The sequence below is a fragment of the Colwellia psychrerythraea genome, from assembly GCF_000764225.1.
GTDB classification, from domain to species: Bacteria; Pseudomonadota; Gammaproteobacteria; order Enterobacterales; family Alteromonadaceae; genus Colwellia; species Colwellia psychrerythraea_D.
In genome coordinates, this window is sequence record NZ_JQED01000015.1 from 1 (window position 1) to 115,343 (window position 115,343).

At 37.1% G+C, this 115,343-nt stretch carries 101 protein-coding genes, 7 tRNA genes and 1 pseudogene (1 of these 109 running past the window's edge); 59 read left to right on the forward strand and 50 right to left on the reverse strand.

Features of this window, described 5'->3' with window-relative positions; all coding sequences use genetic code 11:
- Positions 1-140 precede the first annotated feature (140 nt).
- Positions 141-1,421, forward strand: a complete 1,281-nt coding sequence (locus tag ND2E_RS14535) for a site-specific integrase (RefSeq protein ID WP_223303565.1) — start codon at positions 141-143, stop codon at positions 1,419-1,421.
- 236 nt (positions 1,422-1,657) lie between these two features.
- Here ND2E_RS14535 and ND2E_RS23580 read toward each other — a convergent pair whose 3' ends face one another.
- From ND2E_RS23580 to ND2E_RS14505, 7 genes are all read right to left on the reverse strand, one after another.
- Complete coding sequence (locus ND2E_RS23580; RefSeq protein ID WP_081961997.1) at positions 1,658-1,816, reverse strand: YgjP-like metallopeptidase domain-containing protein; 159 nt, start codon at positions 1,814-1,816, stop codon at positions 1,658-1,660.
- A gap of 137 nt (positions 1,817-1,953) precedes the next feature.
- On the reverse strand, positions 1,954-2,172 hold the full coding sequence (locus tag ND2E_RS14530; RefSeq protein ID WP_033093164.1) for a helix-turn-helix domain-containing protein: 219 nt from the start codon (positions 2,170-2,172) through the stop codon (positions 1,954-1,956).
- Between the two features lie 625 nt (positions 2,173-2,797).
- Positions 2,798-3,136 carry an ArsR/SmtB family transcription factor gene (locus tag ND2E_RS14525; RefSeq protein ID WP_033093165.1) on the reverse strand — a complete coding sequence of 113 codons (339 nt, stop codon included), beginning with the start codon at positions 3,134-3,136 and terminating at the stop codon, positions 2,798-2,800.
- A 193-nt stretch (positions 3,137-3,329) separates the two neighbouring features.
- Positions 3,330-4,214: a DMT family transporter gene (locus ND2E_RS14520; RefSeq protein ID WP_052056350.1), complete on the reverse strand. Its 885-nt coding sequence runs from the start codon at positions 4,212-4,214 to the stop codon at positions 3,330-3,332.
- Positions 4,204-4,770, reverse strand: coding sequence for a c-type cytochrome (locus ND2E_RS14515; protein WP_052056352.1), 567 nt, complete (start codon positions 4,768-4,770; stop codon positions 4,204-4,206). The genes ND2E_RS14520 and ND2E_RS14515 overlap by 11 nt, the downstream gene beginning before the upstream one ends.
- A complete protein-coding gene (gene soxC / locus ND2E_RS14510; RefSeq protein WP_263281876.1) occupies positions 4,757-5,968 on the reverse strand; it encodes a sulfite dehydrogenase in 1,212 nt (403 codons plus the stop codon). The genes ND2E_RS14515 and soxC overlap by 14 nt, the downstream gene beginning before the upstream one ends.
- An 826-nt stretch (positions 5,969-6,794) precedes the next feature.
- The gene (locus tag ND2E_RS14505; protein ID WP_033093166.1) at positions 6,795-7,085 is read right to left on the reverse strand and encodes an ArsR/SmtB family transcription factor; all 291 of its coding nucleotides are present in this window, start codon (positions 7,083-7,085) and stop codon (positions 6,795-6,797) included.
- A 124-nt stretch (positions 7,086-7,209) separates the two neighbouring features.
- Here ND2E_RS14505 and ND2E_RS14500 point away from each other — a divergent pair, with 124 nt between their 5' ends.
- The 6 genes from ND2E_RS14500 to ND2E_RS14480 all read left to right on the forward strand — a co-directional run bounded on the left by ND2E_RS14500 (position 7,210) and on the right by ND2E_RS14480 (position 14,607).
- Entirely contained in the window at positions 7,210-8,124 is a 915-nt protein-coding gene (locus ND2E_RS14500; protein WP_223303566.1) for a permease, read from the forward strand.
- A gap of 87 nt (positions 8,125-8,211) precedes the next feature.
- Positions 8,212-8,961 carry a thioredoxin fold domain-containing protein gene (locus ND2E_RS0121375; protein ID WP_052056356.1) on the forward strand — a complete coding sequence of 250 codons (750 nt, stop codon included), beginning with the start codon at positions 8,212-8,214 and terminating at the stop codon, positions 8,959-8,961.
- Between the two features lie 503 nt (positions 8,962-9,464).
- Positions 9,465-10,712, forward strand: a complete 1,248-nt coding sequence (locus ND2E_RS14495; protein ID WP_150113727.1) for a hypothetical protein — start codon at positions 9,465-9,467, stop codon at positions 10,710-10,712.
- A gap of 364 nt (positions 10,713-11,076) precedes the next feature.
- Positions 11,077-12,228 carry a hypothetical protein gene (locus ND2E_RS14490; RefSeq protein ID WP_033093168.1) on the forward strand — a complete coding sequence of 384 codons (1,152 nt, stop codon included), beginning with the start codon at positions 11,077-11,079 and terminating at the stop codon, positions 12,226-12,228.
- 15 nt (positions 12,229-12,243) lie between these two features.
- Complete coding sequence (locus tag ND2E_RS14485; protein ID WP_033093169.1) at positions 12,244-13,308, forward strand: hypothetical protein; 1,065 nt, start codon at positions 12,244-12,246, stop codon at positions 13,306-13,308.
- Positions 13,309-14,271: 963 nt separating this feature from the next.
- On the forward strand, positions 14,272-14,607 hold the full coding sequence (locus ND2E_RS14480) for a HipA N-terminal domain-containing protein (protein WP_033093170.1): 336 nt from the start codon (positions 14,272-14,274) through the stop codon (positions 14,605-14,607).
- A gap of 793 nt (positions 14,608-15,400) precedes the next feature.
- Here ND2E_RS14480 and ND2E_RS14475 read toward each other — a convergent pair.
- The 3 genes and pseudogenes from ND2E_RS14475 to zipA all read right to left on the reverse strand — a co-directional run bounded on the left by ND2E_RS14475 (position 15,401) and on the right by zipA (position 19,932).
- Positions 15,401-17,356, reverse strand: coding sequence for a helix-hairpin-helix domain-containing protein (locus ND2E_RS14475; protein WP_033093171.1), 1,956 nt, complete (start codon positions 17,354-17,356; stop codon positions 15,401-15,403).
- A gap of 78 nt (positions 17,357-17,434) precedes the next feature.
- Positions 17,435-18,631, reverse strand: a pseudogene (gene ligA, locus ND2E_RS14470) (NAD-dependent DNA ligase LigA); the annotation flags it as partial.
- A gap of 155 nt (positions 18,632-18,786) precedes the next feature.
- Positions 18,787-19,932: a cell division protein ZipA gene (zipA, locus tag ND2E_RS14465; RefSeq protein WP_033093172.1), complete on the reverse strand. Its 1,146-nt coding sequence runs from the start codon at positions 19,930-19,932 to the stop codon at positions 18,787-18,789.
- A 176-nt stretch (positions 19,933-20,108) separates the two neighbouring features.
- On the opposite strand from zipA, the gene cysZ reads away from it, so the two are divergent.
- Both cysZ and ND2E_RS14455 read left to right on the forward strand, forming a co-directional pair.
- The gene (gene cysZ / locus ND2E_RS14460) at positions 20,109-20,864 is read left to right on the forward strand and encodes a sulfate transporter CysZ (protein ID WP_033093173.1); all 756 of its coding nucleotides are present in this window, start codon (positions 20,109-20,111) and stop codon (positions 20,862-20,864) included.
- 145 nt (positions 20,865-21,009) lie between these two features.
- Positions 21,010-21,459 carry a hypothetical protein gene (locus ND2E_RS14455; protein ID WP_223303567.1) on the forward strand — a complete coding sequence of 150 codons (450 nt, stop codon included), beginning with the start codon at positions 21,010-21,012 and terminating at the stop codon, positions 21,457-21,459.
- Between the two features lie 295 nt (positions 21,460-21,754).
- On the opposite strand, the gene ND2E_RS14450 is transcribed toward ND2E_RS14455, so the two are convergent.
- Positions 21,755-23,659 carry a M1 family metallopeptidase gene (locus ND2E_RS14450; RefSeq protein WP_033093174.1) on the reverse strand — a complete coding sequence of 635 codons (1,905 nt, stop codon included), beginning with the start codon at positions 23,657-23,659 and terminating at the stop codon, positions 21,755-21,757.
- 197 nt (positions 23,660-23,856) lie between these two features.
- Positions 23,857-24,753, reverse strand: coding sequence for a flagellar protein MotY (locus ND2E_RS14445; protein WP_223303568.1), 897 nt, complete (start codon positions 24,751-24,753; stop codon positions 23,857-23,859).
- 229 nt (positions 24,754-24,982) lie between these two features.
- Here ND2E_RS14445 and rnt point away from each other — a divergent pair, with 229 nt between their 5' ends.
- Positions 24,983-25,678 carry a ribonuclease T gene (gene rnt / locus ND2E_RS14440; RefSeq protein WP_052056358.1) on the forward strand — a complete coding sequence of 232 codons (696 nt, stop codon included), beginning with the start codon at positions 24,983-24,985 and terminating at the stop codon, positions 25,676-25,678.
- Between the two features lie 104 nt (positions 25,679-25,782).
- On the opposite strand, the gene ND2E_RS14435 is transcribed toward rnt, so the two are convergent.
- The gene (locus ND2E_RS14435) at positions 25,783-26,388 is read right to left on the reverse strand and encodes a peroxiredoxin (protein WP_033093175.1); all 606 of its coding nucleotides are present in this window, start codon (positions 26,386-26,388) and stop codon (positions 25,783-25,785) included.
- 154 nt (positions 26,389-26,542) lie between these two features.
- Positions 26,543-26,893: a Grx4 family monothiol glutaredoxin gene (locus ND2E_RS14430; RefSeq protein WP_033093176.1), complete on the reverse strand. Its 351-nt coding sequence runs from the start codon at positions 26,891-26,893 to the stop codon at positions 26,543-26,545.
- A 277-nt stretch (positions 26,894-27,170) separates the two neighbouring features.
- On the opposite strand from ND2E_RS14430, the gene ND2E_RS14425 reads away from it, so the two are divergent.
- A complete protein-coding gene (locus ND2E_RS14425; protein WP_033093177.1) occupies positions 27,171-27,752 on the forward strand; it encodes a Fe-Mn family superoxide dismutase in 582 nt (193 codons plus the stop codon).
- A 729-nt stretch (positions 27,753-28,481) separates the two neighbouring features.
- Here ND2E_RS14425 and lolE read toward each other — a convergent pair.
- From lolE to ND2E_RS14410, 3 genes are read right to left on the reverse strand one after another with little or no spacing between them, the layout of a single operon-like run.
- On the reverse strand, positions 28,482-29,750 hold the full coding sequence (gene lolE, locus ND2E_RS14420; protein ID WP_033093178.1) for a lipoprotein-releasing ABC transporter permease subunit LolE: 1,269 nt from the start codon (positions 29,748-29,750) through the stop codon (positions 28,482-28,484).
- Positions 29,743-30,504 (reverse strand): lipoprotein-releasing ABC transporter ATP-binding protein LolD, encoded by a 762-nt coding sequence (lolD, locus tag ND2E_RS14415; protein ID WP_033093179.1) that lies wholly within the window; start codon positions 30,502-30,504, stop codon positions 29,743-29,745. The genes lolE and lolD overlap by 8 nt, the downstream gene beginning before the upstream one ends.
- Positions 30,505-30,515: 11 nt before the next feature.
- Positions 30,516-31,784 (reverse strand): lipoprotein-releasing ABC transporter permease subunit, encoded by a 1,269-nt coding sequence (locus tag ND2E_RS14410; protein WP_033093180.1) that lies wholly within the window; start codon positions 31,782-31,784, stop codon positions 30,516-30,518.
- A gap of 361 nt (positions 31,785-32,145) precedes the next feature.
- On the opposite strand from ND2E_RS14410, the gene ND2E_RS14405 reads away from it, so the two are divergent.
- Both ND2E_RS14405 and ND2E_RS22655 read left to right on the forward strand, forming a co-directional pair.
- The gene (locus ND2E_RS14405; protein ID WP_033093181.1) at positions 32,146-32,748 is read left to right on the forward strand and encodes a PilZ domain-containing protein; all 603 of its coding nucleotides are present in this window, start codon (positions 32,146-32,148) and stop codon (positions 32,746-32,748) included.
- Between the two features lie 170 nt (positions 32,749-32,918).
- Complete coding sequence (locus tag ND2E_RS22655) at positions 32,919-33,092, forward strand: DUF2897 family protein (RefSeq protein ID WP_081962000.1); 174 nt, start codon at positions 32,919-32,921, stop codon at positions 33,090-33,092.
- A gap of 20 nt (positions 33,093-33,112) precedes the next feature.
- Here ND2E_RS22655 and ppiC read toward each other — a convergent pair whose 3' ends face one another.
- On the reverse strand, positions 33,113-33,391 hold the full coding sequence (gene ppiC, locus ND2E_RS14400; protein ID WP_033093182.1) for a peptidylprolyl isomerase PpiC: 279 nt from the start codon (positions 33,389-33,391) through the stop codon (positions 33,113-33,115).
- Between the two features lie 269 nt (positions 33,392-33,660).
- Here ppiC and can point away from each other — a divergent pair, with 269 nt between their 5' ends.
- Entirely contained in the window at positions 33,661-34,260 is a 600-nt protein-coding gene (gene can / locus ND2E_RS14395; RefSeq protein ID WP_033093183.1) for a carbonate dehydratase, read from the forward strand.
- A 113-nt stretch (positions 34,261-34,373) separates the two neighbouring features.
- On the opposite strand, the gene hppD is transcribed toward can, so the two are convergent.
- Positions 34,374-35,429: a 4-hydroxyphenylpyruvate dioxygenase gene (gene hppD / locus ND2E_RS14390; RefSeq protein ID WP_033093184.1), complete on the reverse strand. Its 1,056-nt coding sequence runs from the start codon at positions 35,427-35,429 to the stop codon at positions 34,374-34,376.
- 509 nt (positions 35,430-35,938) lie between these two features.
- Between hppD and ND2E_RS14385 the strand changes: the two genes are divergently transcribed.
- From ND2E_RS14385 to ND2E_RS14375, 3 genes are all read left to right on the forward strand, one after another.
- On the forward strand, positions 35,939-37,873 hold the full coding sequence (locus ND2E_RS14385; protein WP_033093185.1) for a PrkA family serine protein kinase: 1,935 nt from the start codon (positions 35,939-35,941) through the stop codon (positions 37,871-37,873).
- Between the two features lie 195 nt (positions 37,874-38,068).
- Positions 38,069-39,346: a YeaH/YhbH family protein gene (locus ND2E_RS14380; protein ID WP_033093186.1), complete on the forward strand. Its 1,278-nt coding sequence runs from the start codon at positions 38,069-38,071 to the stop codon at positions 39,344-39,346.
- A 19-nt stretch (positions 39,347-39,365) separates the two neighbouring features.
- Positions 39,366-40,904 carry a SpoVR family protein gene (locus ND2E_RS14375; protein ID WP_052056419.1) on the forward strand — a complete coding sequence of 513 codons (1,539 nt, stop codon included), beginning with the start codon at positions 39,366-39,368 and terminating at the stop codon, positions 40,902-40,904.
- Positions 40,905-40,949: 45 nt separating this feature from the next.
- Here the strand turns inward: ND2E_RS14375 and fadR are convergent, their stop codons facing one another.
- A complete protein-coding gene (gene fadR, locus ND2E_RS14370) occupies positions 40,950-41,663 on the reverse strand; it encodes a fatty acid metabolism transcriptional regulator FadR (RefSeq protein ID WP_033093187.1) in 714 nt (237 codons plus the stop codon).
- Positions 41,664-41,940: 277 nt separating this feature from the next.
- Here fadR and nhaD point away from each other — a divergent pair, with 277 nt between their 5' ends.
- Both nhaD and dsbB read left to right on the forward strand, forming a co-directional pair.
- A complete protein-coding gene (nhaD, locus tag ND2E_RS14365; protein WP_033093188.1) occupies positions 41,941-43,341 on the forward strand; it encodes a sodium:proton antiporter NhaD in 1,401 nt (466 codons plus the stop codon).
- Positions 43,342-43,477: 136 nt separating this feature from the next.
- Complete coding sequence (gene dsbB, locus ND2E_RS14360; protein ID WP_033093189.1) at positions 43,478-43,996, forward strand: disulfide bond formation protein DsbB; 519 nt, start codon at positions 43,478-43,480, stop codon at positions 43,994-43,996.
- A gap of 175 nt (positions 43,997-44,171) precedes the next feature.
- Here dsbB and ND2E_RS14355 read toward each other — a convergent pair whose 3' ends face one another.
- The 8 genes from ND2E_RS14355 to rnm all read right to left on the reverse strand — a co-directional run bounded on the left by ND2E_RS14355 (position 44,172) and on the right by rnm (position 51,188).
- On the reverse strand, positions 44,172-45,065 hold the full coding sequence (locus ND2E_RS14355; RefSeq protein ID WP_033093190.1) for a DMT family transporter: 894 nt from the start codon (positions 45,063-45,065) through the stop codon (positions 44,172-44,174).
- Positions 45,066-45,156: 91 nt separating this feature from the next.
- On the reverse strand, positions 45,157-45,678 hold the full coding sequence (locus tag ND2E_RS14350) for a YcgN family cysteine cluster protein (RefSeq protein ID WP_033093191.1): 522 nt from the start codon (positions 45,676-45,678) through the stop codon (positions 45,157-45,159).
- Between the two features lie 62 nt (positions 45,679-45,740).
- Positions 45,741-46,784 (reverse strand): lytic murein transglycosylase, encoded by a 1,044-nt coding sequence (locus tag ND2E_RS14345; protein WP_033093192.1) that lies wholly within the window; start codon positions 46,782-46,784, stop codon positions 45,741-45,743.
- Complete coding sequence (locus ND2E_RS14340; RefSeq protein WP_033093193.1) at positions 46,784-47,077, reverse strand: YcgL domain-containing protein; 294 nt, start codon at positions 47,075-47,077, stop codon at positions 46,784-46,786. The genes ND2E_RS14345 and ND2E_RS14340 overlap by 1 nt, the downstream gene beginning before the upstream one ends.
- 149 nt (positions 47,078-47,226) lie before the next feature.
- Positions 47,227-48,366 (reverse strand): ribonuclease D, encoded by a 1,140-nt coding sequence (rnd, locus tag ND2E_RS14335; protein WP_033093194.1) that lies wholly within the window; start codon positions 48,364-48,366, stop codon positions 47,227-47,229.
- Positions 48,367-48,385: 19 nt separating this feature from the next.
- The gene (gene rluB / locus ND2E_RS14330) at positions 48,386-49,453 is read right to left on the reverse strand and encodes a 23S rRNA pseudouridine(2605) synthase RluB (protein WP_033093195.1); all 1,068 of its coding nucleotides are present in this window, start codon (positions 49,451-49,453) and stop codon (positions 48,386-48,388) included.
- Between the two features lie 113 nt (positions 49,454-49,566).
- On the reverse strand, positions 49,567-50,187 hold the full coding sequence (locus ND2E_RS14325; RefSeq protein ID WP_033093196.1) for an L-threonylcarbamoyladenylate synthase: 621 nt from the start codon (positions 50,185-50,187) through the stop codon (positions 49,567-49,569).
- Between the two features lie 98 nt (positions 50,188-50,285).
- Entirely contained in the window at positions 50,286-51,188 is a 903-nt protein-coding gene (gene rnm / locus ND2E_RS14320; protein ID WP_033093197.1) for an RNase RNM, read from the reverse strand.
- A gap of 415 nt (positions 51,189-51,603) precedes the next feature.
- On the opposite strand from rnm, the gene ND2E_RS14315 reads away from it, so the two are divergent.
- The 7 genes from ND2E_RS14315 to ND2E_RS23070 all read left to right on the forward strand — a co-directional run bounded on the left by ND2E_RS14315 (position 51,604) and on the right by ND2E_RS23070 (position 59,300).
- Positions 51,604-53,247, forward strand: coding sequence for an anthranilate synthase component 1 (locus ND2E_RS14315; RefSeq protein ID WP_033093198.1), 1,644 nt, complete (start codon positions 51,604-51,606; stop codon positions 53,245-53,247).
- Positions 53,240-53,869 (forward strand): aminodeoxychorismate/anthranilate synthase component II, encoded by a 630-nt coding sequence (locus ND2E_RS14310; RefSeq protein WP_033093199.1) that lies wholly within the window; start codon positions 53,240-53,242, stop codon positions 53,867-53,869. The genes ND2E_RS14315 and ND2E_RS14310 overlap by 8 nt, the downstream gene beginning before the upstream one ends.
- A 1-nt stretch (position 53,870) precedes the next feature.
- On the forward strand, positions 53,871-55,025 hold the full coding sequence (gene trpD, locus ND2E_RS0121380; RefSeq protein ID WP_395858407.1) for an anthranilate phosphoribosyltransferase: 1,155 nt from the start codon (positions 53,871-53,873) through the stop codon (positions 55,023-55,025).
- Position 55,026: 1 nt separating this feature from the next.
- Positions 55,027-56,469, forward strand: coding sequence for a bifunctional indole-3-glycerol-phosphate synthase TrpC/phosphoribosylanthranilate isomerase TrpF (gene trpCF / locus ND2E_RS14305; RefSeq protein ID WP_033093200.1), 1,443 nt, complete (start codon positions 55,027-55,029; stop codon positions 56,467-56,469).
- Position 56,470: 1 nt separating this feature from the next.
- Complete coding sequence (gene trpB / locus ND2E_RS14300) at positions 56,471-57,724, forward strand: tryptophan synthase subunit beta (protein WP_033093201.1); 1,254 nt, start codon at positions 56,471-56,473, stop codon at positions 57,722-57,724.
- On the forward strand, positions 57,724-58,572 hold the full coding sequence (gene trpA, locus ND2E_RS14295; RefSeq protein WP_033093202.1) for a tryptophan synthase subunit alpha: 849 nt from the start codon (positions 57,724-57,726) through the stop codon (positions 58,570-58,572). Before trpB ends, trpA begins: the two co-directional genes overlap by 1 nt.
- A gap of 467 nt (positions 58,573-59,039) precedes the next feature.
- Complete coding sequence (locus ND2E_RS23070) at positions 59,040-59,300, forward strand: hypothetical protein (RefSeq protein WP_190277815.1); 261 nt, start codon at positions 59,040-59,042, stop codon at positions 59,298-59,300.
- Positions 59,301-60,647: 1,347 nt separating this feature from the next.
- Here the strand turns inward: ND2E_RS23070 and ND2E_RS14285 are convergent.
- Positions 60,648-62,030, reverse strand: a complete 1,383-nt coding sequence (locus ND2E_RS14285; protein ID WP_081962001.1) for an alpha-amylase family glycosyl hydrolase — start codon at positions 62,028-62,030, stop codon at positions 60,648-60,650.
- Positions 62,031-62,169: 139 nt separating this feature from the next.
- Here ND2E_RS14285 and ND2E_RS14280 point away from each other — a divergent pair, with 139 nt between their 5' ends.
- Positions 62,170-63,063: a LysR family transcriptional regulator gene (locus ND2E_RS14280; protein WP_190277816.1), complete on the forward strand. Its 894-nt coding sequence runs from the start codon at positions 62,170-62,172 to the stop codon at positions 63,061-63,063.
- 146 nt (positions 63,064-63,209) lie between these two features.
- Here ND2E_RS14280 and ND2E_RS14275 read toward each other — a convergent pair whose 3' ends face one another.
- Positions 63,210-64,094, reverse strand: coding sequence for a LysR family transcriptional regulator (locus tag ND2E_RS14275; protein WP_033093205.1), 885 nt, complete (start codon positions 64,092-64,094; stop codon positions 63,210-63,212).
- A gap of 95 nt (positions 64,095-64,189) precedes the next feature.
- Here ND2E_RS14275 and ND2E_RS14270 point away from each other — a divergent pair, with 95 nt between their 5' ends.
- Together ND2E_RS14270 and ND2E_RS14265 are read left to right on the forward strand one after the other, a co-directional pair.
- The gene (locus ND2E_RS14270; RefSeq protein ID WP_052056360.1) at positions 64,190-65,365 is read left to right on the forward strand and encodes an MFS transporter; all 1,176 of its coding nucleotides are present in this window, start codon (positions 64,190-64,192) and stop codon (positions 65,363-65,365) included.
- Between the two features lie 9 nt (positions 65,366-65,374).
- Positions 65,375-65,899 (forward strand): phosphoribosyltransferase, encoded by a 525-nt coding sequence (locus ND2E_RS14265; RefSeq protein ID WP_052056362.1) that lies wholly within the window; start codon positions 65,375-65,377, stop codon positions 65,897-65,899.
- Between the two features lie 97 nt (positions 65,900-65,996).
- On the opposite strand, the gene ND2E_RS14260 is transcribed toward ND2E_RS14265, so the two are convergent.
- Together ND2E_RS14260 and ND2E_RS0121385 are read right to left on the reverse strand one after the other, a co-directional pair.
- Positions 65,997-66,527 carry a GNAT family N-acetyltransferase gene (locus tag ND2E_RS14260; RefSeq protein ID WP_223303569.1) on the reverse strand — a complete coding sequence of 177 codons (531 nt, stop codon included), beginning with the start codon at positions 66,525-66,527 and terminating at the stop codon, positions 65,997-65,999.
- A 58-nt stretch (positions 66,528-66,585) separates the two neighbouring features.
- On the reverse strand, positions 66,586-67,152 hold the full coding sequence (locus tag ND2E_RS0121385; RefSeq protein ID WP_033093207.1) for a TetR/AcrR family transcriptional regulator: 567 nt from the start codon (positions 67,150-67,152) through the stop codon (positions 66,586-66,588).
- Positions 67,153-67,369: 217 nt separating this feature from the next.
- Between ND2E_RS0121385 and ND2E_RS14255 the strand changes: the two genes are divergently transcribed.
- Complete coding sequence (locus tag ND2E_RS14255; protein ID WP_455549942.1) at positions 67,370-67,672, forward strand: YjhX family toxin; 303 nt, start codon at positions 67,370-67,372, stop codon at positions 67,670-67,672.
- 504 nt (positions 67,673-68,176) lie between these two features.
- On the opposite strand, the gene ND2E_RS14250 is transcribed toward ND2E_RS14255, so the two are convergent.
- The 3 genes from ND2E_RS14250 to ND2E_RS14240 form a co-directional block, all read right to left on the reverse strand.
- Entirely contained in the window at positions 68,177-69,052 is an 876-nt protein-coding gene (locus ND2E_RS14250; protein WP_033093208.1) for a LysR family transcriptional regulator, read from the reverse strand.
- Positions 69,053-70,278: 1,226 nt separating this feature from the next.
- On the reverse strand, positions 70,279-70,950 hold the full coding sequence (locus ND2E_RS14245) for a GNAT family N-acetyltransferase (RefSeq protein ID WP_033093209.1): 672 nt from the start codon (positions 70,948-70,950) through the stop codon (positions 70,279-70,281).
- A 165-nt stretch (positions 70,951-71,115) separates the two neighbouring features.
- Positions 71,116-71,502 (reverse strand): DUF3192 domain-containing protein, encoded by a 387-nt coding sequence (locus ND2E_RS14240; RefSeq protein WP_033093210.1) that lies wholly within the window; start codon positions 71,500-71,502, stop codon positions 71,116-71,118.
- 190 nt (positions 71,503-71,692) lie between these two features.
- Between ND2E_RS14240 and ND2E_RS14235 the strand changes: the two genes are divergently transcribed.
- On the forward strand, positions 71,693-72,058 hold the full coding sequence (locus ND2E_RS14235; protein WP_033093211.1) for a hypothetical protein: 366 nt from the start codon (positions 71,693-71,695) through the stop codon (positions 72,056-72,058).
- A 14-nt stretch (positions 72,059-72,072) separates the two neighbouring features.
- Here ND2E_RS14235 and syd read toward each other — a convergent pair whose 3' ends face one another.
- On the reverse strand, positions 72,073-72,672 hold the full coding sequence (gene syd, locus ND2E_RS14230; protein ID WP_033093212.1) for a SecY-interacting protein: 600 nt from the start codon (positions 72,670-72,672) through the stop codon (positions 72,073-72,075).
- A gap of 53 nt (positions 72,673-72,725) precedes the next feature.
- Between syd and queF the strand changes: the two genes are divergently transcribed.
- Positions 72,726-73,586: an NADPH-dependent 7-cyano-7-deazaguanine reductase QueF gene (gene queF / locus ND2E_RS14225; protein ID WP_033093213.1), complete on the forward strand. Its 861-nt coding sequence runs from the start codon at positions 72,726-72,728 to the stop codon at positions 73,584-73,586.
- Between the two features lie 76 nt (positions 73,587-73,662).
- Here the strand turns inward: queF and ND2E_RS14220 are convergent, their stop codons facing one another.
- The gene (locus tag ND2E_RS14220) at positions 73,663-75,477 is read right to left on the reverse strand and encodes a M61 family metallopeptidase (RefSeq protein WP_033093214.1); all 1,815 of its coding nucleotides are present in this window, start codon (positions 75,475-75,477) and stop codon (positions 73,663-73,665) included.
- A gap of 295 nt (positions 75,478-75,772) precedes the next feature.
- On the opposite strand from ND2E_RS14220, the gene ND2E_RS14215 reads away from it, so the two are divergent.
- From ND2E_RS14215 to ND2E_RS14195, 5 genes are all read left to right on the forward strand, one after another.
- Positions 75,773-77,383, forward strand: coding sequence for a GGDEF domain-containing protein (locus tag ND2E_RS14215; RefSeq protein ID WP_033093215.1), 1,611 nt, complete (start codon positions 75,773-75,775; stop codon positions 77,381-77,383).
- 86 nt (positions 77,384-77,469) lie between these two features.
- Positions 77,470-78,816 (forward strand): nucleotide 5'-monophosphate nucleosidase PpnN, encoded by a 1,347-nt coding sequence (gene ppnN, locus ND2E_RS14210; protein ID WP_033093216.1) that lies wholly within the window; start codon positions 77,470-77,472, stop codon positions 78,814-78,816.
- A 2-nt stretch (positions 78,817-78,818) separates the two neighbouring features.
- Entirely contained in the window at positions 78,819-79,691 is an 873-nt protein-coding gene (gene xni / locus ND2E_RS14205; RefSeq protein WP_033093217.1) for a flap endonuclease Xni, read from the forward strand.
- A 19-nt stretch (positions 79,692-79,710) separates the two neighbouring features.
- Positions 79,711-80,136, forward strand: a complete 426-nt coding sequence (locus tag ND2E_RS14200) for a DUF3192 domain-containing protein (protein ID WP_033093218.1) — start codon at positions 79,711-79,713, stop codon at positions 80,134-80,136.
- A 268-nt stretch (positions 80,137-80,404) separates the two neighbouring features.
- Positions 80,405-81,412 (forward strand): isocitrate dehydrogenase, encoded by a 1,008-nt coding sequence (locus tag ND2E_RS14195; RefSeq protein ID WP_033093219.1) that lies wholly within the window; start codon positions 80,405-80,407, stop codon positions 81,410-81,412.
- Between the two features lie 103 nt (positions 81,413-81,515).
- Here the strand turns inward: ND2E_RS14195 and rlmM are convergent, their stop codons facing one another.
- From rlmM to ND2E_RS14175, 4 genes are all read right to left on the reverse strand, one after another.
- Complete coding sequence (rlmM, locus tag ND2E_RS14190) at positions 81,516-82,622, reverse strand: 23S rRNA (cytidine(2498)-2'-O)-methyltransferase RlmM (RefSeq protein WP_033093220.1); 1,107 nt, start codon at positions 82,620-82,622, stop codon at positions 81,516-81,518.
- Positions 82,623-82,701: 79 nt separating this feature from the next.
- Positions 82,702-83,130, reverse strand: a complete 429-nt coding sequence (locus ND2E_RS14185; RefSeq protein ID WP_223303571.1) for a DUF423 domain-containing protein — start codon at positions 83,128-83,130, stop codon at positions 82,702-82,704.
- Between the two features lie 13 nt (positions 83,131-83,143).
- A complete protein-coding gene (locus tag ND2E_RS14180; protein WP_052056366.1) occupies positions 83,144-83,860 on the reverse strand; it encodes an alpha/beta family hydrolase in 717 nt (238 codons plus the stop codon).
- Complete coding sequence (locus tag ND2E_RS14175) at positions 83,860-84,792, reverse strand: transcriptional regulator GcvA (protein WP_033093221.1); 933 nt, start codon at positions 84,790-84,792, stop codon at positions 83,860-83,862. Before ND2E_RS14175 ends, ND2E_RS14180 begins: the two co-directional genes overlap by 1 nt.
- Positions 84,793-85,112: 320 nt before the next feature.
- On the opposite strand from ND2E_RS14175, the gene ND2E_RS14170 reads away from it, so the two are divergent.
- Positions 85,113-85,400 (forward strand): hypothetical protein, encoded by a 288-nt coding sequence (locus ND2E_RS14170; protein WP_033093222.1) that lies wholly within the window; start codon positions 85,113-85,115, stop codon positions 85,398-85,400.
- A gap of 246 nt (positions 85,401-85,646) precedes the next feature.
- On the opposite strand, the gene kdsA is transcribed toward ND2E_RS14170, so the two are convergent.
- The 7 genes from kdsA to hemA form a co-directional block, all read right to left on the reverse strand.
- Complete coding sequence (gene kdsA, locus ND2E_RS14165; RefSeq protein ID WP_033093223.1) at positions 85,647-86,489, reverse strand: 3-deoxy-8-phosphooctulonate synthase; 843 nt, start codon at positions 86,487-86,489, stop codon at positions 85,647-85,649.
- A 184-nt stretch (positions 86,490-86,673) separates the two neighbouring features.
- Entirely contained in the window at positions 86,674-87,936 is a 1,263-nt protein-coding gene (locus tag ND2E_RS14160) for a DUF819 family protein (protein WP_033093224.1), read from the reverse strand.
- 50 nt (positions 87,937-87,986) lie between these two features.
- The gene (locus tag ND2E_RS14155) at positions 87,987-88,808 is read right to left on the reverse strand and encodes a SirB1 family protein (protein WP_033093225.1); all 822 of its coding nucleotides are present in this window, start codon (positions 88,806-88,808) and stop codon (positions 87,987-87,989) included.
- 54 nt (positions 88,809-88,862) lie between these two features.
- Positions 88,863-89,228, reverse strand: coding sequence for a SirB2 family protein (locus tag ND2E_RS14150; RefSeq protein ID WP_052056368.1), 366 nt, complete (start codon positions 89,226-89,228; stop codon positions 88,863-88,865).
- A 143-nt stretch (positions 89,229-89,371) separates the two neighbouring features.
- Positions 89,372-90,238 (reverse strand): peptide chain release factor N(5)-glutamine methyltransferase, encoded by an 867-nt coding sequence (gene prmC / locus ND2E_RS14145; protein WP_317628122.1) that lies wholly within the window; start codon positions 90,236-90,238, stop codon positions 89,372-89,374.
- A gap of 8 nt (positions 90,239-90,246) precedes the next feature.
- Positions 90,247-91,335, reverse strand: coding sequence for a peptide chain release factor 1 (gene prfA / locus ND2E_RS14140; RefSeq protein ID WP_033093227.1), 1,089 nt, complete (start codon positions 91,333-91,335; stop codon positions 90,247-90,249).
- Positions 91,336-91,619: 284 nt separating this feature from the next.
- Positions 91,620-92,888, reverse strand: a complete 1,269-nt coding sequence (gene hemA, locus ND2E_RS14135; RefSeq protein WP_033093228.1) for a glutamyl-tRNA reductase — start codon at positions 92,886-92,888, stop codon at positions 91,620-91,622.
- A 195-nt stretch (positions 92,889-93,083) separates the two neighbouring features.
- Between hemA and lolB the strand changes: the two genes are divergently transcribed.
- The 14 genes from lolB to ND2E_RS14065 all read left to right on the forward strand — a co-directional run bounded on the left by lolB (position 93,084) and on the right by ND2E_RS14065 (position 101,621).
- Positions 93,084-93,731: a lipoprotein insertase outer membrane protein LolB gene (lolB, locus tag ND2E_RS14130; protein ID WP_033093229.1), complete on the forward strand. Its 648-nt coding sequence runs from the start codon at positions 93,084-93,086 to the stop codon at positions 93,729-93,731.
- 47 nt (positions 93,732-93,778) lie between these two features.
- Positions 93,779-94,681 carry a 4-(cytidine 5'-diphospho)-2-C-methyl-D-erythritol kinase gene (gene ispE, locus ND2E_RS14125; protein WP_033093230.1) on the forward strand — a complete coding sequence of 301 codons (903 nt, stop codon included), beginning with the start codon at positions 93,779-93,781 and terminating at the stop codon, positions 94,679-94,681.
- Positions 94,682-94,837: 156 nt separating this feature from the next.
- Positions 94,838-95,782: a ribose-phosphate pyrophosphokinase gene (locus ND2E_RS14120; RefSeq protein ID WP_081962009.1), complete on the forward strand. Its 945-nt coding sequence runs from the start codon at positions 94,838-94,840 to the stop codon at positions 95,780-95,782.
- A 234-nt stretch (positions 95,783-96,016) separates the two neighbouring features.
- Complete coding sequence (locus ND2E_RS14115; protein ID WP_033093232.1) at positions 96,017-97,171, forward strand: DUF418 domain-containing protein; 1,155 nt, start codon at positions 96,017-96,019, stop codon at positions 97,169-97,171.
- Between the two features lie 236 nt (positions 97,172-97,407).
- Positions 97,408-98,043: a 50S ribosomal protein L25/general stress protein Ctc gene (locus tag ND2E_RS14110; protein ID WP_033093233.1), complete on the forward strand. Its 636-nt coding sequence runs from the start codon at positions 97,408-97,410 to the stop codon at positions 98,041-98,043.
- Positions 98,044-98,072: 29 nt separating this feature from the next.
- Positions 98,073-98,657 (forward strand): aminoacyl-tRNA hydrolase, encoded by a 585-nt coding sequence (gene pth, locus ND2E_RS14105; protein ID WP_033093234.1) that lies wholly within the window; start codon positions 98,073-98,075, stop codon positions 98,655-98,657.
- A gap of 34 nt (positions 98,658-98,691) precedes the next feature.
- On the forward strand, positions 98,692-99,783 hold the full coding sequence (ychF, locus tag ND2E_RS14100) for a redox-regulated ATPase YchF (protein WP_033093235.1): 1,092 nt from the start codon (positions 98,692-98,694) through the stop codon (positions 99,781-99,783).
- A gap of 587 nt (positions 99,784-100,370) precedes the next feature.
- Positions 100,371-100,447, forward strand: a tRNA-Met gene (locus tag ND2E_RS14095).
- 176 nt (positions 100,448-100,623) lie between these two features.
- Positions 100,624-100,708: transfer RNA gene (locus tag ND2E_RS14090), tRNA-Leu, on the forward strand.
- Between the two features lie 42 nt (positions 100,709-100,750).
- Positions 100,751-100,825 (forward strand) — tRNA-Gln (locus ND2E_RS14085).
- Between the two features lie 64 nt (positions 100,826-100,889).
- A tRNA-Gln gene (locus ND2E_RS14080) sits at positions 100,890-100,964 on the forward strand.
- Positions 100,965-101,072: 108 nt separating this feature from the next.
- Positions 101,073-101,157 (forward strand) — tRNA-Leu (locus ND2E_RS14075).
- A gap of 87 nt (positions 101,158-101,244) precedes the next feature.
- Positions 101,245-101,321: transfer RNA gene (locus ND2E_RS14070), tRNA-Met, on the forward strand.
- A gap of 223 nt (positions 101,322-101,544) precedes the next feature.
- A tRNA-Met gene (locus tag ND2E_RS14065) sits at positions 101,545-101,621 on the forward strand.
- Positions 101,622-102,018: 397 nt separating this feature from the next.
- On the opposite strand, the gene ND2E_RS14060 is transcribed toward ND2E_RS14065, so the two are convergent.
- Together ND2E_RS14060 and ND2E_RS14055 are read right to left on the reverse strand one after the other, a co-directional pair.
- Complete coding sequence (locus ND2E_RS14060) at positions 102,019-103,224, reverse strand: FAD-dependent oxidoreductase (protein ID WP_033093236.1); 1,206 nt, start codon at positions 103,222-103,224, stop codon at positions 102,019-102,021.
- A 132-nt stretch (positions 103,225-103,356) separates the two neighbouring features.
- Complete coding sequence (locus tag ND2E_RS14055; protein ID WP_052056371.1) at positions 103,357-106,572, reverse strand: EAL domain-containing protein; 3,216 nt, start codon at positions 106,570-106,572, stop codon at positions 103,357-103,359.
- Between the two features lie 185 nt (positions 106,573-106,757).
- On the opposite strand from ND2E_RS14055, the gene ND2E_RS23290 reads away from it, so the two are divergent.
- The 7 genes from ND2E_RS23290 to lnt all read left to right on the forward strand — a co-directional run.
- On the forward strand, positions 106,758-107,231 hold the full coding sequence (locus ND2E_RS23290) for a hypothetical protein (protein ID WP_033093237.1): 474 nt from the start codon (positions 106,758-106,760) through the stop codon (positions 107,229-107,231).
- Between the two features lie 46 nt (positions 107,232-107,277).
- Positions 107,278-109,995: a ligand-binding sensor domain-containing protein gene (locus ND2E_RS14045; protein ID WP_033093493.1), complete on the forward strand. Its 2,718-nt coding sequence runs from the start codon at positions 107,278-107,280 to the stop codon at positions 109,993-109,995.
- 150 nt (positions 109,996-110,145) lie between these two features.
- Entirely contained in the window at positions 110,146-111,588 is a 1,443-nt protein-coding gene (miaB, locus tag ND2E_RS14040; protein ID WP_033093238.1) for a tRNA (N6-isopentenyl adenosine(37)-C2)-methylthiotransferase MiaB, read from the forward strand.
- A 51-nt stretch (positions 111,589-111,639) separates the two neighbouring features.
- The gene (locus ND2E_RS14035; protein ID WP_052056375.1) at positions 111,640-112,734 is read left to right on the forward strand and encodes a PhoH family protein; all 1,095 of its coding nucleotides are present in this window, start codon (positions 111,640-111,642) and stop codon (positions 112,732-112,734) included.
- Complete coding sequence (gene ybeY / locus ND2E_RS14030) at positions 112,734-113,201, forward strand: rRNA maturation RNase YbeY (protein WP_033093239.1); 468 nt, start codon at positions 112,734-112,736, stop codon at positions 113,199-113,201. Before ND2E_RS14035 ends, ybeY begins: the two co-directional genes overlap by 1 nt.
- 102 nt (positions 113,202-113,303) lie before the next feature.
- On the forward strand, positions 113,304-114,182 hold the full coding sequence (locus tag ND2E_RS14025) for an HlyC/CorC family transporter (RefSeq protein ID WP_033093240.1): 879 nt from the start codon (positions 113,304-113,306) through the stop codon (positions 114,180-114,182).
- Positions 114,175-115,343 carry the 5' portion of an apolipoprotein N-acyltransferase gene (lnt, locus tag ND2E_RS14020; protein ID WP_052056376.1) on the forward strand. It continues 430 nt past the right edge of the window, so the window shows 1,169 of its 1,599 coding nt (coding positions 1-1,169); its start codon is at positions 114,175-114,177; its stop codon lies off the right edge, out of view. The genes ND2E_RS14025 and lnt overlap by 8 nt, the downstream gene beginning before the upstream one ends.

The following is a 115,343-nucleotide window of genomic DNA, read 5'->3' on the forward strand; positions in this document are numbered from 1 at the left end:
TGCGAAAAAAACTAAATTCCTTGACTGATGCCGATCACTCAAGTTAGATTTTACTGAGGTCTACTGGCAGACAAAAAAGTGATCGGCTTGAATGGTATTGAGCGATCGGCATCATAGTATTACGCAAATGTAAACTTCCTATGATAATCACTGAGGCAGGAATGTTTGATTGGAATGCAAACGCATTCCTTACCCATGTAGGAGGTGGACCAAGCGTATATAACATAAAGCCTCTTGCAACCACGGTTGTTAAAAAGGCGTACAACTTAAATTTATTCTGCTCTTTCATAGAGAAAGAAAACACCAGTATTTATAACATAAATGATAGTAAGCTATATGAATATGTCGATCATCTCAAAGACAGGGGGATATTTGACGATACGATAATAAAACATGTCAGGATCGCTCTTGAGTACATAACCTATTCATCGAATCGACAACCAGAGGCGATGTTAGCCACCTCTGATGAAGAAGACATCGGTAGTTACAAAGTCCATTATCAGAATAAGAAGGTAAAAAGGGGCGGTGTTGAAAGGCCGTACTTAACTCATCACTGTCTTAAAGGCTTAATTCATATAAGCAATGATGTAGACTATATTCGCGACTTTGAATTAGAGATGTGGATCGATGCGATAAATAACACCACTTACCACCCAGAAGTTGATGAATTCCTCATAGGCAGATGGCAAGCATTCACCACTTTACTAGATATAACTGGCTCTAGAATTACCGAGGTACACCAGATTACAAGGTCAATGATTAAACTTGCTGCAAAAAACCTACTTAGTAGCAACAAGCAACCTATAATTAGAAATATTCCTATTTTAAAGGGGAAGTTCAAAGGTAAAAAGCGTGAAGTAACAACAACTAAAGAAGACATTCAGGTTCTGCTTTGGCACATTGAAATGGTAGAAAACATGTTTCCTGAAATTAGCCATGATGCAATATTCGTTGATTTAAGAAACGGAGCCGCACTCAAAGCCACGTACTTAAAAAACTATGCCAAAAAAGTTATCAACAAGAGCAAATACTGCCCCGATCTCAGACATATTAATAACCACTCATTTCGACACAGATTTATTACCCTAAACATAGCTAAATCCATTAAGAAGCTATCTAAATCTGGCAGTTTTCATAACATTTTAACCGTTGCTGCAAATGCATGCCGCAAAATCACTATGCACGCATCCAATGACACATTATCAAGGTACATTCACCTCGCTAATGAAATTGATGAAGCTTATTCAGAACAAAGTGTTAAGGGAAACTCAATCCCAACCCAGATTAAAGTTAGAGTAAAAAACATGATAAAGGTCGCAGGATTTTTGCAGTCTGATGATATTGGAGAAAAAGAAGCATTAGACTCTTTCATAAAAACCTTATCTGAGCTTCATAGACTTTTTATTAACAATCATAATTGAATTGGCCAAATTAGCCCCGTTTCAACTAAAGTTAAAATTCGAGCAAATAAAATGATAACAATTACAGAGTCACATAGATCTAATCTAATGCTATTGGAGAGAAAGAAGCACTAAGTTCCCTGCTATCTACGCTCGATGAATTATGTAGGATAAAATCACTTTAGAGACACCGGGCAACTCACAGAATTTACAAACTCATCTCTACACCATTAAACTTCAACTACGTTTTCGCTTCTTCATAATTTGGCATTAATTATTTCTACAGTTAGCCAAAACCAAGGGGAGTAATTATTATGTTCAAGGAGTGCTAGTTCATAAACAATAACGTAACCCAAAACACTTAATGGGAGCATCGCGCACTTCCAGTGAAAATTAATCACTTTCTTTAGGCACATGAGCCCCAGAGATTAATATCACAGACTTTGAGGTACATGCTCCCTAGCTTTTTTTTTGATAATTCTCAGTATTTATTTTTCAAAAGCGATAAGTGGGGATATAAACAGGTGTAGATATTTAACTTATTAATTAAATTTTATTTGACCATTTTAGGTAAGAGGTCTTCGGGCTCACATTCTAGTGCTGCAGCTAAAAGATATAATTTATCTATAGTGATATTTACTTCGCCTCGATCAATCCTACCAATATAACTGCGATCAATTTGACTCTTTACTGCTAGTTTATCTTGAGATATTCCTTTAGCTGTTCTTACTGAACGAATTTTTTCTCCGAATCGTTTAGATAGTTCACTCACTAGAAAATTCCTAAGTAAATGAGCGACTATTTCATATTGCGGATTATAATATCACAGAGTATAATCCCACGGATTATAATCCCACACAATAAAACCTATTGTTTTACATATTTTTAGGGTGAACACATGAAATTGGATCGGCTATTGGTTCAGATCCTATCACTACCAAATTTTGACGCATACGCACTTACAAGCTTAGTCATAAAACCTCCATAAAACATACCTATCGATAGGTAATCTTAATAAAGGCATTTTAGCATGTCAATATCAAGAACCTAAACTTTCGCTTTATTAGCGAAAGCTAATATCACAGAAAAGAGATTCTCAACGCATCCAAATTTGAGATGTTTCTATTAGAGATTTAGCCACTTTAAAGTCATAGCTATAACAACTGAATAGATTATACAGCCATATTCGTTACACTTGGATACATGAGGGGGTCAAAAATAAGAGCTAATAACAATTAATGCTTTAGTTATATACTTAATTAATAAAAGTACAATTGAGATATATGCACTAAGTTCTTGATCCAATTATCTAGAACAAACGTATCTCAAAACGGTTAACAATAGATAGAATATTTAATACTTTGCAAAAGTCAATAATAATATCGTTATTCAATAGACTAGATATTACTTTCAGATGTTTCAGACTCATTGTATTCACTAACTTCATCGTCAATACAACACTCTTCTTGTAAAAATGTAATAACTTTAAGCAAACTATGATATTCAACGACACAATAAAGCGTTGTTCCCTCTCTTCTTTGTTTAATTAGTTTAGCAGACGCCAAGCTCGAAACATGATGAGAAAGTGTAGAGGCAGGTATATTAAGCTCCTCCATTATAATTCCCACGGGAACACCTCTATAGCCTGATTTAACAAGTCTTTTAAAAATAGTTAACCTTGTTGGGTGGCCAAGCTCCTTCAATGCTTTAGCAATAGTTTCTACATTATTTATCATTACAATAAACCTTAATAATTATATATTTCTACAGTACCAGAAATATATAATTATTTAAATCCTACCACTGTACCTATTAGTCTTTTTAGACATAAAAGAGACAAATTTTCATATTATGATAATAAATTCATTAATGATTTCTCATCAGTATCTAAATCATTAATCTAGTTAGCATCTAAACTAACTAAAATTATCAGCGGCTTTGACTAGTAAGGTTTTCATATTCTTTCTTTTGAATTAATAGAAAGGACCCACCTAAAATCAACAATGAAGAAATTGCAAGTTCAGTAGTTAAAGGTTCTGATACCAGCATAACTCCACCAAAAGATGCCACAATAGGTACAAAAAGCTGGACCACAGCAGCTTGAATATGAGAGTAATATTTCATCGTCTTGTACCAAATGGCATAACCTAACGCGGAAGTAATTCCACCAGACATAATTGCGTAAAAAACACCTTCATATGAAAATTTCTCATTTCCATTATTCATCAACAAAATAATTACAACCATCGGTAACGTCCAGACAAAGTTCTGATAAGTTTGAAACAAAGGTTGTGTGCCTTTTAAACCGCTTATAGTATAAATCCCCCATGCAACTCCTGAGATTGCCATCAAAGAAATTCCGAGTATAGAGGCCGAGCTAGCATTTGGATCTAGTAAATACACAAACCCTAGAAATGCTATCATTGCACCTAGCCACTCTCTATTATTTAATTTACGACCATCTACCAACCCAAAAATGATAATAGTCAACTGGACAGCACCAAAGAGAATAACTGCACCAATGCCAGTTTCGACAGACTGGTATGCATAAGAAAGCGTAATAGCATAAATAAACAAGCTAACTGCACCCGTCCATGACTTTTTCAATACTATCGACTTTTTCTTCGTAGTTATTCTCATTATAAAATACAGTACGAAGGCCCCAGCAGTTAACCTGATGGATGTATAACTCATTGGATCGATCAAGTTGTCCTTCAGTGCTAACCTGCAAAATACAGAGTTTCCAGCAAAAGCAATAAGTGTTATTAAAGTTAATGCTATTACCTTAAAGAAATTCAAACTGTCACTTGCCATTATCTTTCTGCTCTTTCAACCAAGCATTTATTACAATTTTTTTATTTGGCATTTCAACTTTCGATAACGACTCTTTGTCTAAATTCATTGTTTTATTGGTGATACCATTTAGATAAAGAATATATGCAGTCAATGCATAAACGTCATTATTAGAAAGAGACTTAGGTGCATAATGCGGCATTGCTCTTCTGATATAATCATAGATTGAAGTCGCATATGGCCACGCTCCGACGGACATAGCTTCAAGCACATCTTTTTTCTCATCAATAAAACCTTGTTTTCCTACCAAACGAGGACCAGTTCCATTCTGGCCGGCTGCACCATGACATGCTAAACATTTCATGTTATAGATTTTTTCACCTTGAATTGCATTACCTGATCCTTCAGGTAGATTAATCCCATCAGGGTAAATTGTTAGCTTCCAATTATCAATTTCGGATTGAGTAAGAAGAGTTCCCCCTTCTGTTTTGATATTGTCTGCTGCAAATGTAAAACACGAAGCAACTGAGATACATAGAAATACGAGTTGTCTAATCAATAGGCTATACATATACATTTTTAACTCCTCCATCAGGGTTCACTAACCAAGCATTTATTGCGTTATAATGGTTGAAAGTGAAGTCTTCATATCGTGATTTCCATTCATCTCTACTCGGTTGTACATTGCCAAATTCGTCAGTAGCTCGGCTCATCAAGATAGTACCCTGACCATTCCAACGCCACGGAATAGTAAAACGAGTGAATGATTTAGACATCACTGGCCCTTCTAGATGTGCGGCAACCCAAGTTTTACCACTATCAGCTGACACCTCAACTTTCTCGATGCGCCCTCTGCCTGACCACGCCAAGCCCGCAATCTCGTATAGCCCTTTATCAGGCAGTTGTTGTGTTCCTGAAGGTTTCGTAATTATCGATTTCACTTCCATGAAAAATGTAAATTGATTAAGCTTTTTATCACTAGTGAATTCAGCATATAACGATTGTTCATCTTTACTTTGTGACGGTTGGTCGGTAATTTCCATTCGATGTAACCATTTTACATTCATGTTACCTTCATAGCCTGGTACAAAAAGCCTCATAGGATATCCTTGATCAGGCCTAATGCGTTCACCATTTTGGTACAGGGCAATAATCGCATCATCGTAAAGCTTTTCAAGAGGGACATTTCTAACATGGTTACCAGCATCAGCACCTTCGCACATTGCCCATTTACCTTTAGGATTTACACCTACTTCATCTAATAAATACTTTAGAGGAATTCCAGCCCACTCGGAACAGGATACTTGGCCGTGAATAGACGTGCACGAAGCATCAACAGGATCGCTACTTACAGCGTTAGCAGCAGAGTTTCCTGAACATTCAAGAAACTGAATACGGCTTACTATAGGGTAATTTAGAAGGGTTTCAATTGACCACTTCATTGGCTTATTCACAAACCCATGAATCAAAAATTCATGTGCTGCGGGATTGATATCAGGAATACCATTATGATGAATACTAAAATGTAAGCCGCTGGGAGTAATTGTACCGTTAAGTCTATCCAAAGGAGTGTGTGCACCAGTAAAAATTCCAGACTTATAAAAGCTCTCATTTGTTCTCTTTACAGCTGTTTCATATTGAGAGGGTAAACCATAATTGGAACTAGGCGCTCCTGGTATTTTCATATGATTAGGATAGGAGGGCTTCGCTTTCGCTTCAGTAGCTGACAATATTGGCGATGCAGCCATAACAGTTACAAATGAAGCACCACTCAATAAAAAACGCCTTCTATCTAAAATCCCTCCGCCACCAATTTCTACCAAATCTTTATTCGGTGGTCTTTTGTTGAATAAATTCATTTTTTCACCTTCTCAGTTAGTTACTTTAGCTAATATAGTTTCCCTTAGCTTTTTTTGAGTGTTATTTTTCCTGTTTGGGGCATACCAGAAAATTTCAGCTTATCCCCTTGAAACTCAATGAATACATGTTTGGTATTAAACTATTCAGTCCCACTAAGCCAAATTAAATCTTCCCTTCCAAAAGGCCTATTTCTTCCAGGAGCTTACCATAGACATTCGTATATTCAGGTAAGCTTATTAGACATGCCGTAATGCATGACCGTCCCTTCATATTCCTAATGCACACCGAGAATATCTAATTTATTTGCCAGATGATCTAATCAAGTTTCGCTACTCAATTTAAACATTTCATCAGCGCTTAAAGCTTCGCTTTATATTTTTAACTTCAAAAAATAGTTCCCCTGCATTCCAGGTATTAGGAAACGAAAGCATTTTTGAATAACTCATCTCTTAGTTGGTAGTTTTATCACATATGTCACGCCTATAATTCGATAAATCCAGTAATTAAGAATAATATTTCATTGCATTCGTCATGTAAAGTTATTTCTACATAATCAGAAATACTCACCGTAAGTTTAATATAGTGACTTTTTTATAATTAATCTTTTAATCTGAAAAATAACTAAATAATGGTATGAAAATCTAGACTTCGATTGACAGGCCATGCCTTATAAAGTGAATAGACGTTATCTATATTAAAAAACTCGAAGGCTGAGTTATACTCCTAATATTCAAACTGATATTATTGTTCACCAATGCAACACTCATCTTGAAGAAAGACAATAACAGAAAGTAGTTTTTCATACTCAACAACGCAATAAAGAGCACGACCTTCACGCCTTTGCTTGATTAAGCCAGCAGAAGCTAAAGCAGATATATGATGTGATAATGTTGAGCCAGGTACATTTAACTCTTCCTGTACAATACCAACAGAAACGCCTTGTTCACCTGCTTTTACCAGACGTTTAAAAACTGCCAACCTCGTTGGGTGGCCTAACTCTTTTAAGGCTTTGGCGATAACTTCAATATCCATAGCATACTCTCTTAATGGGTTTATTTTAACTATTATTCGATATTACTAGAAATATATTGACAGAGATACTTACTTCTTTATAATTCGAACAATCTAGAAATAACAAATTAATCGAGTGCATATTATGACAATCACACAACAAATGGTATTTGATACCTTAAACATGTTTGCTTTTTTAGCCGTGGAGCTAACTATACTTTTTTTACTTATCAGTTATATTGTTGGTGTACTGCAAGAATACATTCCACCCAGTAAAATTCAGAGTATATTAAGTAGCAAGAATGGTAGAGGCTATATCGTTGCTGGATTTCTTGGGGCAATCACACCTTTTTGTTCTTGCTCAACTATTCCTTTTTTGAAAGGATTACTTAGAGCAAAAGCAGGATTTGGTACAATGATGGTATTCTTATTTGCTAGCCCATTACTTAATCCAATTATCATAGGTTTATTTGCCGTCACCTTTGGTTTAAAAGTTACCGCGTTCTATTTTACTATGGCTATGGGTGTTTCAATTGCTGCGGGTTACTTATTAGAGTTACTTGGCTTTGAAAAGTATGTCAAACCTGAGGCCTACATTACGCCAGAGAATAAAGGTTGTGCAAGTAGCTGCGGTAATAGTGGTAAACCTATTAGCAAATGGACTAGGATTTGGAATAGTACATGGTCAGATTTTAAAAAAGTACTACCTTATTTAATTGGTGGTATAGCATTAGGCTCATTGATTTATGGATTTATGCCAACAGAATTTGTCGCCAGTGTAGCTAGTGAAAGTAACCCTCTTGCTGTTCCTATTGCCGCTGTGATAGGTATCCCTCTTTATATTAGAGCCGAGGCTGTAATACCACTAAGTGCAGCATTAGCAGCAAAAGGTATGGGACTTGGTGCAGTTATGGCATTAATCATTGGTAGTGCTGGCGCAAGTTTAACAGAAGTTATATTACTTAAATCCATTTTCAGGAATAAAATGATAATTGCCTTCTTAACAGTAATATTATCAATGGCAATAGGAGCAGGCTATTTATATACATATCTTTTCTAACTTCATTTGATTGGAGTGAACCAAAAAGTTTTTGATTTTAGAATCAAGAACTTTTTATTTATATTTAGACCAGTTCAGAGAATAGAAATGCAAAAAGCCCCCCTTTTAATATTTAGTCTGCTCTTATTATTTGTAGTAATTATTTTTCAAGACCAGAGCAATTCTTCAACAGATAATCTGTTAACTTTAATAAAATCTAAGTTAAAAAAAATCAATAGGAATTGGGATATAGTTCTAATCAAAAAAAGTCCTTTAGAAGGATTTTATCGAGCAAACATTCGTGGAGGAAAAGTTATTTATTATTCAGACACTACTGGCTATTTTTTCGAAGGAGATCTTTTTAGCATCTCACCTAATGGGATAGTTAATATTACAGACATCAACGCAAAAAAGAGAAGAAAAGATCTTCTTTCAAAAGTAGATATAGAAAGTACGATTGTTTATAAGCCCAAAGGGGAGGTAAAAGCCGTGATATACGTATTTATGGATGTTGACTGTGGGGCATGCAGAGATTTACACAAACAAACAACTTCGATGAATAAACTCGGAATAGAAGTGAGATATTTAGCTTATCCTAGAGCCGGTATAGATTCAGAAACTTATCAAAAAATGACAACAGCCTGGTGCTCAAATAAACGTAAAGAAAGCATTGATGAGTTAATGATAAACAAATATTCCCCTTTTAACTTGTGTAAAAACAGCCCCGTTAGCCGTCATTATGAATTAGGTGAATTGATGGGACTGAAAGGAACGCCTGGAATTATTTTAAGGGATGGCACATTACTTCATGGGTATAGAACAGCTGAAAAATTAGCTCAAGAATTACTTATTAACTAACAGGTAGAACTGATTTTACTTCATTCAAACTTAATTCCTACCAATGTTGATTTTAGCTTATGCTAGTATTCACCTAGTCTTGTAAATATGGCTGAAAACAGTAAAAGAAATAATTGCTTGTTAACGACCGCTATGAGCCTTAAGTTCAAATGATAAATATCAACACTCCTAGTATCCATGTTTTACCTAACTCGGTTTGTGCCCCAAACCGAGTTAGAGCTAACCGTCACTAATACAAAATCTCTCATCCTTTTATTAATAAAAAATCGACCTGAAAACAGTCAACAATGATACGAAAACGGACGTTAGCATTGGCTTTGCTAACGACAAGTGTTCCGACAAAACGATCATTGACATTTTTAAAGATTCAGATGATTTAGAGTGTTATTCTCTAATTCGGTGAAGGAATTAGTTATGCCACTATACCCTTTATGCCTCACTTTCTGTCTAGCAAATTATGGGAGTCTAGACTACAGTTATTTAATACAATAAAAGGGAGTGGGATGATGAGGTTTGGATACCAATTACTATGTGCAACATCACTTATCGTAGCATCAATAAATACGGCTCAAGGATTACAATACCAAGTTGAAAAGACTATTATAGAAGGAATGTCAGTGCCCGGACATGAAACTGTCACATCTATGGGTATAGACTGCTTTAATAAAGCATCAGGGGAATTTCCAACTAATTGTTTGCATAAACCGGCCTTTATTGGCTTATTAAATGAAAGGACAAATATAGATATACCCACAATACCCAAATTAAACGCACAAGAACTTTTAGATGCCTCATCTTTTCCTGATGATCCAGGACGTGTCGCTGCAACTTTTAAAGGTGGTGCCAAAGGCTTTTTTCTGAATAAAGAAAAATGTGAATTTAGACCATTTTATCAATTCGGCTTGGGTGGGAAACGACAGTTCTTTAACAATATTACGGGTGGATTATTCTGTAATTCTCATTATGGTGTTCTGCAATTTTGGCATGCTATGGCCTCACGCCCAATGCCATCAGAAAAAGCACCTATTGTTAACGACAGTCAAGTTGAACCATATCAGAATACACTTAATAAAATTTTAGGTTGGGCAGCATTTACCTATAAAATCTCAAGAGATAATAAAGCAACAATACTAAGAGAAGAGTTTTGCCCATATTTTACCAAGTTAAAACAAGACAGCTTGATGAAAGACATGGCATTAGCGTTTGTGCCGGACGAAGAAATAGATCTGAAATCTCAACAACAATTCCACTGTGAGGATCTTGATCCTCCTTTCAGAGTGCGCTTCATATTTAAACAACAATGTAATGGTATGTTTTCAGCGGCAAATTGTGATCCTTTACCTGATAATCAACAAGGTAACAGAAAAATTCAAATTGCTGCTTTAGGCTCTCTTGTTCATATGATTCAAGACTCATATTCCCAATCTCACGTTGTAAGAAATAAATATGATCCTTTAACTCCTGCAAGAATAGACTGCGCTCCTGTAAAGGCTTACTTAACTTACAAAGGTCAAGATCCAGACAAGCATGGAGCCTCTGATGTTTTCCCTCTAAGCATAAACCCAAATTGCTCTGCAAATATAATTGACGATCCGGTAACAGCAACAGCCAAGGTTCTTTGGTATGTGAATCATGCCGATGATAAAGCGGATGAACTAATCACTTACTTAAAAGTAAATGTGTTCAAATCTGCATACACCGATAACTCTTTAGCTCCAAACGCATCAGCGGGTGATAACTTCAAACTTTAATACATAATTGGATAATAATTGTTTAAGCCAAACTATCAAATGTTCAAATAAGTATATCAAGTGAATATTTGATGCCCAACTATGGGTCAAAAGAAAGCTTAATTGGGCTGTAGGACTTCTCCAAAAAAGACGTTTTCACATAGTTACTATTTTCATAAGTTACATTTATTTCTTAGAGAAAAATTATCAGTAAAGATTCAAGCCATATTAATTATTTCTTCAAAAGTGAAGTTTCCATTTAAAACCATTTCCTTCCATGATTATTGCTTCTTCACAAATTTTTAGGCGATCTATATAAAGTTGACTATAAGCCCTCCTTAACTAAACTAGGTTAAATATCAACCAATGATTATAAGGAAATTACATGGCAAAGCCAATCGTGCTTGTTATTCATGGTATGGGGACGCACCACATAAACCCTAACCTATCATCAGAAGACATTGCAAAAAACATCCAAGAAGATAAACAGGAAGAGAATTACGTTGTTATTGATCTTAATGGAAGAAGCAACGTTAAAACAAAGACTCAAAAAGAAATAATAAATGGTATCAAAGAAACAGCCAAACATTTCAAGTTTGATGATTATCAATTTGACCAAAAGGTTGATTTAAGAGAATTTAACTATTCCAAAGATCTTGATGATATTAGGCTAAATGACGCTGAAAAGGCTCAAGCCCTAATTGACCACTTACCTGTATTGAAAGGTTTAGGTCTTGGCCCTGAAATTGTAGCCAAAATGTTGGAAAAGTTAGCCGATTCTGACCAAGATAAAATGTTTTTTACACACTGGATGGATGTTGTCTATTATGGCTTGATGTACTGGGGTGAAAAAATTCGCGTTGATTTAGCTGTGATGCTCAATAACCTGCTTATTGAACAGCGCGATACAGGTGCAGATATTCATATAATCGCTCACAGCTTAGGCACAGCGGTGCTTCACGATACACTTGCCAAACTTTATCGCAAAGACGCAGATATTATGTCACATGTACCTCAACTTGATTTAGATGGTTTCAAGTTCGATTCGATTACTATGGTTGCCAATGTTAGCCGGTTATTAAATCTCCTGAATGGTATTGCAGATCCTCATCATTCTGTTGTCAATTCAGGACCTAATGGTTGCGCACTACGATTTTATAATTTCTACAACGAATTTGACCCCTTCACATGGTTCAAACACTGGGATACAACGATACCCACAGGTAATAAACATAGAGAGACAACGATACGTAACCCCAACACACACGATTTAACCGAATATTCAGCAGCACCATATATCACTTATTGTTGGATGGCGAATATCGCTAACGAAACAATAAATGGCGATGATTACAAAACAGCGATCGTTAAGCATAAAGAAACATCGCTGGATAAACCCTATGATGATATTAAAGAAGCGTATCAAATATTAATGAACAAACCTGAGCCTGTGGATGCATTCAAAGCGATAATAGCTATCTTTGAAGCAAGCAATGATGCGTATGACTTGGCCAAATCAATGCTTGAAGATTTTTAAAAAGGAATAACAATAATGATTAGGAAGATAACACTTTATTTCACGCTAGTATTAAGTTCGAGTTTGATGGCATATGACGATGATGATATTTGGTTATCTTGTGCTATAGACAAAGACAAAATTACTCAAAACTATACAACCCACCTTAAAGATTTACAGAAATTAGCTATTGAAGCGGCCCCAGTGCTGTGTAAACACGCATTACAATTAGTAGACGAAGACGTAGAAGCTATTAAAAATACTGTATATCCTTTTGCTAAGCAGGCACGTAAAGCTATGCTTGAAACATTTCCTGATAAAGATTTTTCAGGCGCATTGAAGTTTTCAGATGCATGGCGTGATCAAGTATTCAACTTTCAAGAGGACTCTGATTATTTAAATATTGTTCACTTTATAGAGCATGATGATCCTGATGATAGCAAAGATACGCTTACGTTCCAATTACCCCCATATGAAACAAACTTTAGTCAGTTAACTCTCACTTCAAAGATGAAAAATATCTGTAAAAAGGTACCCGGAGTTACCAAGTGCGAATTGGCCGGTGATTCCTTGAATAATGCGATAAAACCTGCTTTTATACCCTATCAGAAGGTAATTCTTGAGGATAATGGAAAAAAATTAGGGAAATTACAAAATCAGTGGTCTTCCTTTATGAAAGAAAGTCGTTATCAATTTCCATGGGAAGTCTGGGCTACCACAATTTGGTATAGAGATAAACTTAACGGCACTGCACTTGTTGGTCCTCCTGAAGCACAAGTCATATTTCTTCATCCTAGTCTTGTTCTAGAGCATCTTAACGATGCGAACAAAGGCGATCGGGATGATGTAAGCCTTGGCTTTGAGTGGATTGGCGCCAATTGGTGGAAAACTGGCCTTGGCCTTTCCTTCACCTCAGTTTATAAAGATAGGGATGACATCAGCACCGTAGGTACAGGCTTTACAGTTCATATAAAGAGTAAATACAGTGTTGGTTGGGTAAAACGTTCTGATGGTAATGATAGTTTCTTTTTTAATATTGATTTAGGCGAATGGTTTTTTGACGCAAAAGAGAAATATAAAAAATATCAAAAATACTTTTAAGGATATTAAAACTAGTACGGTATTGGTAACGAAATCTTGCTGTAAATAGCATGATGTAAATTCTGCTATTTACAGCAATTACGACAAGTCAGTATCTATTTTTAAATAATAAAATAGTGAAATACGATTATTCTAATTGCCAACTCTCTGATTCAATGAGCTCCATCTTGTAGCCTTTGTTTCCTTTTCACTCATGGAGAAACACTCTAGCAACCTCATTGGAGGTAAACTCAGCAGCTTTTGATAAGCCACAAATTCGCATTTTATCGGATAAGTAACGTCCATCATCAAGATGAAAGTACCACAGCCATTGTTGGTTCATTAAATAGGTTCTATCATAGTCAGCTGAAGACTGATTATTTAAATAACTATGTTTTATTTTATTGTGAAAAACATTTCGATGTAATCGAAAATACCTTCCTTAGCTGTTTCTCGTTCTATATATGTAAGCTTTGAGCTTAAAACAGCCACAAAAGTAAGCAGAAAGTCTTACCTAATATTGCCCTAAATATGCTCATGAATTTGCAGAGACTTAATGTCAGCGATAGGCTCTGAACTGCCATTAGTAACTCAAAAGCTAACTTCCGCTTATGGCTAGCTGATGTCATAAGGAGGCATTGATACTCGTAACCAACTTGCTATAAAATCTATCTAACTTTGTGCCCCAAACCGCCATAGAAACCTCGAAACAGGTGACTAAATTACATATACCTATTTATTGCTATTCAAATTTTAAAACTTTAAATTGATAAAACGAAGTATAAGAAAAGTTATTATATATTTTGATGATTTTTGTCGTCTTTGTGATAATAGTGAATATTTGCAAAGCGATTCAGTCTTATTATTCGTCGCATATCATTATTTATGACAAAGTTATTTATTGGCTTTATAGTAATACAGCGAACTTTTTTTGGAAAAATAAACAAGATTTAAAGCTGTCGTGAAATTATTTGGAGAATAGTTATGTCGCACGTCAACCGTAAAGCTAAAATATTTGTTAATGGCGTTTTATCTGGTACTTTGGAAGAGCGAATAAATGAAAAAGTAAGTGCCTTTGTATTTCAATACGCGATTGATTACCTTAAGGATGGCTCACCTATTGGCTTCCATTTTCCATTAACAGGTACGCCTTATGAGTTTAATGAATTACCGCCTTTTTTTTCGAATCTAGCGAGTGAGGGCTGGTTAAAAGAAATTCAATGTAAACAAGGAGGAGTAGATCGAGATGATATTTTTGGTTTATTACTAGCAAATGGTAAAGAGCTTATTGGTGCCTTATCTATAGTTCCCGATTATTGAACACCACTTGGCTCAGCCGTAACTTAGTTAAACTCTATTTTTAGCTAATAAAAGCAGATAAGCTAATTTGGAGTGAACTCAAATCTGAACTGACATTTTTCAATATTGTTTAGGCCTACCCTACAGTTGATTAGGTAAACTCATGCCACTAGACGTTCAAAATTAGTCTGAAAATCTATGGGGCTAAGTGCCCCATAACGAGATAGCTTGCCTTTGGAGAATAGAAATATCTTATCTCTATAGGAGTGCCAACAGTTATATTTTCTAGCTCTAGGCTTGACTTGTATCTGTTTATTTCAGGGACAATGATATGAGCTAAGCTCAAAGGGTGGTATGAATATTAATAAACGGGTTATTAGTCTAGTTTTGGACCGACCATAAGTTACTCCTAGATCTGGTTTACTTTAATATTTTTACTCAGAATAAACATATTCCCATTATTTGTCTAATTAAGTTTTTTATTTGCCATGAAAAACCTAGAATTGCTTTGTGCCCCACAGTGAGATAGAAACTAACCTTCACGTTCCACATTGAAGACCTATTTTATAGGTCAAAATCACCTAATCTAATGATCACTTTGTGTAGGTTTGTAGATCATGACACTGATGATCTACAAACCTACACAAAGCGGCCCTTTCGTATAATCAATTTAATGACTGCTTTATAGAATATTTGTCATTTGTTAAGTGGTAAGGCTGTATGTAATTGGGTGGCACAGTCACACGTTATTTTCTACTTTACAAGATTACGCCGCTATATGGATGCTCAAACTGCCTAACTTATCACAACATAATTAGACTTTTATTAAGTCCAAATAATCTAATTCAGAAATAACTTTAACCCCTTTATCTCGGGCAGCATTTATTTTATTTTCACCGACTTTATCTCCAGTGATTAGAAAGTCTGTCTTACCGGAAACCGACTTGCCTACTTTAGCTCCAAGTAGTTTCGCCTGTTTTTCCATGTCACCCCTTGAGCCTTGAGTCATAGAACCAGTAAAGACAACAAGCTTTCCTGCCATTGAGGAGTCATTTTCTGACTGCTCAGATTGCTTTGGTGTTATAGCTAAATTAAAACCAAGACCATATACCTTGAAAAACTCTTCTTTTACATTTTCTAAGCCCTCAACAATTGCTTCTGCACTTTGCTTTGCAAAGCCATCAATCTTAACCATTTCATCTACTGAAACATCAAATAACTCGACTATAGAGTGATGCTGAAGTAGCTTTTCACAGTTTCCTCCTGCTAAACGACTAACGCCAAAAGCAGCTAAAAACCTCCAGTCTTCTATTTCAACTAATTGACTGACTCTAAGCTGATCAACTAAGTTTTTAGCTGTTTTCTCACCAAATCCATAACCTAAAAACTTATTCTCTATTCCCTTATAAACATCATGAATTCTTTTCATTCCTGACTCATGTAGCTTTTCTATCACTTTAGGACCAAAACCATCATTGTTACCTAATGTTTTAAAAAAGTGGACTAAAGTGTTTTCTGTTTGAACTGAACAATCTGTTTTATTTGGACAAATTAAATGATCTGATTCCCAAATAAGATGTGTTTCGCAACTGGGACATACATTAGGAATATAGGGTGTTTCAGAAATAGATTCTTTAATTACTTTCTCTATTTTTGGAATAACTAACCCACTTCTCACTAGTTGAACAATAGCTCCGGGGCCAATTTTCTTAGTCTTTACCATATTGTAATGATGAGCTGTTACTCTACTTATCATTGCTCCACTTAATTTCGTTGGAACTAATTCAGCTACTGGAGATATACGTCCTGTTCTAGATGTTTGAGGTATAATATTTATCACTTCAACTTCAGCTGAGTCCTCATTGACTTTAAAAGCTATTTGCCATCTATGGAACTTTCTAGTTGCTCCCATATGCTCTTTAATTGCATCGTTTGTTGTTTCCAATATTAGACCATCGATATCAAAATCAACTACATCCCACATTTTCTCAAGTATGATTTCAAAGTCCGTTAATAGCTCTTCAATATTTCCAGTCCACTTTTCTAAAACAGAAAAAGGATAAAAAATACAAGCACCATCATCGATAGCTTTTTGAACCTTTTTATCAACATTTTTCTCTGCGATGATAGCTGCTTGGATATTTCTGGAGTTTTCAAACTGCTCATTAAGTTCTTCGTTAAAATAACTTTTATTAATGACAATTTCTCCAGGCCCTAATCCTCGTCCTGCATCTTTTCCAACTTTCAATCCCCTATCAAAAACTCGTGTTATATCCTGACCTCTAGTGCCATCACCACGAGTATATAACTTGGAACCATCATCATAAGCTGCATAACCATCTAATTTAGGGGTAACCTTTAATCCAATAGCATCACGTGTTAAGCCTATTTCAGTGCCTGCCTTTACAAGTCTGTCTGTCCATTTTTTTATTTCTGAAAAAGAATATGCTTTGTCCGTAGATAACATTTTTTTAGGAAGGGGAACTGTTTTACTATCAATTAATACTTCAGGTTCAATCGTTGTAAGATATGAGTGATTAGGCACTCTAGACTCTAACTCAGTAATATATGCATCGTAAGCTTCATCATTTAAAACTGGGATACCTGATCGATATAAAGCGTTTGATAGCTTTAAGACTACAAGAAGGTTATCTAAAGACAACTCATTAACCGAACTTGAGATAAATTCTTCAAGAGATCTTGACTCAATACTGTTATCTAGTTTCTTTATAACTGATAGCTGCTCTTTATTTAATTTAACTTCTGACATGAACGACACCTATTAAGCTACTAAACAATAATTGAAGATTGAATCTCTATTTGAAACAGTATTTCTCATGGTGACACCCACGTCACCAGCTCGACGTATAACAACAGTATCATTTATTTTCAGACCCAAACGGGTTATTTCATCTTGGTTATGTAGGGTTGCGTTCGATACCGTTACACCACCAACAAATATCGGTTTCAAGCGTGCTACAGGTGTGATGGCGCCAGTGCGGCCAACTTGAAATTCTACATCTTCTACGCTGGTTAACTCTTCTTCCGCAGGGAACTTATAAGCAATTGCCCAACGCGGAGCTCGTGCTACAAAGCCCAAACGTTTTTGCAAAGGTATTTCATCAACCTTTAATACCGTGCCATCAATTTCATAACTTAACGCACTACGCTTAGCTAAAATGTCTTGATAAAAGGCATCACAAGCTTGTTCACTTTCAAGTAAACGTACCTCTGGACACATCGGTAAGCCGAGTCTTTTCAGCTGACATAATCTTTCATGATGAGAGTTAGCAAAAAAGTCATTAGTTAAGTCCAGACTTTCATCGCTATCAGTAGGCAGTGCTCCGACAAATCCGAGGCTATAGGCATAAAAAGCCAAATTACGCTTTGCAGTAATTTTAGAATCAAGTTGTCGTAAACTGCCCGCAGCGGCATTACGCGGGTTTGCAAAACCTTTCTCACCACGTTTTTTTGCCAGTGTATTTAATGCATCAAAACTTGCCTTAGGCATAAAGACTTCACCGCGTACTTCAACGATATCAGGGAAATCTTTACCTGGTGTGCCCATTAATTTAAGCGGAATTGATTTTATGGTACGAATGTTGGTAGTTATATTTTCTCCTACACTACCATCACCACGGGTAGCTGCTTGTATCAACTGCCCTTGCTCATAACGTAGACTCACCGCTAAACCATCTAATTTAGGCTCGGCACAAAAAGCTAATGTTTTATTATCATTTAATCTATCTTTTACCCGTTTCACAAACGCATGGAAATCTTCTAAAGAAAAAACATTATCAAGAGAGAGCATAGGTAGCTGATGAGTGACTTGGGTAAACGACTTTAATGCCTGACCACCCACTTTTTGGCTAGGTGAGTCAATTGTTTTCAGCTCAGGATTAGTTTTTTCTAACTCGATTAGTGCGGACATTAATCGGTCATATTCTGCATCAGGAACGCTCGGTTGATCTAATACATAGTACTCATGATTATACTGATTAAGCTGTTGTTGTAGTTGACTAATTTGCTTTTCGATATTCGACATATAAATAATTCACTAACGTTTAATAATTTACATAAGGCCACCTTTGCTAACTTTAATAAAAAGGTGACACATAACATTTGTTGATATAGGGATGAAATAGAAAAACGGGCTTTAAGCCCGTTATTACATTTAAGTATTGCAGCGACCGAAACTAATTACTCAACAAGGGCAATACGACTTTTACGATCAAATTCCCGTATCTTACTAAGATAGTGTTGCTCAGTTTGTTTAGTCATAACGTTGCGTTTGTCATCAAGAACTTGCGCATTAAACTCTTGAGCTAGCTGTTTTGCAGCATTAAGCATTTGCTCGAACACATAAAACGGGTCTCCTGCATTAGGCAAAGTCATAAATAAACTAACACCACGGGTCGCAAAAGTTTCCATGCTATCTAAATCAAATGAGCCGGGGTTCATTATATTAGCTAAACTAAAGGTGACCTTACCTTTACCTGCATTATCTTCATGTCGATGAAAAATATTCATTTCACCATACTTCAAACCAAGAGTCAGTAGGCTCGGTAAAAGTGCAGCACCAAACATTTGCTGGTTTGCTGGCATAACGACCGATAGAATAATGATTTGTGGCTCTAATGAAGTGTTAGTTTTTTCAGGTACAGCCGCTTCCTCTTCCATTTGATTATCAAAGTCAATTTCCATTTGATCGCGTTTTAATGTAGCTTTTGACGGTGCTTTGTTTACTTTCTTGATTGGCGCACGCGCCGGTTTAGCTTGCGTAACAGGCTGTTCATACAAAGGTTCAACCTGAGCTGCAGGCTTGGGCTTTATCGACTGTTGCTTAACGCTTTCAACAGATGGCTCAGGAGTCAAGGCATCACCTAATTCATCTTTGGTAAATTGGCTATGGTCTTCTTCTTTAAACCAGTCATCTTCAAGGCTACTATCTAGATTCTGAACTAAGCTATTATCAAATTTTTCTTCTTTAGCTTTCGACGCTTGTCCTGCCAGATCTCCCAACACATCATTTTTTATTATTATTTGGCTCTTAGATAGATCATCAGGTAATTGAACACCTTCAGTAATAAAATGCTCAGTAACAACCTCTCTTTCGAGGTTAGAATTATCCGTTTCAACATTAACTTTAACTTTAACTTGTCCTACACCGTCTTGGTCAAAACCTTTACGGTCAAAGTCTCTTGTAATAGGCTCGGCTTTATCTTTCGAAGTTTTTAGCTTATAAGGATTTTTTTGTTTTCTTAATGTCCATAAGCCATGAATGAATATTGCGGTAATTACAATGGCACTGAGTATAATTAAGACGTTTCTGAAGTTATCTTCCATTTTGAGCCTATTTACTTTCTTGATTACTGTTTTTCATGCGATCTATATCGCGATATATTAACAGAAAACTTTATCAGAAATTAGAAAGATTTGTAACAAGTTAATGTTGTAAAAGTATGAAAGAAGCTTTTATACTCACGCGATGAATATCAGTTACTTAGGAATATTTTACTCTCATGTCACATTCGCCTCAAAAAGCTAAATTTTCCCCCATTGATCACAGTGGTGCTAGTTACTTCTTTAAGGGATTTAGTCTAATAAAACAAAAAGGTATACGTCGATTTGTATTCATTCCCTTAGTAATCAATGCCCTGCTGTTTAGCATTGCCTTTTACTTTGTCTATCTAGAACTGAGTACATACATGGAAAGCATTATGTCTTGGTTACCAAGCTGGCTTGATTGGTTGAGTGTTATTTTATGGCCTTTAGCTGTTCTCACTATTTTAGTTATTTTTTCATTTATCTTTAGTACGGTTGCCAATTGGTTGGCAGCGCCATTTAATGGTTTATTATCAGAAAAAATGGAGGCAATTTTATCAGGTAATGAAGCCCCCAAAGGTAGCATGGTTGATATTGTTAAGGATATACCAAGAACGTTGAGTAGAGAGTGGCAAAAACTCGCTTATTACTTACCCCGTGCTATAGGCTTTTTTATTATCATGTGGCTTTTACCCGTCGTAGGACAAGTTATTTGGTTTTTATTTATTGCTTGGATGATGGCAATACAATACAAAGATTACCCATTTGATAATCACAAAATTCCTTTTGCAACCATGAAGCAGATGTTAAAACAAAATCAGGGAATTAGTTATAGCTTTGGTATTACTGTCGCTCTATTCTCTATGATTCCTATAATAAACCTTGTGGTAATGCCTGTTGCAATTTGTGGTGCTACAGCAATCTGGGTTGATCATTATAAAGATAGAACCTAATTTTTATATGGTATAGAGCTCAACCGTAGGATGAATGCCTTACAATCTGTTTTTGAGATTATTTGTAAGACGATTATCGCGTTAGCGTTAAAAATCGTATATATTTAAATTATATAAAACATAAACTTGAACGGAAGTGACTTAAATGAGAGTAAAACAAGCTGTTAAGCATTTTACATTACTAAGCATGGTAGCAGTGGCGGTAAGCGCCTGCTCTTCGACACAAGAGGTTGAAGAGAAACCAGCTGAAGTCCCCGTCGTTTTAGAGCCCATCATTGAAGAAGTAGAAGAAGAAGAAGTCGTTGTAAGTAAAGTCATCAATAATGGTGTTATCGATATTCCAATCTTGGAAAATGCTCAAGTTTTTGCTGAATTCACTGATAAATTACCTGCCGTAATCAACTATTTCACCCAATCAAGCGAAATGACAGTGATCGATTTTTATCAACAGACATTTGGCGAGCCTTACTCACAAGACCGTAAACGCGGCCGATTAACTCTTCAATACCAACAGGGCGAAGAAGTAATGCGGGTAGTTATTTCTCAGCAAAACAAAAAACGCCAAGTTGATGTAATTATTGAAAATAAAAATTAACCTTAATGAAGTCAATTTGACTTAATAGAATTTACACTATTTGGTACAAACAACTAAAAAAGGCTCAATGTTTTCACATTGAGCCTTTTTTATGAAAGAATCTCACTAAACTGGTTGTTAATCAAAGCTCATGTTTTGAAAGGGAGCTTAATTAAACTTTCTCCATTTACTGTTTAGACAACCAACTTATATTCTATTTATCTAAGATGAAATAACCATCATAAGCTCAAACGGTCACGAGTTGAGATAACTCAAACACGCTAAAATATTCACCATGATGGTTAACAGCAATAGATTAATTCAACACACCATCTACGGTACCTTGGGCTAATCCATGGTAACCTGGACGCGCTTGTTGATAGACTTCAACAGCCCATGCTTTACTTTCTGCATTTTTAGCAAGCTCTTTATAAAGTGGCACTATCAATTTACGACGCCCGATGTTTTTTAGGTATTTCGCCATCGCAGGATAAACTTCTTTGTAACCTGCACGAACTGATAACAAGTACCAAGCGTGAGCAATTTCTGCATTACTACTATTCGTTAAGTCAAAAGCTTTATCTAAGCTCACCATACGCTGGTGATCTATATCTAATGGTAAGTTATTAATAAAGTGCAACCACTCATGTAATGTCCACTGAGCAGTAGGTAATTGTTCTATTGTTATCTCATCAGTAACCAATTGCTTAATTTGCTTGTCAATAACTGTAAAAGCATTCGAAGTAGGTTGTGGTGCATAGCTTGGTAGACCTGCATTGAAAATCCACTCATTAATTTCACTATCAGTAACAATATTAGGATATTTATCAGTTAAATTTGCTTTTAAATATTTAACAAAGTTATCAGTACCTAAACTTTGAAATGCATGGCTATCAAAGTATTCTAAAACAAAGGCATCAAAACGATCACGGCCAAACTTATCTTCTAGAAACATTAAAAACAACTGACCTTTAACATAAGGTACACCTGAGAATGCATCATCTGGATCTCGGCCTTTTAAATCGATATAAAGTTGAGTATCACCAGCATCAAGCTCAGCGATTTCAGCATTTAAATCTTGTGCGCCCAAAGCTTGTTCCATTACGGCTCGATCAGTACCAAAAACAGCTTCCATAATTCGGTTTTCAACATAGCTGGTAAACCCTTCATTTAACCATAAGTCACGCCAGCTCTCGTTAGTAACAAGATTTCCAGACCAAGAATGCGCTAATTCATGAGCAATTAAGTTAACTAAACTTTTATCACCTGCAACAACCGTTGGGGTAATAAATGATAGACGTGGATTTTCCATACCACCAAAAGGGAAGCTTGGAGGTAACATCAATAAGTCATAACGACCCCAACGATATTTACCATACATTTTTTCAGCTTTATCAATCATCGCTTGTGTATCATCAAATTCTGCAACCGCAGCATCTAAAATGTAAGGTTCAGCATAGATACCCGTTTGATGGCTCATCGCTTTAAACTGAAGATCACCTACACCAATTGCAATTAAATAAGGAGGAATAGCCTGCGGCATTGAAAAGTAGTAATCACCATCACGCTCAGTTCCTGGTTCATTATTCGCGCTCATTACTGCTAATAGATCTTTATCAGTCGTTATACGTGCAGTATAAGTTACTCGAACACTCGGTGTATCTTGAATAGGTATCCATGAACGGGCGTGAATTGCTTGGTTTTGGCTGAATAAAAAAGGTTTTTCTTTACCTGCGGTTTGTTCCGCTGATAACCACTGTAAACCTGTCGCTTTTTCTGTTGAGTTATAATATACACGAACTTTTTTAGCGTTAACTGGAGTATCAATAGTTAACTTGCTACCTAATACATCATCACGCTTAGCTAAGTCGTACTTCACCTTTACCCACTGATCTTGGCTGTTCTTTGCCATAACACGGTGAATAACGAGATCGCGAGTATCGAGAATTAAGGGGGTTTTCTTATTGGTAAACCAATCCAAAGACAGCTCTGCGAAACCAGATAATGCCTTTTTATCAAAGTCTACATTAAGATCAAGATACACATGAGTCGCTTTAACTTGATCATAATTAGCATAAGTATATGCATCGGTTAATGTAGACACATTAACTTGTTTATGAGAGTCGTGTTGATGAGTGGCACCTTCATGTGCCCATGTAACTGGTGCTACAGACACAGCAAAAGAGCTGAGTAATAAGCAGAGTTTCGAAAAATGTTTCATGACATTTTATACCTTAAAATTAAAAGTCGTCCCCAAAAAGGGCTCAGACAAAAACAGGCCTGTAGATTACTGCGAATCTACAGGCCTGTTCAATATTTTACGCTATATTTTTTACACTCTCTATTGGGATAGTAGCAAGTATTATTTACAGTACTTTAACAACATCTCAATATAGGTCGATATTATCGGAAATACCATTATTGCTTTTGCATTTGAATGACTACTCTGCGGTTTTTCCCTCTTCCTAACGTAGTGTCATTGGAAGCTATATGGCGTTTCTCACCATAACCTTTTGCTTCTATACGACTCACTTCAATGCCATTTTGCACAAAATAGTCTCTAATCTTAGCAGCTCGGCGTTCTGATAGTTTTAAATTAGACCAGCGACCACCGTAACTATCAGAGTATGCATCGATCAATACCAGTTCTAATTCTGGATCTAAACTTAAGTATTGGCGGATCATCTCAATACGTCTTTGCGATGCTTTAGTGAATTTATCGCTACTCGATTGATAGTTCAGTACAGTATAAGCAATGTCATCAAAGCTATAATTGAGTAAATTACCTACGCAACCGACAAAGTCCCGATACGCTTTTTTAAAGCGAGCGGTTGATAGGCCAACAGATATTTTGTCTTGTTCACTGTACCAGTCATTATAATAAAAAGTAGGGCTCATACCCTGCTCTAGTTCACTTAACATAGTCCAAGCAACTTTTTTAGGTAGACTAGGATTAAATTGTTTGTGTAATTTCATATTTGCTAAGGTGCGAGACCCTACACCAGGTTGCCATTTTGGTGCAACACTGCGCACTTCAGCTAACGAGTAGTTATCTGGTAGCAACATCATGTCTAACTCAAACTCCATATTGAGCTTACGACTGGCTTTTGCTGAAAAACGTGCCTCACCATAACGAGGAATCTGGTGTGATAAAGTACATTGAAGACGAGAGTCATCAGACAGCTGCCAATTAGAGGTATGGATATCTGCGCTATATTGTCGAATGCCTGCTTTTACATCACTAGCAAACAAACTAGCAGTTAAACTGGTTAGAATAAGAAAATAAGTACTCATTAAGGCGACTATTTTTTTCATAATTTTGCACAATATCGATAGCAGTAACAGGACTTTTCACTTTTGCCTGTATGGGATATATAGGGTATCGCCCTAAACTCAGATAACTTTAGCATTTTATCATTAAAAAAGCGCTTTACCGGGTAAAAAAGTTCAATTAATGACTCATAAGCTATCTTCATTGTCGTTTTTAAATTAACTTTCTGCGATAATAATCAGCATTATTTAACCCTATATTACTTAGTGACTAATGTCTGAATCAAGCTCTATAGATACCCAGCAAAAAAACAATCCTAATTCTGAAACTGTAAAAAGCGATTTTTCTCAAAGGTTTCGCGGCTATTTCCCCGTTGTTATTGATGTAGAAACGGCTGGTTTTAATGCTCAGACAGATGCATTACTTGAACTTGCAGCCTCAGTTTTACATTTAGATGAAGACACCGGTGATTTCTCTATCGATGAAACAATACAATTTAACATTGAGCCCTTTGAAGGGGCTAACCTCGAGCCCAAAGCATTGGAGTTTACCGGTATAGATCCAACAAATCCATTACGTGGTGCAGTTGACGAAAGTGTCGCACTCAAAGAACTTTTTAAGTTAGTGAGAAAAAAAATGAAAGCTGCTGGTTGTCAGCGAGCTATTATTGTTGCCCATAATGCCGCTTTTGATTTAGGCTTTTTAAATGCAGCGACTGAGCGCTGTAAAATTAAACGTAGCCCTTTTCATAGTTTTGTCAGCTTCGATACCACAACGCTTGCTGGCCTTGCTTTAGGACAAACGGTTTTAGCGAAAGCTTGCATAGCCGCTAAAATAGACTTTAATAATAGCGAAGCACATAGCGCCTTATATGACACAGAAAAAACTGCCGAGTTATTTTGTCACATTATAAATAGGTGGCGAGCACTAGGTGGTTGGCCGTTAGCAGTGGATGAAGTAGAAGCCTAACAGCTGAAAAGTAAAATTCAGATATAAAAAAACCGCTTTCGCGGTTTTTTTATTATGCAACTTAGTTAATCAACTTTGCTGATTAACGTAAACAGTTAGCAATATTATAACTTATCTGCATTGTCAGTAAGGTAAGAAGCAACGCCTTCTGGAGAAGCCGTCATTCCTTTATCACCTTTGTTCCAACCAGCAGGACAAACTTCGCCATGGTCTTGGTGGAATTGTAGTGCATCAACCATACGTAACATTTCATCAACATCACGACCTAGTGGCAAGTCATTAATAACTTGATGGCGTACATTGCCTTCTTCATCGATTAAGAAAGAACCACGGAATGCAACACCAGCTTCAGGATGCTCTACGTCATAAGCTTGACAAATCTCATGTTTAGTATCAGCAACTAAAGTATATTGTACTGGACCAATACCACCGTCATTTACTGGAGTATTACGCCATGCGTTATGTGAAAATTGTGAATCAATTGACACACCAATAACTTCTACGCCACGGCTTTTGAACTCTTCCATACGGTGATCAAAAGCTAATAACTCTGATGGACAAACAAAAGTAAAATCTAAAGGGTAGAAAAATACTACCGCTTTTTTACCTTTAATTGCTTCGCTTAGTGTAAAGCTATCTACAATCTCACCACTACCTAATACTGCTGCAGCAGTGAAGTCAGGTGCTTGACGACCAACTAATACGCTCATTTTATGCTCCATTTTTTTTTATGTTAAAAAAGTTTAATTCTCTACCAACCTAGTATTGTGGCAGATTAATACTTGTCACAATAAAAATACAATTTTGACAGTATTTTTATTGTGACAACAGGTATATCAAAATCAATTAGTTATATACTATTTATTATGCGTCTGCTGAACTATCTTCTGCTGAAGCATTTTTTGCTGCGGCTTCTTTCACTAAAGTTTGCAACTCACCTTGTTGAAACATTTCCATGATAATGTCACAGCCACCTACTAACTCACCTTCAACCCATAATTGTGGGAAAGTTGGCCAGTCTGCATATTTAGGTAATTCCGCACGAATATCAGGATTTTGTAAAATATCAACATAAGCAAATTTTTCTTCACAAGAGATTAACGCTTGTGATGCTTGTGATGAAAAACCACAACTTGGTAATTTAGGAGACCCTTTCATATATAGCAAGATTGTATTTTCGCTAATTTGTTCTTTAATGCGCTCAATTGTATCCATAGTACCCTCTCTTTATTAATACTTATTCTGTTCTTTTGCATTGAGATATCTTACATATGGAGATAAAAAATAAATTATCAACTTTTTCAATACAAGATAATAGAATAAGTACTATTATCTAAATAGCTTAGCTATTGATTTTAAAATATATAGCCTTGAAAGTTGCCTTTACCATACCAATATATAAATAATACTTGAGTATTTTACTCAAGTTTATATAAAAACACACCCATTTTTGGTGAAAAAATAAAATTAGAATTACAATTAGGAGAGTATAATGTCTATCGAATTACCTGCATTACCCTACGAGCAAAACGCATTAGAGCCACACATTTCAGCAGAAACCTTGTCGTTTCATTATGGAAAACATCACAATACTTATGTTGTTAAACTGAACGGATTAATTGGCGGGACTGAATTTGAAAATAAAAGTTTAGAAGAAATAGTTAAAACATCTTCAGCTGGGATTTTTAATAATGCAGCACAAATTTGGAATCATACTTTTTACTGGAATAGCCTAAGTCCAAATGGTGGCGGTGAGCCTTCTGGTGATTTACTTACTGCGATAAATAATAGCTTTGGTTCTTTTAGTGAATTTAAAGCGAAGTTTACTGATAGCGCAATCAATAACTTTGGCTCTAGCTGGACGTGGTTAGTGAAAAATGCCGATGGCAGTTTAGCTATTGTCAATACGTCAAATGCTGCAACACCATTAACTGACGAAGGTGTTACGCCATTAATTACTGTAGATTTATGGGAACATGCTTACTACATTGATTATCGCAACTTAAGACCTGATTACCTGAATGGTTTTTGGGCGTTAGCTAACTGGGACTTCGCTCAAGCTAACTTTAGCTAGTATAAACGAAACCTATGTATACCTAACAAAGGCTGATATCCTTTGTTAGGCCTTTTATAAGTAAGATACTCCAACCCCGCTTAAATCACTCAAGTCTACTGCAATCCATAACGACAATAGTAATATTAACCTCTGTAAAGTTAACAACGTCATCAAGGTAATGAATTAAGGTAGAAACATCGGTTTATTTTGAGTTTCCGGGGATAAAAACAAACATTATTTTCATTAGAATTTTTAACATGACAAAGTTATCCATAAGTTTTTTAACAGAGATGTCGAGTTATAATGACAGAGCATACTGTATGTAAAAGCTGAGATTTGCATAAAAATTCATCCTGAAGCCCTATAAAACTCGACATATAAAAAAATATCGAATAGTTATTCACTTTAATAGCGAGGCAATCACCCGTCCACTTTCGCATTAGTTATTCTAATGCGAGAACTACATTTTTTTTAGTTTGTCGAAATAAATAAAGGCGATTAAGATGACTTTGTTTTCTGAGTTAGCGCAATGATGTTTTATCCCTTTCTCCTAAGGATACATCATTAACTATGATTACTCCGAAATGATAGCTTTCTATCTTTTCTCTCTGACATGTTTCTTGGAATGTAATTTCCTTATATCAACTTGATGTTATAGTTGGCCCGCACTTTGTTTGCGGGCTTTTTTTTGCCTTTATTTTTGTTTTTTAACTAAGCAGCATTCAACTACAATAGAATAGATTAAAATTATAGTTGGCCTAGTACTTGTGCTGGCTCAATTTTAGTCGCTCGCCATGCTGGGTATAACGTTGCTAAAAGGCTCATCATAAGTGCAGTAATAACAGTGATATAAACATCATTAGGCTGTAAAACACTTGGTAAATAGTTAATAAAGTAAACATCGCCAGACAAAAAGGTAATCCCCATCAGCTGCTCTAGCGCACTAATAATATCCGTAAGATTTAACGCTAAATAAACACCGCATAAAGCTCCTAATAAACTGCCAAGGACACCATTAACCAAACCCTGTGCAATAAAAGCAAACATAATGGTACTTGAACTTGCTCCCATGGTTTTTAAAATAGCAATATCACCTTGTTTTTCATTAACCGCCATTATTAAAGTTGAAACGATATTAAAGCTCGCTACACCTATCACTAAAACCAAGACAATAAACATCACCATACGTACAAGTTGAATATCATTAAACAAGTGTCCTTGGGTGCGAGTCCAGTTATTGATATAAACGTAGTGGTCAAAATTATACGCTACTTGTCGAGCTATTTTAGGTGCAGAAAAAACGTCAGTAATTTTTAACCGTATACTTTGTGTTTCATCCTTATCATAACCCATGACATTACTGGCTAGGGAAAGTGGAATGTAAGCTAAGGTTTCATCGACAGTACCGCCAAATTTAAAAATACCTACCACTTCCACTTGCCGAGTGATTGGCGCAGAGAACACTTGCTTTACATCATTGTTTCCTGTTGGAGGAGGTAATAAAAGTTGTATTTTATCACCAAGTGCCACTGATAATTTTGCTGCGACACCACTTCCAATAACAATGGTATTTTCATTCGGCTTTGAGTTTTTTAGTGTTTGCCACTCCCCTGCAATGATATAATCGTCAATGCTTGATACTTGTTTTTCCAGACTTACATCTACACCGCGAACTTCAACTGCTTTAAGTTTTAAGCCATGTTGTAGCATTCCTGTCATTTTAATAACAGGTGCTGCAGCAATAACTGATGATTCTGTTTGCAGTTTATCAATTCTTTTTTCCCAGCCTTTTATCGGCTCATTGACACTCACAAGTTCAACATGAGGTATGATTGACAATAGCTTTTGAGATAATTCACGTTCAAAACCATTCATAGCGCTAAGTACCACTATCAGTACAGTGACACCTAAAGCAATACCAATAGTTGAAGAAGCTGAGATAAATGCTGAAAAACCATTTCCATGTCGACTTCGAACATAACGCCAGCCCAAAAAAATACTTAACGGCTTAAACATGGCGTTCACTAACCTCTGTATTATTTTCTTCAACGCTAGTCAAAGGCTCATGCAAAGCTGCAGTATCGTATTTAACTGTTAGTGGTAATAATTGTCCTTGAACCAATTTCACTTGTCTGTCCATACGGCTAGCTAAAGCTAGATCATGAGTTACGATCACAAAGCTAGTATTTACGCTATCATTTAAGCTACGTATTAATTGATAAATTTGTTCTGCGGTATCGCTGTCTAAATTCCCTGTCGGTTCATCAGCTAAAACCAAAGAGGGTTTAGTTACTAAAGCACGAGCAATCGCCACCCGTTGACGCTCCCCACCAGATAATTGTGAAGGCCGGTAATCAATTCTATGAGACAAGCCTACTTGATCAAGCATTTCTTTAGCTGCCAATAATGCATCCTTAGGTTTTTCACCGCGGATCATTAACGGCATAGCGACATTTTCTTGCGCACTGAATTCCATCATCAAGTGATGAAATTGATAGATAAAACCAATATGTTCATTTCTAAACTTTGCTCTGTCTTTATCTGATAACTGATGAATATCTACATCATTAATAAGTACTGTTCCTGAACTTGGCGAATCTAAAGCGCCTGTGAGGTGTAAGAAAGTGCTTTTTCCACAGCCTGAGCTGCCAACAACAGCGAGTAGTTCTCCTTTTTCAACACTCAGCTCTAAGTCGTTTAACACCTTAGTTTCAATGTCACCTTGTCTATATGACTTAGATAGATGACAACACTGTAATACTTTACTCATTAATTTTGGCCTTATTCATTTCTTAGTACCTGAGCTGGCTGTGTAGTTGAGGCTTGGTATGCCGGATAAAGTGTCGCGAGAAAGCTCATTGCGAGTGCCGATAAAATAATAGTTAGCACATCAAACCACTCAAGTTTTACAGGTAAGTCCTGCATACCTAAACCAAATAAATTAGCACCGACAACTAACAGGATATTATTCAAATTGAGTGCCAGGATCACCCCTAAAAGTCCCCCCAAACTAACTCCCCATAAGCCATTCACCATACCCTGGGTGATAAAAATCTTAATAACCTCCATACGCGCTAAGCCTAGTGTTTGTAATATTCCTATTTCCGCTTGTTTTTCAACAACAACCATCACTAACGCAGAGACAATATTAAAAGCAGCAACAGCAATAATTAAACTTAACATTAACCACATCATGTTTTTTTCCATTTTCACTGCTGAAAAGAGTGCTCCTTGGCTTTCATTCCATGTACTAAAAACAGCAGAATCAAGTGATTTACTTTGCTTCAACTTATGTTGATTTTGTGCAATATTTTTCACTACCGTTTTGGCATTAAATGCATCGTCTAAATACAGCCGTAATTTATCAATACCATCACCCGAGCGCCTTAGCAATTTTGCGCCATATTGGCTAGCCACATAAACCATGGCATCATCGACTTGTGAGCCAATGTGAAAAATTCCCGCTACTGTGAATACCCGTTGTACTGGAATGCGCCCCATAGGAGTAAAAACACTTTTATTGGGTAATACCAAGCGAACTTCATCACCAAGTGAAACTTGCAATTTATTGGCTAACGACTGCCCCAAAACTAAGGAATAGCGTTGTGTCGACAGGCTTTCCAAACTGCCAGACACCATATGAGTACTGATGATATTTTCTTGTTCATATTTAGGCATAATACCTTGGACCAATACACCTTGAAGCCCTTTAGATGATTGGATCAAAGCTTCACTTTCAAGAAAAGGTGTCACTCGAAGCACATGGGGTTGAGTCAGTAAGTCTTCTCGTAAATTTTGCCAAGGTTGCTTTTGTTCTATGCTGTGACCTTTCCCGTTAAAATCACTCACAATGACGTGCGGTACAATACCTAATATTCGTTTCTTTAATTCACCTTCAAAACCATTCATTACAGAGACAACAGTGATAAGCGCAGCCACACCCAATAATATACCCACAGTGGAAAAAAAGGTGATAAAAGAAACAAAGCCCGTGTGGCTTTTACTACGGCTATAGCGTAGCCCGATGAAGATACTAATAGGTTGAAACATTGAGGTATTATTATTTTATCTGGAACTGATTTAGATTGTTCTGTAGCATAACATAGTCATTATACCCTCTCCACTTGTAGATGTAGGTTTCAGCAAATCGAGAAAGGGTCATGTCCAAGGCATTGATTGAGGATAATAGTTGTTCTATTGTCTAAATAAATAACGTTGGAGATGAACCTTTCGCGCCTTGCTCCGATCTCTTAGCGTAACTCTGAAACTACATATGCAAATCGAGCGGGTATCTAATTGTCTGAGATAAATAGCTGCTGAGATATTGTTAGTTACAATTATCTATTACGGCACTAAATAATATGCTTCGGTCAATTTATATAAGCCCCCTTTCTACATGGAAATAAACAACATGAGCCCTCTTTCTCTTGAGCAAAAGTTAGCACAATATGACGAGTTCTTTGCCATTGAACATGATTTCTCAGTTAATATAATGGCTATTGATAACACTGAAGATTGCAATTTTGACAATTTTGTTTCCAATATGCCTATGCCATTTAAACTGGCTACAGATATGAATTCTATAGATCAATCTGCATTACGATCCTTGCAAGGTTTGGGTAATAGCGCTTCTCAGCTTGTTGGTTTTCTTAACCAACAATCAAAAAAAATTGACTTGCTTATTGGCTATATTCTTAGCCAGCAAGACGAATTGCAGCATAGGTATCAAGGAGTAAAGTTTGGTGGCGGCGGTATTAAATTTATTGCACCTAAGGCATTTAACGCTGGCCAATTACTCGAACTTAAAATTTTCTTGCTCGAAAGTCATTGTGCTATCTATTGTTATGGTGAAGTTATCGAGGTTGAATCAGCCAACGAAACTTTTACGCACAAAGTTACTTTTCATTTTATTCGAGAAGAAGACAGAGAAACCTTAGTACGAAACAGCTTGCATGAGCAGTCTAAACAATTACAAAAATTAGCTAAATTGCGTAATCAGGAAAATGAACAATAAACGCTACTTAAATTTCCCATAAGAAAGTATATCGCACTCCATTTTATTGAAACCTACCATAGGCAGGGTAAATAATTTGTTGTGCTATATTATCTACAAGTTTAGCAGCTAAACTAAAACTGGTATTTAGTGAGTATTTTCACCAACTTTATAATAAGGATTAATAGCTTATGTCAATTACAGCCATAATTATTACAGCCCTTGCAATAGGTATTATTGTTGGCGGCATCTTAGTACTAAAAAAGTCCGCACATAAATTTAATTTAACTGCAGAGCAACTAGCAGATATTAAAAAGCGTAATGAAGAACTAGACAAAGAAGAGAAAGATCAACAGAAAAAATAGCAAATGCTCATACTTATTAATTAACTTCGATAGAGTGTTTTTATTAAATGGTAACCAAACTTGGTTTTTATCGGACCATGTACTTTTAATATAGGCCTTTTAAAAACAACATCATCAAATGCTTTGACCATTTGACCACGACGGAACTCACCTAAATCACCACCTTTTTTCTTTGACGGACAAAGTGAATGCTTCTTGGCAAGCACTCCAAAATTAGCGCCGTTATCAAGTTGTGCTTTCAATTCCTTCGCTTGTTTTTCCGTTTTTACTAAAATATGCAGGGCACATGCGCTCGCCATAGTTTTTTACCTTCAAGGTTATCTTTGTCGTTGTTATATTATAGCCAAGTATACTATAGCTAAGCTGCGAGAAGTTAAGAGTTTCAGGACTATTAGTGGCATAAAACCATACCAATTACTTTTAGCTAAATTCTTAATGATTCCAGCCGAAATCTGTATCTTCATCTAGTATGAGTACTAAGACACTAGCATTACAAATAATTACTTTTACTTACCTTTTCTATGACATAAAATGTCATGAATTTAACGACTCAATGTGGACTTAACTTATGACAAAAATCCAACACCTGTTCGATAATAATAAACAATGGGCAGAAAAAATTACTAAAGAAGATCCTAATTTCTTTAAGGCTCTATCTGAACAACAATCACCAAAATATTTATGGATAGGTTGTTCAGACTCCAGAGTACCTGCAAACGCGTTGCTAAATATGGATCCGGGTGAAGTTTTTGTACACCGTAACATTGCTAACCAAGTGATTCATACTGACTTAAATTGTTTATCCGTTATTCAATATGCTGTTGATGTATTGAAAGTACAACATATTATTGTTTGTGGTCATTATGGTTGTGGCGGTATAAGTGCAGCACTTGATAATAAGAGTCATGGATTAATAGATAACTGGTTACGCCACATAGAAGATGTTTACCGTTTCCATAAAGAAGAAATGGACAAACTTACTGATGAAAAAGAACGGATAAACTTACTGTGTGAGCTTAATGTTATCGAGCAAGTTGCCAATATCTGTAATACCACCACCTTAGTCAATGCATGGAAAAATAACCAAGATACAACTGTGCATGGCGTAGTGTACAACTTACACGATGGTATTTTAAAAGACTTAAACGTATCAGCTACAGGTAAATAAGTGCTGATTTCCAAAGTAATACTGATTTAACAAATTTAATTCCAAATAACAAAAAAGCCAACAAACTCATCGAGCTTGTTGGCTTTTTAATTTACGAAATTTGAACCGCTTATTTATAAAACGCCACGTTCTATCTGATTTAATTCAATTGATTTAAAAAGAGTTGAAAAATTACCTTCTCCAAACCCTTGATCATTAACACGTTGAATCATTTCTATAAAGATTGGACCAAATAAATTTTTAGTAAATATTTGAAGTAAATAAGAGTTTTCACTTTGGCTATCCACTAAAATTTGGTGCTCTCTAATACGCTCTTTATCTTCTTTTACCCAAGGTACGCGATCAAAAATTTCATCGTAGTACTCAGGAACAATATTTAGAGTATCGACAATTGAGCGGTCTAGTTTATCAAGAGAGCCAACAAGATCATCGGTAATAAACGCTAAATGTTGTACACCAGGACCGTTATATTCACTTAAGTATTCATCAATTTGATTATCTTTATTACCCTTACCTTCATTGATAGGGATACAGAACTTTCCACAAGGAGATTGAAGTGCATATGAGATTAATGCAGTTTTAACCCCTTTAATATCAAAGTATCTAACTTCAGTAAAACCAAAGACCTCTTTATAAAAGTCAGCCCATTTGTGCATAGTGCCTTGATAAACATTATTTGTTAGATGATCAACGGCTAAAAAGCCTTTATCTTCTACCAGCACAGGCTCAGCAATATCTTCGAAGTCAGTATCATAAATCAAACCTTTATTCGTGCCTGTTTCTGCAAAGTTCTCGATAAAGTAGATAAGGCTATCACCAATACCATAAATAGCAGGGTAAGGAAGTTTATTGACTTCATTTTCAGCCGATTTCGCTCCACGTTTAACTGCTTCATTAAAAGCAAAGTCAGCATCTTCTACCCGCCATCCCATTGAGCAAATAGCAGGACCATGACTTTTAGCGAATTCTTTAGAGAAACCCATTTTTTCTCTATTCAATAAAAAATGGATATCATTTTGATTAAAATACTCAACATCACGCCCTTTCATTTTCTTAGTTTTTGAAAAACCAAAACCATAAAAAGCTTTTTCCATGAAGTCTGAGTCTGGTGTTGCATACTCAGTAAATTCTATACCACATAATTTTAACGGGTTTTTGCTGTCGGTCATTGTTATCTCTCTTTCAATCAATGTCTGTCTTAAAGCTATTATCTAGAGCAAATGATTAAAGCGAAAGTCCTCTAGGAACAAGGCTTAAAAGACGGTTGTAACAGAAGTTGTACGTTTATTCGTACAAAAAAATAACTAACGGCTAACAAGGCTATACTAGGGCTAGCGGCTTAGTGTAAAGAATTATAAACAGCCTATTAATTGTCTACAGAAATTATCCGTATTTAGCCATATATAATTTAATCTCCACAGGTAAAATTTCTAATTCCCTATTGATAATGCCAATACGCACCAAAGCATCTTTGATTAAATTGAAATGACTACGTTGACTCGGTGCAGCTTTTTCATACAAGTTACAATTTAATTACTAATTTCCTTAGCAAAATCAGCCAGAACAACTAACCTTAAAATATAGCAAGTGCTTTTTACCTTACCTTTACAAGCTGTTAAGTGCTGGCTTTTACTATTTTTATCTTAGTGGATAGCATTGTATTCTTTTGGAGGTAGTTATGAGTATTTTTCAACATTATCAAACGCGCTATGAGCAAGCTCAACAAGAAGAGTTTGGTTTACAAGAATTCTTAACTATTTGTAAAGAAGATAAACTAGCTTATGCTAGTGCATCAGAACGTTTACTTACGGCCATTGGTGAAGCCGAAATGGTCGATACAGCGACCGATCCTAGGCTGAGCCGGATTTTTTCCAACAGAGTTATCAAACGTTATCCTGCTTTTGCTGATTTTTATGGTATGGAGGAAGCCATTGAGCAAATTGTCTCTTACTTAAAACATGCATCCCAAGGTCTGGAAGAACATAAACAAATTTTGTATTTATTAGGTCCTGTTGGCGGGGGGAAATCTTCTCTTGCTGAAAAACTTAAGTCTTTGATGCAACAAGAGCCCATCTATGTTTTAAGTGCTAATGGTGAACGCAGCCCAGTAAATGACCACCCTTTTTGTTTATTTGATGCCAATTCTGACGGAAAAATTCTTAAAGAAGAATATAATATCCCTGGTCGATATTTGAACAACATTATATCTCCTTGGGCTGCTAAACGTTTGCACGAATTTAAAGGTGATATTGCTAAATTTAAAGTAGTGAAAGTTTACCCGTCAATTTTAGATCAAATTGCCATTGCTAAAACTGAACCAGGTGATGACAATAACCAAGATATTTCAGCACTCGTTGGTAAGGTTGATATTAGACAACTTGAGCATTTCGCTCAAAATGATGCCGATGCTTATAGCTACTCAGGTGCTTTGTGCCGTGCAAACCAAGGTTTAATGGAGTTTGTTGAGATGTTCAAAGCGCCCATTAAAGTGCTGCACCCTTTACTGACCGCCACTCAAGAGGGTAATTACAATCCTACAGAAGGCCTCTCAGCACTGCCTTTCAACGGTATTTTGCTTGCCCATTCAAATGAATCAGAATGGCAAACCTTCAGAAATAATAAAAATAACGAAGCTTTTTTAGACCGTGTCTACATTGTCAAAGTGCCTTATTGTATGCGCGTGTCTGAAGAAATTAACATTTATAAGAAGTTACTTGAACACAGCGAATTAAAAACTGCACAGTGTGCCCCTGATACTTTGGATATACTTGCGCAATTCTCTGTGTTATCCCGTTTAAAAGATCCGGTTAATTCGAGTATATATTCGAAAATGCGTGTATATGATGGTGAAACGCTTAAAGATACCGATCCAAAAGCTAAGTCCTATCAAGAATATCGTGATTATGCAGGAATTGATGAAGGTATGTCAGGGCTATCAACTCGCTTTGCTTTTAAAATTTTATCACGAGTATTTAACTTCGATAGTGTTGAAGTAGCGGCGAACCCAGTTCACTTGTTTTACGTATTAGAGCAGCAAGTTGAACGAGAACAGCTTCCCAAAGAAATCACTGAACGCTACCTAGAGTTTATTAAAGGTTATCTAACACCTGAGTACATAGAATTTATTGGTAAAGAAATTCAAACGGCTTATCTAGAGTCTTACTCTGAATACGGACAAAATATTTTCGATCGTTATGTCACCTATGCAGATTTTTGGATTCAAGATCAAGAATATAGGGATGCTGAAACAGGTCAGTTATTTGATAGACAATCACTCAATGATGAATTAGAAAAAATTGAAAAACCTGCAGGCATTAGTAACCCTAAAGACTTCCGTAATGAGATTGTTAACTTCGTTTTACGGGCAAAAGCCAATAACAATGGCAAAAATCCAGCTTGGACGAGCTATGAAAAGCTTAGAACTGTCATTGAGAAAAAAATGTTTTCCAATACAGAGGATCTACTACCAGTGATTTCTTTCAATGCGAAAACATCTGCCGATGATCAACAAAAACATGATGATTTTGTTAAACGAATGATGACAAAAGGCTATACCAGAAAACAAGTTCGCTTATTGTCTGAGTGGTATTTGCGCGTTAGAAAGTCCTCTTAAGTCGTATCTCTTAAGTAGAAGGATATATACCTATTACCATCCAATATGTATTTTTTATGCTTGTATGACACTTTAGTTTTAGAAGTAACAATGAAATAAGGATTGTTCACAATATTCTGAGATAGGTTTTAAATGTCTTTATCCTGCATTTTGAATGGTAACGGGTATGTACAGCAAAAGAGATAAGGAGAACATATGGCCAACTTTATTGATAGACGCCTTAATAGTAAAAATAAAAGTACGGTTAACCGTCAACGCTTTTTAAGACGCTATAAAAACCAAATTAAAAAGTCTGTCTCTGAAGCCATCAATAAACGTGGCGTGACAGACATTGATTCAGGTGAAAGCATTGTCATTCCGAACAAAGATCTATCTGAGCCAACCTTTCATCAAGGTGATGGTGGCATAAAAGATAGAGTGCATCCCGGAAACGATCAATTCTCGACTGGAGATAGGATTCCTCGTCCGCCAAAAGGGCAAGGACAAGGCGCTGGACAAGGTGATGCAAGTGATAGCGGTGAGGGAGAAGATGATTTCACTTTTTCAATTTCTAAAGAGGAGTACTTAAACCTTTTATTTGAAGATTTGGAATTGCCTAATCTTGAAAAAAATCAATTGGACAAGTTAATTGAATATAAAACTGTTCGAAGCGGCTATTGTGCAGAAGGTGTTGCCTCAAATATTGATATTGTCAAATCCCTGCAAGGCTCAATTGCTCGTAGGATAGCGATGACATCCTCAAAACGAAAGCAGTTAAAAATGCTTGAGGAAGAGCTATTGGCACTGATTAATGATAAACACGACAATATTAAACAAAAACGCGAATTGATGGCCAAAATTGAAAGTATAAAAGAAAAAATAGCCAAGGTTCCTTTTATTGATACTTTCGATTTAAGGTTTCGTAACTACGCCAAGCAAGCAGTACCAACGTCAAAAGCGGTTATGTTCTGTTTAATGGATGTATCAGGTTCCATGGACCAAGCAACTAAAGAGATGGCTAAACGCTTTTATATCTTACTATATTTATTTCTCAGCCGTACTTATAAGAATATCGATGTGATTTATATTAGGCATCATACTCAAGCTAAAGAAGTAGATGAGCATGAGTTTTTCTATTCGCAAGAAACGGGCGGGACCATTGCATCTAGCGCTCTAGAGCTTATGAATGACATCATTAGTGAACGCTATAATGACAACCAATGGAATATTTATGGTGCCCAAGCATCAGATGGTGATAACTGGGCTGACGATTCTCCCCGATGTCAGGAAATTTTAGAAAATCAAATATTGCCTAAAAGTCGATATTTCAGTTATATCGAAATAACCCAACGAGCCCACCAAACGCTATGGAAGCACTATCAACAAGTAGAGGAGTCTCATACTAACTTTGCCATGCAACACATTAAAACGGTTGCTGATATTTATCCTGTGTTTAGAGAGTTTTTCAAGAAAAATACACAAAGTGCCGCTTAACTGAAAAGACGGGTGAATGATGACAAATTATCAAAATGAAACAATTACAAAAACAACAGTTACTCCGCTAGATGATACGCCGGATTGGACTTTTGATTTACTAGGGCAATATCAGCAAGAAATTGCTCGAGTTGCAGACTTTTATCGCTTAGACACCTACACCAATCAAATAGAAGTAATCACTGCTGAACAAATGATGGACGCATATGCCAGTGTCGGCATGCCCATAGGCTATAGTCATTGGACTTTTGGTAAAAAATTTATCCAAACGGAACAAACCTATAAGCGTGGCCAAATGGGTTTAGCCTATGAAATAGTCATCAATTCAAGCCCTTGTATATCCTATCTTATGGAAGAAAACACACTAACTATGCAAGCACTAGTAATGGCGCATGCTTGTTATGGTCACAATTCATTTTTCAAAGGTAATTATTTATTTAAATCATGGACGGATGCTAGTTCTATCATCGATTATTTATTATTTGCAAAAAACTATATCTCTCAATGTGAGCAAAAATACGGCATTAGTGAGGTAGAATCTACCTTAGATGCTTGTCATGCATTAATGAGCCATGGAGTTGATCGATATAAAAGACCACAAAAAATATCTTTAGATGAAGAGCTGAAGCGACAGTCTGAGCGTGCAGAGTACTTACAGTCGCAAGTCAATGCACTTTGGCGTACGGTTCCTAAAAAAGAGCAACAAGAAAATGAAAAAAAATATAAGTTTCCAAAAGAGCCTCAGGAAAACATTCTATATTTCATTGAAAAAAATGCACCTTTACTACAGCCTTGGCAGAGAGAAATTGTCAGGATTGTAAGAAAAATATCACAATACTTTTATCCTCAAAAACAAACTCAAGTAATGAATGAGGGGTGGGCTTGCTTTTGGCACTACACAATTCTTAATCACTTATATGATGAAGGGTTAGTCACTGACAAGTTTATGCTGGAGTTCTTGCACAGTCACACCAATGTCGTCGCTCAACCTGAGTACAACAGCAAATATTATTCAGGTATAAACCCATACGCTTTAGGTTTTAACATGTTCATTGATATTAGACGGATCTGCGAACATCCAACTGAAGAAGACAAAGAATATTTTCCAGAAATAGCAGGAAGCAATTGGGTCGACACTGTTCACTTTGCCATGGAAAACTTCAAGGACGAAAGCTTTATAAGCCAATACCTATCACCAAAATTAATTCGAGACTTTAAGCTCTTTCACATTCATGATGACAGTGATAACAATTATGTAGAGATCGGTGCTATTCATAACGAACAAGGATATAAAAAAGTCCGTCATAACCTCGCTAACCAGTATAATCTCAGCAACCTTGAGGTTAATATTCAAATAGTTGATGCAAATATTGATGGAGACAGAGCGTTAACACTCAGGTATACACCACACAATGGTGTTGAACTTGGTAACTCTAAAGACGAAGTATTAAAACACCTTTACTATTTGTGGCATTTTGACGTTAAGATTATTCAAGAAGATTCCGACGGTGAAGATAAAGTCATTGCCTGTTGCCCACAAAAAAAAGAAGACGATTAAAATCGTCTTCTTTTGTGATAATATTTTTACGCTTTAAATCTAGTGCTAGTCTTCAGAAAGCTCTTTTAACACTTCGTCTTTGAGTTCATTCCATAATTGACCAGAGTCAATACCATATTGACGCACAGCAAAAATCGCTTCATCAAACTTTTCGGCTTTAGCCAACTCGATCAGTTTTTTATAATAACTTATCGATATTTCTCGACCTTTCGGATGTGCAAAATATAAGTTACCAATGCGAGAATATAGACCACTTAAACCATTTAAGATTAATAAATATATTGAATTACCTGAAGCAATCACTAAATCTTTGTTTAGTTGATAATCAAATTCTGCAAATGCTTCGCCAGTGTCTTCAACATCAACATAAGCTTGTAATGATTCTATCGCTTTTTTAGGGTTGTTTTTTAATGCTGCACGAATATAGATAGCACTTATATTTGTGCGCGCTGATAATAAGTTATCAACTAAGTCAGGTATCCCATCCTGATCTAACTGCACTAAGGTTTCCAGAATATTTAAGCTAGATGTTTCCCAAAAATCATTTACTTTAGTTGGTTTACCATGCTGAATAGTTAACCAGCCATCTCTGGCCAATCGCTGTAATACTTCCCTCAGTGTAGTTCGAGTTACCCCAATGAGTTCAGAAAGTTCTCGTTCAGCCGGTAATATAGAACCAGGTGGAAAACCTCCATTCCAAATGGATTCAACAATATATTGTTCCGCAAATCCTGCTGGGCTTTTAGCTTTTATAACCATTGATGATAATTACCTAATAATATCTATGAAAAGAGGGAGAAATTGTCAACTGATTGTACCAGAAGTTCATTTATGCACAAGTACACAAAGTTACAAGTGAAAAGAAATTAAGCTCTACGCCCTTAGTTTGTTATAAATCAAATTGATAGCCAATATCAACAAAATCAACAAAAATCAACGGCATTTTTGTGTCATTAAGTAAAAAATTTGCTAGAATTCACGCCGAATAATAATCGCTAAATTAGCATCTAACTTCACAGTCCATTTAGAGAGTAACATGAAACCACTTGTATACGTTTTACTGGCGTTATCAGCAGTGCTTTTTCCAAGCATGGCTTTTGCTTCAGAGGCAGCACATCAGAGTATTGATTTAACCAATCACTGGATTGGCTATACCGCCATTGCTATTTTTGTTCTAGCTTATTCGCTGGTGATTTTAGAAGAGCAATTACATTTAAGAAAGTCAAAACCTGTCTTACTTGCTGCTGGTCTTATTTGGATTTTAATTGCTGCTTATTACGGCTCTAACGGTATGCCACACGCCGCTGAAGTAGCTATTCGCCATAACTTCCTTGAATATGCTGAATTATTCTTCTTCTTATTAGTTGCCATGACTTATATCAATGCGCTTTTAGAGCGTAATGTATTTGATGCGCTTCGTGATGTATTAATACACAGAGGCTACAGCTACAAGGCACTATTTTGGATTACAGGCATTTTAGCTTTCTTTATCTCCCCAATAGCAGATAACTTAACCACAGCATTAATCATGTGTGCTGTAGTCTTAGCGGTAGGTAAAGATGAGCCCAAGTTTATCGCAATGAGTTGTATCAACATTGTGGTAGGTGCAAACGCAGGCGGTGCATTTAGTCCGTTTGGCGATATTACAACCTTAATGGTATGGCAAAAAGGTATTGTTCAATTTACAGAGTTCTTCCACCTATTTTTACCATCTGTTGTAAACTTTGTTATTCCTGCCTTTATTATGCAGTTCTTCTTACCAGCTGGCAATCCAAGTTCAGATTCAAATGAAATAACCCCAATTAAAACAGGTGGTTTAGTGATTGTTGGTCTATTTATGCTAACCATTATTACTGCTGTTTCATTCCATAACTTCCTGCATTTACCACCGGTATTTGGTATGATGTTAGGTCTAGCCTATTTAAAATTCTTTGGTTATTACATTAAGACATCAGGCCAAGGTAAACTTAATACCTCAGACGTTCCTGCTGGTCGTACAAGAACAGACGATTTTGATATTTTTGATAAAATTGCTAAAGCCGAGTGGGATACTTTATTCTTCTTCTACGGTGTTATTTTAGCGGTTGGTGGCTTAGGTTTCTTAGGTTACTTAGGTATGGTTTCAGAATTTATGTACGGTGAATTAGGCGCAACTAATGCCAACATTTTAGTTGGAATATTATCAGCCATTGTTGACAACATCCCCGTCATGTTTGCAGTACTAACAATGAACCCTGATATGAACCATACTCAATGGTTATTAGTGACACTTACCGCTGGTGTCGGTGGTAGTTTGTTATCAGTAGGCTCTGCCGCGGGTGTTGCCTTAATGGGACAAGCAAGAGGCTACTATACCTTCTTCAGTCACCTAAAATGGACGCCAGTGATTGCACTAGGTTACGGTGCTAGTATTTATGTGCATTTATTAATAAATTAATAGATTGTATCAATTGCTTACATTAATAATGTCAGCTTAAAGCAAAGAAATACTTAATCTATAATTTCTTCATGCTACCCTTAAAAGCTTCTAGTTTGCTAGAGGCTTTTTTATTGAACATTTTTGAGGGATTTTTGTGAATTACTTAAGTAATATAACGACCAGCCAAAGACCATGGTTACTATTGGCATTCTCCGCATTGTGCTTAGAGCTGTCAGCCTTATATTTCCAATATGTGCTAGATCTAGCGCCGTGCATTATGTGTGTATATCAGCGACTTGCTATTTTGGCAATTTTTACTGCTGGTGCTATTGGTACTGTAGGACATCAAAATATATTCGCTAGAATTTTGGCTTATATTTTATGGGGAATTGGCGCTATTTGGGGATTAATCATTGCGTTAGAGCATGTTGAAATGCAAAAGAATAGCGGTTCTCTTTTCTTTAGTTGTGAATTCGTACCTAATTTCCCTTCTTGGGCACCTTTGCATCATTGGATACCATTCTTATTCGAAGCGACAGGTGATTGTGGTGAAATAAGTTGGCGCTTTTTCAATTACAGCATGCCCCAGTGGATGGTTGTTGTTTATGCGTTATTTTCAATAACATTTGCAGTAGTACTTATAAATCGTCTAATTTGTTCAAAGAAACCCTAGTTATTCTTTAACAACCATCACTAGCAAAGACTACTATTGTTCATAGTATGTCTTTGCTCTTTTTCATCGTGTCGAAATTACTCACATCACCTCCCCTATCAATTATTACTTGTATGCTGACTTTATAAAGTTTAACGAAACAAAGTGTATCAATAAAAGAAGAAACAAAACCGGACTAATGCCTTCCTTTACTGACTGACCATGTTTCGAAAATAGCCGCACTAATAACCAATAATCCTCCGACTATTGTTAAGAAGTCAGGGCGTTCCTGCAGCAAAATAACTGCTAACACACTACCGTACAATGGTTGTAAACAAGAAATTAACCCGGCAGTGGTAGCTGATAAACAGCGTAAACTTGAGGCAAATAAAGCGTGAGGTGTCGCAGTAAAGACAATTCCAACGAGCAAAAGTAATAACCAGTCACTTTCTGTTACATGCATTGGCCCAACTTCAACAAACAGACATAACATCAAGCAGGCCACCAGGGTCTGATATAACATGGTATGAGGCCCAGAGTAATGAGAAAAGTAATTTTTGTGTAAAATATTTCGTAGCGCAAAAAATACTGCAGAAATAACCCCAGTTACAATACCTACAGTAATTTGATTGCCAAAACTAATTTCTGGTATTAATAATACAATACCGATTATGACCACAAAGGCGGTGACCATATCCTTTATTTTAGGCGTGCTTTTATTAAAAAAGGGCTCAATAAAAACAGTTATCACGGGGTAAGTAAAAAAAGCTATCATACCGACAGTGACCCCTGCCATTTGCATACCAGTAAAGTAAGTGACCCAATGAATGCCAACTACTCCCCCTAACAGAATGGCAATACCGTAATCTTTCAAGCTTGCTAAGGTTAATTTCTTTTTCTGTAAAGTTAGTAAAAAAAACAGAGCGATAGCGGCGATCCCTGTGCGATAAACTGTTATGTCTAGCGCAGGTAAGCCTATAAGTTTAGAAAAAAGTGCCGTACCACCGAAAAGGAATACGGCGATATGTAAATAAAGCAAACTTTGCCGTTCAGCTTTTAAATAGGGCGTTTGAGGGATGCTTTTCATCATAAGTTTACGCTATCTTTACCAAAGTTACTTGTGCTTGAGTCTCTTTACCCCCTGAAACTCGCATAGTAAAGTAGCTTAGGGTTTGGCTGAGTTAATCAATATCATTTAATGGCCAAATGACAATGTGATCTTCAAAATCATCAATACTCACCTCATTATCTTTAACTATTTTCCCTCTTACAGACATACCTGCTTTATGCATAGCTGACTTCTTGCCTTTATGCAGTAAAGGGTGCCATGATGGCATACCACGCCCTTCTTGGAGGCGGCGGTAAGTACAGCTTGGCGGCATAAAAAATACCGCGTCAATATTCTCTTGTGTTAAACGAACACAATCAGGCACTAATGTCGTCCGTTGCTCGTATTTAGAGCATTGGCAAGACTTTTCATTAAGTAAATGACAAGCAATATTAGAATAAAAAATATGCTCGCCTTCTTTTATATGATCGGTCGGCAATAGTTCAGAGTCATCATCCGTATCTTCATCATCGATAAATTTGTTTAAGCAGCATTTTGCACAACCATCACATAATGACTCCCATTCAGGGCGGGTCATTTCAGCTAAGGTTTTAGTTTGCCAAAAAGGGTTTTCTTGATTGTTTTTATCGATCATATACTACTACTTATTTTACTCATGGGTTGGTCAATGAATTGACCAATAATTTTATTCAGTTATTACTTAATAGGTGGAAACTTAATACGATCTGATAAATGACCTACTGAACTGACAAAATAATAGGATAAGTTCCAATGCATTAAACTCTTATAGTTATCATAGGCAAGGTATACTCGACCATTTTCATCATCAGGAAAAACTAACGCAGCCTTTATATCAACATTCGGTAAATTGGTGCCATCTGAACGTCTCACCCCTAATGCCTGCCATTGAGCTAATGTTTTTTCAGTTTTAGACCAAGCTTTTAACCAATTTTTACGACTGCCAGTGTTCTTCGGGATGGCTAAAGTATTATCAAAATCTTTAGGTAGCTTCACTTGGCGACCCCAAGTAAGTTCATCATTCCAACCTTCTTTTTGTAAGTAATTTGCCATAGACGAAAAAACATCGGCTTGATTTTGCCAGATATCCTTTTTACCATCGCCATCACCGTCAACCGCGTAGCTCAAAAAAGACGTTGGCATAAATTGATTTTGTCCCATTGCCCCAGCCCAAGAGCCTTTCATATTTTTATTACTAATATGGCCTTCATCTAATATAGTTAATGCTGCCATTAATTGTTTTTTGAAGAAGGTTTCACGCCTCCCTTCATAAGCTAATGTCGCTAAAGCAGAAATGACATTATACCCGCCAGTAAACTTACCGAAATTAGTTTCAAGCCCCCATAAAGCGACGATAAAACGTGGCTGAACTTGATACTTTTCACCTATTTGGTTTAATAAAACTTGATGTTCTTTATACAAGAGTCTGGCTTTATCTACCTTCCACTTTGGTACTCGCTTAGGAAGATAAGTATCAAGGGTTTCAATATTTTCAGGCTGACTCCTATCGGCTTTTACTGCACGTTTATGAAATTTTACTTCTGCGAAACTTTCTTCAATTAACGCTTTGCTAAACCCTTTAGTTAATGCTTCAGCCTTTAGTTTTATGACGTAATGAGCAAATCCCTCTTCTGTTAGTTCTTTTTTAGCCGCCATGGCAGAATTCGTACTTCCAAGACTAATCAAGGCAGACAGAAAGATGGTTTTTAGTACAATTTTCATTAAAGCTCTCCTTGTCCCTTTTTAGCTAACATAGCCGCTTTATGTTCTTTCAATAAATCTTCTTGTGGTGGCGGTAACTGTAAATAAAATCCTTGTTCATTTAAGCTGCTTTTTACTTTTTCTAAATCAGCCATCGCTAACTTATCTTTAGTATCTAAATTAATTATCGTCACTAAGTTTGGCGTACCAAATGTTTTCATTAAGGCTTCAGGCACTGAAGAGAAATCATCACGTTTATTAACAAATAAATAAGTTTGGGCTTTTCTAGTACTTTTATAAATTGTGCATAGCATAATGGAGACCTATAGATAATTGAGAAAACAGCATTGAGCTATCAATATATCACGAGCCTTGGGAAACCCCATAGTGACTCAATGAAATATTGTTAACTAAAATGTAAAGTTAGAGGATACTTTGCCTAGCAATGAAGGTTATTAAATGGTTATTCAAAGCCTTGCTGAGCAAAGTCTAATAAGGCTTGGCCAAATAACTCATTTCGCCAATCAGTTATTAACTCAACTTTCGTCGAATTATTTCTGGCGCCATTAAGGTCAAACTGCCAAGTTAAAAATTGATTGATTTGTTTCTTTGATGCTACATTTTCGATCGCTAAGCCATTTTGCTCACTTGCGGTAATTAAAAATGCTTTTACCTTTTTAAATATTTGTTTGTAACCAGGGTATTCGTCTAAGCGATTAATTTTTTGAGGATAACTGCTGACTTCAGCTTTTTCTGCTTGAGCTAAAACCGCCAACATTGCTTTACCTTTATGACGAATGTCGAGCATTTCAACTCCCTCAAGCGAAAGCATAGCACTCACGCTCTTAGGATTACTTTGTGCTAATGCCATTAACGTATGATCTTTTGCAACAAAACCAATAGGTAAGTCACGTTTCTTGGCTTGTTGAAAACGCCAACTTGCCAGATACTTTAATGAATTTAACTGTTTAGGGTTTAGACGCCAATTCATTTTAATATTAAGATACATTTCACCTTCATTGATAGGTGTAAACTTTTTTTCTATCATGCTTTGAGTTTCTATCTGAGCATAAGTTAAAAAGCCGGCTTGAGTGATCTCAGCTAATATTTTTGGGTAAATCTTAAATAAATAATCTACATCTGCACTCGCATAGCTCAGTTGCTTTTCTGTCAACGGCCTTTTTGTCCAATCTGTACGCGATTCTGATTTATCTAATTCTATCTCCGTAAAGTGCTTTACCATGGCAGCGTAGCCGAGCGACAAACCATGTCCTAAAAATGACATCATGATCTGACTATCAATTAAGTTTACCGGTTTACAGTCGCCAGCTGTTAAGAAGACTTCCAAATCTTCGGAACATGCGTGCAGCACTTTAGTGATACTTTCATTAGTGAGCAATGCCCAAAAAGGGGATAAATCCTCAATTGCTAGCGGGTCAATAAGCGCTAATTGCTCTCCATCGCATACCTGAAGTAATCCTAACTTAGCATACAGAGTTCGTGTACGAACAAACTCTGTATCTATAGCTAACACTTTTGATTTACTGAGCTGCTCACACAAGTCATTAAGGCTATTCTGATCTTCAATCAATTGATAATGCATATTTTTATTTCAATTACGGCTACTTATGACGGCGACGAGTACTTTGCTGATGTCGTTGTTGATGTTTTTTAACTGAACGACGAATGCGACGACTTTTTGCATTATCCATCGCTTTTTCATCAACTTTAACTTTACTGACAGCTTCAGGGGCTAAATTAACTAATTGACGATAGTAATTCACTTCTTTTAACGCTAACTCTCTCCACCCCCCCATAGGTAGTTGTCGCTGCATTTCCATATCACCATAACGTACTCGGATAAGACGGCTTACCTGTACATCCTGGCTTTCCCATAAACGACGAACTTCTCGATTACGCCCTTCTGATAATACAACATGGAACCAATGATTTCGGCCTTCTCCGCCGCGGTAAGTTATTTTCTGAAAACGAGCCATACCATCTTCTAACTTAACACCCGTACGTAATGTTTGTAACATAGCTTCGTTGATTTCACCAAAGACACGTACCGCGTATTCACGTTCTACCTTTTGAGAAGGGTGCATTAATCGGTTTGCTAATTCACCATCCGTTGTGAACAATAACATACCCGAAGTATTAATATCTAAACGACCAACAGCCACCCAGCGGCCTGTTTCAAGAGGAGGGAGACGGTCAAAAACAGTAGGCCTTCCTTCAGGATCTTTGCGCGTACACATTTCACCTTCGGGTTTGTTATATACAAGTACGCGACAAATATCTTCATCTTGAGCGGTAAGTTTAACATGATGTCCATCAAGACGAATTTGCTCTGTACCTGTAACCCTATCACCTAAAAAGGCCACTTTACCGTCGATACTAACACGACCTTCACTGATCATGGTTTCCATCTCACGGCGAGATCCTTTACCCGCTCGGGCTAATACTTTTTGCACTTTTTCTGAGTCTGAATGCGATGCTTTTTGAAAATCGACTTTTTCTACTTTTTCAGCTTCCTTCTTGTGATGACCTTTTTTGCCAGCCTTTTTCTTTGCAACATCTTGCTTGCTCATGCCCTTCTTCGCACTGCCTTTTTTTTCAGTACCACGCGTGCCATATTTTTTATCTAAGGCATCGTCTTTTCTTGCTTGCTTCTTCTTGTCAACCGTCATTATTTTTTACTCTGTTACGTCAGTAGCAGCTCCCTTGAAGCTAACTTCTGGCTCATTGTTCAGACTCAATTACCTTCTAATTGTGCAATTAGATTTCTACACATTACTTCAGGTTACTGAAATGGAGAAGGGTCACCTTCTCCTACGCGTATTATTTCAATACTGTCATTAGAAAAATCAATTACGGTGGTAGGGTGTTCCCCTAAATATCCACCATTGACGATAAGATCAACTTGATGCTCTAACAAATCTCGAATATGCTCAGGATCATACTCAGCCATTTCTTGGCCAGGCATAATTAAACTAGTAGACATTATAGGCTCTGCAAGTTCAGTCAACAAGGCTTGCGCGATAGTATTATCAGGCACTCTGATGCCTATGGTTTTCTTTTTAGGGTTTAATAATCGTTTAGGGACTTCCTTACTACCACGAAAAATAAAGGTGTAAGCACCTGGAGTATTATTTTTCAATAACCGATAAGCAGTATTATCTACCCGAGTATATTCTGATATTTGTGATAAATCTTGGCAAACCAAGGTGAAGTTATGATCCTTATCTATGTTTCTGATTCGGCAGATACGTTCTAATGCTTTTTTATCACCTAAGTGACAACCTAACGCATAGCCTGAATCGGTAGGGTAAACAATCACACCACCTTGTTTAATAATGTCTGCCGCTTGTTTCATTAAGCGGCCTTGGGGATTATCAGGATGTACATAAAAAAACTGACTCATGAGACTTTCCTTTCCTTTCCTTTAAAGCTTATTGATCGTTTCTTGTCAGTTGAAACGGTTAAATTATATGTTGGATAAAATGCTTATTCTTTACGCGTTTACCATAGAGCCCAAACAGGTTTAGCACCCACAGGCATGGTTAGATTACGACCTAAATCGCTCCATTTATTCGGATAATGAAAATCTGATCCCATAGAAGCATATAAATTATATTCTTGGCAATAAGCTAACATCTTTTGCCTTTGTTCAGGGCTCATTTGTGGTAAGACGACTTCTAAAGCATCTCCTGCCGCCTCACTAAATTGCACAATCAAACGCCGTAACCACTTAGCAGAAAGATCGTATCGAATTGGATGAGCCATCACAGCACTGCCACCAGCTTGATGTATAGCTTGAATAGCTTCTTCAATACTGCACCAGTTTGGTTTAACGTAAGCACGCTGACCTTTAGAGCCCTTTTTACCAATATATTTATCAAAGGCCTGTTGCATTGTACTCACATGCCCTTGTTGATGAAGTACTTTAGCAAAATGCGCTCGAGTAATAGAGCCATCACCAGCCATTGCTTTAGCATCCGCATAAATATTTGTAAAACCACATTTTGCTAACTTTTCTCCCATAGATATAGCACGCTGCTCTCTTGCTTGTTGCTGCTGTTCAATCAATGAGGTTAGTTGTAAATTATTCTTATCAATATTTAAGCCAACGATATGAATTTCAAATCCTTGCCATGCGGTAGAAATTTCAATGCCATCAATCAACTTAAGTGGAATATTTTTATCTTGAATATGCTTTTGCGCTATATCGAGTCCAGCGACAGTATCATGATCTGTGATAGCTAAAACATCAATTTGAAAGTTAGCAGCCCTATCTATCAGGGTTTGTGGCGACAAACCACCATCGGAGCAACTAGTATGACTATGAAGGTCAATCCGTTTATGGGCAAAACCTTCAGTTTTTACTATCAGATGTGGGAAATCAGTGGTTGACAGCAACGCCATAATGAGGTCTTCTATAGGGGTAAACTTAGTCTTAAGGTAAGTTTACTGATAACGAGTAAACAATGATACTTTTTCCTGTATTATTAGTCGAAAAGTAAGTGAGCGTAAAGTAAGTAAATTAACGCATTTAAAAGGCACGTAAATAATGAACACAGCAATAACAAACTTAACATTGATTTGGTGGTGGCATAACTCGACATAATTGGGTTGTGATAATTGCGTGTATCTTAAAAAAGATTAAACAAATTTCAAAAAACCCGCTCCTATCAGCGGGTTTTTCTCGTTAAAGCGAGCGAGAGTTAGTTAACAAAGGACTTAGAATGAACAAAGCAAAAACATGGTTTATTTGGTGGCTGTTGCCCATTTATGCAGGTTGACAATTTTTCTTTAAATAAATTCTATAGAAGTATTCAAGATGACTCAAAACTTACCAAATAAAATCAAGGGTGAAGTAATCACTCTACAAGATAGTACTTACTATCAAAATGATCCGTTAAGTGTTTACCAATTATTATGTCACCAACAACAGCATAATATATTATTAGAATCTGCCGAGATTGATAAAAAGCATTTATTAAAAAGCCTTTTATTAACGGATGCAGCAGTCAAAATTGTATGTAATGGTGACACAGTCACTTTTTCGGCATTATCACTCAATGGTGAAAATGCTATCAATTACGCGGCGGCTCAACTAGAGCCACATGCTCAATTAACTATTGCTGATGATGGAAAATCATTTCAAGCCAAATTTAGCGAGGTTGCTAAAGACCTTGATGAAAAAGCCCGTTTAAGTGCAACCAATCAATTTCATAGTTTACGATTATTCAACCAACTCATTGATGATAAAAGCCACCCTTTCTCAGTATTTTTAGGGGGAGTTTTTGCTTTTGACCTTATGGCTGTCGCAGAAGAATTACCGACAGTTACTCAAGGAGACAATACTTGCCCTGATTTTGTTTATTATTTAGCAGAAACGTTAGTCATCATTGACCATGAATTACAAAGCACCGAAATTATAGGCAATATTTTTAACTGCAATGATGCTGAAAAAGTAAAACAGAGCCAATTAGTTATTGCCAATCGCGTTACTCAAATAAAAGAAACACTTGCTAAGTCTATTAATGCCAAACAGGTCTTACAATTAAGCCCTGCATTTACTGATCTTCCCGCTAAAGAAAAACTGAATGAACAATTACAAGTCGATATCAGTGATGAGAAATTTTGTGAAATTGTTGATCAATTAAAAGAAAACATTCGAGCAGGTGATATTTTTCAAGTAGTGCCATCACGTACTTTTAGTTTGCCTTGTTTTGATTCTATTGCCGCCTATAAAGCACTTAAAATTAGTAACCCTAGTCCTTATATGTTTTATTTAAAAGACAGTGACTTTTGTATTTTTGGCGCATCACCAGAATCGTCCTTAAAATATCAAGCAAGTAACCGCCAGGTAGAGATTTATCCAATAGCAGGAACACGTCCTCGCGGTTTCGATCAACAAGGCAATATTTCATTGGACTTAGATAGTCGAATTGAACTTGAGCTAAGACAAGACAAAAAAGAATCCGCCGAACATATTATGCTGGTTGACTTAGCCCGTAATGATGTTGCTCGTGTATCACAACCCGGTACCCGATATGTTGCTGATTTACTTAAAGTTGACCGTTATTCCCATGTAATGCACTTAGTTTCACGCGTATGCGGAAAGTTACAAACCGATCTTGATGCATTACACGCCTACCAAGCTTGCATGAATATGGGGACTCTGTCAGGCGCACCTAAAGTAAAAGCAACATCACTTATACGAGAGGTTGAGGGAAAAAGGCGTGGTAGTTATGGCGGTGCCGTAGGTTACTTGACAGGTATCGGTGAAATGGATACTTGTATTGTTATTCGTTCAGCCTTTGTAAAGGATAATATTGCTCAAGTACAAGCCGGTGCTGGCGTAGTCTACGATTCAGATCCCATAAGTGAAGCCAATGAAACACGGCAAAAAGCCCAAGCGGTTATAAGTGCTATTATCACTGCTAACACGTCGGCAAAGGAGCAAGCGCATGACTAAACTATTTATGCTCGATAACCTGGATTCTTTTACCTATAACTTGGTTGATGAGTTTCAATGTTTAGGTTTTGAACCCAGCGTTTATCGAAACACACTCAGTGCTGACTTTATTTTTAACAAAATGCTTGAGCATACCCAAAAAACGTCAGAGCCTGTATTACTCGTTTTATCCCCAGGCCCAGGTGAACCGAATAAAGCAGGTTGCTTGATGGCATTGATCAAAATGTGTGTTGGACGTATTCCAATGTTAGGCATTTGCTTGGGACATCAGGCATTAATTGAACATTATGGTGGTCTGGTAGACAGAGCTGAAGAAATTGTTCATGGAAAAGCATCCAGTGTTACTCATACTGGCTCTGGTGCATTTAAAAACATTCAAAACCCTTTACCTGTTGCTCGTTATCATTCATTGATAGGCAAAGAGATACCAAAAACCGTAGAGGTGATAGCCGAGTATAACGGTATGTGTATGGCCATTAGCAAAGAAGACGATGCTGTTTTAGCTTTTCAATTTCATCCTGAATCGATATTAACAACCTTTGGAGCAACCTTGTTGGCACAGAGTATTCAACACTTACTTTCCCTAGCGCCCTCACTTACCGTTAAAGTTATTGGAGAATAAAATGACAAGTCAACAAACTACTAGCTCCACAGAAATAGCGTCAACAGATGTCGCTTCAACCGATTTAAGCACATCATCAATAAACACTATTTTGCCTACCTTAGTTGATGGCCTTGATTTGACTCAGACACAAAGCCATGACTTTTTTCTACAAGTACTCCAAGGAAATATAGAGCCAGCTTTGATGGCAGGTGTATTAACAGCACTCAAAATCAAAGGTGAAACCCCAGAAGAAATCGCTGGTGCAGCAATAGCTATTCGCGCTGCGGCTACCGCATTCCCAGAGCGTAATAAAGAAGATATTGTCGCCGATTGTGTTGGCACTGGCGGTGATGGTGCTAATACCATTAATATTTCAACCACTGCTGCGGTGCTAGCTGCCGCTTGTGGCTTAAAAATGGCGAAACATGGTAACAGAAGTGTTTCTAGTATGTCAGGCTCTGCTGATTTACTCGAAGCATTTGGCGTCAATTTGTCCATGTCACCTGAAACAGCTAATCACTGTTTGGCACAAACTAACCTATGCTTTTTATATGCCCCTGCTTATCACTCTGGTTTTAAATATGCAGGACCAGTAAGGAAAGCCATGGGGATTCGTACCTTATTTAATATCTTAGGGCCGTTAGTTAATCCTGCTAAACCAAATATAATGTTACTCGGTGTATATACTCCTGAGTTATTAATGCCGATGGCTCAAGCACTTCAGTTAACAGGCGTTAAACGTGCTTTTGTTGTTCATGGCAGTGGGTTAGATGAAATTGCTTTACATGACAAAACCCTAGCCATAGAAATTAATAATGGCGAATTAATTGAACGTACCATTACACCTCAAGATTTTGGCTTAAAAAATTATACGCTTGAAGAGATTAAAGGTGGCACACCGACAGAAAACGCCAATATCATTAAAGAGATCTTATCTGGTCAAGGAAAGGATGCGCACAATGCAGCAGTCATTATTAACTGTGCTGCACTATTGTATTTACATAATAAGGCCGATTCGCTCACTCAAGCTGCAGAACTCGCCGCTGAGGTACTTGCCTCAGGTAAAGGTTTAAGTACGTTATTAAGATTGGTTGAACTTTCAAATCAAGATACATCATCTACAACAAACAACGCCAACGCGCTAATTGACACTGACAAAAAGGCTGAGAAATAAAATGACTAACCACACGAATACTTCAGCCGAAAAAAATATTTTAGAAAAGATTGTTGATGATAAACGTATTGAAATTGATGCGTTAAAAATCAGTAAACCTTTGGCAAGTTTTATTGATGAGCTCGTGCCAACAACCAAAGATATGTATGCAGCATTAACGAGAACAAAAGATAAACCCTATGCAGGCTTTATCCTTGAATGTAAAAAAGCATCTCCCTCTAAAGGCCTTATTCGCCCTGATTTCGATGTTAAAGCTATCTGTCAAACTTATGATAAATACGCTGCCGCAATCTCAGTGTTAACAGATGAGAAATACTTTCAAGGTAACTTTGATTACCTTAAAACGGTAACCCAAACAGTAAAATGCCCAGTGCTCAACAAAGACTTCTTTGTTGATAGTTATCAAGTGTACTTAGCAAGATATTATGGTGCAGATGCCATTTTGTTAATGCTCAGTGTCTTATCAGATGAAGAGTATCTTGAATTATCAGTAATTGCTGAGCAATATAATTTGGCTGTATTAACCGAAATATCAACGCCAGAAGAGCGCGATAGAGCAATAAAACTTAATGCAAAAATGATTGGTATCAATAATCGAAATCTACGTGATCTAAGTACTGATATTTCACGTACATTTGACTTTGCCCCAACGATACCAGACAACAGAATAATTATTTCTGAATCAGGGATTTATTCCAACGCTCAGGTGAGAGAGTTAGCACCTGCTGTTGATGGTTTCTTAGTGGGTAGTTCATTAATGGATCCTAAAAACAATCCTTATCAAGATATAGATTTAGCATGTCGCAAGTTAATTTATGGCAATAACAAAGTCTGCGGTTTAACAGACATAAAGTACTCTAGTGCAGCGGCAGATGCAGGTGCACGCTTTGGTGGACTCATTTTTGCAGAAAAATCTCCTCGTTATGTCACTAAAGAGCATGCACAGAACATTATCAAAGCAGAGCCTAAATTAGAGTATGTTGGCGTTTTTGTTAATGAGGAGCGAGAGAAGATTATTGAATTAGTGAAAACGTTACGCTTATGTGCTGTACAACTTCATGGTAGCGAAGATAAACACTATATTGAAGCATTAACGGCTGAGCTTGCTTTAAATAACTGTGACTTTTGTCAAGTCTGGCAAGCGAGTCCCGTGGCGCAGAGTGTACCGTTACTTAATTCAACCGTCAGTCATCATGTACTAGATGGGCAAAGCCCTGGCAGCGGTAAAACATTCAACTGGCAAGTATTAACCTTGAGTGAACAAAACTTATCAAAAAGCTTTTTAGCTGGCGGTTTAAACAATGACAATATTGGTCATGCCCTCGAGCAGCTAACCGATGTGGACTTATTTGGCCTAGACCTTAATTCAGGTGTAGAAGATAGCCCAGGTATTAAATCAAGCGAAAAACTAGCACAAGTATTTTCGCAAATTAGGAATTATTAAGATGTCAGACACGAATCAAAACAATCAAGTAAATGAAAGCCGCTTACCTGCCTACTTTGGTGAGTTTGGTGGTATGTACGTTGGAGAATTATTAGTGCCAGCGTTAGAGCAATTAGAACAAGCTTTTATCGAGTCACAAACGGATGAAGCATTTTTAACTGAATTCAATAATTTATTAACAAAATATGCAGGCCGACCTACACCATTAACCTGCTGTCGTAATATCGTCAAAAATCCGCTGGCAAAAATTTATTTAAAGCGCGAGGATCTATTACACGGCGGCGCCCATAAAACTAACCAAGTGTTAGGCCAAGCCTTACTCGCTAAGCGCATGGGGAAAACCGAAATTATTGCTGAAACGGGCGCTGGTCAACATGGTGTTGCAACCGCTATAGCCTGTTCACTACTTGGATTGAAATGTAAGGTTTACATGGGAGCCGTTGATTGCGCTCGCCAGCAGCCGAATGTTTTTCGTATGGAGTTAATGGGGGCTGAAGTTATTCCGGTAACTGCTGGTTCAGGTACATTAAAAGATGCCGTTAACGAAGCATTAAGAGATTGGTCAGCAAATTATGAAAATGCCCATTACTTATTAGGCACAGCTGCAGGGCCTCATCCGTTCCCAACTATTGTGCGTGAATTTCAAAAAATGATTGGTGAAGAGGCTAAAGCGCAATTTCTAGAGGAAGAAGGCCGTTTGCCCGATTACGTCATTGCTGCTGTTGGTGGCGGTTCTAATGCCATTGGTATGTTTCACGACTTTATCAAAGAAGATGGCGTAAAACTTATTGGTGTTGAAGCGGGTGGTAAAGGCATAGATACCAGCGAGCACGGCGCAACACTTGTAGCTGGCTCTAAAGGCATGTTACACGGTAACTATACTTACATAATGCAAGATGATTTCGGCCAAATCCAAGAGTCATACTCAGTGTCAGCTGGACTCGACTACCCTGCCGTTGGTCCGCAACATGCTTTTTTAAAAGAGACAGGACGAGCACAGTATGTCCCCATCAATGATGATGAAGCATTAGCCGCTTTTCAGACCTTAGCTAAAAGTGAAGGAATTATTCCTGCACTGGAATCATCTCATGCCCTTGCTCAAGCATTAAAGATGGCAGAGTCCGCTACTGAAGAAACTATTTACTTAGTTAACCTATCTGGTCGTGGCGATAAAGATTTAGCCCATGTCCACGCTATTCTTTCACCTGAAGCAACATTATCAACAACAAAAGTGAAACACAGAGGAGAGGCATAATGTCAAACTCAAAAATCCAACAAGCCGGTGCCCGATACCAAACCTCTTTTGCTAGCTTAAAAGAAAAAAATGAACAAGCCTTCATTCCGTTTGTTATGATTGGCGACCCAAATAAGGCGCAGTCTATTGCCGTTATCAAAAGTTTAATTGATGCTGGAGCTGATGCGTTAGAGTTAGGGATTCCATTTTCTGATCCAAGTGCTGATGGAATAACCATACAAAGTGCAGCACTTCGCGCTTTAGCTGCTGGTATCAACACAGATATCTGTATTGAAATACTATCAGAAATTAGAGAATATGCGCCTCAAATACCCATTGGTTTATTACTCTATGGCAACCTAGTATTTGCGCGTGGTATTGACTCTTTTTATAAAGATATGAGCGAAGCAGGAGTGGACTCAGTATTAATCGCTGATGTACCTATTAGAGAGAGTGAGCCTTTTAGGGAAGCTGCATTAAAATATGGTATTGCTCCTATCTTTATTGCTCCTCCTAATGCAAGTGATGAGACATTACGTGCAGTATCGTCATACTCTCGTGGTTATACTTATGTATTAAGCCGCGCTGGCGTAACTGGCGTAGATAGTGCTGAAAGCCCCAAAAATACCGTTAATGCTACAGCAAATAAGTTAATTGAAAGTTTAGTAGCATATCATGCTGCCCCTCCTGTCTTAGGATTTGGTATTTCAACACCGCACCAAGTTAAAGAAGCACTTAAAGCAGGTGCACTTGGCGCAATTAGTGGTTCAGCTGTGGTTAAAATCATTGAAAATAACTTAGATGATGAAAGTAAAATGCTGAATGATTTGACATGTTTTATTAGTGAGATGAAAGCAGCAACAAAATAATGTTCATCCAATCATAATCAACGCTATATCAGCGCAGATAAAAAAGGAGCTATTTCATAGCTCCTTTTTTATTATGCTTGTTTAAATTCTTAACATACGTACAGATAAAAAAATTATCACTAAAGTTAATCCTACAAATAATAAAGCTAAAACGTGAAAGCCCCCTCTTTTCACTTTAATTTTAACTCTCGACAACCTACTATTTGAATTACTTTCAATCTTAGGAATATTGTGAAAAATAGAAAGTAAGATATTCAATAGCAGTAACCATATAAAACCTACCAAGCTCAATATACTGAAAGTGTTAGATGAGTGTGTTGCTGAGGGTGTTTGTAGCAGCTGGGTAATCATAACCCCTAATAGTATTATCATAGCGAGATAAATCATTTTACGAAATGGTAAGAGTTTTACTGACAGCTTTTCCAATATTTCCAACATTTACTTTCCAACGTTCCAATGACTTTGTAATGAATAAAGATAATGTGACATTTAATACCAATTTGATTAAATTTCTTCCCAACTCAGAGCTGTGTTACATGTTCAATAACAAGGAAAATTTGTTTTGGTCTAGTCATTCTAAATCAAATAAATTTAACGATGTTAATGGCCATAAAACAAGCTCCCAAAGGGCTAGTTTAAAAGGCTTACAAGCTGCGTTATTGATTTTGACAAGGACGCTGCATGGATGCAGCTTATTAGAGAATGCAGGAGCATATTCTCCTGAGTAACCATTCTCTTCAATCAATACCTTGCCTCTAAGCCTTTTAATTCTTGCTGAGTAGGAAAGAACTTAATCAACTTGGTATAATACAAACGATACCAGTCGATAGTGCTTTGTACTAGTCGATTATCATGACAAAGAGAAAAGTGCTACTCTGAACATAAAAAATGCGACTCAAGGAGTCGCACTTTTATTACTAGCTTATACTGTGCGTCCTGCACACATATTAATGATCTCATCTCATCCTTGAATTACTATCCGTAGTACATCCCTTATGTATCCGTTCATATCCATGTAGGGAAACAATCCAACGAGTCCATGTTTTTCCTTTAATCAACTGTCCTTAGTTAACATTCCATCATAATAGTTTTCCATAACTATTGTCTTCCTGACCTTGGTAATCCTCACCAAGCCACATCCTTGTTCATATCATCCATAGTGGCATCCTACCACTAGACTTCATCCTTAAAGCCTCCCTGTTAAACCCTATTTTAAAAAGCAGCTAAGTGCTATTTAAAATTAAAGCGTCCTGCTTTAGGTTTTCCTTTTATCATAAACAAGCATCCTTACCATCTCTTCCTTGAAATGCATCCGTTGCACCCAATCTAGTCCTTAGATTGTGTTACCGTCCACGGTAAGTCCTTGAGTCACTAGATTCCCTCTTAATGACAATATCATCCATAATCGCATTAACAGTAATGCTGAAGCCCCCTGCTCCTTGTCTTCCTGACATGATTAATATTACACCTCAATATTACTTATTAAAGTAGGTTAACAATAAAGATCTAAATGTCACACTAAAGCCATATTCGGCATGTGGCTTTTATCATTATTAATCAACAAGATAAAAAACAGACTTTTATTCTTTAGCTGAAATTGCCAACATATCTCACACTGATGTGCGATATATCTTACAAGGAACACAGTTGTTATTGAGTCTCTTTGACTTTGTGGCATGTGGATCGTCACAAATAATGAGAAATGCGTCACACGATGAGAAAATTTAATATTTAAGTTACACCAGAGAAAATTTTGTAACTCGTCAACGCTCCAATAAGGTCAGCAAAGATACGAAAGTGGACGTTCCCTACAGATGAAAGCAAATGTTTTTTGATAAGAACTTTTACCAATAAGTTGAGCAGTCTAACAGTCGCAAAAACCACCAGCCGTGAAGTTGCATTGATAGAAGTCAAAGGTGTAATTGACATGAAAATCTTTTGATTTTAACAAGAAGCAGGCAAATAACTAATTCATCGCATATGACTTAGAAGCTCCTAAGAACAAGTTGATAGTGAACCGACAATTAGAAGGTGTCGGCTCATAGTTTGAATTAAATCATTATTTTGTTAACACGTTATTTGATTTTAACAAAAACTTTATAACCATATGCAGGTAACTTCACTTGTGAATTTGCTGATATTGTTACTTTCTCTTTGGTGAAATATTCAGTGTATTGTCCTAACTGAATGTTTTCATTAAACTTCACTTTTTGTGCATGCCCTGAAAAGTTGATCACTACAAAGACTTTATCTTCAGCTTGTTGACGAGCAAACGAAAATATAGCCTTTGGATTATTATTGGGTACGGGAATCATTTTTCCGCCCCATTTACCATTCCACAGGGCTTGATTTTCATGCTTTAGTGAAAATAGTTGTTTATATAAATCACCAATAGGGTGTTCTCTCCATTCAATTTCATCTTTATCAAAAAATGATAATACACGATCAAGTCCTGCTTCTTGGCCGCTATAAAGCAATGGCATGCCTTCTGCTGTCACAGTCAAAACAATACTGGCATTAAGGTACGGACCAAATCGATCAAACATTGTTTTCTCCCACGAGTTTTTATCGTGATTATCGACAAAGTTCATTTTTATCGCATTATCTGGCCAAGCACTTAGAGCATGTGCAAAGTGTGAATAGACACTTGATGCATCAGCATGATTTTCGTTTAACTTTACCAATGTATCGTGCAACGCCCAAGCATATGTCATATCAAAAGCATTTTTATGAAGATCTCTCGCATCCCATTCAGCCAACATAAAAACAGGCTTTATTAGGTCTAACTCTGTGCGAACATTATCCCAAAAATTAGTTGGAATAAAACCAGCGACATCAGCCCTATATCCATCAATATCTGCTTCTACAACCCAATATTTTAATGCCTCGGTCATATATTTACGCATTTCTGGATTGTTATAATCAAAGTCGATGATATCTGACCAATCCCACCAAGGAGTTGGTTGAAAATTACCATTGTGATCTTTGGTATACCATTCTGGATTGCTTACCGTTAGGGGATTGTCCCATGCACTATGATTGGCAACCCAATCTAAAATAACGTACATCCCCATGCTATGTGCCTTTTTAACTAAAGACCTTAAATCGTTTAGGCTACCAAATTCAGGGTTGACTGCTTTATAATCTTTAACCGCATAATAGCTTCCTTTTTCTCCTTTACGATTTTTCTCTCCTATCGGATGAATTGGCATTAACCAAAGAATATCGACACCTACCTCCTTTAATCGCGGAAGATGCTTTTCAAACGCTTTAAACGTGCCTTCTTTTGTATATTGACGGACGTTTACTTCATAAATAGTTGCGTTTTTTGACCAGTTTGGATGCTCAACTTCAACATACGGTTTAGGATGGTAAGCATCCGTAATAGCGTCTGCTAATGTTTGATGGCTTAGAAGTATAAGTCCTAAGAAAATAAATAGTTTGGAAAAAGTGTTCATGAAAATACCTGTTATGTAATTTGTAACTATTCTGACCTATCACAAACGAAGAAAAAACTAGGTAAGAAATAAAACTCTATTTCCATATGGAAACAGTGCTACCATTTGATTCTCCCTGTTAACTATGGATTTAGAGTGTATGCAATTGGAAAGATTAAAATTATTTGCTGAACTAGTGAAAAAAGGCAGCTTTACACGCACTGCAGAATACCTTGGCGTCTCCAAAGCCCATATATCAAAACAGATTAAAGCGCTAGAAAATGAATTAGCCGTTCAGCTAATCATACGTAATACCCGTACGATGCGGTTAACTTCAGCAGGAGAAAGTTTGTTCGAACATGCGAATAAGCTTACTAGCTTTTGGCAAAATACTAAGCAGCTATTGGAGACTTCAGAAAGTTCACTAATTGGAGAAGTACGTTTCACCGCCCCTACGGGTTTACTAAATCACGTACTTTTGCCAATAATTAATCAATTATGTGAGCAACATCCAAATATAAATATTACGGCTGAAACAGGTAATCAGACATACAACCTAATCTCTACTCCTTATGATTTTGCAGTAAGGATTACCAATACGCCACCAGAAGAAGTTATCGCTATAAAGTTAACTAGCTTTCATTATGTTTGCTGTGCAAGCCCAGAGTATTTATCTTTAAACGGCACCCCAAACACACCTCGACAGCTATTAGAGCACACCTGCATTGCACTATCTCATTGGAAGAATTGGCAATTTAAGGAGAAAAATCTCAGTTACGAAGTGAATACGACAGCAAAGTTTCAATTTTCTGACAACGAAGTTTTAAAACAAGCGGCGTTATCGTCCATGGGGATTTGTCGAATCCCAAGTTACATGGCGGCTCAAGAATTTAATAAAGGCTTGTTAATACCATTATTCCAAGAAATAGAGTCTGAACAGAAGGAGGTGTACTTGCTATTCCCTCAATCAATAAAACGGCCAGAAAGAGTCAATTTAGTGATGAATGCTATTAAGGAAAAACTAAGTAAACATTCAATCGAGTTATATCAATAGCTCTTTGTGGCAATTGTTAGCGTTCAAGAATCAAACCTGACTGGCAACAATGAGCTTAAACCAGCCTCACAAACGAGCAATAAACTTCGGTTAGTATTACACTAAATATCATCATGGCATTGCAAAGGGTTAATGTCAGCTTATGGCTAATTGATTCTCTTCAGGTATTCAAAATTCTTAATGATAAGCGTTTTAATCAGTGTCGCCCACTTTTTGGCAACATATGAAGGCTGATAGGCTAGATAGTATGGCGTTTCACTCATACTCTCTTCAAATATGTAGAGGGCTTTTTGATTACTTTGATCGACAAAGTATTCCGGCAAAATACCGATCCCAATATTTGAAATAATCGCTTGGTATATACCGAAACTATTATTGATTACTTGCATATTATTATGCTTATGGAAACGCTTATCATGCTTTAGAAAGAGTTTTTCCCAAGTGTTACTTTTTACATCACTTCTAACGATGAGACGATGCTGTTCATTAATATCGTCAAATGTGGAAAGTTTGTTAATTAATGCATATTGCTCACTGCACACTAATATATTTTTCGCTGACATTAGAGAAAAATACTCCAAGCCTTTTTCGTTTTTGTTATTTCTGATCGAAAAGTCAAATTTACTTTTCTTAAAGTCTACAACCTCGTCAGTTAAGTCTAAGTTGATAATTAATTTATCCATTTCCAGTTGCGACAGCATAGGTGCAATAAATTTCACTCCTAAATCAACTGGTGCAGTCATCTCTAATTTTGTTCTACTTTGATTGACTTGTGTATCAAAGATTACTTGATTAAAGTTTCGTTCAAGTATCAAGTACTCCTGAAATAGTTTACTACCTTTGTTAGTAAGCTCTACTTTATTACCCTGACCACGCATAAAAAGCTGAAAGCCTAGTTTCTCTTCTAAGCATTTTATTTGATAACTAATAGAGGGTTGTGATACCGCCAATTCGTTAGCCGCATTGGAAAAACTGAGACTCTTTGCAACAGCAGAAAAGTAAGGTAAATGGTTGGCCAAATGTCTAAGCATAGAATTATCCGATACAGATATAGTAATAATCAATTTTATTTATATCTTGCATTCATGACAACATATAAGCAATAGAAAACCAACTTGGATTATAGATGACCGAAATTAAAATGAATTCCTTCGCAGTATCGTTACTATTTATATTTAACGGATGTCTCTTTGGGACTTGGGCAGCTAAGGTGCCCTTCTTTAAAGAAATATTCGAATTAGATGAAAAAACACTGTCGATTCTACTGCTGGTACTTGCTTTTGGCGCTGTCACTTCTTTTCCATTGGCAGGTCGGTTGAACGATAAACTGGGTGTACAAAAGTCGTCCAAAATATCGTATTTGTTATACCCAATCCCTTTTATAGGGTTAGCGCTAAGTTCTAATTTTCTTTTGCTAACGATATCTCTGTTTTTTTTCGGTTTTTTACACGGTTCAATGGACGTTGCTATGAATAGTTGGGCGGCAAAAACAGAAACGTTAACGAAAAAAAAACTAATGTCATTCTTTCATGCCATGTTCAGTTTGGGGGCTGGTGTAGGTGCGGGAAGCACAGTCTTTTTTATTTGGGCCGATATTAGTACTGTGATGCACTTTTTAATCGTCAGTTTATTGTTTATCCCGTTATATTTAATACTTTGCAAGCCTTCTGCTTTTCCTCTTCCCCAAAACGAGTCTGCAAATGGTACTGATAATTCAAAACTACCTTTCATGCTTCTTTCTGCGGTTGGTTTAATGGCTTTTTGCAGTGCACTTGGAGAGGGGGCAATAGCTGACTGGGGTTCAGTAATAATGCGACAAGAATTTAGTGCAGATATGAGCTTCAGTGCGTGGGCCTATGCAACGTTCTCAATGCTAATGGTTCTATCAAGGCTATCTGTACATTTTTTCATTGAAGAGTATGGAGTAATAAATATTGTAAAAGGCTGTTCATTATTTAGTTTATTTGGTGCAGTGATAATAGTTTTGGTTAGTTCGCCTTACCTTGCTCTAATTGGATTTGCATTTATGGGGATAGGTTATTCGGTTATCGTTCCATTAGTATTTTCTAAAGCAGCTTCTATTAATCAACAAAAATCAGGTCGAGTCATCGCCTTTGTAGCAACCTTTGCGTATGGTGGTATGTTATGTGGACCAGTAGTTATTGGATTGATTGCACACCAAACAACCTTGAAAAGTGCTCTGCTTCTTCTAGTTGCCCTACCGATATATACATTATTAACAGCTTCTTTATTAAAGAGTAATAAGGAATTTAAACTCAAAAATGAGCTAAAAGTAGGATAAAAGCTAACGATGAATATAAAACATTTAGGAAAAGTAGTTATTGATCAGGCCCAAATTAAAAATGGTGTAACTCATGTATCACAACTGCTGAATGAAAAACTCGAATTACAAAGTGCGGTTGTTATTACCGTTGTACCGGGCGGAATAATTTTTACGGCAGATTTAGTAAGAGAGTTAACGTTTGATATAAGCATGGACACTATTTCCTGTCCTCACACTCCTGGAAACAGAAACAACAATTCTAATATTGTCTTTCACCAAAATATTGAGCTAGAGGATCAAAACGTCATTCTGATTGACGATGCGATTGAGTCTGGAGGGACAATGAAACGGATTGTACACTACCTCAAAGATTCATTTAATGTAAAGTCACTGACAATTGCCACCTTATTTGTAAAATCTGGGCGGGCAAATATTCCTGCAAATCAGTGCTATTGCTATGAGATGGAAGGCGATGATTTGTTAGTGGGCTACGGGTTACCTTGGAAAGGCCAATATAGAAACATCCCTTACATATCCAAGTTAATCAAATAGGCAGGCGTTGCATGGTGCTAAATTGAATTAGGAAATATAACGTAGAAATACAGGATTTAACGAACATTAAAATGGCACAACAGCGCCATCTTAAATTTTATACCTGTTTGCTTGGGTGGCTCCACATAATTGGTTCCGCAAAAGGACCTGTCAAAGTAGAAGTTGATTCTCCGATGCCATCTAGAGCGCCAAGGGTGAGTTCACGGGCAAACCAGCACTCAAGAGGAGCTTCGCTTTTTACAGGAAGCAGCACCTTGTGAGGGGTATTATAGCGGTTCGCATAGTGTTTTGGGTCTCCCATAACAAAGATAACATCAGCATTTAATTGCTTTTCTGCTTCTTCCATCAATCTAGTCGCATGACCTTTTCTTTGGTGCTCAGGAAGGACAGATATAGGTGCTAATACATAGCACTTGAGGTGTGGTGCTGCATCTACTGTGATAGGTGTGTAGCATGCATGTGCTACTCCTTCATACACGATAGAAAAGCTACCGTCCTCTATTAAAGCGTTTGCTAGGTCGCCATATAGCTTCCCATGTCGTTCATCATAAATGCCGCCTGCAGCGGTAAAGGCTTCGGATTGTATTTGGTATGGTGTTTTCATTGAAACACTCCTCCATTGTGTCATGCTAAATATTAGTCGTTATTCGCTTCAAAATGTCTTTATCGTTATTACGATGGTTAATCTATAAACCTAATAATAATATGTACTTACCGATGAAACGTTGCTTAATTTCTTCCAGTGGATAATCATCTTCAGCGAATAAATAATTTAATGCGATACCGTCTAATTCAGCAATTAACATGTGGCTATCAACAAAACTACTTGCTGAGGGAATATCACGTAATATTGACTGGAAAGACTCCATCATGAGCTTATACCTTTCATCAAATAGATCTTTCAAAAGTACTCGCAAAGCAGGCTGGCACAAGACTTGAAAATCAAATTGATAATATAGTTTGTGCTCAGCAGATGTCATTGACAGAAAAATTTTATCCAAATGACTAACTAGTCTGTCTTTAGCAGTCAGGTCTTCATTAACCAAATCTGCATTGTCACCAACCCCTTCAATAATTTGAGCCATCCGGAGGAATACCTCTCTGAGTAAGCCATCCTTATTTTTAAAGTGATGAAAAACGAGCCCCTTTGAAACCTTTGACTGCTCACAAATGATAGAAATGGGCGTATTCTCATAGCCCTGCGTTGCGAACAGCTTGATAGCTACATCAATGATTTGTTGTTTTTTATCCACATTATTCACTTTTCTTGCTGACTGACCGTCCGGTCAATTGTATATTATGCAAACTAAACAGAAGTTGCAAGCCAAATTTAAAATTTACTTTGGCTGCGTTTTTTCATCATGTTTAAATTTATTGGAGGATTTTTGCTAGAGAATCGGGTAATTGCACTTTCCTAGTCCGTATAGGCTAAGAAACATAGAAAACATTATTAGACCTCATCACAAAGTGATGGTTGGTACTTATTTGCAATTGCTAAAAATTGGGATTACTCCAGTGAATATATCTAAAAACGATCAACGCGTTCTACATGTCCTCGCACTAGGTGGTGAGATTCAATATTGTCGTGAAAACGGTAAAATCCAAGAAGTTCTCTGTTACACACAGGATGGGCTTGTCTTGTCTAATTGTACAATTGACGCATTTAAACGTTTAAAAAGTAAAAAACTTATCAGCTCGAAGAAAGGACAGCCTTATCGTATCACGCGATTAGGGGCTGTATCTGTTCGATCACAAATGTTCCAACGCTTTTAAGCGTCAGATTAAATGTTCAAGCTTTCATATAAAGAGTTATTGCGGAGAGTTCTATAAGTACAGCACAAACGCTCTTTATATGAATGGCAACAATGAGCTTAAATTTGTCTCACAAGCAAGCAGCAAATTTCAGTTAATATTACTCTAAATATGATCTTGTCTTAGCAAAAAATCAATATCAGCTTATGGTAAGAAAGAATCAATTGCTGTCTGCTGTTTACCTAAATTTAGAAACAAAGGCAATTACTAACGTTAGTTTAGGTAAAGCATAAGGTAAATATGAAATTAGTATGTTTAAAGTGGGCAAAAACTAAATAGCTATTCATTCTCAGTAATTCTAGTTTCATGGTTACCTTTAAGCAAAGGTAAATGCTATTTAGTTACTAAGCGCTGATATGAGTACTTGAACGGACTAAAGTTATAAAATTCTATCTCGTTTTTGCACCAAAGCGCTTAACGAGTATTAAATTTATTTCCGCTATATTAAGGGGAAGTTTACTTATTTTATAATAGATTTCGCAATAACAGCCTAAGTACTTTAAATACTTCCAAGTTGCTGTGTCGTTGGTGCTGAACTACATCAACATTCGCCTGCCACCTCATTTCTTCAAACTCAAGTGGTAACTTTACTAACTGACCACTTTCAACCGATTCATTAGCAATATGATTAGGCAATAAACACCAACCATTCCCCTGTAATGCAAGTTCAAGCAATAAAAAGTAATTATCGGCATACCAAACATTAGGACTCACCTTCAATTGAAAACTGCTTGATTGCGTATTACGAGAGCGAATAAGTAACTGGCGATGCAGTCTTAAACTATCAATATTTTTACATTGTTGGCTTGCCAATGGATGAGAGTTAGCAACATATAAATCAAAGTTTATTGAGCCAATACACTCAAAATCTAAATAAGTAGGAATGGTCAATTCGCTAAAAACAATCCCCGTTAACGCCTTTTCTTTTTTTAGCATATCGATGATATCAGGGCTTGAGGCGCTCAAGAATTCGAGAGTGATATCAGGAAATTTATCCTGTAATTTACTAATAATGCTTGCAATAAGTTTAAATGAGATCCCTTCATCTAACGCTATTGTTATTTCCCTTGGCGTATTATCAGTTAATGCTATTGCCGAGTTTTTTAGCCGTTGGTGCTGATAAATCACAGCTTGTGCATGCGGTAATAACTTCTTACCTGCCTCTGTAAGTAGTGGGTATCGTCCTGAACGATCAAACAACAGACTATTACAGTCAATTTCTAAATTAATAACATGCTGACTCACTACAGATTGAACTTTATTCAAACTACGAGCGGCAGCAGAAAACGAACCTGTTTCTACTGTTGTGATAAAGGCTTGAAGTTGTTCAACACTAAACATATCGCTTAAACCGATGTAACAAGATAAATGAATAGCATTACTTTAGATTAAAACAGTCACATCGTCACTAGAAATGAAAATAAATACAATTGAGAATTTTGTTGCATCCCTTTTAGCTATACTCTGGAATTATATTTACAATGTTGCTTAGATTCATATAGGGAGATAGCCCTGTAGAGCATAGTTTAGTGTTGAATTTGATAACCATATACTTATGAATGTAAAATTTCTTTAAGAGTAAAGTGCTATTAATTCTCATACTAAATGTCGAATTATTATTTAATCGATTGAGTGAGATCGCTTTTATTGAGGAGTTAAGGGTGAAAGAGAGTATCTCCCTCAGTGAGTTATGTCACAAGGGTTGAAAGATTAAAAATGAGTAAGGTCGAGTACTTTTTTTAAAATAGTCAGTTTTTCACCAATAAAAAATGCGACTCAATGAGTCGCATTTCTATAACTAGCTTATATGGTGCATCCAGCACACATATTTATTATCTCACTTCTTCCTTGAATAACTATCCTTAGTAAATCCTTTATGGGTCCACCCATATCCATTGAAAAAAATTAAATTTTTCAATTAATCATCCATAATTAACATCTTCCTGATATTGGCTTTTGTCAGCCACATCCTATTATTTCTATTCCATGGTGGCATCCAGCCACTAAACTTTTTCCTTAAAGTTTCCTTAATAAACCCTATTTTAAATAACACCTAAGTATTTATAAAATTAAAGCATCCTGCTTTAGGCTCTCCATTTTCTGACACAAGCATCCATACTTATATCTTCCTTGAATAGCATCCATTGCATCCAACGTTATTAACTTATCCTTAAGCTATGTACCGTCCTCGGTAAGTCCTTAAGTCACTAGATTCCATCTCAGTAACTTGCATCTTCCTTAATAGCACTGCAAACAATGCTGAAGCCCCCTGCTTCTTGTCTCCCTGACAAGACTAATAATACACTTAATTACTTTTTGTCGAAGTGGGTTAACAATATAATTCTTAATGTAAAAAATATGTAACAATAGAGACAAATTGAAAAAATGATTAAAATAAACAACTTACCGCGTTCAAGTGGGATATCTCAGCATAAATTGCCAATATATCTCACAGCGATGTGAGACATGTCTTACATAAAAAATAGCACTTTATTAGTGCTATTTTTATTGAAGGATTAAACTAAGAGAATTGAAGCTAGAACTAGCCGCGAAAAGTAGGTTGAGGTTTATTCTTTTTTATTTCGATAGTGCACCATCACGGTACCGCATACATTACCTACAGCAACTTCTTTTACTGTATGATAATCAACTTGTTTAAAAAACTCTTTAAACTTCCCGGATGTAGCGTATACAGCAACCCCTTCACTCTCTGGGTGTTCATCAAGAACCGTATTTACAGCGGCCATTAAATAGTAACCAAAACCATGTTGTTGATGCAGGGGGTGAACGGCAATAAAGGATAAAAAATGAAACGTTGTTAATGGTACTGCAGCCAATACTGTTTGTTCTTTTTGCATCATATTCTTAGTACTAAAATAACCAGCATTCAACAGCATTTTTAAACGCCAATGCCAAAAACGATCACTCGTTAATTTTTCGTCAGGGCTATTAATGCAAGCAACCCCAACCATAGCTTCTCCAAGATACAAACCAATCATAGGTTGTTTAGCTTGCCAGAAGGCATTAAGCTCTTCTCTTATAGCGCCACGAAGACGTTGTTCATAGTCTTCTTTATCGCCCTTAAAAATATCTAAAAATACAGGGTCATCATGATAAGCTTGATATAACAGAGACGCAGCTAACTTCAACTCATGAGCTCCTAAATAAGTCGCTCGAATATTAACGTCTTGATTTATATCACTATCAACACTACTCTCTACCGGAACTGTCTCACTCATTATTGCCTCTATTCTGACGGTGGATTTTATAATCTAACAACCCACCATAGCAGTATAATTTCAAATAGGTCAAATATAATCAATTTTCCACAAGCCTTCGTCCAAATAATTAGAAATAAAAAATACCCCGCAATGCGGAGTATTGAAGGCTAAAAGAACTCATATTTAATGAGTCTTATCAATTTTTGAATAATCGCCACCATTACCTGTTTCGACCAACTGACCATTAATAAACTGTAGAAAAGTACATTCATCTTTTGTCGTTAAACCGTCTTTATGTTTACGTTGGGTACGGTAATACAATACGCGTACTGTATTACCACCCTCAGAATAAGTCTCAGAAAAATCAGAAACACCTAACTTTTCTTGTATATCCATAAAAGAAGAGCCTAATTGTATTTTGGCAATTTTCTTACGATTTTCATAAGTTCGATTTTCACTATCACCAACCATTCCATGTTCAATGCCGTCATCATTTATTTTAATAACACAGCCAGATAACGTCATAGCAAGAGGTGCTGCGATCAGTAAAGCAATTATTGATTTTTTCATGTTGATATTTCCTAAAGTATTTTACGATTTATTATAATGTTCAAAGATATAAGGCAACAAACAAGCCAACTAGTTAAAGCTTTGAATTTAAATAACTTTTAAAAATAAAAAAATGAAAGCCGAGACATCATTAGCAATATTCGCTAAAATATAGTTAAATTAATTAACAATATCTAAATCAGTAAGCAAAATGACAGTTATCGATGAAATTTTAATCTGCGCTAATCAACTAGCTAACGCAGGGAAAAAGCCAACAGTTGCTTTAATAAAAGCTAAATTAACTCAACGAGCGCCATTAGCTATGGTAATTACTACGCTTAAAAACTGGCAACATCAACCTGAGTTTATTGCTCCGTTAATCACCGATGAGCAAGACGTTAATGCCGATTTATCAACTCACAACACATCTGAGCTACTGGAGTCATTACTTGAAAATGGCGTGATAAAAAAAGTGATACAACAGTCTTTAGCCATAGAGTTAGCTGAATTGAAAAAAGAACTCGCCGAAATGAAGTTGCTCATTAATAATTTAGATGAACAACTGACTAAAAAATAAAACGCTTAATCTTATTACTTTTCGTCTATTTCACTAGAGGGTGTTAATTGCAAAATAAATTCAACTAATGAGTCACTAATTTTTTTATGAGGCTTACAACCGACCCGCTCAACCCAGACTTGCCCATTATTGTTGTCTAAAGAAATAATCATATCTTCTTCGTCGGTTACTGCGAAGAAAATAGTTTCATCTTGTTTTAACCTTTGTTTCATTAAGATGTGACCGATAATGTTCTCTTGTAATCGTTCAAAGTCTCCCCTGTTCCAAGCAAAAAGAAGAGATAACTTGCCTTCATCACACTTCGCTTCAATATCTCCGCTAAAAAGAGTTGTAAAATAGACTTTTATGTCTGGGTGTAACTCGATATTCAGTGCTGACTCTACATTTGTAAAAGAGAGCGCCTTTTCTGTGTTCTCAGGCAGGTTGTCGTTGTTAATTGCACAGCCTTGCCAATAATTATGCTCCTCATCATGAGAGCCTTGCTCACAAGGGGATAACCATTCTTCATCTCGCTCTACTATTGGAAGGTGTCCAAATTGCTCAATATGGTATTGGCTGTAGTCTTTACTAAATTTTAATAGTGCCTGTGTTAAAGTTTTATTTGTAGATGTCATATAAAGAAAGATCCTTTAAAATAGCGAGATACTAGCTCACTACTGAAAAAATTATGGCCAATTATCAAAATGCAACGGAACTCAGCAAATTAACACTGGGTAAAAGTACACAATATTGCAGCGAATATACCGCAGATTTACTGCAAGGAGTACCTAGAAGTTTAAATAGGGATGACTTATCGCTAAATCAAAGCAATTTACCTTTTGTTGGTGAAGATGTCTGGTATGGGTATGAACTATCTTGGCTTAATAATAAAGGTAAACCCATCGTTGCCGTGGCCGAGTTTCGCTTTGCATGCACCAGCGAAAACATTGTTGAGTCAAAATCGTTTAAGCTCTACTTAAACAGTTTTAATCAAACTCGTTTTGCGAGTGTTAAAGAGGTTGAACAACGATTAACTAACGATTTATCAAAAATTGCAGGGGCGAAGGCTACGGTCAATTTATTTGGGGTTGATCACTGTCCTGCTTTAGCTATTGCGACAAATAAAGACACCTATTTTTGTATTGATGGTGAAGATATTACTATCGATAATTATCAATATGACGCAACGCTGCTCGCTACTGCACAAAATAAAACTGAAGATTCCCAAGTTGAAGAGCACCTAGTCAGCCATTTGTTAAAGTCTAACTGTTTAATCACCAACCAACCCGATTGGGCGAGTGTCTATATTCACTACCGTGGTAAAGCTATTAACCACTCAGCTTTGTTGAAATATTTAATTTCATTTCGTCAACACAATGAGTTTCATGAGCAATGTGTTGAAAGAATTTATTGTGATTTACAGCAATTCTGTCAACTTGATGAATTAACTATTTTTGCACGCTACACTCGCCGTGGTGGCTTAGATATTAACCCATTCCGCAGTAGTTGCACGGAATCAGCACCTGCTGCTAGAACATTACGCCAATAAGGAAAGTGTTTTGCTCTTAGCAGCAATAATCTAGCATTAAAGCGAACAAACCTAAGCGCTTTAATGCTTTCATTGGCTACTTCTCTTCAGGAAAATCTACACCAGTCCATGCTCTAAAAAATGCTTTTTGTCTAACACTCGCTTTTTCAACAGGCATAATCTTCAATTTATTTTCAGCTATTGCAGCAAGCTTAACTCTTGCTGTTTTTAACTGATCTCGTCGAAAATATGAAATCGTAATAATTTGCTTAGACTTAAAGTCTTTTAAACGATTTTCTAGTTCGTTATCAGCCAAGCGTAAGCCATCAATAGCAACGATAATATCTTCTGTGGTTATTCCTGCTTGCCACGCAGGACTATCTTTCTCAACCGATGAGACAATCACATCGTGATTTTCCACATTAACTTTGAGTCCAGTCCATACTTTAGTTTGCTTGCTTTTTTTATCTTTTACACCGTTAGCATAAGTCATTTCTAACCCTGCTTTTGCTAACAAAAGTGGAAAATCAATTGTCGTTGTACCTTGAATATTTTCTTGCCACCATTCGTGATAATCATCACCCGTTACCCCTTTTAAAATAGATAACACGTCTTCTTCGTTATAACTGTTTGGCAAACGATGCTGTTGATATAGTTGATTGTGCGCATTACGATAACTTTTCGATAATTCAGTTTTAGTCAGGATATCGAAATCCAGTAACCAAGAAGCTAAAAAACCTTCGGCATAAATATTTACACTGTGATTATTACCGTAATCCCCTCCTTCACTTATCCAAGCATCAAAACTGGCTTGCGCAACACTTTGCTTTTCTTTGCCGGGCTTATGACGATGTGCAGTAATCCGTTTAGCTAACGCACTAAAAAACTCATCTGTTGTCATTAAATTACCACGTAATAATAATTGGTATTGTAAATAGCTAGTTGAGCCTTCGACTAACCATAACAAGTTAGAGTAATTTTCTTGCTGGTAATCATAAGGCACGATACCTTGTGGGCGATACTGCTTTACATTCCATGTATGGACAAATTCGTGAGCGGCAACAGCGATAAAACTAAGATAATCTTTACGGGCTGAAAATTTAAAACGCGATCGCTGAATTATAGTTGAGTTAACATGCTCTGTTGCACCACGAGCACCACTCGTTGCATGCACCATAAATACGTACCGTTTAAATGGATAGCCCTGCCAAATATGCTTACTTTGCTTGACTAAAACTTGTAAGTCTTTAAGCATTTTTGTGCTGTCATAATTGCCCTCTCCCCATATGACCAGCTCATACAAACGATTTTCAACGCTAAACTCATGATGTTCGTTAATACCGCTTTCGATCGGAGAATCAACTAATTGATCGTAGTTACTTGCGATAAATTGGTGACTGTTTTCTCCTGTCTCAAGACCTGAGAAACTCCGCCATGATTTAGGCACTAAAAGCTGAACAATATGCTGTTCAGCTCTACTTACCTTTGAGTACAGCACAACAGCAGAACTATCAATAAATGCATGGCTATCATCAATATGACGAGTTCTTTTCGCCAATTGATTCGCATAAACCTGATAAGTTAACGTGATTTTTTTATGTAAAGTCCCTTCCACCTGCCAGGTGTTTTTATCTGTTTTGTGCCAACTCAACACATTGCCCTGCCCATCTTTAGCAACAAATTGACGAATTCCATTGGCTAAGTTAAGTGTTTCATACCGCCCGGTTCGCCATGTCGGTAAATAAAAATCAACTTTACTTGCGCTAACTTGATCAAATTTAAGTTCTACGATAGCAATATGATGTTCTGGCTGTTCTACATTAATATTAACTTGCACAGCTGCAACAGCTGGAAATAGTTGTATAAAAAATAACGCTATAGCGATTATGAGTTTAATTCTAAAGGTAAACACTTGAGTAAATTCTCTTATTCTTGGTACAGAAAATTGCCGATAAAAGGTGAGACTATTTTACCCTTGAAAAAATGCGCAATACTACCAAAATTTACTATGGAACAATGAAAGTAATTTTTTTTCACTCACATACTGATAAATAACATTTTTATGGTATAAACTGTCTTATAATAGGAATAAAGTAATCGTAATAAATTAGTTAGCTAGATAATTAACGATAAAGAAAGCATTAATTATGTTATTTTGACTATTTTACGTACTAACTATCCCTCCTCATTAAGGATTTATTGGTTTTATGAATGACAGTTCTGTTGCCCAAAAGCAACTAGTTGCACTAAAAAGGAAACTTGATACAGCAATCGAGTCCCGTAGTTCATTAGAAGATGATTTTAATCTGCAATCTAATCTGCTCATTCAATTTATCGGAAAATTGACCTTAGTTTCTAAAGGTATTGACCTAGAATTAGATAACCGTCTAGCTCAATTAAGAACACTTTTTAGCAAGTCTGCTCCAATTGGTGAAATTGAAGATAAAATTTCAGTTATTTCAAAACTGTTACAACAGCACAGCATAACCAATAGAAAAAATATCTCTCATATACAAGAACAGTTTAATCAAGCTGGTGAGAGCTTACAGAAAATAAATGGTTTGCCTGGAGATTTACGTAGAGATCTACGTGCCTTGTTGAGCGAAACAAAGGACAGTAAAGATTCTCTAATTCAATATATTCCTTTATTAAGCCAGCTTTTAAGCTTTTATGATCTTGCGCTAAAAGCCAAAAGCACCCAGTCTAATCAAGGAATATTACAAGCGCCGCCGATTGTTTCATCTGAAGGTAAAAAAGCAGTAGAAGCTGGTGCTATCGTTCTCGATGCCCTATTTCTTGAGCGAATCTCAGTATCACTCAGTGCTTTACCTTTATCTAAAGCGCACACCAGTGATTTATTGGCCATTAAGAAAAAATTAATGACTAATCAATCGAGTGAAAAACTTCTGCAAAACTTCATTGATATTTTTGATGTAATTGTTGCTGATTTTAAAGATGAACAAAAAAATGCTAAAAACTTTTTAACGAGTCTAAGTGCTACGTTAACAACAGTGCAAAGTGCTGTTAAAGAAACGATTGTCACACAGAAAAACTCTCAAAGAACAAACGATATAATTAATCAGAAGTTACAAAGTCAACTGTTAGATATGACAGGAACTGTTGAAAAAGCACTTACCTTGACTCAAGTAAAAGAAGATATAAATGAAAAACTACAAGTAATATCTAATACCTTAGAGCAAAAGTCGAAATTTGAACAAGAAAACCATCAACAATTAGCTGAGAAGCTCAATGACATGTCGGCAAAGGTTGAGCAACTTGAAAAACAAAGTGACATGTTTGAAGAGAAGCTTGCTGAACAGCAAAGAAAAAGCATGCAAGACGCGCTAACCAAGCTCGCCAACAGAGCCGCTTTCGATGACTACTTTGCTAAGACTATGATCCGTTTTCATCGCAAGCCATTTCCACTTGCCTTAGTCGTTATTGATATTGACGACTTTAAGAAAATAAATGATACCTATGGCCATACTGCAGGGGATAAAACACTGCAAGTTATTGCCAATTCTATTGTGAAAAGCGTTAAAAAAAGCGTTTTTGTTGGACGTTATGGTGGCGAAGAATTTGTTCTGATCTATTCTAAAGTAGAAGAAGAAGCATTATTTTCTGAACTCAATGCATTGAACAACTTCGTAGCTCGCCTACCTTTTAAATTTAAAAGTAATAAGGTCAGCATCACCCTTTCAATTGGCGCAACGCATATAAAACCTGACGATAATATCCATATTGCTTTTGAACGTGCAGATCAAGCAATGTATAAAGCTAAAAAACAAGGCAAGAACCAAGTCGTTTACATTAAGTAGCGAGGTAATAAACGACTTAATCAAGCCGACTTCCTCTCACCAGAACAGCTGTTTTTCATAAGTAATTAGCATAACAGGAGTGAGCTATGCATACTCAAATTAATCCGGTTGGAAACATGAACTTACTGTCACAAGCAGAAGTTGATCAACTGCAGCATTCAGTCAGCAGCACCTTATATACGCTTTATCGAAATTGTTCCCTTGCCGTGCTCAACGCTGGCTCAAATACCGATGATGCCGAAGAAATTTATCAAAAATACCTCTCATTCGAAATACATGTATTAAGACGGGAACGTGGTGTAAAAATTGATTTGAAAAACCCACCAATGCACGCTTTTGTTGACGACAAAATAATTCGAGGCATTAGAGAACACCTTTCAGCCGTATTACGCGATATTCTTTTTCTTCATAGTCGTTATAGAACAATGCCTTGCTCATCTGAAGGTATCACAGATGCAACGTTTGATATTTTGAGAAATGCTGATGCCATACTGCCAGAAACCGAACCGAACTTGGTCACTTGCTGGGGTGGCCATTCAATAAAACACAATGAGTATAAATATACTAAAGATGTTGGTTACCAACTTGGTTTGCGCGGATTTAATATATGTACAGGTTGTGGCCCTGGCGCGATGAAAGGCCCAATGAAAGGTGCAACAATTGGCCATGCAAAACAGCGTATTAAAGAAGGACGATATATTGGCTTAACTGAACCGAGCATAATTGCCGCCGAACCACCAAATCCAATAGTAAATGAATTGGTTATAATGCCCGATATTGAAAAACGTTTAGAAGCATTTGTACGCATGTCGCACGGGATAATTATATTTCCTGGCGGTGCAGGAACTGCAGAAGAGTTACTCTATATTTTGGGGATTATGCTTAACGATACAAATGCAGAACAACAGTTACCTATAATTCTTACAGGCCCTGCTAACGCTATTGAGTACTTCAATGAAATAGACCTTTTCATTGGCGCCACGCTGGGTCCCAAAGCACAGTCGTTATATCAAATAGTCGTTGATGATGCTGTTAAAGTAGCTCAGTTAATGAAACACGGTTTAGATAATGTACTGGCACATAGAAAAGAAACCGGTGACGCCTATCACTTTAATTGGTCGCTGGTGATTGCCGATGACTTTCAACACCCTTTTGAACCAACGCATGAAAATATGGCCAACTTAAATATAAGCCATGATCTTCCTACGGCTGAACTCGCGGCTAATTTACGTCGTGCCTTTTCAGGCATAGTAGCAGGAAATGTAAAATCAGGTGGTATTAAAGCAATTAGAGAGTTTGGCCCTTTTGAAATATCAGGCGATAAGAAGATCATGGCCTTAATGGATAAACTCCTTGCTTCCTTTGTAAAACAGCAGCGAATGAAGCTGCCTGGCAGTGAATATATTCCCTGCTATAAAGTGATTGAGGGTTAATATTGTCCGCTCATTTAATACTCATTGATGCGCTTAACTTAATTCGTCGTGTGTACGCGGTACAAGAGCGTCCTTTTATCCAAATAAAACAGGATCACGACAATGAGCTCTCTGCTAGTACTTTGAAACAAGTACTATTTAATACACAAAATACCTGTGTAAACGCGCTAGAAAAAATTATAGGGCAGCATCAGCCAACACACGCTTTAGCAGTATTTGATAGCCAACACCCGTGTTGGCGTTATCAATTATTTGAGGGGTATAAGAAAGGCAGGAAAAAAATGCCTGAGCACCTTGCGAATAAGCTAATGGATATACAAGATGCTTTTATGGAGCGAGGTGTAGATTCCTTAACATCCGATGAAGACGAAGCAGACGATCTTATCGCTACTTTAGCGGTAAAAATGGCACTGCACGGTCAAAAAGTTACTATTATTTCAACCGATAAAGGTTTCCTTCCCCTGCTTAATCCTAACATTCATATTTATGATTATTTTAATCGTCGTTATTTAGATGAAGATCATGTGCAAAATAAATTTGGTGTTAAAACATCTCAGCTGATAGATTTCTGGACCTTGACTGGTGATAATACCAATAAAATTGAAGGTGTTAGTGGTATTGGTCAAGTAAACGCAGCAAAATTACTTAATCAGTATGGCTCTTTAAAGGCGATACTTGAGGCCTCCGATTTGAAAGGCTCTCTAGCTAAAAAGTTAACACAAAGCATAGAACAGATGGATTTAGCGAGAAAACTATTAACGCTAAAACAAGATATCCCTTTAGGCTTTAATTTAAAAGATATCCGCTTAACAATGCCTTCATCTGAAGCTGAAATTAATGCTAATATAAACATCATTGATGACGAAAAAAGCTAATATAAAAAGATAAGATACTATGAATAAAAAAATAATTGGCCGCATTTTACTTGCCCTTTCAATTTATGGCATTTTTGTTGCCCTTGTTATTACTTTTTATGATGACAGCCCTGATCAAATGAAATGGAAAGACAGAGAAGCATATAATCGACAGTTCATTGCCAAAGTAACGTTAGATAGCTTTACTTTTGAGCAAGCATTAACTCAATTAGGCAGTCCTGATATCACCGAAGCAAGAACAATTGATGACGTTAACTACCAAGTCATGTTTTATCGAACCCAGCACGTTAAATCAGATGGTATCACCACACAAGATGAATGCACTTTTCTTTTATTTGTAAATGGGGCTCTTAAAGAAATAGGTTTAGGAAACAATTACCCTGAACAATGGGGCATTGTTAAAAACCATTCAATCAAAAGTAAAAATGTACCAACTATAGACTAAAGTCAGATTGCTACTAACAACCTAACCCTCTACTATCATTTGTTAAGTTTTTAGGCTATCGAAGTATCAGTACTTTGTCGGCTAAAGTAAAAGCTTTCAAGCTCGCATACATAGCATTTCCATGATATAAAATGCCCTATTAAAAGCTCTGGGCTGACGTTTTAATATCTCAGTAGTGCATTACGCAATTAATTAAATGTATGTTGTCGCTTAGTCCAAATTAAGAGACGACATATTACCCCCGAAGTATTATGACAAGGTGAACTTAATGACTAAACAAACCATCACGGTAATTCCTGGCGACGGTATAGGTCCAAGCATTATCGATGCGACGATTCAAATATTAGATAAAGCAGGATGTGATTTTGATTATGAATTCGCAGATGCGGGTTTAACAGCCTTAGAGAAGCATGGTGAGTTAGTACCAGAAGAAACTATCAACCTTATCGAAAAAAACAAAATCACCTTAAAGGGTCCTCTCACGACTCCTGTCGGTGAAGGTTTTACTTCGATCAACGTTACTTTACGTAAACAATTTAAGTTATACGCAAACCTCCGCCCAGTATTATCATTTAAGGGCACTAAAGCACGTTACGAAAACATTGATATTTTAACAGTGCGTGAAAATACGCAAGGTATGTATTCAGGTGCTGGTCAAGTAACTTCTGATGACGGCTGTGAAGCACAAGCAATGAGTATTGTTACGCGTGAAGGAGCTGAAAAAATATTAACCTTTGCCTACGAAACAGCAATTAAAGAAGGTCGTAAAAAAATAACAGCTGTTCATAAAGCAAATATCCTGAAATCAACTTCGGGTTTATTTTTAAAAGTTGCTCGTGAGGTAGCCCAGCGTTACCCACAAATTGAATCTACAGAAATGATTGTTGATAATTGCTGTATGCAATTGGTTATGAACCCAGAGCAATTTGATGTGATCGTAACCACTAACCTATTTGGCGATATTTTATCAGACTTATGTGCTGGCTTGGTCGGCGGACTTGGTATGGCACCAGGCGCTAATATTGGTGAAGAATGTGCAATTTTTGAAGCCGTTCATGGTAGTGCGCCTGATATTGCGGGTAAAAACTTAGCAAACCCAACCTCTGTGATATTAGCGGCGATTCAAATGCTAGAATATTTAGATATGGGTGATAAAGCAGAAAAAATTAGATCTGCTATTACTGATGTTATAGCTTCTGGTGATAGAACAACTGGAGATTTAGGTGGTACTCATGGGACTACTGACTTTACTCAAGCAGTACTTGAAAGACTCTAGATAATCGTATATTTAATAGATATATAACAAGAAAAGCCATCAAGTTTCGCAATGCACTTGATGGCTTTTTTACTTTCAGATCTTATTGATATTAATATTGCCGCTACTCTTTATTACTTAGCGGGGCTGGCGAAAGTAAACGTGCATGCACTGTGATTTCTTCACGATCATAATAAAGGTGCTTAGCGTAAAGTTCATATTTAACTTTGTGCTCACTAAAGGCATCTTTAATTGTTTGTAGATCGTCGGTAACTTGTTGATAACGACCTTTCATTGGCAGTTTTAAGTTAAACATCGCTTCTTTACAATGACCATGTAATAACCACTCACTCATTAACTTAGCTACGCGTTGTGGTTTTTCTATCATGTCACATACTAACCAATAAACATTTTGTTTCATTGGCGTGTACTTAAAACCATCCATCATCTTATGTTTTACTTGCCCTGATTCCATTAAAGACTCGGCCATAGGTCCGTTGTCTATTGCAGTAACCATCATACCACGGCGCACTAATTGATAAGTCCAACCACCTGGCGCTGAACCTAAATCAACAGCATTCATACCTGATGTTAGCCGTTCATCCCACTCATCACGAGGGATAAAGTGTAAAAAGGCTTCATCAAGCTTTAACGTTGAACGACTCGGTGATGCGCTCGGGAATTTTAAACGAGGGATCCCCATGACATGAGGAGAGCTATTACGTGCTAATGAGAAGCCTAAAATCACTTCCTGTCCGCTAAGAAATAATGCATGTAAAATGGCGCCTTCAGGATCATCTGCTGAATTATTCCCCTTCTGTGTAAGTACTTTATTCTTACGTAATGCTTGACGCAGAGGAACTGAAAGTTTTCGACAAAACTTACTTAACGATTTACCATCGTTATCATCAGCCATTTCCATACGTAGATCGCTGTATTGCCATTCATCACCTAATGCTTCAGTAATGGCTTCAACGCGATTATAATCTGGAAGGTCGATTTTTTCGGTGACTGTGATAAACCACTGTCGAGCAAAGATCAGTCGTTTAAGCGGCAATTTATTCATTAATGCTTCGCCGTGTTCACTCACGTGTAAATGAAAAAAAACTAATCCTTGGTTTTTCTTTAATTCTAAATAGCCATACATTTCATTCCAAGCAGCTTTTTCTTGGATTTCTGCGCCACACTCTTTTTCAAAGCCTGGTCGACAAAATAATACGATGGAAGTCATATGTTGTTTTTACCTTTTTTATCTAACGTTCGCTAAAATGAATGATGAACGCAAGCGTATTAACACTATCAAAGTGTCGTTAAAAATTATTTTTACCTTCTAGCGCTAACAATAACCAAGCAAGCGCAAAAGAGATGCCGCCAAAAGGTGTTAACTTACCGATAAAGGCAAGTTCAAAAAAAGACTTAATATATATTGTGCCACAAAAGCATAAAAGCCCGATAACAAAGGCGATACTCGCACCAATTAAGGCCTTTGATGGTTTAGTACTTTTCAACCAAACCAAGGTAGCAAACAGCGCAAGAGTATGAATAAATTGATATTGTAGTGCTGTTGCCAAACTAGATTGCACATTCACAGGTAATGCTTGACCACCGTGTGCTAACCAAGCGCCGAATAGTACAGAAAAACAACCACTGATACCAACACTAATCATCATACATTTAAGTAAAACTGCCATACGACTTAAATTTATCTCTGGCTGCTGATCTATATTCGTAGAATTCATCTCTTTTCTCATGTCAGGCTTTGCCAGAAATGGTTTGGCACTCAAAAAAGTATGCCATTTCTTCAACGGCTCGCTTCATATGAGACTGAAGAGTAAAGCCTGATTTAACTCGTGGTTTTAAACTGTGATCGCCATCTTCCAGAAACACACACTGACAGTGCTCAGCTAACTGATAGCTGATAATTTCGACTTTATTGCCTAAGGTATCACGGTCACCTTGTATAATTAAGATAGGCTTACTGGCATCGACTAAAGGGTCAAGACGCAAATTCTCAGGTTTCTTAGCTGGGTGAAATGGGTAACCTAAACAAAAAACACCTGATATTTGATTAAGTATACTGCTTTCTAAAAGTTCAGGATCGGCAACTAAACTTGCCGCGACGCGAGAGCCCATAGATTTACCACCGATGAACAAAGGCAATCCCCTATTAAGGTGCTGTTCGACAACATATTTAATAACAGATTCGTAGCAGAGTAATAGCTTAGGCATTCTATCTGGAGGATACTTTTTACCTGTCAGCGCCCTTTTATCCATAAAAGGAAAATTAAACCTCAAGACGTTAATCCTTGAGGCATTACATAACGTCGTTATATCCTTCATAAACTCATGTGACATATCAGCCCCTGCACCATGAGCAAAAATAACAAATGCTTTAGCATTTTCTACAGTGCTCAAGAGTATATTTATTTCACTACCGTCTTTATTAACAATTATTTTCTGCTTATTCATTAACTTATTTGTCCATCTGTAATTTGCTCTTGCTCTGCTTCAACCATGTCTAACATCCATTGCCTAAAAGCAGTAATTTTACCGATATCTTTTTGATTGTCTCGACAGACGATAAAATAGGCATTCTTACTGACTAACACATCGTTAAAGGGACAAACTAAGCGTCCAGAGTCAATATCGGGCTTAGCTAAGACACTGTAGGCCAATGCAATGCCTTGACCATGTAAAGCCGCTTGTAAAACCATGGCTGAATGACTAAAAATAGGCCCGTGGTTAACATTGCCGCCTTTAACTCCCACTTGCTTAAACCAACGTTTCCAATCTTTTCGTGATGTATCATGTAATAACGTGTGCTCAGACAAATCATCCACGGTTAAAAGAGGTGGTTTACCATTAGCAACATTCTCTTGTACTAATAAGGGAGAGCATACTGGGATGAGGTATTCGGTATGCAACTTATCCGCATAAATATTTGGCCAACGACCTCGACCATAATAAATCGCAACATCAACATCTTCAGTGAGTGAGTTTTCAGGTTGATCAACCGCTTTTATCCTTACATCAATATCCGGATGCAAGGCGTTAAAAGCGGTTAACCTTGGTACTAACCATTGGATGGCAAAACTTGCTTGGGAACTAACCGTAATTGCCCCTTTAGCACCACGCGCCAGTAATCGCTCTGTCGCTTCATGCAAAGATGTGAAGATATCTTTAATATCCAAATAATACGACTGACCTTCTTCTGTCAGTAGTAATGCACGGTTTTTTCGCATAAACAATTTAATGCCTAAATGATCTTCTAAAGATTTAATTTGATGACTTATGGCAGCCTGAGTTACAAAAAGCTCTTCTGCTGCTCGTGTAAAGCTCAGCTGTCTTGCTGATGCGTCAAATGCCCGTAAGGCGTTTAATGGAGGGAGTCTACTAGACAAAATTCACCCTTAAATATTCAATCAAAATTAAATGATACCGTTGATATCTGCATAAAAACCTATAAATAGAGCATAACAATTATTCATTAGATTTTCTAATGAATAAGATTACTTATAGTCATTTTTATTTTTTTGCTAACTTGCGTATTATTCGACCCGTAGATGAAGGACATCATCTCAATGTTTTATAAAACTCAGGTACGGCGTGTGCTCCCAACCATACGCTTTATTTTGAAGTCTAAAACCAGCGCGAGAAATGGTCCTAATAAATCTACAAAAGTATTACAAACTTATTATTAGGTCATACACAGGATAAAGAAATGAAAAAATGCATTAATAAAACTAACTTAGTTGCCGTATTACTCGCCACATCTTTTTTAAGTACAGTAGCCACGGCTGCCGTACCAAAATCTACACTTGTTAAAGCTGAGCCAGTAAATCGTACTCAACTGACAACTGCAGCACATAAGAACCTTAAGGTTTCGTTAACACCAGCTAAAATTGTCTTTGCACAGCAGTCAGCAGACTCTGGTTTTGCAAAACAAAAACAAACAGCAAATCAAAATAAGCCTGTAACGTTAACTACAGCAAATTTAATTGCTGAATAATTAATTTCAACTACACTGTGTTAGGTAATGCCATACACAGTGAATACCAAGCCTCAGGCAATCGCTTTTGGGCTACATGTTAACATATTTCAAAATGCTCGCACATTTACTGAAGTAAGATCTTAGTTATTAAGATCACCAATAAAAAAAGGTGTCCTAGGACACCTTTTTTTATTGGTAATTTATCAAGTTGTTCATTTTGAGGAGTAATCGTTAAAGAAGCAAAGTTCCCCCAACGACACGATACTAATCAGTAATTAATGGTGAAAAACCTTTCACTAAATCATCTATCGCTTTCATTTGGGCTAAATAAGGTGCTAATTTATCTAGTGGTAATGCGCAAGGTCCGTCACATTTAGCAGCAGAAGGGTCAGGATGCGCTTCTATAAATAAACCTGCGATGCCAATAGCCATACCACTACGGGCTAGTTGTGCCGCTTGAGCACGACGGCCATCCGCACTATCACTTCGTCCACCGGGTTTTTGTAATGCATGTGTAGCATCAAAGATAACTGGCGCATAGTTTTTCATTTCATCCATTGCCAACATATCAACGACTAAGTTGTTATAACCGAAACAACTACCTCTTTCACACAAAATAATATTTTCGTTACCAGCTTCACCGAACTTAGTAATGATGTGCTTCATTTCATGTGCAGCAAGGAATTGTGGTTTTTTAACATTTATTACCGCACCAGTTCTAGCCATTGCTACAACAAGGTCAGTTTGCCTTGCTAAGAAGGCAGGTAATTGAATCACATCAACAACTTCACTTACGGGCTGTGCTTGATAAACTTCATGAACATCAGTAATAATCGGCACATTAAATGTTGATTTGATTTCTTCAAAGATTTTTAAACCTTCATCTAAGCCTGGTCCTCTGTATGAATTGACAGAAGAGCGGTTTGCTTTATCAAATGAAGCCTTAAAGACATAAGGTATCCCTAGCTTTTGAGTCACTTCGACATAATGTTCTGCAATTTTCATTGCTAAATCACGGGACTCAAGCACATTCATGCCGCCAAATAATACGAAAGGTTGCTCATTAGCAACCTCAATGCCTTTAACTGAAACTGATGTAATTGTCATATTTTCTTCCTAAAAAGTATTCCTAAAATATTCAGATTTATTTATGCTGAGCAGAAGTGAATGTGAGACTTCTACTTTAAGCTGTATAGTTTAATTTAAAGAAAAAAGCACGGAGCTGACGCTAGTCAGTGAGTACTTTTGACGTATAAATTCAGCTCTACAGCGACAAGGAGAGTATTACCAGTTAACTACCAATAATTCGAAGTAGCTGCCCACACATCCAAGCCATATAAGTACCTAGGGCATACCCTAATACCGCAAGTAATACACCAACAGGTGCTAATGATGGATGAAATGCGGACGCAATAACAGGGGCAGATGCTGCGCCACCAATATTTGCTTTACTACCTACGGCTAGATAAAAGATTGGCGCTTTGATAAATCGACCAACAGCAAAAAGCAAAATAACGTGTATTGCCATCCAAATTAAGCCAATAACTACATATTTTGGCGCTTCCGCTATTTGGGTAACATCCATGTGCAAACCAATAGTTGCAACAAGAATATATAAGAAACTGCTACCAACTTTAGAAGCACCAGCAGATTCAAGTTGTCTAACTCTGGTAAAAGATAAAGTCAGACCAATAGATGTAACTAAGACAATAATCCAGAATAACTTACTGTGTAAGCTGAATTTCTTCAATTCAGGGAAGTTTTGCTGGAAAAATGGTACTAGTAAATCAGCAGCAAAGTGGGCAAGACCCGCAGCACCAAAAGCAACAGCAATAATCAACATAAAGTCTTTCAACTCTGGTGTACGTTTATTTTCTTTTTCAAATGCTTCAACATCAGCAATTAACTTATCAATACCCGAGGTATCTGCGCCACTTTTGGCATCAATAGCTTTATGGTTTGCTGCAATATATAAAAGACCAGCCATCCAAATATTAGCTACTACGATATCGACAGTAACCATAATGGTGAATATTCTTCCATCTGCTTCATAAATCTCTTTCATTGCTAGCATATTAGCGCCGCCGCCAATCCAGCTTCCCGCAAGAGCGGCCATACCACGCCAAACAGCTTCAGGGCCAGTAACACCGATAAGCTCTGGCCAAACAGCAGAGACAAGTAACAAGGCAATTGGACCACCGATGACAACACCAACAGTACCAGTTAAAAACATAATAATGGCTTTGCTACCAAGACCAGCAATAGCCTTAATATCAATGCTTAAGGTTAACAGCACTAAACAAGCAGGAAGAAGAAAGTATTTTGCAACTTCATCAACTTGGCTGACTTCAGAGCTCACTATGCCAAAAGTATTTAAAAAAGAAGGCAATAAATAACACATTAATAATGCGGGTACATATTTATAGAACTTTTGACAAGCGGAGTTTTTACTATTAGAAGTATAAAAGACCAAGCCTAAAATAAGCGCTAAAAGCCCTAATACTACTGCATCGTTTGTTACGAGTGGCGCATTCGCCACAATATTTTCTTGCATCATTTTGCCTTTTGTCTACATTTTTTTTATTATTTTACTGACGTAAAAATTTAGTGAAGTACATTATTATCGATATCAATGTTTTCAAGTTGAATTTTTAATATTTTCGCTGCGGGGTCTTTTGGACATTGCTCTACGAAGTAACGATAATCATCGACAGCCACTTTAAAACAATCAAGCTGGTGCAGCAAGAAACCGCGATCTCTACGTTGTACCGGATCGTCAGGATTTAATGACAGAATAATATCAACACAGGTTAATGCCTTATCAAACGCCTGTTCGTGGATCAAAGCGTTTTTCAATGCAGATAGGTGTTCAACTAAAGCAACACTATCACTAATGGCTTTTAGCTCTCGCTCACCTGGGTCGCCAACCAACTCGTCTAAGCGCACTTCAAGCTCTGTCCAGTCCAAAGATTCCCCTGTAACTGCATCAAAAATGATAGCGTATTGCTCATCGCAACAAAGACGTACCATAATTTTATTTGGGATAAAGACTAAGTCGGTTTCAAAACCACACGCAGTAATAATCTCTTTTACTAAAGCCGCCTTAATAACAGGAGACATAGCACGCTGATTTAATCCCTTTGCAACACTATAAGCAGAAACAGGCCAACGGGTCTGGTAACGGTCAATAAATAAGTGCTGAAAATACAATTCATTAAGCAAAGCTTCTGCTTTTTCTAAGGGTGATTCAATCTCGCTAATTATTGCAACACATTGACTAATAATTAGCTCTAAACTATCTAAAGATTCATCGGCATGCAAAGCTTGCGCTGCACTACCTGCAAAAACATGTTCTTCTACCAAGACAAGTTTTTGCAGTAAATCTTTATCGACAGACTTTAATTCTGATAAAAACAATTCATTCATAACAGATTACTTTAATGATTCCATATATTAGTTAAGCCCTAGCCGTTTTTTCTTTTAGCTAAAAAATAGCGCTTCACGTGTCATGGCAAGACGAACTATCAACATTACCCAGCCCATAGCGCCTAGATAACCAAGAATTTGCATTGGCTTATTACGTGCTAACTTCAAGGTATAATAACCAGTAAAAATATAAGCAAATAAGGCTATTATCTTTTCAGCTAACCACATTTGTTCCATTGGATTCAAATGTAACTTCACTGCCAATGTAATACCGATAATAAGTAAAAAGGTATCGATGACATGAGGACTTACCTTTAACCATTTACGGTCAAGGTTTTTCGATGCCATTAACGTTAAAATAAAACGGTAGGTGAATAAGCTAATACTAAGTACAGCAAGGGTTATATGTAAATGTTTCAAAGTTATTCCTTTTATTTAGCAACTAAGTCGAATTTATTACTTATTTGCACGTTCAGTTTTTTGCATAGTGTATCGATTTTGAGTTATCAAAACGTTATAAAGTGTAATCCAAATTTAAAACCAAGGCTAAAGAAGAGAGCGACTTAAGCGCTCTTTAATTTCGCCCAAGTAATGCGCTCATGTCCGTTAAAGTCCCTAACGGTTTGTGCACCTTGGTAGCCTAAAGCGATTAAAATATCTCTCACTGCTTGACCTTGTTCAAAACCATGCTCAAAAAACAGAGCTCCTTGGGGGGTAAGGTGCTTGAGCGCTCGTTGTGCTATATGTTTAATATCCCCAAGCCCTTCTTCATCTGCAACCAATGCTGATTCTGGTTCAAAACGCACATCTCCCTGACTTAAGTTCTCATCTAATTTATCTATATAAGGAGGATTAGATACTATCAAGTCATATTTACGGTCATTTAGCGCACTAAACCAATCACTTTGGAAAATGTTTACGTGGCTCAGTTGCAAATTTTGTGCGTTTTGTTGTGCTAGCCTTACGGCGTCAAGGCTAAAATCAATAGCGTCAATGTGCCAATTTGGTTGTTCTGATGCAAGTGAAAGTGCGATCGCACCAGTGCCTGTACCTAGATCTAAACAATGCAATGTTTCCAAGCCATTAAATTGTTCAAGTACCGACTCAACTAAAACTTCTGTATCTGGACGCGGAATAAGTGTTGCTGGAGATACCAAAAAAGGCAGAGACCAGAACTCTTTTACGCCGATGATATAGGCAATAGGCTCACCGGAAATTCGTCTACCTAATAACGCCAAATATTGTTGCTTATCTTCATCTGCTAACAACTTTTCTGGCCAAGTAAGTAAATAGCTGAGTTCTTTTTCCAACACGAAAGCTAATAGAATTTGAGCATCAAGCTTAGCACTATCTGAACAGGAGGTTAATTGCTCCTGTCCAATAGCGATCAAATTATCAATTGTGGCATTTTTTGGGGGGATTACTGACAAAACTAGCCTTAGTTTTGTTCAGCTAATTCAGCTAGTAGATCAGCTTGGTTTTCTTGCATTATTGGTTCCATAACCAAATGTAAACTACCTTCCATGATTTCGTTCAAGCGATATAAAGTAAGGTTGATACGGTGGTCACTCATACGACCTTGAGGGAAATTATATGTACGAATACGTTCAGAACGATCACCACTAGCCACTAAGTTGCGACGTGAAGACTCTTCTTCACTACGACGTTTTTCATCTTCTGCTTGCTGAAGACGTGCTTGAAGCACAGACATCGCTTGAGCTCTATTTTTATGCTGTGAACGTTGATCCTGACACTCAACCACAACACCCGATGGAATGTGAGTAATACGAATAGCTGAATCTGTTTTGTTAACGTGCTGACCACCAGCGCCCGAGGCACGGAAAGTATCTACTTTTAAGTCAGCCTTATTAATTTCAATAGCTTCTGACTCAGGTATTTCAGGCATAACAACTACTGTACAAGCTGACGTATGTACACGGCCTTGAGATTCAGTTTCTGGTACGCGTTGAACACGGTGACCACCCGACTCAAACTTCATATGCCCATAAACGCCTTCTCCATTGATTTTCAAGATCAGCTCTTTATAACCACCCTGCTCACTTTCATTGGAATTCATTACCTCAATTTTCCAGCCTTTCTTTTCTGAATAACGGCTGTACATTCTAAATAAATCACCCGCAAAAATAGCGGCTTCGTCGCCACCAGCGCCAGCACGAATCTCAACAAAACAGTTATTATCATCATTAGGATCACGTGGAAGTAATAAAATTTGTAATTCATCAGCAATATCGGTGACCGCTTTTTTAGCCTCTTTGAATTCTTCCTGCGCCATTTCTCGCATATCAGGATCATCATCTTTAAGCATTAGCTCAGCCGTTGCAAAATCATCTTCAGCAGTTTTGTAGTTATTAAAAACTGAAGTCACTGACTCAAGTTGCTTAAACTCTTTAGATAAAGCACGAAATTTTTCTTGGTCGCTAATGGTTTCTGGATCGGATAATAGTGCTTGTACTTCTTCAAAGCGCTCTACTAGCACTTCAAGCTTCTGGTAAACTGATGATTTCATTGGAAGTGTTCTTATATTTTAGATGAGATAAACTAAATTGCTGCTATTCTAACACAGTAATAACATAATCCACCATGTCAGTAGAAAAATGTCACCTTAGACAGACTAACAGGAAGCAAATCAATTGTTTTTTCTGGAGTCAAATCCACTCATTTAACAGCAGCTTTCACAGCGATTAAGCTAAATAACATGATAAAGAAGAGTATAAAATACCTATATAAGGTGTCGTAGCTTCTTATATAAAAGTAGTATATTTAAGCAAGATAAAATTACAGTGTAGTGCACTACTCTGGTGAGTCTATATTAAAAATATCACGTAAATAAATAAGCTTATCAAGTTCACCACCTTGGGCTGCAGATTGAAGTGCGCTGGTAGGTGCATGCATAAATTTATTCGTGAGTTTATTGGCAAGCTCGGCTAGAACAGCCTCAGAATTTTTACCATTTTTTAATTGAATGAATGCCTTTTCAAGTAACACATCACGATTTTCTAAACACTGTTTACGATAACTAATAACGGTATCTTGAGTATTTAAACCACGCAGCCATGCCATGAAATTATCTGATTGACTATTAACAATACTTTCAGCTTGCACTGCCGCTTTACGTCGATTTTCAATGTTTTTAGCGATAATGCCCTGTAAGTCATCAACAGTATACAAAAACACATCTTCAAGTTCAGAGACCTGCTCTTCAATATCACGAGGAACCGCTAAATCTACCATAAAGATAGGTTGATGCTTACGTGATGCTAATGCTTGTTCAACCATACCTTTACCAATAATTGGTAGCGTAGAACCAGTAGAGCTGATGACAATATCGGCATTACACATGTGCTCAGGTATTTGTGCCAGGGTAATAACATCCGCACCTATTTTAGTCGCCATACTCTCAGCGCGAGCAAGTGTTCTGTTAGCGACAGTAATTTTTCCAACATTATTTTCATATAAGTGTTTTGCCACTAACTCGATAGTTTCACCAGCCCCTACGAGTAAGACTTTTGTTTTTTCAAGGCCACCAAATATGTGTTTAGCTAAATTGACTGAGGCAAAGGCAACAGAAACAGCACTAGCGCCAATCTCAGTTTCTGTTCGAACTTGTTTTGCTACGCCAAAAGTACGCTGGAATAACCGATCCATAATCAACGACATAGAACCCGCAGCTTTTGCTTGGCTGTATGCTTGTTTCATTTGACCTAGGATTTGTGGTTCGCCTAAAACGAGTGAATCCAAACCGCATGCAACGCGCATCATGTGATTAACGGCTTGCTGATCTTTGTGCCAATATAAGGTAGGTAAGATAGTCGACGCAGGTACATTGTGGAAATTTTCTAGCCATTCAATCAAGCGTTGTTGGGTAACATCAAAGTCACCGTCTTGCACTAAGTATAACTCTGTTCGATTGCAAGTAGATAAAATAGCAACTTCACGGCACTGTACGGCATTAAGCATTTCTTGCAGCGCAATAGAAAGTTTATCTGGATTAAAAGATATCTTTTCTCTCACCGCAACAGGTGCAGTTTTATGATTAATTCCAACAGCAACGATAGACACAGTAATAAACCTATTTTGTAAACATTTCCGACAAGTTTTAACCAACTTGTTTTATCTCGTAACGCCAGTATACCCTAAGCGCCGCCATTAAAATATGATCTGTGATAAAAGACCCTAAAAATAATACTGCTATTTACAAAGACTAAAAAGCTATGTTTCAATAACAACCATCTTCGTTTTAAGCACTTACCATTAATGTCCCTATCTATTAGCGCTATTTTTCATCAAACTAACCTACTTCTTTTTACCTTATTTACGCTAGTATTATCGGGTTGTAGCACTATACCTAAGACAGATTCACAAGCGCTAATTGAACAAACGCCACAACAACGAGTGATAAAGCTACAGCAATTACAGCAGTGGAAAATCAAAGGCAAGATAGCCTTCATTGAAAAAAAATCACGCAATAGTGCGACACTTTCTTGGCAAGTTGATGAGAGACAAAACAGCCAATTACTCAACTTAACAAGCTATTTGGGCATCAATGTTTTACAACTTGATTCAACTGATAATAATCATAAAATCCAAGTAGATGGAAAAACCTATCATGGTAGCGATCTCGAAACACTTATCTATTCCATTACCGGCTTAACCTTACCAACAAAAGCCTTAACATTCTGGCTCAAAGGTCTTCCTTATCAAAAAGATGATAAAATTGACTATCAGGAAAAAACACAGCTACCACTTAATCTATCTAGCTATTATGCAAATGAATTATGGCAGGTCAGTTATGCAAATTACCAACAAATAAACGGCTATAACTTAGCAACTAAATTTTCAATTAGAAAAGATAATTTATTAATTAAAATTGTCGTCAATGACTGGGCTATTGCCGATAAATAACAGACTCATTACCAAACTATATCACTCACAATAAGCAGAATATTTACATGACTTGTTCTTCTACCTCAAATTCTTTTATTAATAAGACGATTGATTTCCCATCACCAGCAAAGATTAATTTATTTCTTCATGTCGTTGGACAACGCCAAGACGGTTACCATAACTTAGAAACCCTTTTTCAATTTATCGATCATAGTGACACTCTCACCTTAACCGTCACCGAAACACCGGAAATAGCATTATTAACACCTATTGAAGGCGTAAATTATGACGATAACTTGATTGTTAAAGCAGCACGATTACTCAAAAGCAAAAGTCATTCAAGGCTAGGCGTAAAAATCAGTATCAATAAAATCTTACCCATGGGTGGTGGTTTGGGTGGTGGTTCATCAAATGCTGCAACTATATTAGTTGCCTTAAACTTGCTATGGCAATGCAACTTATCTTTAGATGAATTATCTGATTTGGGTTTGAGCCTTGGCGCTGATGTACCTATATTTATTCATGGTTTTTCCGCTTTTGCTCAAGGTGTGGGTGATGACCTTACGGCTATTAAACCACAAGAGTCTTGGTATTTGATTAGTAAACCTGAATGTAGCATCTCTACAAAAGAAGTTTTTACTGCCGTAGATTTACCTAGAAATACCAAGAAACTTGAGCTCTCAGCCCTTAATACTAGTGACTTCATCAATGATAGCTTTCATAATGACTGCCAAACATTAGTAATTAAACAGTATCCTGAGGTTGCCAAGTTACTGGCTTGGTTGGTAGAATACGCACCCTCGAGAATGACAGGAACTGGTGCGTGCATTTTTACGCGACTTTCTAGTTATCAAGAGGCGCGTTCATTACAAGCGAAACTCCCCAAAGGAATTAGCTCATTTGTAGCGCAGGGGCTTAATAAGTCCCCACTTTGTTCAGTAATAGCAAAGCTATCACAGAACAAGTAACGTTTTATAAAGATTTGCTAGCTTAACCAGTTCGACTACTTTTAAGCTCATTATTGTGCTAAAAGTTGCGACAGTTAAGTCAGCCTATACTGTTCAATGATTGCTTATCAATCAAAGAGCCTACTTTTAATGTCAAATATTTCTGAGGAATCGAAAGTGCCTGACATGAAGATTTTTGCGGGTAATGCCACCCCTGAACTGGCCAAAAAAATTGCTAATCGCCTATATATGCCTCTAGGTGAAGCTAAAGTCGGTAGTTTTAGTGATGGTGAAATTAGTGTTGAAATAAATGAAAACGTCCGTGGTGCTGATGTTTTTATCATTCAATCAACCTGTGCTCCAACCAACAATAACTTAATGGAATTAATTGTAATGATAGACGCTTTGCGTCGTGCCTCTGCTGGCCGTATCACTGCTGTAATCCCTTATTTTGGTTATGCTCGCCAAGACAGACGCGTACGTAGTGCTCGTGTACCAATTACTGCGAAAGTAGTTGCTGACTTCTTATCAAGTGTTGGTGTTGACCGTGTTTTAACGGTTGATTTACACGCCGAGCAAATTCAAGGTTTCTTTGATGTGCCTGTTGATAATGCTTTTGGTACGCCAATTTTATTAGATGATATGCAAAATCGTGAGTTAGATAACCCCGTTGTTGTTTCTCCTGATATTGGCGGTGTAGTACGAGCTCGTGCGGTAGCAAAATTACTTGACGACGCTGACTTAGCTATCATCGATAAACGTCGCCCTAAAGCGAACGTTGCGCAAGTGATGCATATCATTGGTGAAGTTGAAGGCCGTGATTGTATTATCGTTGATGATATGATTGATACCGGTGGTACACTAGCTAAAGCGGCAGAAGCATTAAAAGAACATGGTGCAAAACGTGTTATAGCTTACGCCACTCACCCAGTTTTATCTGGTAATGCTGTTGAAAACCTTGAAGCATCTGTTATTGATGAAGTTGTTGTTACGGATTCAATACCACTGTCTCCAGCAATTAAAGAACTTAACATGGTTCGTCAATTAACATTAAGCGGCATGCTTAGCGAAGCAATTCGTCGTGTAAGCAATGAAGAATCTATTTCTGCAATGTTTGACTAATTCTTTGTTGTAAATAGCTAGTTAATACTAACTAGCTATAAATAACTAATTTTCTAAAAAGCAGCCTCAATGTAGGCTGCTTTTTTATTGCCTTGTTTCCAGTAGCCGTCCTTTTTTACAGATCACAAGCCTATTTATTCTAATTAATGTACATTCTCACCTGCTATTTTTCCTGAAAACCTATATATTAATGCCTTTGCGAATCTAATGATAAGTACACTTTAAGGAAGAACTGTGCGCATTCAATCAATTGACATATTACGAGGCATAGCCATTTTAGGTATTCTGTTTATGAATATCTATTTCCATGGTTCGCTGACCACAGGCTATGGTGAGTTATCCCCTAAGCCCATCATGGACAGCGTTATAGAGACCCTTAATACAATATTTTTTGATGGCAGATTTAGAACGCTATTTTGCTTGTTCTTCGGCGCTGGCCTTGCTATTCAATATAGCGCTTGTAAAAAGAAGCAGTTATCGCCAAAGGACTTCTTAACCAGTCGATTAAATTGGCTCATTGTCTTTGGTATTATCCATGGTGTGTTTATTTTTGGTGGTGATGTGCTGCTGTTATACAGCGTATGTGCGTTAACGATCTTAAGTGCGCTGGAGCTAACATTAAAAGAACTCTATAACAAAGCAATCCGCTATATATCTATAGGCATCATTCTCTCACTCACGCTTGCCGTGCTTGTTATTCTCTTTTCTGAAGACTCGTCTATGTTGAGGTCTTCAAACGACTATATCGAAATGCATGAACTTTGGTTTAGCCACTATGGCTATCAGGTGCTCATTCAAAGCGGTATCACATTCGGTCTACTGTTGCTTTCTCCCCTATTCATATACTGGCAAATAGCTGGCTTAATGTTGTTAGGTGCCTTCTTATATAGAGTAGGCTTCTTCACCAAAGGCTTTAGGCCTAAGCAGCTAACAGGCATTATATTCGTGGCACTTATTTTTATCTGTATCGATATATCTTGTATGACAATGTTTACTATAAGTGCTGAAATGAGCTCTGTGCTTTCAAGCGTATCAGCAATATTTGTAGCCTTATTATATGCACATGTTGTTATCAGATTGATAAAAAACAAAGGCCGTTTCATTACCCTTTTTTCAGCCCCTGGCAAGATCGCTTTCAGCCTTTATATATTTCAATCAATCTTTATGGGCTTGCTACTAAGATGGTGGCAACAAGATTTCCATTTAACCGCACACAGAATAGACTATGTCATGATAGCTTTAGCCTTCACTTTTGTTCAGATAGCACTTGCTCATCTCTATTTGCATTTTTTCAAACAGGGCCCTTTAGAATATATTTGGCGAAAAGCATATCAAAGAAGTCTTACTCAAAAGAAAGAAAAGCTAGGGACAAACAGTGCATTATATTAATAGCAATTAGACATCAGCTGGGGGTTTTCTTATTAATGGGGATGTTAAGTTAAACAGTAAATAAGCGTAGCTTTTATATACTGTAGATGTTAATATTTCGCGCCTTTTTTATCTGCCTAATTGGGATTAATCTTACTTAGCATGATTAATAAAGGTTTATATCCTTGTTTTTGGTCGCAAAAAACAAGACAACATTTTTTAAGCCTTCAGGCTTATTTAACACAAAGAGTATTAAAATGACTGATTTATTAACATTAGAAGCTGAAGTACGTACTGATTTAGGGAAAGGTGCGAGCCGCCGCCTACGTCACGCGAACAAAGTTCCTGCAATCCTTTACGGTGAAAACCAAGAACCTGTATCTTTAACTTTAGAGCACAAAAACGTTTTCCGTGCTCAACAAGAAGAAGCGTTCTACTCGCAAGTATTAACATTAAACATCGCTGGTAAGCCAGTTGAGTGTCTAATTAAAGACATGCAACGTCACCCGTACAAGCAAGTTGTAATGCACTTAGATTTCATGCGCATTGATGCTAAGCATGTTGTTCATGCAAACGCTCCTATTCACTTCTTAAACGAAGAAGTAGCAGCAAAAACTGGTGCTAACATTTCTCACCACGTGAACGAAATCGCTATCACTTGTTTACCAAAAGACTTACCTGAGTTTATCGCTGTTGACTTAGCTGATTTAGAACTTGGCCAAACTTTACATTTATCAGACATTACAATGCCAGCTGGCGTTACTTCTGATGAATTAGCTAAAGGCGAAGATCACGATCTAGCTGTTGTTTCTGCTAATGCACCTAAGGCTGCAAAAGCAACTAGTGACGACGAAGCTGCTCCAGCTGCTGAAGAAACTCCAGAAGCTGAATAATAGCTCATTCATTTATAATATTATAAATAATGACTATTAAACTAATTGCGGGGCTGGGTAATCCTGGCCCCGAATATAGCAAAACACGCCACAATGCCGGTGTTTGGTTCGTAGAAGAACTAGCACGTAGCCATAACATCTCACTCCGCCCCGAAAAAAAATACTCTGGCCTTTATGGTAAAGGGTTAATTGCGGGTAACCTTGTTCACTTATTAATTCCGACTACATTCATGAACCGTAGCGGTCAAGCAGTTGCACCCCTAGCTAATTTTTATAAATTAACGGTCGATGAAATCTTAGTTGCCCATGATGAATTAGACATGCAACCAGGTGTTTGTAAGATTAAAAAAGGTGGTGGACACGGCGGACACAATGGCTTGCGCGATATTATCGCTCGCATGGCTAATAATAAAGAATTTTACCGGTTACGCATTGGCATTGACCACCCAGGTCATCGCGATAAAGTAACGGGTCATGTACTGGGTAAAGCGCCGAGTGCAGAACAAGTAAAAATTGAACAAGCAATCGACGAAGCCAGTCGATGTTTAGACATTTGGCTAAAAGACGACTTAAAGAAAGCGCAAAATCGCTTACACTCTTTTAAAGCTGAATAAAAACATGTTAGCAAATAATCAGTAGGAAATAATCATGGGTTTTAAATGTGGTATCGTTGGCTTGCCTAACGTAGGAAAATCAACACTATTCAATGCACTTACCAAAGCAGGTATTGAAGCAGCAAACTTCCCGTTCTGTACTATTGAGCCAAATACTGGTGTAGTACCGGTACCCGATCCTCGCTTAGATAAATTAACCAAAATAGTTAACCCTGAGCGTGTCTTAGCTACGACTATGGAATTTGTTGATATTGCAGGTCTTGTTGCTGGTGCATCAAAAGGTGAAGGTTTAGGTAACAAATTTTTAGCCAACATTCGTGAAACTGATGCGATTGGTCATGTTGTACGTTGTTTTGAAAATGACAATATTATTCACGTTGCGAATAAAATTGATCCGGCAGAAGATATTGATGTTATCAATACCGAACTAGCCCTTGCTGATATGGATACTGCAGAGCGTGCGATCCAACGTCAAGCCAAACGTGCTAAAGGCGGCGATCCAGATGCTAAATTTGAAGTACCTGTTTTAGAAAAAATATTAAAACATGTCGAAGATGGTGAAATGGTGCGTTCTTTAGACTTAACTAAAGAAGAAATCGCTGCTGTTAGTTACTTAAACTTTTTAACTATCAAACCAACCATGTACATTGCTAATGTTAATGATGATGGCTTTGAAAACAACCCTCACCTTGATGTGGTACAAGCAATCGCTGATAAAGAAGGCGCTGTTGTTGTTGCTGTTTGTGCTGAAATTGAAGGCGAACTGTCTGAAATGGATGATGAAGACAGAGAAGAGTTTATGGCTGAAATGGGCTTAGAGGAGCCAGGCCTTAACCGTGTAATTAATTCAGGCTATGGCTTATTACATTTACAAACTTACTTTACCGCGGGCGTGAAAGAAGTGCGCGCATGGACTGTTAAGCAAAATGCTACCGCACCACAAGCTGCTGGGGTTATTCATACTGACTTTGAAAAAGGTTTTATTCGCGCTGAAATCGTTGGTTATGATGACTTCATCGAGTTTAATGGTGAATCTGGTGCTAAAGAAGCGGGCAAATGGCGCTTAGAAGGTAAAGAGTACCGTGTTAAAGATGGTGATGTCATACATTTCCGCTTTAACGTATAACACGCTAAAAGCTCTTAACCCCAAAAGGCTCATCACGATGGGCCTTTTTTGTGCCTGTAAAGTATGAACTATAGGCGTTTACTTAAACCAAATGACACAGGTTAGTTAAGTGTAAATCCCGATAGTAAAACCTAATTAGCTATTAACCCACTCGATGCTGTGCATAATTTAAGGTACTCAAGAGTACAAGTTAAAAAGTCACTGCAGGTTTATTATATTTATGACGGACCGACGAGCATAAACTAAATTTAATTATAAAATCTTATGAATTAACGTTTGAGAATTCCATTATTAGCAATTTATAAACTATCTATGGAGCCAGAAAAAGGCAACTTAACAAAATATTTAGTGTATTTAGCAAAGAGCGTTAAATAAAAGCAATGTCACTTATTCAGTTTTAAAGACAAGAGTAAGAACGAATTTATCAATTCACTGCTTTATTTACTGTTTCTCTGCATAGTTATTCGTCAAACTGCACACGCAATAGCCAAACAAATAAAAAGTACAACTTTTTTGAAAATAACTGTTGACGGAAGGCAAGTAGATTAGCATAATACGCCGCACTTGCTACAGAGCAGGTTGGTAAAGGCTACATAGCTCAGTTGGTTAGAGCACATCACTCATAATGATGGGGTCCCAGGTTCGAGTCCCGGTGTAGCCACCATTTTACTTCAGTATTTATACTTTAGTAAAAAGAGTTCAAGTCTCTTTAAAAGCTTGAATGTAATGCGGGTTTGGCGGAATTGAGAAATCGATGACGCGCTACTTTTTTTTATAGAGAGTAGGTTCCAGTATTGCAAGATGTGAGAGCTCAAGTCTCTTTAAAAACTTGAATGTAATGCGGGTTTGGCGGAATTGGTAGACGCGCTGGATTTAGGTTCCAGTATCGCAAGATGTGAGAGTTCAAGTCTCTTGACCCGCACCATTACAAAGCAACTTTGTTGCACGTAAAAAGTAAGTACATTGCAGGGATATAGCCAAGCGGTAAGGCAGCGGGTTTTGATCCCGTCATTCAGAGGTTCAAATCCTCTTATCCCTGCCACTTTTTATTACCATTGTTAATTCAATGTTTAATAAAAAGTCTGCAATGTCACTTATTATCCTGGAGGGATATAGCCAAGCGGTAAGGCAGCGGGTTTTGATCCCGTCATTCAGAGGTTCAAATCCTCTTATCCCTGCCATTTTTTTCTAAAAAATGGTATACAGAGCCAAGTCTCTTTAAACCTTGAATGTATGTTCCAACATCGCAAGATGTCAGAGTTTCAAGTCTCTTTAAAAACTAAATGTATGCGGGTTTGGCGGAATTGGTAGACGCGCTGGATTTAGGTTCCAGTATCGCAAGATGTGAGAGTTCAAGTCTCTTGACCCGCACCATTTAAAAACTCTAGAAAATCCAAAACACTCCCTACTATCTAATTATAGGTGCCCACTTATAGCAGATAGTTTTTTTGTGTTTGTAATGGCTACATAGCTCAGTTGGTTAGAGCACATCACTCATAATGATGGGGTCCCAGGTTCGAGTCCCGGTGTAGCCACCATTTTCCTATCAAAGTAAAACTTCCCTCTAAGAAAATAATACACTTTTGGCGGAATTAGTAGACGCGCTGCTTATGTTAGGAAAGTACGGTTCCAGTATCGCAAGATGTGAGAGTTCAAGTCTCTTGACCCGCACCATTTAAAAACTCTAGAAAATCCAAAACACTTCCTACTATCTAATTATAGGTGCCCACTTATAGCAGATGGTTTTTTTGTGTTTGTAATGGCTACATAGCTCAGTTGGTTAGAGCACATCACTCATAATGATGGGGTACCAGGTTCGAGTCCCGGTGTAGCCACCACTTTTACGTTAGTAGAAATGCACTCAAATATATGGTCTATCTTCTTTAAAAAATCAAAGATTACTTCAAATTTACTTTAAATAGTAAGCCATGGTTAATGATTCGTTATAAATAACTAGTCATATAAATAAAAATGTCGAAGCTATTCCCGTAATGTAATTATCTTAGAAATAAGGTTGTCAGGATATTCCCTCCCCCTTCCAAGCGGCACTCAAGTCCTATACTGGCGAAAAGATTGTTGTAAGTCGAATAAGATTAATAAGTGATGACAATATAAGAGTCTCGTAACCTTATTCACAGAAGACACTCCCTTAAAGCTTATTTGTCTTCATGTTGTATAGAGTGAGGGTTCAACTCCCCCGAGCATTTACTTCTTACTTAATCAGAAATGATATGTCTATAACCCACATGCATAAGCCAGTGCTTTATTTTTTATGCTCGTGTTTAGCACAGGCACTTTGTTAACGGCCAGCAATGCTAAATTACGGGCGGCTTTGATAAGTGGTGAAGGATGACTAAAGCCAACATATAACGCGTCCATGGTGGACATCATAAGTAAATTATCTTTACGTCTCATTTTTTCATAACGGGCTAGAACAACCTCATCATGCCAGGCTTCACCATGACTAATTGCTTCAGCAATAACATGCTGCAACGCAAGCACATCTTTAAAGCCTAAATTAACGCCCTGTCCAGCCATTGGATTGATAGTATGGGCTGCATCACCTAATAACAATATGCGCTTATGTTGATAGGTATTTGCATGTCTGCGTGTGAGAGAGAAATCCCCCTTACTCAGTACTTTTATATTGCCTAATTGTTTAGGAAAACACTTAAGTATTTCATGCTCTAGTTGGCTATTTGATAATGCTGCTAACCGTGTAATTTCATCACGTTGATGATACCAAACTAGCGAAGCATAACCACCTAATGAGCTTTCTCCTGGCAGTGGTAAAAAGGCGACAGGTCCTGTAGGAGAGAATTTCTGCCAAGTAATATCTTGCTGACACAATGAGGTTTCAATATTAATCAACATGGCTGATTGCTGATAATCCCAGCCTGTCATACCAATAGCAGACATTTGCCTTACTTTTGATTGAGCGCCATCAGCGCCAATGACAAGCTTTGCTGTTATCACGCTATTAGATAAAGTTAATGTTACTTTGTTATCACCAGTGTTATCGTCTTGGTTTAGGGAAAGTAAACTTTCTGGACAGTATGTATGAATATTGCTCATCGATTCCATTCGTTGCCATAAGGCAAGTTGAATTAATCGGTTTTCTGCAATATCTCCAAGGTGTGACTGTTCAATGTTGTCGGCATTAAATTCCGTGTAAGCACGCTCATGCTCCCAAACCCCCAAGCGTTTGTATGGACAACTGCGCCATTGTTGCACTTGTTGCCATGCACCAACTTGATTGAGTAAATTTTGTGAAGCGAGTGAAATAGCTGATACACGTAGGTCTAATGGTTGTTCAGCACTAAAGTCTTTAGGGGGGAATTTTTCCACCACGGCCACTTTTAAACCAAGCTGTGCTATGGTTAACGCACTTGCAGCGCCAACCATACCACCACCAACAACCACACAATCAAAATGTTCCATACTTTAATGTTCGCAACAATATAGGAATAGAGCTGCATTTTACCCAAGGCAGCGAGTAATTTCGACCGATTTATTGTTTAATTAATTTGTAACCATTCTGTCTGACGATGCGGAGTTTAGGTGGAAAAATTATTAAGTTGACCATGTAGGCAACCTACCCACCTGTTGACACAAGGTAATGAATTCTGATGACATTATAGGTTTAGAGATAAAGTACCCTTGCCCATAATCACAGCCTAATGAGCGAAGGTAGTCATAATGTTGTTTGGTTTCTATACCTTCACCTACCAGTTTTAACGATAGACTATGGCCAATTAATACGACAGCTTCAACCAAACTTGCATCGGTTTTATCATCAATAGATCCGGCAATAAAAGAGCGATCTATCTTCATGACATCGATAGGGAAATGTTTTAGATAACTTAATGAGGAGTAACCCGTACCAAAATCATCCATGTATATGGCAACACCTAAATCACGAATATCTTGCAAAGTAGTCATCATTTCTTGTGAGTTATCCATCAATAAACTTTCAGTTATCTCTACTTTCAAGTTTGATGGCGAAATATCATTATCTTTCAGTGCTTCTTTTATTATATCTTTTATTGGTGTTTTACTTGTTTGTTTGCATTGGCGACTAGAGACATTAACAGCGACTTGTAATGCTAGACCAAGACTTTGCCAATGCTTTAAGTCAGCACAGGCTTGCTCAATCACCCATTGCCCAATAGGTTCAATTAGCCCAGCTTCTTCTGCCACTTCGATAAAACTATCAGGATATATTAATCCTTTACTTGGATGCTGCCAGCGAATGAGTGCTTCAGCGCCAATAATTTCACCATTACTTAATGATACGACCGGCTGATAGTGTAAAACAAATTCACGCTGCTTAATGGCTTGTCTTAACGCTTGCTCAATATGCATTCGACGACTAACAGCTTCATTCATGTTCTTAGTAAAAAATTGATAGGTATTACGACCGGCAGCCTTCGCTTGATACATCGCAGTATCGGCATTCTTAAGGAGTAATTCAACACTGTTACCATCTTCTGGGCCAACGGTAACACCTATGCTCGCAGATACTACAGCTTCATTGCTTTCGGTTAAGTGAAATGGCATAGATAGACTAGTCAGAATACTTTTAACAATACGTTCAATGGCAAAACGGTTAGACAGGCCTACTAATAAAACAACAAATTCATCACCACCGAATCGTGCTACCGTATCTTTGTCACGGATACAATTACGTAAACGGATTGCCGCCAACTTCAATAAATCATCTCCACTGCTGTGGCCCCAAGTATCATTAACAAATTTAAATCGATCTAAATCTATAAATAATAAGGCAACATCACGACTCCCCTCTAGCTCCCCATTCAATTTATTGTGTAACCTTTCGATGCATAAATCACGATTAGGTAATCCTGTTAGTGAGTCATAATTCGCTTGTAACCAAATATCTTCCTCATACTTTTTATGCTTAGTGATATCTGAAAAGAGGCTAATGTATTGAAGCGGCTTTTTATCTTGATCTCTCACCACAGAAATGGCTAAAAATTCAGGATATATTTCACCATTCTTTCTTTTATTCCATATTTCACCCTGCCAACTATTCTCTTGCTCAAGTGATTGCCACATCTTTTGATAGAAGTGATTGTCATGCTTACCTGAATTTAAAATATTAGGTGATTTACCTAAGACTTCTTCGGCGCTAAAGCCACTAATGTGACAAAAAGCAGGATTAACGGTTTCTATCTTATTATTAGCGTCCGTGATCATAATGGCTTCTGAAGCATATTTGAAAACTGCAGCCGAAATTTTCTGCTCACCTTCAGATTTACTGCGCTCGGTTAGCATATGATTGAACGCTATTACCATATCGGTAAGTTCATCATTTCCTTTTACTTTTAACGGTTGATTAAACTTATGCTCAACCTCCATTGTTGTCATTGAAGTGCTAATATATTTAATTTTTGCAACAATGCGTCTAACCACGAAGAAAGAGCAATATAAAGTAGTGATAAAGATCAAAATGAATGTCGTTATGTATACCACTAAACTACCAATCGCTTTTTGCTCTTCATTATTGGCCAGAGTTTGCATTTCAGAACGAATATGATTGCTTATTGCTCTAAATTCATCAATGCGTAATGAAGACAAATGCCACCATTGCTCTGTATCTATACCTACATCATTTTGTTGTAGTTGTTTAATTGCAGCGACGGCTTGGCTATCATCAATGCGGATTTCCTCATCTATTTGCTCAGCATGCCTTCCTTTGTCTCTAGACATTTTTGCTAATAAAATGTGCTCATGGTAACGATTTAAAGTCTGCCCAATAACCTCAACCGCTTGTTTGTCATTATCTGTTAAGTTGGCAATATCATTAAATGATGTTAGATAGTATTGGCTTGAAGATAGCCGAGTTAAGAAACTATCAAAGTAATTCGATTCACCTCTTAACACATAATTTTTAAAATCATGTATTAAGCCGCCATAACCAATTTCACGTTCAAGTTGTGCCAGTTGCTCAGCACGTATTAATCTTTCATTGAGTAGTTCTCTAATGATTAATACTTGCTGGTTGTTAGCTGAATTAAGCTGTCGTTGTAACCATAATTGGTGATGTGATTTTGACACGGAAAAAAAGTTATTGATGAGCTCTGTTTGTGCATTTCCATAGGTAATAATTTGTTGGAGCTGGCTGGCGTATAGCTGTTTGGTGTTGAGCAAAGCATTTAAAGCACCACGCTCTTGCCCTGATTTCTCTTGTAATCTGAGCAAATTAAGAAAGTCGATATTGTCTCGATTTTGTTCCGTGCTTTTAAGGTTTACTTGTACTTGTGATATTAAACGTAATAGATCTTCATTGAACTGGGAATAGTAAGCAAAATAATTTTGACTCTCAGAGTTATCAATTTCGTTACGTGTTTGTGATAGTCCCTTAATACTTACAAAAATATCTTTTAATACATCATTTATTACTTGTTGTGTCGCAATAGTATTAAGCTCTAGTTTTGTTAATTCAATACGTTGGATGAACTTAATAGTATGTTCTATACGCAAATCAGTTTGTAATCTTTGCTGTTGTAGCTGACTTAACTTTTTCTGTTCAATCTGCTCAATAACACCCGCAGATAAACCTCGCTCTTTTTGTAATTCATAGATTAAATCATCAATTTCACTTGAAATCTCTATCGATAAAATAGCTTTACGCGCCAGTTTTATTTCCTCTAAATAATCACTGGCATGATTAAGCCCAAAGCTTAAAATGATAAGCCAAGGAAGCAATAAAAACGTTTTTAGCCGCGCACGAATACTAAAATGACAAGCAAACTTTTGAAACATTACAATAGAGCTACTTATTTTAGGTAAAGAGAGTAATTAGGCGTATTGAACGGATGCTACCATACCTAGTCAAAAACAAATTTGTTCGATATCAATATAGTCAGACAATGCTTGTATACTCTGACACTTCAGCTATAGTAAAGAGCCAAGACATTGAAATTAAATGTAATTATTAAGGAAGTCTTATGTCTACAGTATTACGCAAGCCCCCCACAACTCGAAATAGTGAAGAAAAACGTATAAGTAAAGACATCAATTTAATTTATGATTTCACCGAAAAGCCTAATAGGACTAATTTAAAAGCACATAGTGATAGAGCCGTTGTGGCTAAACTTCGTGCTGATTTAGTATTACCTAACAATAAAATTCTAACCGTAGATATAGATTTTGATAGTACAAGCGGCTACCATGACAATACTATGGTGGTTATGGATGACTTTGGTGTTGAGATGTTAGTCACGGCCTTCGCAGTAAAATACGGTCAGCAATTTGCTGATAAAATATCTAACGCTTGGGCAGAAAAAAATCATCAAAATGATCCGCGTAAACCCACTTACTTATTGGTACAAAAGCCAACCACTCACGATGGCTTGCCGCAAGTTTTTGTTGCCTGTGGAGAAAAGGAACACAATAAAACTAAACCACAAAGTATCGTTTAACACCCAACTAAATAGAATGTTCAAGGCTAAGTTTTCTATACTTCTAGTGCTTAGCCTCTTATGCATTAGCTTTTTAAGTGAAGCCAATAATGTCTCATCAATCAAAACCCTAAGTAATGTTAATAAGATACTCCAAGACAAAGACGGTTTTATCTGGTTAGCTGGTCAACAAGGCTTAACGCGTTTTGATGCCAATAGTAATGTTACTTTTTCGCTCAGCAATCAAGAATGGCCTATGCCATATTCTTGGATACATAATATGAGCCTGATTGACGACAAGCTATTACTTGCCACTGAAACTCACGGTTTATGGCTATTTCACACTCAAACCGGTACGGTAAAGAAAATTCCTGTCGATATCCCCAAGCAGAATCATTTTGATGCAGTAATGTTTAAAGATGAGTATTACATCAACGTACCAGATAAGTTGTATCGGTATAATCCAAGTACTACAGAAACGATTGTTATTGAGAGTAATATTAGTATCGATCATCTTGTTCATAATCAAGAGCACCTGTACATAGCTAATGAAGAAGGTTTATTTCAACTACAAGATAACCGCCTTGTTAATATTCTTAATGAACCCATCACGGCATTAAAGGCTTTGACTAATGCAGTAATAGCCATAACAGCCAACAATATATATCGTTTTTCAGATGACGGTACAATATCGAGTATCAAGCATGATGAGACCATCTACGGACTAACTAAAGCATTTGATAGTGATGACTTCTTTACAGTAAACAAGAAAAATACTATCAGCAAATATAACGGACTGAGCCTTGCAAAAATTCCTCATCATTATGGGCAAAGTAAAACGTTACGTATTAGGGACATGTTTCATGATGCCTCAGGTGTTTTATGGTTAGTAAGTAATCAAGGTGTTGAGCAAGTTAATGAAGACTACATAACCAATCATGAAGTTATTTTTGATATACCAATCAATGCAAATGAAATAAAGTTCTTTGACAATGAGATTATTATTGGTAGCTACGGTGCTGGTTTACAAAACTTCTTAAAGCCTGTATTCAAACAAAGTGTAAATACTGGTTTTACTAAAAAAGGCTTGAAAATATTTGACGCAATAGAGGTAGATAAAAGTCTCTATATCGCAAGTTTAGATGGTTTATGGCGCTATGATAAAAACCAAGGTAAAGTGACTAAACTAAATATTATCGCTGATCAACTAGTCTTAAAACTTAGACATAAAAACAATTTACTCTACATAGCTACCAATTATGATGGCCTTTATATCTATGACTTAGCTAGTGAAAAAATGATTAATCATGTCGATGTTAATAATGGCTTGTTGAGTCCTGAGATAATTGATGTCCTCACGTTAAATAATGGCACGGTATGGATTGCAAATAGCAGACACATTAGCATTTACCAACAGACCACCAATGTGCTCACAACAATTAATTCACCAAATAAAAGCAAAGTGGTTTCATTTGTCCTAGTTGATAACAAAATTTTTGCTTCAACACTTGGTGACGGCATTTTGGTGTTTAATCAACAAGGTGATTTGTTAGCTCAGCTATATAAGGATCATAGCTTCACCGAAATGATAGTAATTAATGGTGATGTATGGGTATCTGGTCAACCAGGTTTATACCGTATATCAGCTAAAAACTACCAAGTAACCATGATAGAGAATACCCAGCAGTACTCTTTTGTCAGCAGTATGTTAGTTAAAGATGACACGCTTTATGCCATTCATTACAGTGGTATTCTGGCGCTAGATCTATCTGAACAAAAACAATTTAATCCAAATGTTATCATTAGTAAAACTACAATTTCAGGTAAAGCTAAATTACTTAATAAATCAATCGAAATAGATAGTGGCAATGATGTCATCACGCTTGACTTAGCCAGTTTAGACTTTCGCCCTGGCCTTGCAAAAAAATACCAATATCGAATTAATAATAGCCAATGGCAACAAATAAGTAATAATCAACTAACCTTAACGGGGCTAGCGTCTGGACATTATAACGTCGAGATTATGGCAACCAATAGCTTAGGTCATTGGAGTGACGTAATAGCCTATACTGAAATTGATGTTGCCTACCCTTGGTACTGGACGATCGAATTAAAAATTTTTTACATCATCATAGCTTTATTTACCGTGTTGTTGACATCTTGGTTACTGTTTTTACGTACTAAATCAATTAAAAACATTCACAGCTTACTCAAAGATGACATGAAAAATTGCGGTCGGATTATGAAAACTATACAACGTAATTTGCAACTAACGTCTACGTCACTAGCCAGTAATGAAATAGAACATAGTAAACAATTAATTGAAAAGAGCTTAGTGATGCTTAAAGAAAGCCTTGATTCACAGGAGCCTGATAGTCTTAGTGGCAAAGAGTTAAGTGTCGCAATCCCTTTTTTAGCGGACTATGTTCAAAATAAGTACGAAGTTAAATTACACTGTACTCTTGATGATAAAATCGATAGTTTGAAATACGAGCTACGGTCTGATATTTATAAAGTCATCTTTGAAGCACTTATATCAGGCATTTTCAAAAGTGATGTGAAAAATTTCAAACTGACATTACAAGAGGTCAAGAAAAAATTATGGCTGTCGATTAATAGCGACAGTGATTCTTTTAACCAACTCAATAGTCGGATCAACTTCGATCTTGCAAGCTACACTATTCGTCAAATTACGAACAAACACCATGCCTCAATGAATACTTTTGAAAATGATGACGGCAGTAGTCAACTTGTTATTAGCTTTCCATTAATGACCTTAGATTAGGTCATTATGTTTAACTAAAACAAATTAATGCAGACATTTGTCTTATTCATTCGAAATTAGTTGTCAATTGGTATAAAATACGCCTCCTTTTATCTGTACGGGTCTTGTTTTAGCATTTCCGGTACGAATTCGTGTGCAAAGAGTGAAGTAATGAGTAAAAAGCTATATATCAAAACTTGGGGCTGTCAGATGAACGAGTATGACTCGCAGAAGATGGCAGAATTGTTGGATTCAACTCACGGTTTTTCGATGGTTGAAGAAGCGGAACAAGCTGATGTTATCTTGCTTAATACATGCTCTATTCGCGAAAAAGCACAAGAAAAAGTGTTTCACCAACTGGGTCGCTGGAAGCGCTTAAAAGATACTAAACCTGATTTACTTATTGGGGTTGGTGGCTGTGTTGCTTCACAAGAAGGTGACTCTATTCGCAAACGTGCTCCTTTTGTCGACATGGTTTTTGGCCCGCAAACGCTGCATCGTTTACCTGAAATGCTAAATCAGCTGCAAAATTCAAACAGTCCTATTGTTGATGTTAGCTTTCCAGAAATTGAAAAATTTGACCGTTTACCTGAGCCTAAAGCTGATGGTGCCAGTGCTTTTGTTTCTATCATGGAAGGTTGCAGTAAATATTGTACTTTCTGTGTAGTACCTTACACCCGTGGCGAAGAAGTGAGTCGCCCTCTTGATGATGTATTATATGAGATAGCTCAACTCGCTGAACAAGGTGTCCGTGAAGTAAACTTATTAGGTCAAAATGTAAATGCATACCGCGGTGAAACACACGATGGTTCAATTTGTCGATTTTCTGATCTAGTTCGTTTGGTTGCCACCATTGATGGTATTGACCGTATACGTTACACAACGTCTCATCCTGTTGAGTTTACTGACGATATTATAGAAGCTTATAACGATGTACCTGAGTTAGTAAATCACTTACATCTTCCAGTACAAAGTGGCTGTGATAGAATTCTAACGCAAATGAAACGCGGTCATACGGCAATTGAATATAAGTCTCAAGTGCGTAAGTTGAAAAAAGCACGTCCTGAATTATCCATGTCTTCTGATTTCATCATCGGCTTTCCTGGAGAAACAGATGAAGACTTCAAGGCAACCATGGACTTAATTAAAGCCATTGATTTTGACTTAAGCTTTAGTTTTATCTATAGCGCTCGTCCAGGGACTCCAGCCGCAGACTTACCCGATGACATTAGTGACCAAACTAAAAAAGACCGTTTAAAGATACTACAAGATCAAATAACACACCAAGCCTTACGCATCGCTAGACAGATGCTTAATACAGTACAGCGTGTTCTTGTTGAAGGGCCTTCAAGGAAAAATCCAATGGAATTACGCGGTAAAACAGAAAATAACCGAACGGTTAACTTTGTTGCTCCGCATAGCGTTATTGGACAATTTGTCGATATCAAAATTACCGATGTAGTTGCCAACTCTTTATTAGGTGAGTTAGTAAGAGAAGAAAAAGATATGGGTCTAAGAATTGCCCATTCTCCTGCTGATATTTTGGCAAACAATCATCACACCGCCACACCAAGTAATCTTGATGAGCTAGGTGTTGGTACTTATACGCCGTAACAACCCTTTGGGTATTATTTAGCATTTTACTTTAACAAAACGGAAAAAAAATTGACAATATCAGCGACTAAGCTAACCCGAGAAAACTTCAGTTTGACGCCTGTAGATAACCATAGACAAGCTAATTTATGTGGCCCTATGGACGATAATCTAAAAACTATTGAACGCCGCTTAGGTGTGGAGATAAGTTACCGTGGCCATGAGTTTACTGTCGTTGGCAAACCGTTAAATTGTCAGGCTGTTGTCCAGGTATTAAAAGATCTATACCTTGAAAGTCAAGAAGTTAAAGGTGAAAGCAAAGTAATCTCTCCTGAGATGGTTCATTTGGCCATCTTAGAAGCTGACTGTCTTGAACAAGAGCAACAGAGCGATAAAATATCAGCTGAATTAGGTAGTCAATTAGATAAAAAATTCGATGATATGGTCACCATAAAAACCAAGCGCGGTATCGTTAAGCCGCGCAATGGTAACCAACAAACTTATGTGCAAAATATAATCACCAGTGATATTAGTTTTGGTGTTGGTGTTGCTGGTACGGGTAAAACCTACTTGGCGGTTGCTTGCGCTGTTGATGCATTAGAACGCCAAGAAGTACGTCGTATTTTACTCACAAGACCTGCTGTAGAAGCTGGTGAGAAGTTAGGCTTCTTACCGGGCGATTTATCTCAGAAAATAGACCCTTATTTAAGACCGCTTTATGATGCACTTTTTGAAATGCTTGGTTTTGAAAGAGTTGAAAAGCTGATAGAACGTAATGTTATCGAAATTGCACCACTAGCTTATATGCGTGGCAGAACCCTTAACGATGCTTTTATTATTTTAGATGAAAGCCAAAATACTACTATAGAACAAATGAAAATGTTTTTGACGCGTATTGGTTTTAACTCGCGCGCAGTGATCACGGGTGATATTACGCAGGTCGACTTACCTCGCCACCAAATGTCAGGACTTCGTCATGCGATTGAAGTTTTACAAGACATTAACGGTATTAGTTTTAATTTCTTCCAATCAAAAGATGTTGTTCGACATCCTGTGGTCGCTAGAGTTGTTGATGCCTATGATAGCCATGAACAAAAGGCAAATAGAGAAAACCAAACAAATAAACAGGCAAAACAAACAAGTAATGATAAGAGCGATATAAGCTAATGCCTCATGAAATTGATCTTCAAATTGCCTGTGCACCAACCGAATTACCTACCAAAGAGCAGTTCCAACTGTGGGTTGATGCCGCCTTAGCTGAAGTCAGCAACGAACCAAACCAAGAGTTTGAGCTGACCATACGCCTAGTAAACAATGAAGAAAGCCAGCAATTAAATAACCAATACCGTGGCAAAGATAAACCAACTAATGTTTTATCTTTTCCTTTTGAAGTCCCTGATGGTGTCGAACTTAATCTATTAGGTGACTTGATTATTTGTATTGAAGTAATGAAACAAGAAGCACAAGAGCAAAATAAAGCCTTGTTCGACCATTGGGCTCATCTCGTTATTCATGGCTGCTTGCATTTAGTTGGCTTTGATCATATAAGTGAGTCTGAAGCACTTGAAATGGAAACTATCGAGACTTCTATTTTGAATAAACTCGGTATTAGTGATCCTTACTTAGAACAGTAAGCAACTAATTTACAACGATATAAATTGACAATGCTCGTCATTTGAAGGGTAATATGTTCAATTACATGCTCGATAACACAATAAAGGAATTCGAATAGCTCTATGAGCGATGACACTCCCCACTCTAGTAACGGTTCAGCCAATAAGTCCTTTTTGCATAAAGTGATGCAAGTATTAACGCCTGAGCCGAAAAATAAAGATCAATTAGTTGATATACTCAATGATGCTCAAGATAGAGACTTGATCAATCCTGAAACCAAACAAATGATTACAGGAGTCTTAGACGTATCAGAAATGCGCGTTCGAGAGATAATGATCCCACGTTCTCAAATGGTTACAATTGACATTAACCATGACCTTGATGAATTTCTCCCTATTATTCTAGAGTCTGGTCATTCACGCTTTCCTGTTGTGAATGAAGATATCGATCACGTTGAAGGTATTTTATTAGCTAAAGACCTTCTCGCTTTTAGTTTTAATTCTGAAAGTAAGGATTTCAGTTTACGTGAAGTTATTCGACCTGCCATTATTGTCCCAGAAAGTAAAAAGGTTGAACCCTTATTAAAAGAGTTTCGTTCAAACCGCTACCATATGGCCATAGTAGTTGATGAATATGGTGGTGTTTCTGGCCTTATCACTATCGAAGATATTTTAGAACAAATTGTTGGTGAAATTGAAGATGAAACCGACGATGAGATTGAAGAAGAAATAAAGCACTTAGCAGGTAATGTTTACCTAGTAAAAGCACTAACAGAACTTAGTGACTTTAATGAATATTTCAACAGTGACTTTGATGAAGCTAATGCTGATACCATCGGTGGTATAGTGTTAAGACAGTTTAATCACATGCCCCAAAAAGGTGAGTTATTTCGCTTAGGTAACTTTGAATTTAAAGTGCTTGTGGCCGATAGTAGACGTATGCAAATGCTGCAAGTAAGTGTTGATAAAGATCACGAAATTAACGGTAAAGTGAGTGATTAATATCAGTAAGGTTTCCCTCTTTACATCAATAAAAAGTAAACTGATTAACCCAAGTAATTGGCTGTCTTTTCTAAGTGGCTTTTTATTGGTTTTTGCTTATGCCCCCTTTTCTTTTTGGTGGCTGACATTGATTTTACCTTGCATTGTATTTTACCAAGTTCAGGATACCTCCCCTAAACAAGCAGCTAAAAAAATGGCGCTATTTGCCTTTGGTTGGTTTAGTAGTGGTATTAGCTGGGTTCATGTCAGTATCGACCAATTTGGTGGTCTGCCACTAATATTTTCCTTATTATTAATGTTAGCTTTGTGCGCCTATCTTGCACTATTTCCAACGATGGCTGGCTACTTAACCGCGAAGATAGCTCGAAATAACCGTGTTAATTTATGGTTTTTTCCATCAGTTTGGTTATTGTGTGAATACTTACGCTCAGTTGTACTCACAGGCTTTCCTTGGCTCTCACTTGGTTATAGCCAGATAGATAGTCCCTTAGCCAATTTCGCCCCTGTAATTGGCGAAGTGGGCCTGACCGGAGTTGTCTTAGTAATAAACATTTGTCTTGTAAAAATTTATTGTTTTTATGCTAATTTAAATAATAAAAAAAAGCAGGCATCACCAGTTACACTATCGAGTAAAAGCTTAGCGCTCCCTGTCACCTCGCTGCTAAGTATTGTACTGAGCAGCATTGTACTTGCTCAAATAAATTGGACCGAATTAACAGGTAAATCAACAAAGGTAGCACTTATTCAAGGCAATATAGCCCAATCAATTAAGTGGCAGCCTGAACAAGAATGGCCAACGATGTTGAAATACCTAGATTTAACGCGTGTGAACTATGATGCAGATATTATTGTGTGGCCTGAATCTGCCATTCCAGCTTTAGAGCCAGCAGTGCAAGACTATTTGGATACAGTGAATCGCTCAGCAATATTAAACAACAGCGCAATAATTACCGGCTTAATTAACTACAACTTTGAAAGTAAAGAGTACTTCAATGCGCTACTCGTTTTAGGTAAAAAAAATGCTGAAGATGAGCAAGGTTACTATTACAATCACAGTAATCGATACTATAAAAGCCATTTATTACCTATTGGTGAATTCGTGCCATTTCAAGAGTTACTGCGCCCAATAGCCCCCTTTTTTAACTTACCTATGTCATCTTT

Excerpts from the sequence above, each read along its gene's own strand:
- ND2E_RS14515 (WP_052056352.1), bottom strand. The coding sequence starts at position 4,770 with ATGTATATGTATAGCCTATTGATTAGACAACTCGTATTTCTATGTATC.
- ND2E_RS14235 (WP_033093211.1), top strand. The coding sequence starts at position 71,693 with ATGACAGTTATCGATGAAATTTTAATCTGCGCTAATCAACTAGCTAAC.
- ppiC (WP_033093182.1), bottom strand. The coding sequence starts at position 33,391 with ATGGCGAGCGCATGTGCCCTGCATATTTTAGTAAAAACGGAAAAACAA.
- ND2E_RS14385 (WP_033093185.1), top strand. The coding sequence starts at position 35,939 with ATGAGTATTTTTCAACATTATCAAACGCGCTATGAGCAAGCTCAACAA.
- ND2E_RS14255 (WP_455549942.1), top strand. The coding sequence starts at position 67,370 with ATGGTTGGTACTTATTTGCAATTGCTAAAAATTGGGATTACTCCAGTG.
- fadR (WP_033093187.1), bottom strand. The coding sequence starts at position 41,663 with ATGGTTATAAAAGCTAAAAGCCCAGCAGGATTTGCGGAACAATATATT.
- ND2E_RS14525 (WP_033093165.1), bottom strand. The coding sequence starts at position 3,136 with ATGATAAATAATGTAGAAACTATTGCTAAAGCATTGAAGGAGCTTGGC.
- ND2E_RS14325 (WP_033093196.1), bottom strand. The coding sequence starts at position 50,187 with ATGAGTCAGTTTTTTTATGTACATCCTGATAATCCCCAAGGCCGCTTA.
- ND2E_RS14155 (WP_033093225.1), bottom strand. The coding sequence starts at position 88,808 with ATGAATGAATTGTTTTTATCAGAATTAAAGTCTGTCGATAAAGATTTA.
- ND2E_RS14195 (WP_033093219.1), top strand. The coding sequence starts at position 80,405 with ATGACTAAACAAACCATCACGGTAATTCCTGGCGACGGTATAGGTCCA.
- ND2E_RS14410 (WP_033093180.1), bottom strand. The coding sequence starts at position 31,784 with ATGTTTCAACCTATTAGTATCTTCATCGGGCTACGCTATAGCCGTAGT.
- ND2E_RS14160 (WP_033093224.1), bottom strand. The coding sequence starts at position 87,936 with ATGCAAGAAAATATTGTGGCGAATGCGCCACTCGTAACAAACGATGCA.
- ND2E_RS14355 (WP_033093190.1), bottom strand. The coding sequence starts at position 45,065 with ATGATGAAAAGCATCCCTCAAACGCCCTATTTAAAAGCTGAACGGCAA.
- ND2E_RS14215 (WP_033093215.1), top strand. The coding sequence starts at position 75,773 with ATGAATGACAGTTCTGTTGCCCAAAAGCAACTAGTTGCACTAAAAAGG.
- ND2E_RS14240 (WP_033093210.1), bottom strand. The coding sequence starts at position 71,502 with ATGAAAAAATCAATAATTGCTTTACTGATCGCAGCACCTCTTGCTATG.
- ND2E_RS14535 (WP_223303565.1), top strand. The coding sequence starts at position 141 with ATGATAATCACTGAGGCAGGAATGTTTGATTGGAATGCAAACGCATTC.
- ychF (WP_033093235.1), top strand. The coding sequence starts at position 98,692 with ATGGGTTTTAAATGTGGTATCGTTGGCTTGCCTAACGTAGGAAAATCA.
- rlmM (WP_033093220.1), bottom strand. The coding sequence starts at position 82,622 with ATGACTTCCATCGTATTATTTTGTCGACCAGGCTTTGAAAAAGAGTGT.
- ND2E_RS14270 (WP_052056360.1), top strand. The coding sequence starts at position 64,190 with ATGACCGAAATTAAAATGAATTCCTTCGCAGTATCGTTACTATTTATA.
- ND2E_RS14245 (WP_033093209.1), bottom strand. The coding sequence starts at position 70,950 with ATGAGTGAGACAGTTCCGGTAGAGAGTAGTGTTGATAGTGATATAAAT.
- ND2E_RS14500 (WP_223303566.1), top strand. The coding sequence starts at position 7,210 with ATGACAATCACACAACAAATGGTATTTGATACCTTAAACATGTTTGCT.
- ND2E_RS14430 (WP_033093176.1), bottom strand. The coding sequence starts at position 26,893 with ATGGATACAATTGAGCGCATTAAAGAACAAATTAGCGAAAATACAATC.
- ND2E_RS14495 (WP_150113727.1), top strand. The coding sequence starts at position 9,465 with ATGATGAGGTTTGGATACCAATTACTATGTGCAACATCACTTATCGTA.
- ND2E_RS14480 (WP_033093170.1), top strand. The coding sequence starts at position 14,272 with ATGTCGCACGTCAACCGTAAAGCTAAAATATTTGTTAATGGCGTTTTA.
- pth (WP_033093234.1), top strand. The coding sequence starts at position 98,073 with ATGACTATTAAACTAATTGCGGGGCTGGGTAATCCTGGCCCCGAATAT.
- cysZ (WP_033093173.1), top strand. The coding sequence starts at position 20,109 with ATGTCACATTCGCCTCAAAAAGCTAAATTTTCCCCCATTGATCACAGT.
- ND2E_RS14375 (WP_052056419.1), top strand. The coding sequence starts at position 39,366 with ATGACAAATTATCAAAATGAAACAATTACAAAAACAACAGTTACTCCG.
- ND2E_RS14455 (WP_223303567.1), top strand. The coding sequence starts at position 21,010 with ATGAGAGTAAAACAAGCTGTTAAGCATTTTACATTACTAAGCATGGTA.
- ND2E_RS14345 (WP_033093192.1), bottom strand. The coding sequence starts at position 46,784 with ATGAAAATTGTACTAAAAACCATCTTTCTGTCTGCCTTGATTAGTCTT.
- rnm (WP_033093197.1), bottom strand. The coding sequence starts at position 51,188 with ATGGCGTTGCTGTCAACCACTGATTTCCCACATCTGATAGTAAAAACT.
- trpCF (WP_033093200.1), top strand. The coding sequence starts at position 55,027 with ATGACTAACCACACGAATACTTCAGCCGAAAAAAATATTTTAGAAAAG.
- ND2E_RS14405 (WP_033093181.1), top strand. The coding sequence starts at position 32,146 with ATGAGCCCTCTTTCTCTTGAGCAAAAGTTAGCACAATATGACGAGTTC.
- lolE (WP_033093178.1), bottom strand. The coding sequence starts at position 29,750 with ATGTTTAAGCCGTTAAGTATTTTTTTGGGCTGGCGTTATGTTCGAAGT.
- ND2E_RS14475 (WP_033093171.1), bottom strand. The coding sequence starts at position 17,356 with ATGTCAGAAGTTAAATTAAATAAAGAGCAGCTATCAGTTATAAAGAAA.
- ND2E_RS14490 (WP_033093168.1), top strand. The coding sequence starts at position 11,077 with ATGGCAAAGCCAATCGTGCTTGTTATTCATGGTATGGGGACGCACCAC.
- trpA (WP_033093202.1), top strand. The coding sequence starts at position 57,724 with ATGTCAAACTCAAAAATCCAACAAGCCGGTGCCCGATACCAAACCTCT.
- rnd (WP_033093194.1), bottom strand. The coding sequence starts at position 48,366 with ATGCATTATCAATTGATTGAAGATCAGAATAGCCTTAATGACTTGTGT.
- ppnN (WP_033093216.1), top strand. The coding sequence starts at position 77,470 with ATGCATACTCAAATTAATCCGGTTGGAAACATGAACTTACTGTCACAA.
- ispE (WP_033093230.1), top strand. The coding sequence starts at position 93,779 with ATGACTTGTTCTTCTACCTCAAATTCTTTTATTAATAAGACGATTGAT.
- ND2E_RS14520 (WP_052056350.1), bottom strand. The coding sequence starts at position 4,214 with ATGGCAAGTGACAGTTTGAATTTCTTTAAGGTAATAGCATTAACTTTA.
- ybeY (WP_033093239.1), top strand. The coding sequence starts at position 112,734 with ATGCCTCATGAAATTGATCTTCAAATTGCCTGTGCACCAACCGAATTA.
- ND2E_RS23290 (WP_033093237.1), top strand. The coding sequence starts at position 106,758 with ATGTCTACAGTATTACGCAAGCCCCCCACAACTCGAAATAGTGAAGAA.
- kdsA (WP_033093223.1), bottom strand. The coding sequence starts at position 86,489 with ATGACAATTACATCAGTTTCAGTTAAAGGCATTGAGGTTGCTAATGAG.
- ND2E_RS0121375 (WP_052056356.1), top strand. The coding sequence starts at position 8,212 with ATGCAAAAAGCCCCCCTTTTAATATTTAGTCTGCTCTTATTATTTGTA.
- ND2E_RS14265 (WP_052056362.1), top strand. The coding sequence starts at position 65,375 with ATGAATATAAAACATTTAGGAAAAGTAGTTATTGATCAGGCCCAAATT.
- ND2E_RS14450 (WP_033093174.1), bottom strand. The coding sequence starts at position 23,659 with ATGAAACATTTTTCGAAACTCTGCTTATTACTCAGCTCTTTTGCTGTG.
- ND2E_RS14275 (WP_033093205.1), bottom strand. The coding sequence starts at position 64,094 with ATGCTTAGACATTTGGCCAACCATTTACCTTACTTTTCTGCTGTTGCA.
- rluB (WP_033093195.1), bottom strand. The coding sequence starts at position 49,453 with ATGACGGTTGACAAGAAGAAGCAAGCAAGAAAAGACGATGCCTTAGAT.
- ND2E_RS14425 (WP_033093177.1), top strand. The coding sequence starts at position 27,171 with ATGTCTATCGAATTACCTGCATTACCCTACGAGCAAAACGCATTAGAG.
- miaB (WP_033093238.1), top strand. The coding sequence starts at position 110,146 with ATGAGTAAAAAGCTATATATCAAAACTTGGGGCTGTCAGATGAACGAG.
- ND2E_RS14110 (WP_033093233.1), top strand. The coding sequence starts at position 97,408 with ATGACTGATTTATTAACATTAGAAGCTGAAGTACGTACTGATTTAGGG.
- hppD (WP_033093184.1), bottom strand. The coding sequence starts at position 35,429 with ATGACCGACAGCAAAAACCCGTTAAAATTATGTGGTATAGAATTTACT.
- ND2E_RS14340 (WP_033093193.1), bottom strand. The coding sequence starts at position 47,077 with ATGCTATGCACAATTTATAAAAGTACTAGAAAAGCCCAAACTTATTTA.
- ND2E_RS14315 (WP_033093198.1), top strand. The coding sequence starts at position 51,604 with ATGACTCAAAACTTACCAAATAAAATCAAGGGTGAAGTAATCACTCTA.
- ND2E_RS14185 (WP_223303571.1), bottom strand. The coding sequence starts at position 83,130 with ATGAATTCTACGAATATAGATCAGCAGCCAGAGATAAATTTAAGTCGT.
- ND2E_RS22655 (WP_081962000.1), top strand. The coding sequence starts at position 32,919 with ATGTCAATTACAGCCATAATTATTACAGCCCTTGCAATAGGTATTATT.
- ND2E_RS14250 (WP_033093208.1), bottom strand. The coding sequence starts at position 69,052 with ATGTTTAGTGTTGAACAACTTCAAGCCTTTATCACAACAGTAGAAACA.
- ND2E_RS14435 (WP_033093175.1), bottom strand. The coding sequence starts at position 26,388 with ATGAGCGTATTAGTTGGTCGTCAAGCACCTGACTTCACTGCTGCAGCA.
- zipA (WP_033093172.1), bottom strand. The coding sequence starts at position 19,932 with ATGGAAGATAACTTCAGAAACGTCTTAATTATACTCAGTGCCATTGTA.
- ND2E_RS23580 (WP_081961997.1), bottom strand. The coding sequence starts at position 1,816 with ATGTGCCTAAAGAAAGTGATTAATTTTCACTGGAAGTGCGCGATGCTC.
- nhaD (WP_033093188.1), top strand. The coding sequence starts at position 41,941 with ATGAAACCACTTGTATACGTTTTACTGGCGTTATCAGCAGTGCTTTTT.
- ND2E_RS14310 (WP_033093199.1), top strand. The coding sequence starts at position 53,240 with ATGACTAAACTATTTATGCTCGATAACCTGGATTCTTTTACCTATAAC.
- ND2E_RS14445 (WP_223303568.1), bottom strand. The coding sequence starts at position 24,753 with ATGAAAAAAATAGTCGCCTTAATGAGTACTTATTTTCTTATTCTAACC.
- ND2E_RS14180 (WP_052056366.1), bottom strand. The coding sequence starts at position 83,860 with ATGAATAAGCAGAAAATAATTGTTAATAAAGACGGTAGTGAAATAAAT.
- ND2E_RS14170 (WP_033093222.1), top strand. The coding sequence starts at position 85,113 with ATGAAAAAATGCATTAATAAAACTAACTTAGTTGCCGTATTACTCGCC.
- ND2E_RS14055 (WP_052056371.1), bottom strand. The coding sequence starts at position 106,572 with ATGTTTCAAAAGTTTGCTTGTCATTTTAGTATTCGTGCGCGGCTAAAA.
- ND2E_RS23070 (WP_190277815.1), top strand. The coding sequence starts at position 59,040 with ATGAATAAAGATAATGTGACATTTAATACCAATTTGATTAAATTTCTT.
- prfA (WP_033093227.1), bottom strand. The coding sequence starts at position 91,335 with ATGAAATCATCAGTTTACCAGAAGCTTGAAGTGCTAGTAGAGCGCTTT.
- ND2E_RS14380 (WP_033093186.1), top strand. The coding sequence starts at position 38,069 with ATGGCCAACTTTATTGATAGACGCCTTAATAGTAAAAATAAAAGTACG.
- ND2E_RS14260 (WP_223303569.1), bottom strand. The coding sequence starts at position 66,527 with ATGACACAATGGAGGAGTGTTTCAATGAAAACACCATACCAAATACAA.
- queF (WP_033093213.1), top strand. The coding sequence starts at position 72,726 with ATGGCCAATTATCAAAATGCAACGGAACTCAGCAAATTAACACTGGGT.
- trpD (WP_395858407.1), top strand. The coding sequence starts at position 53,871 with ATGACAAGTCAACAAACTACTAGCTCCACAGAAATAGCGTCAACAGAT.
- lolB (WP_033093229.1), top strand. The coding sequence starts at position 93,084 with ATGTCCCTATCTATTAGCGCTATTTTTCATCAAACTAACCTACTTCTT.
- ND2E_RS14025 (WP_033093240.1), top strand. The coding sequence starts at position 113,304 with ATGAGCGATGACACTCCCCACTCTAGTAACGGTTCAGCCAATAAGTCC.
- ND2E_RS14280 (WP_190277816.1), top strand. The coding sequence starts at position 62,170 with ATGCAATTGGAAAGATTAAAATTATTTGCTGAACTAGTGAAAAAAGGC.
- can (WP_033093183.1), top strand. The coding sequence starts at position 33,661 with ATGACAAAAATCCAACACCTGTTCGATAATAATAAACAATGGGCAGAA.
- ND2E_RS14485 (WP_033093169.1), top strand. The coding sequence starts at position 12,244 with ATGATTAGGAAGATAACACTTTATTTCACGCTAGTATTAAGTTCGAGT.
- ND2E_RS14285 (WP_081962001.1), bottom strand. The coding sequence starts at position 62,030 with ATGAACACTTTTTCCAAACTATTTATTTTCTTAGGACTTATACTTCTA.
- ND2E_RS14350 (WP_033093191.1), bottom strand. The coding sequence starts at position 45,678 with ATGATCGATAAAAACAATCAAGAAAACCCTTTTTGGCAAACTAAAACC.
- ND2E_RS14060 (WP_033093236.1), bottom strand. The coding sequence starts at position 103,224 with ATGGAACATTTTGATTGTGTGGTTGTTGGTGGTGGTATGGTTGGCGCT.
- rnt (WP_052056358.1), top strand. The coding sequence starts at position 24,983 with ATGTCTGAATCAAGCTCTATAGATACCCAGCAAAAAAACAATCCTAAT.
- syd (WP_033093212.1), bottom strand. The coding sequence starts at position 72,672 with ATGACATCTACAAATAAAACTTTAACACAGGCACTATTAAAATTTAGT.
- lolD (WP_033093179.1), bottom strand. The coding sequence starts at position 30,504 with ATGAGTAAAGTATTACAGTGTTGTCATCTATCTAAGTCATATAGACAA.
- trpB (WP_033093201.1), top strand. The coding sequence starts at position 56,471 with ATGTCAGACACGAATCAAAACAATCAAGTAAATGAAAGCCGCTTACCT.
- ND2E_RS14200 (WP_033093218.1), top strand. The coding sequence starts at position 79,711 with ATGAATAAAAAAATAATTGGCCGCATTTTACTTGCCCTTTCAATTTAT.
- ND2E_RS14505 (WP_033093166.1), bottom strand. The coding sequence starts at position 7,085 with ATGGATATTGAAGTTATCGCCAAAGCCTTAAAAGAGTTAGGCCACCCA.